This window comes from Martinezella sp. CNPSo 3959 (assembly GCF_057784355.1).
In genome coordinates, this window is sequence record NZ_JBXSOV010000012.1 from 1 (window position 1) to 115,343 (window position 115,343).

At 59.8% G+C, this 115,343-nt stretch carries 98 protein-coding genes (1 of these 98 running past the window's edge); 57 read left to right on the forward strand and 41 right to left on the reverse strand.

Annotated elements, in window-relative coordinates:
• Window positions 1-250 precede the first annotated feature (250 nt).
• Both AC13RE_RS21725 and AC13RE_RS21730 read right to left on the reverse strand, forming a co-directional pair.
• The gene (locus tag AC13RE_RS21725) at window positions 251-2,134 is read right to left on the reverse strand and encodes an MFS transporter (RefSeq protein ID WP_488564467.1); all 1,884 of its coding nucleotides are present in this window, start codon (window positions 2,132-2,134) and stop codon (window positions 251-253) included.
• Window positions 2,135-2,503: 369 nt separating this feature from the next.
• Window positions 2,504-3,703, reverse strand: a complete 1,200-nt coding sequence (locus AC13RE_RS21730; protein ID WP_132719204.1) for an MFS transporter — start codon at window positions 3,701-3,703, stop codon at window positions 2,504-2,506.
• Window positions 3,704-4,060: 357 nt separating this feature from the next.
• Here AC13RE_RS21730 and AC13RE_RS21735 point away from each other — a divergent pair, with 357 nt between their 5' ends.
• The 6 genes from AC13RE_RS21735 to AC13RE_RS21760 all read left to right on the forward strand — a co-directional run bounded on the left by AC13RE_RS21735 (window position 4,061) and on the right by AC13RE_RS21760 (window position 10,013).
• Window positions 4,061-5,620: a B12-binding domain-containing radical SAM protein gene (locus tag AC13RE_RS21735; protein WP_488564468.1), complete on the forward strand. Its 1,560-nt coding sequence runs from the start codon at window positions 4,061-4,063 to the stop codon at window positions 5,618-5,620.
• Between the two features lie 465 nt (window positions 5,621-6,085).
• On the forward strand, window positions 6,086-6,328 hold the full coding sequence (locus AC13RE_RS21740; RefSeq protein ID WP_488483975.1) for a DUF1127 domain-containing protein: 243 nt from the start codon (window positions 6,086-6,088) through the stop codon (window positions 6,326-6,328).
• A gap of 355 nt (window positions 6,329-6,683) precedes the next feature.
• On the forward strand, window positions 6,684-7,358 hold the full coding sequence (locus AC13RE_RS21745; RefSeq protein WP_488564469.1) for a response regulator transcription factor: 675 nt from the start codon (window positions 6,684-6,686) through the stop codon (window positions 7,356-7,358).
• On the forward strand, window positions 7,355-8,710 hold the full coding sequence (locus tag AC13RE_RS21750; RefSeq protein ID WP_488564470.1) for a sensor histidine kinase: 1,356 nt from the start codon (window positions 7,355-7,357) through the stop codon (window positions 8,708-8,710). Before AC13RE_RS21745 ends, AC13RE_RS21750 begins: the two co-directional genes overlap by 4 nt.
• Window positions 8,711-8,805: 95 nt before the next feature.
• On the forward strand, window positions 8,806-9,396 hold the full coding sequence (locus tag AC13RE_RS21755) for a methyltransferase domain-containing protein (protein ID WP_132719214.1): 591 nt from the start codon (window positions 8,806-8,808) through the stop codon (window positions 9,394-9,396).
• Window positions 9,393-10,013, forward strand: a complete 621-nt coding sequence (locus AC13RE_RS21760) for a DedA family protein (protein WP_488564471.1) — start codon at window positions 9,393-9,395, stop codon at window positions 10,011-10,013. Before AC13RE_RS21755 ends, AC13RE_RS21760 begins: the two co-directional genes overlap by 4 nt.
• Window positions 10,014-10,036: 23 nt before the next feature.
• Here AC13RE_RS21760 and AC13RE_RS21765 read toward each other — a convergent pair whose 3' ends face one another.
• Window positions 10,037-11,068: a class I SAM-dependent methyltransferase gene (locus AC13RE_RS21765; protein WP_132719218.1), complete on the reverse strand. Its 1,032-nt coding sequence runs from the start codon at window positions 11,066-11,068 to the stop codon at window positions 10,037-10,039.
• A gap of 196 nt (window positions 11,069-11,264) precedes the next feature.
• Here AC13RE_RS21765 and AC13RE_RS21770 point away from each other — a divergent pair, with 196 nt between their 5' ends.
• On the forward strand, window positions 11,265-13,265 hold the full coding sequence (locus AC13RE_RS21770) for a putative bifunctional diguanylate cyclase/phosphodiesterase (protein ID WP_488564472.1): 2,001 nt from the start codon (window positions 11,265-11,267) through the stop codon (window positions 13,263-13,265).
• 34 nt (window positions 13,266-13,299) lie between these two features.
• Window positions 13,300-13,686, forward strand: coding sequence for an ester cyclase (locus tag AC13RE_RS21775; RefSeq protein ID WP_132719221.1), 387 nt, complete (start codon window positions 13,300-13,302; stop codon window positions 13,684-13,686).
• A gap of 21 nt (window positions 13,687-13,707) precedes the next feature.
• On the opposite strand, the gene AC13RE_RS21780 is transcribed toward AC13RE_RS21775, so the two are convergent.
• The 5 genes from AC13RE_RS21780 to AC13RE_RS21800 all read right to left on the reverse strand — a co-directional run bounded on the left by AC13RE_RS21780 (window position 13,708) and on the right by AC13RE_RS21800 (window position 20,204).
• Window positions 13,708-14,907: an MFS transporter gene (locus tag AC13RE_RS21780; RefSeq protein WP_488564473.1), complete on the reverse strand. Its 1,200-nt coding sequence runs from the start codon at window positions 14,905-14,907 to the stop codon at window positions 13,708-13,710.
• A gap of 120 nt (window positions 14,908-15,027) precedes the next feature.
• Complete coding sequence (locus AC13RE_RS21785) at window positions 15,028-17,358, reverse strand: cation:proton antiporter domain-containing protein (RefSeq protein ID WP_488564474.1); 2,331 nt, start codon at window positions 17,356-17,358, stop codon at window positions 15,028-15,030.
• A 153-nt stretch (window positions 17,359-17,511) separates the two neighbouring features.
• A complete protein-coding gene (pcaF, locus tag AC13RE_RS21790; RefSeq protein WP_488564475.1) occupies window positions 17,512-18,717 on the reverse strand; it encodes a 3-oxoadipyl-CoA thiolase in 1,206 nt (401 codons plus the stop codon).
• 93 nt (window positions 18,718-18,810) lie between these two features.
• Window positions 18,811-19,500 (reverse strand): CoA transferase subunit B, encoded by a 690-nt coding sequence (locus tag AC13RE_RS21795; protein WP_488564476.1) that lies wholly within the window; start codon window positions 19,498-19,500, stop codon window positions 18,811-18,813.
• Entirely contained in the window at window positions 19,497-20,204 is a 708-nt protein-coding gene (locus AC13RE_RS21800; RefSeq protein WP_488564477.1) for a 3-oxoacid CoA-transferase subunit A, read from the reverse strand. Before AC13RE_RS21800 ends, AC13RE_RS21795 begins: the two co-directional genes overlap by 4 nt.
• 152 nt (window positions 20,205-20,356) lie before the next feature.
• Here AC13RE_RS21800 and AC13RE_RS21805 point away from each other — a divergent pair, with 152 nt between their 5' ends.
• Window positions 20,357-21,112 carry an IclR family transcriptional regulator gene (locus AC13RE_RS21805; protein WP_488564478.1) on the forward strand — a complete coding sequence of 252 codons (756 nt, stop codon included), beginning with the start codon at window positions 20,357-20,359 and terminating at the stop codon, window positions 21,110-21,112.
• Window positions 21,113-21,115: 3 nt separating this feature from the next.
• Here the strand turns inward: AC13RE_RS21805 and AC13RE_RS21810 are convergent, their stop codons facing one another.
• A complete protein-coding gene (locus AC13RE_RS21810; protein WP_488564479.1) occupies window positions 21,116-22,003 on the reverse strand; it encodes a helix-turn-helix domain-containing protein in 888 nt (295 codons plus the stop codon).
• Window positions 22,004-22,116: 113 nt separating this feature from the next.
• Here AC13RE_RS21810 and pobA point away from each other — a divergent pair, with 113 nt between their 5' ends.
• Window positions 22,117-23,289 (forward strand): 4-hydroxybenzoate 3-monooxygenase, encoded by a 1,173-nt coding sequence (gene pobA / locus AC13RE_RS21815; RefSeq protein ID WP_488564480.1) that lies wholly within the window; start codon window positions 22,117-22,119, stop codon window positions 23,287-23,289.
• Between the two features lie 168 nt (window positions 23,290-23,457).
• On the opposite strand, the gene pcaQ is transcribed toward pobA, so the two are convergent.
• A complete protein-coding gene (gene pcaQ / locus AC13RE_RS21820) occupies window positions 23,458-24,402 on the reverse strand; it encodes a pca operon transcription factor PcaQ (RefSeq protein WP_488564481.1) in 945 nt (314 codons plus the stop codon).
• Between the two features lie 94 nt (window positions 24,403-24,496).
• Between pcaQ and pcaD the strand changes: the two genes are divergently transcribed.
• From pcaD to AC13RE_RS21895, 15 genes are all read left to right on the forward strand, one after another.
• Window positions 24,497-25,297 (forward strand): 3-oxoadipate enol-lactonase, encoded by an 801-nt coding sequence (gene pcaD, locus AC13RE_RS21825; protein WP_488564482.1) that lies wholly within the window; start codon window positions 24,497-24,499, stop codon window positions 25,295-25,297.
• Between the two features lie 5 nt (window positions 25,298-25,302).
• Window positions 25,303-25,707: a 4-carboxymuconolactone decarboxylase gene (gene pcaC / locus AC13RE_RS21830; protein WP_488483963.1), complete on the forward strand. Its 405-nt coding sequence runs from the start codon at window positions 25,303-25,305 to the stop codon at window positions 25,705-25,707.
• A 12-nt stretch (window positions 25,708-25,719) separates the two neighbouring features.
• Complete coding sequence (gene pcaH, locus AC13RE_RS21835; RefSeq protein ID WP_132719242.1) at window positions 25,720-26,469, forward strand: protocatechuate 3,4-dioxygenase subunit beta; 750 nt, start codon at window positions 25,720-25,722, stop codon at window positions 26,467-26,469.
• The gene (gene pcaG, locus AC13RE_RS21840) at window positions 26,469-27,083 is read left to right on the forward strand and encodes a protocatechuate 3,4-dioxygenase subunit alpha (protein ID WP_488564483.1); all 615 of its coding nucleotides are present in this window, start codon (window positions 26,469-26,471) and stop codon (window positions 27,081-27,083) included. Before pcaH ends, pcaG begins: the two co-directional genes overlap by 1 nt.
• A 3-nt stretch (window positions 27,084-27,086) precedes the next feature.
• Window positions 27,087-28,139 (forward strand): 3-carboxy-cis,cis-muconate cycloisomerase, encoded by a 1,053-nt coding sequence (locus AC13RE_RS21845; RefSeq protein ID WP_488564484.1) that lies wholly within the window; start codon window positions 27,087-27,089, stop codon window positions 28,137-28,139.
• Window positions 28,140-28,284: 145 nt separating this feature from the next.
• Entirely contained in the window at window positions 28,285-29,457 is a 1,173-nt protein-coding gene (locus AC13RE_RS21850; protein ID WP_488564485.1) for an ABC transporter substrate-binding protein, read from the forward strand.
• 91 nt (window positions 29,458-29,548) lie between these two features.
• Window positions 29,549-30,412, forward strand: a complete 864-nt coding sequence (locus tag AC13RE_RS21855) for a branched-chain amino acid ABC transporter permease (RefSeq protein ID WP_488564486.1) — start codon at window positions 29,549-29,551, stop codon at window positions 30,410-30,412.
• Window position 30,413: 1 nt separating this feature from the next.
• The gene (locus tag AC13RE_RS21860; protein WP_488564487.1) at window positions 30,414-31,418 is read left to right on the forward strand and encodes a branched-chain amino acid ABC transporter permease; all 1,005 of its coding nucleotides are present in this window, start codon (window positions 30,414-30,416) and stop codon (window positions 31,416-31,418) included.
• Window positions 31,415-32,179 (forward strand): ABC transporter ATP-binding protein, encoded by a 765-nt coding sequence (locus AC13RE_RS21865; protein WP_132719254.1) that lies wholly within the window; start codon window positions 31,415-31,417, stop codon window positions 32,177-32,179. The genes AC13RE_RS21860 and AC13RE_RS21865 overlap by 4 nt, the downstream gene beginning before the upstream one ends.
• Window positions 32,160-32,876, forward strand: a complete 717-nt coding sequence (locus tag AC13RE_RS21870; RefSeq protein WP_488564488.1) for an ABC transporter ATP-binding protein — start codon at window positions 32,160-32,162, stop codon at window positions 32,874-32,876. The genes AC13RE_RS21865 and AC13RE_RS21870 overlap by 20 nt, the downstream gene beginning before the upstream one ends.
• 136 nt (window positions 32,877-33,012) lie before the next feature.
• A complete protein-coding gene (locus AC13RE_RS21875; protein ID WP_488564489.1) occupies window positions 33,013-33,405 on the forward strand; it encodes a GFA family protein in 393 nt (130 codons plus the stop codon).
• Between the two features lie 136 nt (window positions 33,406-33,541).
• Complete coding sequence (locus tag AC13RE_RS21880; RefSeq protein WP_488564490.1) at window positions 33,542-37,168, forward strand: hydantoinase B/oxoprolinase family protein; 3,627 nt, start codon at window positions 33,542-33,544, stop codon at window positions 37,166-37,168.
• 84 nt (window positions 37,169-37,252) lie between these two features.
• A complete protein-coding gene (locus AC13RE_RS21885) occupies window positions 37,253-37,780 on the forward strand; it encodes a winged helix DNA-binding protein (RefSeq protein WP_488564491.1) in 528 nt (175 codons plus the stop codon).
• A gap of 302 nt (window positions 37,781-38,082) precedes the next feature.
• Window positions 38,083-38,913 carry an MBL fold metallo-hydrolase gene (locus AC13RE_RS21890; protein WP_112410346.1) on the forward strand — a complete coding sequence of 277 codons (831 nt, stop codon included), beginning with the start codon at window positions 38,083-38,085 and terminating at the stop codon, window positions 38,911-38,913.
• Window positions 38,914-38,992: 79 nt separating this feature from the next.
• Window positions 38,993-39,430 carry a VOC family protein gene (locus AC13RE_RS21895; RefSeq protein WP_488564492.1) on the forward strand — a complete coding sequence of 146 codons (438 nt, stop codon included), beginning with the start codon at window positions 38,993-38,995 and terminating at the stop codon, window positions 39,428-39,430.
• Between the two features lie 12 nt (window positions 39,431-39,442).
• Here the strand turns inward: AC13RE_RS21895 and AC13RE_RS21900 are convergent, their stop codons facing one another.
• Window positions 39,443-40,189 carry a polysaccharide deacetylase family protein gene (locus AC13RE_RS21900; protein WP_488564493.1) on the reverse strand — a complete coding sequence of 249 codons (747 nt, stop codon included), beginning with the start codon at window positions 40,187-40,189 and terminating at the stop codon, window positions 39,443-39,445.
• Complete coding sequence (locus AC13RE_RS21905) at window positions 40,179-41,276, reverse strand: glycosyltransferase family 4 protein (RefSeq protein WP_488564494.1); 1,098 nt, start codon at window positions 41,274-41,276, stop codon at window positions 40,179-40,181. Before AC13RE_RS21905 ends, AC13RE_RS21900 begins: the two co-directional genes overlap by 11 nt.
• Before the next feature lie 304 nt (window positions 41,277-41,580).
• Here AC13RE_RS21905 and AC13RE_RS21910 point away from each other — a divergent pair, with 304 nt between their 5' ends.
• Both AC13RE_RS21910 and AC13RE_RS21915 read left to right on the forward strand, forming a co-directional pair.
• Entirely contained in the window at window positions 41,581-43,305 is a 1,725-nt protein-coding gene (locus tag AC13RE_RS21910) for an adenylate/guanylate cyclase domain-containing protein (protein WP_488564580.1), read from the forward strand.
• A gap of 72 nt (window positions 43,306-43,377) precedes the next feature.
• Window positions 43,378-44,256, forward strand: coding sequence for an FkbM family methyltransferase (locus AC13RE_RS21915; protein WP_488564495.1), 879 nt, complete (start codon window positions 43,378-43,380; stop codon window positions 44,254-44,256).
• A 2-nt stretch (window positions 44,257-44,258) separates the two neighbouring features.
• On the opposite strand, the gene AC13RE_RS21920 is transcribed toward AC13RE_RS21915, so the two are convergent.
• Complete coding sequence (locus AC13RE_RS21920; RefSeq protein WP_015343458.1) at window positions 44,259-44,738, reverse strand: class I SAM-dependent methyltransferase; 480 nt, start codon at window positions 44,736-44,738, stop codon at window positions 44,259-44,261.
• Between the two features lie 142 nt (window positions 44,739-44,880).
• On the opposite strand from AC13RE_RS21920, the gene AC13RE_RS21925 reads away from it, so the two are divergent.
• From AC13RE_RS21925 to AC13RE_RS21975, 11 genes are all read left to right on the forward strand, one after another.
• Window positions 44,881-46,056, forward strand: coding sequence for a DUF3095 domain-containing protein (locus tag AC13RE_RS21925; protein WP_488564496.1), 1,176 nt, complete (start codon window positions 44,881-44,883; stop codon window positions 46,054-46,056).
• 349 nt (window positions 46,057-46,405) lie between these two features.
• Window positions 46,406-47,743, forward strand: a complete 1,338-nt coding sequence (locus tag AC13RE_RS21930) for an adenylate/guanylate cyclase domain-containing protein (protein WP_488564497.1) — start codon at window positions 46,406-46,408, stop codon at window positions 47,741-47,743.
• A gap of 160 nt (window positions 47,744-47,903) precedes the next feature.
• Window positions 47,904-49,811: an ABC transporter ATP-binding protein gene (locus tag AC13RE_RS21935; protein ID WP_488564498.1), complete on the forward strand. Its 1,908-nt coding sequence runs from the start codon at window positions 47,904-47,906 to the stop codon at window positions 49,809-49,811.
• Window positions 49,808-51,730 carry an ABC transporter substrate-binding protein gene (locus AC13RE_RS21940; protein WP_488564499.1) on the forward strand — a complete coding sequence of 641 codons (1,923 nt, stop codon included), beginning with the start codon at window positions 49,808-49,810 and terminating at the stop codon, window positions 51,728-51,730. Before AC13RE_RS21935 ends, AC13RE_RS21940 begins: the two co-directional genes overlap by 4 nt.
• The gene (locus tag AC13RE_RS21945) at window positions 51,723-52,721 is read left to right on the forward strand and encodes an ABC transporter permease (protein WP_488564500.1); all 999 of its coding nucleotides are present in this window, start codon (window positions 51,723-51,725) and stop codon (window positions 52,719-52,721) included. Before AC13RE_RS21940 ends, AC13RE_RS21945 begins: the two co-directional genes overlap by 8 nt.
• Complete coding sequence (locus tag AC13RE_RS21950) at window positions 52,718-53,893, forward strand: ABC transporter permease (protein ID WP_132719278.1); 1,176 nt, start codon at window positions 52,718-52,720, stop codon at window positions 53,891-53,893. Before AC13RE_RS21945 ends, AC13RE_RS21950 begins: the two co-directional genes overlap by 4 nt.
• 100 nt (window positions 53,894-53,993) lie before the next feature.
• Complete coding sequence (locus tag AC13RE_RS21955) at window positions 53,994-55,208, forward strand: glycosyltransferase family protein (RefSeq protein ID WP_488564501.1); 1,215 nt, start codon at window positions 53,994-53,996, stop codon at window positions 55,206-55,208.
• An 11-nt stretch (window positions 55,209-55,219) separates the two neighbouring features.
• Complete coding sequence (locus AC13RE_RS21960) at window positions 55,220-56,485, forward strand: glycosyltransferase family 4 protein (protein ID WP_488564581.1); 1,266 nt, start codon at window positions 55,220-55,222, stop codon at window positions 56,483-56,485.
• Window positions 56,467-57,627, forward strand: coding sequence for a glycosyltransferase family protein (locus tag AC13RE_RS21965; RefSeq protein WP_488564502.1), 1,161 nt, complete (start codon window positions 56,467-56,469; stop codon window positions 57,625-57,627). The genes AC13RE_RS21960 and AC13RE_RS21965 overlap by 19 nt, the downstream gene beginning before the upstream one ends.
• Window positions 57,628-57,864: 237 nt before the next feature.
• On the forward strand, window positions 57,865-60,579 hold the full coding sequence (locus tag AC13RE_RS21970) for an ABC transporter ATP-binding protein (RefSeq protein ID WP_132719284.1): 2,715 nt from the start codon (window positions 57,865-57,867) through the stop codon (window positions 60,577-60,579).
• A gap of 53 nt (window positions 60,580-60,632) precedes the next feature.
• Window positions 60,633-61,109 (forward strand): cyclic nucleotide-binding domain-containing protein, encoded by a 477-nt coding sequence (locus AC13RE_RS21975; RefSeq protein WP_015343447.1) that lies wholly within the window; start codon window positions 60,633-60,635, stop codon window positions 61,107-61,109.
• Between the two features lie 82 nt (window positions 61,110-61,191).
• Here the strand turns inward: AC13RE_RS21975 and AC13RE_RS21980 are convergent, their stop codons facing one another.
• The 7 genes from AC13RE_RS21980 to melA (AC13RE_RS22010) all read right to left on the reverse strand — a co-directional run bounded on the left by AC13RE_RS21980 (window position 61,192) and on the right by melA (AC13RE_RS22010) (window position 71,566).
• Window positions 61,192-62,334 (reverse strand): fumarylacetoacetate hydrolase family protein, encoded by a 1,143-nt coding sequence (locus AC13RE_RS21980; protein WP_488564503.1) that lies wholly within the window; start codon window positions 62,332-62,334, stop codon window positions 61,192-61,194.
• A gap of 177 nt (window positions 62,335-62,511) precedes the next feature.
• The gene (melA, locus tag AC13RE_RS21985; protein WP_488564504.1) at window positions 62,512-63,882 is read right to left on the reverse strand and encodes an alpha-galactosidase; all 1,371 of its coding nucleotides are present in this window, start codon (window positions 63,880-63,882) and stop codon (window positions 62,512-62,514) included.
• Window positions 63,883-63,900: 18 nt separating this feature from the next.
• Window positions 63,901-65,571 (reverse strand): ABC transporter ATP-binding protein, encoded by a 1,671-nt coding sequence (locus AC13RE_RS21990; protein WP_488564505.1) that lies wholly within the window; start codon window positions 65,569-65,571, stop codon window positions 63,901-63,903.
• A gap of 11 nt (window positions 65,572-65,582) precedes the next feature.
• Entirely contained in the window at window positions 65,583-66,710 is a 1,128-nt protein-coding gene (locus AC13RE_RS21995) for an ABC transporter permease (protein ID WP_488564506.1), read from the reverse strand.
• Window positions 66,710-67,720, reverse strand: a complete 1,011-nt coding sequence (locus AC13RE_RS22000; protein WP_015343442.1) for an ABC transporter permease — start codon at window positions 67,718-67,720, stop codon at window positions 66,710-66,712. The genes AC13RE_RS21995 and AC13RE_RS22000 overlap by 1 nt, the downstream gene beginning before the upstream one ends.
• 158 nt (window positions 67,721-67,878) lie before the next feature.
• Complete coding sequence (locus AC13RE_RS22005) at window positions 67,879-69,966, reverse strand: ABC transporter substrate-binding protein (RefSeq protein WP_488564507.1); 2,088 nt, start codon at window positions 69,964-69,966, stop codon at window positions 67,879-67,881.
• Window positions 69,967-70,099: 133 nt separating this feature from the next.
• A complete protein-coding gene (gene melA / locus AC13RE_RS22010) occupies window positions 70,100-71,566 on the reverse strand; it encodes an alpha-galactosidase (protein ID WP_488564508.1) in 1,467 nt (488 codons plus the stop codon).
• A gap of 210 nt (window positions 71,567-71,776) precedes the next feature.
• Here melA (AC13RE_RS22010) and AC13RE_RS22015 point away from each other — a divergent pair, with 210 nt between their 5' ends.
• Together AC13RE_RS22015 and AC13RE_RS22020 are read left to right on the forward strand one after the other, a co-directional pair.
• Complete coding sequence (locus AC13RE_RS22015; protein ID WP_488564509.1) at window positions 71,777-72,679, forward strand: helix-turn-helix transcriptional regulator; 903 nt, start codon at window positions 71,777-71,779, stop codon at window positions 72,677-72,679.
• Window positions 72,680-72,875: 196 nt separating this feature from the next.
• Window positions 72,876-75,119, forward strand: a complete 2,244-nt coding sequence (locus AC13RE_RS22020) for a glycoside hydrolase family 2 protein (protein WP_488564510.1) — start codon at window positions 72,876-72,878, stop codon at window positions 75,117-75,119.
• Window positions 75,120-75,140: 21 nt separating this feature from the next.
• On the opposite strand, the gene AC13RE_RS22025 is transcribed toward AC13RE_RS22020, so the two are convergent.
• Entirely contained in the window at window positions 75,141-76,052 is a 912-nt protein-coding gene (locus AC13RE_RS22025) for a GntR family transcriptional regulator (RefSeq protein WP_488483937.1), read from the reverse strand.
• 246 nt (window positions 76,053-76,298) lie between these two features.
• Here AC13RE_RS22025 and AC13RE_RS22030 point away from each other — a divergent pair, with 246 nt between their 5' ends.
• From AC13RE_RS22030 to AC13RE_RS22045, 4 genes are all read left to right on the forward strand, one after another.
• Window positions 76,299-77,318 carry an aldo/keto reductase gene (locus AC13RE_RS22030; RefSeq protein ID WP_488564511.1) on the forward strand — a complete coding sequence of 340 codons (1,020 nt, stop codon included), beginning with the start codon at window positions 76,299-76,301 and terminating at the stop codon, window positions 77,316-77,318.
• 178 nt (window positions 77,319-77,496) lie between these two features.
• Window positions 77,497-78,486 carry an ABC transporter substrate-binding protein gene (locus tag AC13RE_RS22035; RefSeq protein WP_132719302.1) on the forward strand — a complete coding sequence of 330 codons (990 nt, stop codon included), beginning with the start codon at window positions 77,497-77,499 and terminating at the stop codon, window positions 78,484-78,486.
• Between the two features lie 93 nt (window positions 78,487-78,579).
• Window positions 78,580-80,130, forward strand: coding sequence for a sugar ABC transporter ATP-binding protein (locus tag AC13RE_RS22040; RefSeq protein WP_488564512.1), 1,551 nt, complete (start codon window positions 78,580-78,582; stop codon window positions 80,128-80,130).
• 31 nt (window positions 80,131-80,161) lie between these two features.
• A complete protein-coding gene (locus AC13RE_RS22045) occupies window positions 80,162-81,133 on the forward strand; it encodes an ABC transporter permease (protein ID WP_112335828.1) in 972 nt (323 codons plus the stop codon).
• Window positions 81,134-81,344: 211 nt separating this feature from the next.
• On the opposite strand, the gene AC13RE_RS22050 is transcribed toward AC13RE_RS22045, so the two are convergent.
• The 4 genes from AC13RE_RS22050 to AC13RE_RS22065 form a co-directional block, all read right to left on the reverse strand.
• Window positions 81,345-82,346: an acyltransferase family protein gene (locus tag AC13RE_RS22050; protein WP_132719306.1), complete on the reverse strand. Its 1,002-nt coding sequence runs from the start codon at window positions 82,344-82,346 to the stop codon at window positions 81,345-81,347.
• Entirely contained in the window at window positions 82,343-83,635 is a 1,293-nt protein-coding gene (locus AC13RE_RS22055) for an O-antigen ligase family protein (protein ID WP_488564513.1), read from the reverse strand. Before AC13RE_RS22055 ends, AC13RE_RS22050 begins: the two co-directional genes overlap by 4 nt.
• A gap of 8 nt (window positions 83,636-83,643) precedes the next feature.
• Entirely contained in the window at window positions 83,644-84,918 is a 1,275-nt protein-coding gene (locus AC13RE_RS22060) for a polysaccharide biosynthesis/export family protein (RefSeq protein ID WP_488564514.1), read from the reverse strand.
• An 85-nt stretch (window positions 84,919-85,003) separates the two neighbouring features.
• Entirely contained in the window at window positions 85,004-85,684 is a 681-nt protein-coding gene (locus tag AC13RE_RS22065) for a sugar transferase (protein WP_112410367.1), read from the reverse strand.
• A 730-nt stretch (window positions 85,685-86,414) separates the two neighbouring features.
• Here AC13RE_RS22065 and AC13RE_RS22070 point away from each other — a divergent pair.
• Window positions 86,415-86,705 carry an exopolysaccharide production repressor protein gene (locus AC13RE_RS22070; protein WP_132719311.1) on the forward strand — a complete coding sequence of 97 codons (291 nt, stop codon included), beginning with the start codon at window positions 86,415-86,417 and terminating at the stop codon, window positions 86,703-86,705.
• 91 nt (window positions 86,706-86,796) lie between these two features.
• Window positions 86,797-87,807: a glycosyltransferase family 2 protein gene (locus AC13RE_RS22075; protein WP_488564515.1), complete on the forward strand. Its 1,011-nt coding sequence runs from the start codon at window positions 86,797-86,799 to the stop codon at window positions 87,805-87,807.
• 12 nt (window positions 87,808-87,819) lie between these two features.
• On the opposite strand, the gene AC13RE_RS22080 is transcribed toward AC13RE_RS22075, so the two are convergent.
• Both AC13RE_RS22080 and AC13RE_RS22085 read right to left on the reverse strand, forming a co-directional pair.
• On the reverse strand, window positions 87,820-88,764 hold the full coding sequence (locus tag AC13RE_RS22080) for a polysaccharide pyruvyl transferase family protein (protein ID WP_015343426.1): 945 nt from the start codon (window positions 88,762-88,764) through the stop codon (window positions 87,820-87,822).
• Between the two features lie 86 nt (window positions 88,765-88,850).
• Complete coding sequence (locus AC13RE_RS22085; protein ID WP_488564516.1) at window positions 88,851-89,810, reverse strand: glycosyltransferase family 2 protein; 960 nt, start codon at window positions 89,808-89,810, stop codon at window positions 88,851-88,853.
• A gap of 874 nt (window positions 89,811-90,684) precedes the next feature.
• Between AC13RE_RS22085 and exoK the strand changes: the two genes are divergently transcribed.
• The 7 genes from exoK to AC13RE_RS22120 all read left to right on the forward strand — a co-directional run bounded on the left by exoK (window position 90,685) and on the right by AC13RE_RS22120 (window position 99,086).
• A complete protein-coding gene (gene exoK / locus AC13RE_RS22090) occupies window positions 90,685-91,488 on the forward strand; it encodes an endo-1,3-1,4-beta-glycanase ExoK (RefSeq protein ID WP_488564517.1) in 804 nt (267 codons plus the stop codon).
• 104 nt (window positions 91,489-91,592) lie between these two features.
• Entirely contained in the window at window positions 91,593-92,801 is a 1,209-nt protein-coding gene (locus AC13RE_RS22095; protein ID WP_488564518.1) for a glycosyl transferase family 1, read from the forward strand.
• Window positions 92,802-92,821: 20 nt separating this feature from the next.
• Entirely contained in the window at window positions 92,822-93,796 is a 975-nt protein-coding gene (locus AC13RE_RS22100; RefSeq protein ID WP_488564519.1) for a glycosyltransferase family 2 protein, read from the forward strand.
• Complete coding sequence (locus AC13RE_RS22105; RefSeq protein ID WP_488564520.1) at window positions 93,793-94,731, forward strand: glycosyltransferase family 2 protein; 939 nt, start codon at window positions 93,793-93,795, stop codon at window positions 94,729-94,731. The genes AC13RE_RS22100 and AC13RE_RS22105 overlap by 4 nt, the downstream gene beginning before the upstream one ends.
• Window positions 94,728-95,750 (forward strand): glycosyltransferase family 2 protein, encoded by a 1,023-nt coding sequence (locus tag AC13RE_RS22110; protein WP_488483927.1) that lies wholly within the window; start codon window positions 94,728-94,730, stop codon window positions 95,748-95,750. The genes AC13RE_RS22105 and AC13RE_RS22110 overlap by 4 nt, the downstream gene beginning before the upstream one ends.
• A 4-nt stretch (window positions 95,751-95,754) precedes the next feature.
• Complete coding sequence (gene galU / locus AC13RE_RS22115; RefSeq protein WP_488564521.1) at window positions 95,755-96,660, forward strand: UTP--glucose-1-phosphate uridylyltransferase GalU; 906 nt, start codon at window positions 95,755-95,757, stop codon at window positions 96,658-96,660.
• Window positions 96,661-96,743: 83 nt separating this feature from the next.
• Window positions 96,744-99,086, forward strand: coding sequence for a polysaccharide biosynthesis tyrosine autokinase (locus tag AC13RE_RS22120; protein ID WP_488564582.1), 2,343 nt, complete (start codon window positions 96,744-96,746; stop codon window positions 99,084-99,086).
• Between the two features lie 98 nt (window positions 99,087-99,184).
• On the opposite strand, the gene AC13RE_RS22125 is transcribed toward AC13RE_RS22120, so the two are convergent.
• The 5 genes from AC13RE_RS22125 to AC13RE_RS22145 all read right to left on the reverse strand — a co-directional run bounded on the left by AC13RE_RS22125 (window position 99,185) and on the right by AC13RE_RS22145 (window position 103,502).
• Complete coding sequence (locus tag AC13RE_RS22125) at window positions 99,185-100,081, reverse strand: DMT family transporter (protein WP_488564522.1); 897 nt, start codon at window positions 100,079-100,081, stop codon at window positions 99,185-99,187.
• 129 nt (window positions 100,082-100,210) lie between these two features.
• A complete protein-coding gene (locus AC13RE_RS22130; protein WP_488564523.1) occupies window positions 100,211-100,771 on the reverse strand; it encodes an NADPH-dependent FMN reductase in 561 nt (186 codons plus the stop codon).
• 71 nt (window positions 100,772-100,842) lie between these two features.
• The gene (locus tag AC13RE_RS22135; protein ID WP_488564524.1) at window positions 100,843-102,066 is read right to left on the reverse strand and encodes an NAD(P)/FAD-dependent oxidoreductase; all 1,224 of its coding nucleotides are present in this window, start codon (window positions 102,064-102,066) and stop codon (window positions 100,843-100,845) included.
• Between the two features lie 10 nt (window positions 102,067-102,076).
• Window positions 102,077-102,388: a MocE family 2Fe-2S type ferredoxin gene (locus AC13RE_RS22140; protein WP_075855758.1), complete on the reverse strand. Its 312-nt coding sequence runs from the start codon at window positions 102,386-102,388 to the stop codon at window positions 102,077-102,079.
• A 25-nt stretch (window positions 102,389-102,413) separates the two neighbouring features.
• Entirely contained in the window at window positions 102,414-103,502 is a 1,089-nt protein-coding gene (locus AC13RE_RS22145; protein ID WP_488564525.1) for a fatty acid desaturase family protein, read from the reverse strand.
• A gap of 150 nt (window positions 103,503-103,652) precedes the next feature.
• Between AC13RE_RS22145 and AC13RE_RS22150 the strand changes: the two genes are divergently transcribed.
• Both AC13RE_RS22150 and AC13RE_RS22155 read left to right on the forward strand, forming a co-directional pair.
• Complete coding sequence (locus AC13RE_RS22150; RefSeq protein ID WP_488564526.1) at window positions 103,653-104,681, forward strand: LacI family DNA-binding transcriptional regulator; 1,029 nt, start codon at window positions 103,653-103,655, stop codon at window positions 104,679-104,681.
• 160 nt (window positions 104,682-104,841) lie between these two features.
• Complete coding sequence (locus AC13RE_RS22155; RefSeq protein WP_488564527.1) at window positions 104,842-105,654, forward strand: TIM barrel protein; 813 nt, start codon at window positions 104,842-104,844, stop codon at window positions 105,652-105,654.
• 45 nt (window positions 105,655-105,699) lie between these two features.
• Here the strand turns inward: AC13RE_RS22155 and nikR are convergent, their stop codons facing one another.
• The 3 genes from nikR to cbiE all read right to left on the reverse strand — a co-directional run bounded on the left by nikR (window position 105,700) and on the right by cbiE (window position 108,231).
• Complete coding sequence (nikR, locus tag AC13RE_RS22160; protein WP_488564528.1) at window positions 105,700-106,137, reverse strand: nickel-responsive transcriptional regulator NikR; 438 nt, start codon at window positions 106,135-106,137, stop codon at window positions 105,700-105,702.
• 74 nt (window positions 106,138-106,211) lie between these two features.
• Window positions 106,212-106,970 carry a precorrin-4 C(11)-methyltransferase gene (gene cobM, locus AC13RE_RS22165; RefSeq protein ID WP_488564529.1) on the reverse strand — a complete coding sequence of 253 codons (759 nt, stop codon included), beginning with the start codon at window positions 106,968-106,970 and terminating at the stop codon, window positions 106,212-106,214.
• 19 nt (window positions 106,971-106,989) lie between these two features.
• Window positions 106,990-108,231: a precorrin-6y C5,15-methyltransferase (decarboxylating) subunit CbiE gene (cbiE, locus tag AC13RE_RS22170; protein ID WP_488564530.1), complete on the reverse strand. Its 1,242-nt coding sequence runs from the start codon at window positions 108,229-108,231 to the stop codon at window positions 106,990-106,992.
• Between cbiE and AC13RE_RS22175 the strand changes: the two genes are divergently transcribed.
• Window positions 108,215-108,985: a cobalt-precorrin-6A reductase gene (locus AC13RE_RS22175; RefSeq protein ID WP_488564531.1), complete on the forward strand. Its 771-nt coding sequence runs from the start codon at window positions 108,215-108,217 to the stop codon at window positions 108,983-108,985. The two genes, cbiE and AC13RE_RS22175, sit on opposite strands and share 17 nt — an antisense overlap.
• On the opposite strand, the gene AC13RE_RS22180 is transcribed toward AC13RE_RS22175, so the two are convergent.
• From AC13RE_RS22180 to AC13RE_RS22205, 6 genes are all read right to left on the reverse strand, one after another.
• Window positions 108,949-109,713 (reverse strand): precorrin-3B C(17)-methyltransferase, encoded by a 765-nt coding sequence (locus AC13RE_RS22180; RefSeq protein WP_488564532.1) that lies wholly within the window; start codon window positions 109,711-109,713, stop codon window positions 108,949-108,951. The genes AC13RE_RS22175 and AC13RE_RS22180 overlap by 37 nt on opposite strands.
• Window positions 109,710-110,447, reverse strand: coding sequence for a precorrin-2 C(20)-methyltransferase (locus tag AC13RE_RS22185; protein ID WP_488564533.1), 738 nt, complete (start codon window positions 110,445-110,447; stop codon window positions 109,710-109,712). Before AC13RE_RS22185 ends, AC13RE_RS22180 begins: the two co-directional genes overlap by 4 nt.
• Window positions 110,444-111,076 (reverse strand): precorrin-8X methylmutase, encoded by a 633-nt coding sequence (locus AC13RE_RS22190; RefSeq protein ID WP_488564534.1) that lies wholly within the window; start codon window positions 111,074-111,076, stop codon window positions 110,444-110,446. Before AC13RE_RS22190 ends, AC13RE_RS22185 begins: the two co-directional genes overlap by 4 nt.
• A gap of 2 nt (window positions 111,077-111,078) precedes the next feature.
• On the reverse strand, window positions 111,079-112,506 hold the full coding sequence (cobG, locus tag AC13RE_RS22195) for a precorrin-3B synthase (RefSeq protein ID WP_488564535.1): 1,428 nt from the start codon (window positions 112,504-112,506) through the stop codon (window positions 111,079-111,081).
• A 57-nt stretch (window positions 112,507-112,563) separates the two neighbouring features.
• Complete coding sequence (cobF, locus tag AC13RE_RS22200; protein WP_488564536.1) at window positions 112,564-113,340, reverse strand: precorrin-6A synthase (deacetylating); 777 nt, start codon at window positions 113,338-113,340, stop codon at window positions 112,564-112,566.
• Between the two features lie 64 nt (window positions 113,341-113,404).
• The gene (locus AC13RE_RS22205) at window positions 113,405-114,241 is read right to left on the reverse strand and encodes an AraC family transcriptional regulator (protein ID WP_488564537.1); all 837 of its coding nucleotides are present in this window, start codon (window positions 114,239-114,241) and stop codon (window positions 113,405-113,407) included.
• Between the two features lie 119 nt (window positions 114,242-114,360).
• Here AC13RE_RS22205 and AC13RE_RS22210 point away from each other — a divergent pair, with 119 nt between their 5' ends.
• On the forward strand, window positions 114,361-115,343 hold the 5' portion of the coding sequence (locus AC13RE_RS22210) for an MFS transporter (RefSeq protein ID WP_488564583.1). 214 nt of this gene lie beyond the right edge of the window; 983 of the gene's 1,197 nt are visible here — the first part of the coding sequence; the start codon lies at window positions 114,361-114,363; the stop codon falls past the right edge of the window.

Sequence of the window (115,343 nt, forward strand, 5' to 3'; positions counted from 1 at the left end):
AACATTCGCCAGGGGTTTTCATGGATACAGTGCTCTATCTCGCCTCTCTCGCAACGCGGCCAAGCCTTGCCGCAACCAAACGCGTCTGGTCGATCCTGCAACATTTTCTGGCGGGCCTGATGGTCCTCTTTTCGCTTCTGGTGCTGCTGCACGCATTTTGCGGAAGCTGAGATTCGAGCTTCGATCAGAAATGGATGAGGCGAAGAAAAAAGCCCGGCGTTCCGTATGTGAACGCCGGGCTTTTATGCGGTTACTTGATGCTGTTCAGATCGACGCCCTTGGTTTCGCGAACGAAAATTAGGCCGATGACAAGGGTCATCGCAGCGATCGCGATCGGGTACCAGAGGCCATAATAGATATCGCCCTTGGCGGCGCTCATGGCGAAGACCGTTGCCGGCAGCAGGCCGCCGAACCAGCCATTGCCGATATGATAGGGCAGCGACATGCCCGTATAGCGGATGCGGGTCGGGAACATCTCCACCAGGATCGCGGCGATCGGGCCGTAGACCATCGTCACATAGATGACGAGGATCGTCAGGATGAGGATGGTCAGCGGCCAATTGATGGCTGAGGGATCGGCAACCACTTTGAAGGCGCCACCCTTGGGGATGGTGTAGACCGGCATATCAGTTGCGCCACCGGCCTGATCCGCCGTCAGAAGCTTCGCCTTGACGAGATCCGCAACCGGGGTGACTGTCTTGTCGCCCGCCCGCACGGTCGCCGCGTCAAGCCCCAGTTCGGGGTTGGCGGCGATGAAGGCGTCAAGCTTGGCATCCGGCACCTTGGCAGGGTCGCGCACCAGCGGGAAGCCGGCCTTCTGCAAGACGAGGTTCATGTCGTGCGTGAATGCCGCGCTCTTGGCCGCTGCCCCGGCCCCTGCCGCCGTCGCATCGTAAGAGGTTATGGTCGTGTCGCCAACCTTGACCGTCGCCGGCTGCCCGGCCGGGCCGTCGACAATCGTATAGGGCACGGAAGACTTCGCCAGGAAGGAGGTGGCGATGTCACACGAACTATTGAACTTGGCGGTTCCCACAGGATTGAACTGGAAGGTGCAATCGCCAGGAGCTGCCGTCACCGTCGCGCGGACGGTTTGCTCCGCTTGGGCGAGGGCGGGGTTGGCGGCGTGGGTCAATGCCTTGAACAGAGGGAAATAGGTGAGGATCGCCAGCGCAAGGCCCGCCATGATGATCGGCTTGCGGCCGATCTTGTCGGACAGCCAGCCGAAGACCACGAAGAAGCCACTGCCGATCAGAAGCGCGATCGCGATCATGATGTTGACCGACTGGCCGTCAACTTTCAGCACGCTCTGCAGAAAGAACAGTGAATAGAATTGGCCGGCATACCAGACCACTGCCTGACCGGCGGTAAGGCCGAGCAGCGCGATCAAGGCGATCTTTGCGTTCTTCCACTGACCAAAGGCCTCGGAGAGCGGAGCCTTGGAGCCTTTGCCTTCTTCTTTCATCTTCTTGAATGCCGGCGATTCGCTGAGCGACAGCCGGATCCAGACGGAGATCGCAAGCAGAACGCAAGACAAAAGGAAGGGAATGCGCCAGCCCCAGGCGGCAAAGGCATCCTTGCCGACGGCGTTCTGTACGACGAGGACAACGATCAGCGACAGAAACAGGCCGAGTGTCGCCGTTGTCTGTATCCAGGAGGTGTAGTAGCCGCGTTTGTTGTCGGGTGCATGTTCGGCAACGTAGGTGGCCGCACCGCCATATTCGCCGCCAAGCGCCAGACCTTGCAGCAGGCGAAGGATGATGAGGACGACCGGTGCTATGATACCCCAGCTCGCCGAGCCGGGAAGGACGCCGACCAGGAAGGTCGAAAGGCCCATGATCAGGATCGTGACGAGGAAGGTGTATTTACGTCCGACAAGATCGCCGATGCGCCCGAAGACGAGCGCGCCGAACGGCCGCACAAGGAAGCCTGCGGCAAAGGCGAGCAGAGCGAAGATATTGCGGGTTGCTTCCGGATAGTCGCTGAAGAAGGCCGTTCCGATGAAGGCAACTAGCGCCCCATAAAGATAGAAATCGTACCATTCGAACACGGTTCCGAGGGAAGAGGCGAAGATGACCTTCTTCTCTTCCCTGGTCATGCCTCGACTCGTCGTCTCGGCCACGGACGTGGATGCCATGAATCAATCCTCCCAATTGCACCAGGGACATGGTCAAAAGACCCGTGTCATGTCCCCCATAATGACATTACGCAGGACTTTCCTGCCGATGGGCGCGGAAAGTCGCGCCAGTGGGTGCTCTCCTGATTTCCTCCCCCAGAAGATCACGCACCTGATGCATATGTGAGTGTTGGCCAAAAATTGAAAATTGCAAGGCTACAACCGCTGTTGCTTATGGAAATCTGTGTGTAAGTGTCAAGAAATATGAATGTGTCATCGCCCAGCGTAACGGCAGGGGCTTGTCGCCGTGAAAAGCGCTGCCGGGCGCGGCGAAATATGATGCACCCGGCACGGTTCACAGAAGCGGATTCGGGCCGTTTTCGGCTTGTTTCAAGCCGGCTGCAGCTGCAGGCGCCGCATTGGCGGAAAGGCAAGCGCGATCGCGGCCGCCCCCAACCCCACCATCGACGAGCCGATGAAGAGCCAGGAATAGTTGGCGAAGGTATCGAAGATCCAGCCGCCGATCAGAGGTCCGGCTGCCATGCCGATGCTCGAGAGCATCGATGCCGCTCCAAAGACAGTGCCGATGACGCGCGGCCCGAAATATTCGCGCGCCAGCACGGCATAAAGCGGCATCACGCCGCCATAGGCGCTGCCGAAGACGACCGCCAGCGCATAGAACTCGCCGAGTTCGCTGACCAGCAGATAGGTGGCGAGTGCCGCCGCCTGCACCAGGAGGCCGGCGACCAGCACCGGTTTCACACCGAGCCTGTCCGCCAGCGTCCCGTAAAGGAGACGGCCGCCAAGACCCGCAAGGCCCTCGACACTATAGATGCTGACCGCCGCCATCGGCCCCACACCACAGATGGTGGCGTAACTGACCATGTGGAAGATCGGCCCGGAATGGGCTGCACAGCAGGCAAAGAAGGTCGCGCCGAGCACGAGGAACTGCGGCGAGCGGAAGATCCGCCCCAGCGGCAGGCTCCGCTCTTCCCTTTGTCCATCCGCGCCGGTCGTCTCGGCTAAGACCGGTGCTCGCCGCACCAGCAGCGCCGCCGGTATCAGCAGAACCCACGCCATGATGCCGATGAGGAGCATGGCAAAACGCCAATCGTAGGCCGAAATCAGGTAGCGGGCGAAAGGCGACACCGTCATCGGTGCGACACCCATGCCGGCCGAGACCAGCGACACCGCAAGACCTCTGCCCTCGTCGAACCAGGCGGTCGTCGCCGCGATCATCGGTGCGAAGAAGGCACTGGCGGCAAGGCCGACGAGAATGCCGTAGGTCAGCTGGAATTGCAGAAGCGAGCCCGCCCGACTTGCCAGGACAAGCGCCAGCCCAAGCAGCAACGCGCCTATCACAACTACGATGCGGATGCCAAAGCGATCGCTTGCGGCTCCCCAGGCAAAGGCGCCGAGGCCCATGGTCAAGAAATTCAGCGTCATGGCGGCGGCGATGCCGGCATGCGACCAGCCTGTATCGGCGGCGATCGGCACCTGGAAGATTGCCAGGGAAAACATCGCGCCGAGCGCAACACAGGTCATCAGCGCGCCGGCGCCAACGATCACCCAACGATAGGACGAACTCATTTTTTGCAGCTCCCTTCATCCGGTTCAGCTCAAGCCGCGAAAGATCGGATAATCTCCTTTCGCGGCTGTCTGGAATAAAGACGATTGCGTCGGGACGATTTCGACATTGCCGCCGTAAAAATTTTTATCGGCATTGCAAACCATGTTTATGAGTACCTGCCGACGGGATCGCCAGGAGGCAATGGCGTCGTCAGCATCCCGAATTTAATCCTGAGCTCATATAGGGCTGCTAAGACATCCGCCTTGATGCTGGAAGACCTGCTTCGCAGCCGTAAGGCCGGCGCATGCAGCTGCAAATGACATACAGGCTCAAAGCAATACCGTACCAGATCTTCATATCATGGAGCGGACCATTCAATGGCTCATATCGTCATCATCAATCCGCGTTTCGAAACCTCCTACTGGGGCATGGAGCACGCTCTGCCGCTGTTCGATGTGAAGGCCAACCTTCCGGTGGCCTGCCTGCCTTTGCTGGCGGCGCTGACGCCGGCCGAACATACCGTCACTCTGGTGGACGAGAATATCGAGCCGATAGACTACGGCCTGTGCGAGCGGGCCGATATCGTTGCGCTGACGGGGATGATCGTCCAGCGCTTTCGCATGACGGAAATCCTGACCGAGCTTAAACGACGCAACTGTTTCACCGTCGTCGGCGGACCTTGGGTTACGGTCAAGGAGGACTATTTCGGCAACCTCGTCGATGTCTCCTTCATCGGCGAGGCGGAGGAGACCTGGCCCAAATTCCTGGCTGAATGGCAGGAGGGGCACCATACGCGGCGCTATGAACAGGCCGACAAGACGGATATGAGCAAGGTGCCCGTGCCGCGCTTCGATCTCCTGAAGATGGACGAATATGCCGTTGGCAGCATCCAGTTCTCGCGCGGCTGTCCGTTTACCTGCGATTTCTGCGATATCATTGTGGTGTTCGGCCGCAAGCCGCGCATCAAGACCAGCACACAGATCATTGCCGAGATGGAGGCCCTGCTCGCGTCCGGAATGGATACGGCTTTTATCGTCGACGACAATCTCATCGGCAACAAGAAGGCGATCAAGGAAGTGCTGCGCGATGTCGTGGCCTGGCAGGAGCGCCATCATTACCCGATGACGTTCCTGACGGAGGCATCGATCGATCTTGCTGACGATGCCGAACTGATGCAGCTGATGGTCGATGCCAATATCCGCACCGTCTTCATCGGCATCGAGACGCCGAACGAGGAGGCGCTGCGCGAAACCAAGAAGCTGCAGAACCTGCGCAAGGGCGGGACGATGCTGGAGAAAATCCACACGATCCAGCAGACCGGCATGGAAGTCTGGTGCGGCATGATCCTGGGCTTCGACAGCGACGATGCGACCATTTTCGATGCGCAGCGGGTCTTCATCAAGGATGCGCGCATCGTCAACGCCATGATCGGCATGCTGGCGGCGATCCCGAAGACGCCGCTCTACACACGTCTCGCCAAAGAAGGCCGTCTCGATCATGACGATCCGCCCGCCTACGGCACCAATGTCATCCCGCTCAAGCTCTCGCGGGAAACCTTGCGGGACGGATATCTTTCGGTCTTGAGCGATCTGCATGAACCGGCGGCCTATTTCGATCGGCTGGATGCGCTTTACATCGACGCGCGTATCGAACCGGAAAGTACCCGCTTACGCCACTTGCGCCGCCACCCGCTGCGTTTGCTGGCGCTCAACGCGACATGGGCATTCGAGGCGGTCGGGATTTTCCTCCGGTTGATGCGCCGGGTGAAGGAGGCGGATTTGCGCGCCACTTACCGCGCGCGGCTTTTCAATCTCCTGCGGCATCGGCGCTCTCCCGTCGTCCTGCAAATCTACGCGATCAAATGCGCCATGCATTACCACGCCCATATCATGGTGCAGCAGATGCGCACCGGCGGCGGTATCGTCAATTCGTTCTAGCGAAGAGTTTTGAACTCAGTAAGTTTGGTTATCGGCAGCCTGCCTTGAGGCAGCCTACTGACAGTGCGTCAGCAGCCGCTTTGACATCGTTGCCACTGTTGCTTCGCTGCAACATATTGCGTCAGATATTTGCAATTCGAAATTGTGGGGTTGCCGATTTCCGGATCTTGCGTATTATTACGCTCATCCGCAAATCGAACAAGGAGGCGTGACATGCATAATCCACATATGTTTACATACGTCTCCGGCGGAATGAAGTCGATGGCCTTGGTGTGTGCTGCGCCAACTGCCCGACGACTCTATAATTAAAGCTTTAAAGAGCTTTATCTGTCGCCTTTTAGGCGTTTTCCCATTAAACCTATATGATCTGCCCAGGGAATGACTTGGTGCGTCGTTGACGCATCCGCTCCTGAAGCCGGTCAAGCTTCAAGAGGACCTGGTCGCGTGATTGCGCCAGGAAAAACGATGACTCATTCACAATTTATAGTTGCCGAGAGTTTGATGGCAACGGTCGATGAACTGTACCAGAAATTTGGTGCCTGGAGGACTGTACGTGCCCTGTTGTTTGTCGCCTGGAAACGGCGGCAGATCTATGAGGATGTATCCGGATTATCGAATTATCAGCTTCGCGATATCGGCCTTCCCGAACGTGAGGAAGGGCTGGATTATCGCAGCTTGCTGGCGTTGCATGTGAGCCGCCTTAAATGAGGTGGGCTTGATGCAGATGGACACTTTACTGCTCGTCCTTCTTGACCTCTGTTGGTTCGAGAATGGCGGGAGGGCTGCGAAATTGCGGCGGACGGGAAACCATTTGTGTGGTGTGTTCACCGCTCCGTTCGCTGTAGCTTACCTATCGGCCGCCGCACGGCGGATATCGCAGGGGGAGGCGATGCCTTCCCCTGCGACCTAACTGGCGTCGAAAGCCGAACTGGCCGAGATCTTCGTATGCCGGCAAGCATATCGGTCCGAATTCCAATGAATAATAGAGTGTAGCCCGGATAGAGTCGCAATCTTCCCGCAATCCGCTTATGCAATGCAGTCGTTCCATTTGGGGGGTGGTTCATTGCGGATCTTGTTGCTAGAGGACGAGCCGGAAATGGCTGCGGCGCTGAGCGCTGCGTTGCAGGCTCGCGATGCCATCGTCGATCACGTATCGATGCTGGCCGATGCCGAAGAGGCTGCGATAAATCTCCCTTACGATGCCATTCTCCTCGACCGACAGGTTCCGGATGGCGACGGCTTGTCTATTATTCCAAAGTTGAGGGCTGCCGGCATCGATACGCCCATCATCGTGTTGACCGCGCGCGGCGATCTCGGCGATCGCATCGGTGGTCTCGATACCGGCGCCGACGATTATATCGTCAAACCATTTGCCATTGAAGAACTGCTGGCGCGATTGCGCGCCATTCTGAGACGCCCCGGCGAGTTGCGGACCGAGGTGGTGAATTTCGGCAGGCTGTCCTATGACTTCGGCTGCCACGATATCCTGATTGAAGGCGAGCGGCTCGAATTGCCGCGCCGGGAAGTTCTGGTCTTCGAGGCGCTTGCGCGCCGGCTTGGCCGCACGGTGCCGCGTCATGCTCTGGAAGAGGCCGTTTACGGGTTCAGCGAAGATATCCAATCGAATACGCTGGATGCGCATATCTCCCGTCTTCGTCGCAAGCTTGCCTCCGTGGAGTCCGGCCTGGAGATTCATCCCGTTCGTGGCATCGGCTATTTGATGAGACTGAAATCATGAGCGTAAGCCAGCCTTCCCTGCGATGGCGTCTCGTATCGCGCCTGTCATTCCTTCAGGCGATCTTCCTGTCGTTGCTTGCGGTGCTGATCGTCGCCGCCTTGTGGGCGACCGGCAGCTTTATCTCGCTTCAGCCGGAAGACGAGACCATCGATGCCATCTCCCAGTCGATTGGCCGCGATCAGAATGGCGCCCTTGCACTGACGGAAACATCGGCGCTTCTGGCGCGGCGCGAGAACCTGCCAGGTCTCTGGTTCGTCGTGCGCGATCGCAGCGGCGCCACAATCAAGGACGGAAACGTGCCGCCGGCCTATGCAGCGTTCGGCGCTGCGCTCGACGGCATCGGACAGGCCCGCTTCGGCAGCAATCTCGGCGGCAGCACCGTGCCCACCGCTCGGCTGCAATGGGTATCGTCTCCGGCCGGCGAGATCCAGGTCCTGACGGGCGTGGACGGTACTGTGTCGACGGTCCGCATCCTTGGTGCGGTCGGCATCGTCTTCATCAGCGCCCTTCTGCCACTGTTGATCGTCACGGCGATCGCAACGATGATTGCAGCACCGCTCGTGGTTCGCCGCGCATTTTCCTCGCTGGATTCCGCCGTTGCCCGCGCCGGACAGATCGATATCAATCGCCAGGGAACCCGGCTGCCGGTCGACGATGTCCCGCGCGAAATCCTGCCGCTTGTCGAAGCCGTCAATGATGCGCTGAGGCGGCTGGACGAAGGCTATGAGCGGCAGAAGCGTCTTTTCTCCCATCTTGCCCATGAATGGCGAACCCCTGTCGCGATCCTGCAGGCACGTCTCGATGGCCTGCCGGCAGGTCCTTTGAAGGAGCGGCTCTTCGAAGATACTGTCCGCCTTGCGACGCTTGCCGAGCAGTTCCTCGATCTTCAGCGCCTCAATCACCGTTTCGAGCCGGCTTCAGTCGATCTCGTAGAGGTCGCGGAGCACGTCGTTTCAGAACTGGCGCCGCTCGCGATCGCCGCTAATTACGAACCCTGCTTCATCAAGGAAGAGGAGGCCGTGGAAGTCCTTGGCGATCGCATGGCCATCGAGCGGGCCGTTACTAACCTAGTACAGAACGCGATCCAGCATGGTGGCCGCCGTGGGAGGATAACCGTCCATGTCGCTCGCGCCACCGGCATCACCGTAAGCGACGAAGGAAGCGGTATCCCGGAGGAGGAACGCGACCGCATCTTCGAGCCGTTTCATCGTCTCCAGGGACGCACTAAAGGATTCGGCCTCGGGCTGAACCTCGTTCAGGAAATTGCCAGGCTCCATGGCGGAAAGATTTGTGTCCTCGATGGACCGACGGGTGGCGCGGCCTTCAGACTAAGCTTTCCGATGGCCGAATAGCCTATCGGCTCCCGATGCAATGTTCTCGCAATCGGCTCCTCCTAGGAAAAGCCTGTCGTGCAGGCGAATCTCCTGAGGCCTATAGGCGGGAACACATGTCAAACACATCACTATTCTTGCGAACTCTGCTGACCAATCCGCGCATGGTGGGAGCGATCGCCCCCTCCGGTCCGGTGCTGGCCGATCTGATTACAAGCGAAATCGGTCCTTCGGCGGGACCGGTTCTGGAGCTTGGTCCGGGCACGGGAGTGTTCACACGAGCCCTTCTCGCACGCGGCATATGCGAAAGCGATATTACGCTGATTGAATCCGCTGATAGTTTTGCCAGCCTGCTTCGCCAGCGGTTTCCTGATGCCCGTGTCATCTGCGCCGATGCTGCACGGCTTGATGCTTACGGCTTGCCGGAAGGAGAGCAGTTTGGCTGTGCCATCAGCGGATTGCCGCTGCTCAACATGTCGCCGAAGACGGTCATTGCCATTTTGACCGCGGTCTCGGCGAGACTGCGCGAGGGCGGGGCGCTCTATCAGTTCACCTATGGCCTGCGCTGTCCGATACCGCATCGCCTGCTTGACCGGTTTGGTTTCAAGGCAACGCTGCAGGGCCAGGTGCTGCGCAACTTTCCGCCTGCCAGAGTCTATAAGATCGTCCGCCGCAGGCCGATAAATTCTCCGGCTGCTGCCACATGAGCGGCTCCTCCTACCTGTTGGATGCTCTGCCCGATCTGGCGGCATGGGGGCTGTTCGGCCTTGCATTGTGTTCCGCGATCGAGAAGCTTATCCCCATCCTGCCTTCGATCGCCCTGTTCTTGATGCTGGGCATGCTGGGCATCGCCCACCCGGTTGATCTGCCCGCAGTGATCGCCGTTACCGCTGCCGGTTCAATGGCAGGTTCGCTGTTCTGGTATGGAATAGGCCGTTGGCTGGGACCTAAGCGTGGCGACCTCTTCGTGCTCAGGATGACCCGGCGTCTGGAGATTAAAGAAGAGTGGTATCTGCGCCTGAAGCGCAATTATCATGGTCATCCCGTGCGGGCCACGTTCTTCGGTCAGCTTGTGCCTGTCGTTCGCGCCTATATGGCGTTGCCGGCAGGCGTGCTCGCCGTGCCGGCGCCCGGCTTTGCCATCGCGACATTCTGCGGCGCATTGATTTGGAATACGCCGTTTCTGGTATCGGGTTATTTGTTGCGTCAACAGATATTGGCGCCAGATACAGCAGCGCCTGCCGCTATCGCAGCAATCATCTTGGTCAATCTTCTGGTGCTTGCGCTGCTGCGACTTAGCCGGCCAAGCCGCAGTGAGGCTTAGCCGGCTATCACGCTTGCGGTCGGCTATACGGTCAGAACGGCGTATATGACGCCGCCGTTTTCGCCGCGTGTCAGAGAAACATCGGCGATCGGGTGCTTGACCTTGTCGATGATCGACTGGACATCCTCATCCGTTCGCCAGATCAGCGGCCAGTTCATGAAGGTTTCCATGTAACCTTCGACACCGATATCCTTGGCGAAGTTCGCAAGCAGGAACTTGCCGCCGGGCTTCAGCATCTGCAGGCAGCGCTCCGTCAGACGCACGGCTACGCTTTCGGCCAGATAATCGTAAAGGCCGGCTGCATAGATGAAGTCGAACGTGCCGAGCTTCTGCGCGCGTCCCAAAATGGTGCGAACGGAGCCGTTGATCGCTTCGATGCAGCTGCCATGGAAGGCCGAGGCCACCGTCCCGACGCTGACCGGATCCTGATCAAGTGCGACCCAGCGCTTGAGCCTGCCGCTCTGCAGAGCTTGGGAGAGCTCGGCTTCGCGAAGATGGCCGGCCGCGATTGCCAGGACTTCGGCGCCATCCGTCGCCTCCGCCACCGCATCGACATGGGCTGCCAAGATCTCGCGCCTTTCGCGCACGGCGACGGCGGATGCTGCACGCCGGGTGAAATCGTAAACTTCTGCGCCCAGCGCCGAAGCTTCCGCCACCTGTGCGGCAACGGCTGGATGTTCATAGATGAAATCCAGCAGATAGGCGTCCCCGCTGTAGCCGCGCGGCTTTTCGAAAGACCATCGCGTCAGAGGGTCCTGCAGCAGGTAGGACGACACGGGATGTCCCTGCGCCACCGAGGCCAGATGCGCCCAGGTTAGGGGTGTCGTCTTGTTTTTCAGCGCCTGCAGACGCTCCGTCAAGGCTTGCATGGTGCCTGGAACGGGCGCGTTTGCTTCGAACGCCTGTTGCGTGAGGGAGAGAATGAGGGCGAGTTCGGCCTCGCCCTCCTTTATTTGATCGGTTGCAATGTTGTTACCCGACGATCTCGTATGTTCCGAGATGGACTGGGAGGTAACGAGGCTGAAGCCATCGAGAGCGGTTTGAAATTGTTTCAATTTTAAATCATTCCGTGAACACTCCGCAAACCATATCTCAGATAAAAATTGAGCGCTATGGTTTTGTTAATGTCGCTGCGTCAACGCTGTCGTTATCAAACGGATCAAATTGGCCGCCGTGGTGAAGCGAGCGATTGGTTCATTCGAGCGACGCAAAGGTAACGCGGTGGACATGAAGTCTCGGCTAACTCGGGTGATGATGAGCATGCGTCAATTGTCGGGAGGAAGCGAACTTGGCCGGAGCGCTGCTCTGGGCACGGATCATCCCGATGAGCTGCGTGTGCTCTACAAAGCCTATAGCAACGATGCGCGGCGCGCCCTGGCTCGCAGCGGTCTGTGGCTTGCCGTGCCCGTCTATGTCCTATTCCTCATCACGGATCTGGTCTTCATTCCGGATGTCTCGCATGTGACGATTCCCGCACGGTTTCTGATCGGCGGTTTTTCGCTTCTGGTGCTGGAAATCCAGTTTTCCCGCCAGCGTCGTGCCGGCGAGCTGGAGGCGACCTGTGCGGCCGCTGTCGTCCTCGGATATGTCGTGTGGCTGTTGCCGGCATTGCAGACGACGAATGCGGAAGCATTCTCCTATTACGCCGCGTTCGGCGCCATCTTCATGATGGGCGTTAACCTGTTCTTCAGTCTCGAGTTCGGTCTTGCACTTGCCTCGTCGGGGCTGATCTTCGCCTTTTTCCTGCTGTCGCTTATGGAATTTCACTACAGCGCCGCCTATTGCCTGGCCTTTACGACCTTCTATCTCTGCTGCTTCGTGTTCACCTCCTATGTGAACTGGAAATTGAACAAGGAACGTTTCAACGTCTTCCTCAATGCGCGGGAAGCCGAATTGCAGCAGCAGCAGGCGACGGAGCGTGGCGAGGCGCTTCTGCGGCTTTCCATTACCGATTCCCTGACTGGAATGGAAAATAGAAGAGCCGCTGACATAAGGCTGAAGCAGTTTTGGGATCGTTGGCGCGAAGATCGCGCTCCTTTTGCCATTCTTCTGGTCGATGTCGACTTCTTCAAGAAGTACAATGACTATTATGGCCATCAGGAGGGCGATCACTGTCTCGTCACGGTTGCCAACGCGCTGTCGAATATCGTCGCGCCACTGGGGGCGACGGTCGGGCGTTACGGCGGTGAGGAATTCATCGTCATTCTCGATCTGGAGAACAGCTCGGATGCGCTGGCGCTGGCGGAGGCGATCTGCCAGGGGATCGAAGCTCTCGATATCGTCCACGCCCAGCGCCTGGACGGTTTCCGGCATGTCACTGTTAGTGTCGGCGCGACCATTACCAGAGATCTCGCCGGTGCAAAGCTGGAGAATGTGATCAATGAGGCCGACCGCGCGCTCTATTCCGCGAAGGCGAGCGGCCGCAATTGCGCGCGGATCTTCGATCCGAACGAGCTGCCCGGCGGTGACGCAGGCGAAAACATCGCGGCGATCCTGAAGATCGCCATTCAGCAAAATCTCGTTTCGCTGGTCTATCAACCGATTCAATATCTCAGGACCGGAGAGATCGGCGCTTATGAGGCTCTGATGCGTCTGCAGCTGCTTGATGGGTCGAATTCTTCGCCGGCTGTCTTTATTCCTGTCGCGGAGCGCACGGGCGCCATTATCGAGCTCGGTTACTGGGCAATCAGAAGAGCATGCTGCGATTTGCTCGCCCGCGATATCGTCGACACCGTCAGCATCAATGTTTCCCCGATCCAGCTGCGCGCCCCAGGCTTCGCCGCGCAGGTCGCAGCCATTCTGGCGGAAACGGGTGTATCGGGTCATAGGGTTGCGTTCGAAATCACCGAGGGCGTCGACATGGAGATACGCCCGGATGTGCTCGACAGCATCCAGGATCTGAAGAAGCTCGGCATCAAATTCTGGCTGGATGATTTCGGCACAGGCTTTGCCGGGTTGTCATGGCTTCGCCTGATGGAGTTTGAAACCGTCAAGATCGACAAATCCTTCCTGCATGATGCGGCAAACAACGACGGCGCCAAGATTCTGCTTGAGGATATTATCGGCCTGGTGCGTAATCGTGGTCACCGCATCCTGGTCGAAGGCGTGGAAGATGAAGAGCAGCTCAATCTCGTCAAATCCTTTGGCATCGACGCCGTTCAGGGATACCATATCGGCCGACCGGCACCGGCGCTCAAGCATCCGATTGCAATGAGGAATGCCGGCCACCGCCGTCTGCAGGCGACTGCCTGAGGAATCGGCTGTCATTCAGCCGAGGGTGATGAGAATGGCAAGCACCGACCTTTCCGAGATCTATCGAGGGTACATTGCCTGTCTCAACGGGCAGGATTGGCCGAATCTGCGCAAATTCGTCCATGAAGACGTGTGCTATAATGGCGCCCATGTGGGGTTGTCAGGCTACCGGCAAATGCTCGAAGGTGATTTTCGCGCCATCCCCGATCTTCATTTCGATATCGCTCTGCTCATCTGCGAGCCGCCGCGTGTCGCATGTCGCCTGCAATTTGATTGCAAACCGATGGGGCTGTTGTTCGGCATGGCGGTGAACGGCAGAAGGGTCCAATTCGCTGAGAATGTCTTTTATGAGTTTCTAGATGGACGAATTCGACACGTTTGGTCCATCATCGACAAGGCCGCCATCGCAGCCCAGCTCTGACAATCACCGCCAACAATGGTGCTATTCGTGCCCAAGGCGCAGTGCCATGAAACCAGCCGCAAAAGCGGCGAGGCCGCTTGCGATAATCGGGCCGGAATAGCTGCCGGTATGGTCGAAAATAAAACCGGCCGCCGTCGGTCCGATCAAGGCTGCGATACCGACCGCCGTATAGAGATATCCGATGACGGCGCCGATATTGCGCGTCCCGAACAGATCGGCCGCCACAGCGGGATAAAGGCCGACGCAGCCGCCATAGCTCATGCCGAACGTCAGTGCGAACAACGCCAGCTGGATCATGCCTGATGCCGATGCCCAGAGAGCAAAGGACGCGGCGACGGCAAATGTCAGAGACGCCAATAGCCGGCGCCGGCCGAAGCGATCGCCGAGCCCGGCCAGGAAAAAGCGCCCGACCACGTTGCCGACGCCAATAAGGCCCACAAGAGTGGTTCCGTCTTGCAGCGAGAGACCCATGTCCTGGGCTGCTGCAACGATATGGACATAGGGAATGAAAGTGCAAAACGACGACAGAATAAGCACGGCATAGAAAAGATAGAACCGTCCGTCCCGCCATATGGCAGCATTTGCATGCTTGTCCGCTCGACTCCGAGATGGATCCAGATTGTCACGCCTTTTGCGGATGAGCATTGCGGCTGGCAATCCGAAGGCGGCAAATAGGCACGCAAGCGCGATGAAGCAGCCGCGCCAGCCGATGAAGGGGAGCGCCTGGCCGATCGCAAAGGGCAGCACCAAGGTGCCAAGGCCAATTCCGGCGGTAGCGACGCCGGATGCCTGGCTGCGTCTGCGGATAAACCAGGATTGTACGGCGCCAAGGGCTGGAACGTAGGAGAGGCCGATCCCCAGACCGACGCCGAAGCCGTACCAGATATAGAGCGACACGAGAGACCCGACGCGGCTGGCGCCGATATAGCCGAGGATCATGGCCGCAAGTCCCAGAAGAACCAGGCTGCGCGGCGACCATCTGTCGGCGAGCGGCCCGGCAATCGCGCCGAGCGAGTAGAAGAGGAATGCGGAGATGGAGAAGACGAGGGCGATCTCGCCGCGAGAGGCGCTAAACTCCGCGGCAAGCCCCGGTAAGGTGGCGGAGAATGAATAGGCGGCGCCGAAGGTCACGGCGGTGAGCACATGGGTCGCAGCAACGACCTTCCATCCCTCCCGCGTATCGGCTTCTTCGTGGTCACGCGAAAGGGCAAGCTCGGACATCGGTGCGCTCGGTCAAATCATATTGCCGGCCAATATGGACTAGGAGGCAGCATAGGAAAAATGAATAGCGTTGATGTCTTTCATTGATTCTCCTGATTCATCTCACCGCCGATAGTCGGCCTATTCGCGAATTGACGGCGAGGAGGAGGCCAGATCAGTTTCGATGAAAATGCAGGATCTGTCGGCGGTCTGCAGCACCGTGTCGGCTACGCTTCCATATGACAGGCTGCCACTGGCTCTTTTGCTCACGCCGAGCACGATCAGATTATATCCGCCGCTGCGCGCATGCCGCAGGATCGAGAGCTCCGGTGAGGGGCCTTGCTGCACGACCTTTTCAACCTGCACGCCATAATAATCTGCAATGGCGCCGACCTTATTCAAAATATCCCGATGGTCGTTACCTCGGTCGCTGATACGCGGAATAGCGCTGGCGCGGCGCGGCTCGACGATTAATAACAGCGCGCAATGGGCGTTTGCCGCCTTTGCGATCGCGAGCCCAAATTCAGCCGCGCGGATGGAGCGCTCGGTGCCACTGACGGGAAGCAATATCCGCAGATCTCCGGGATGCTTTGGAAGCGGGCCGCGTGCCGTGATGATCGCCGGAGTTCCCTGGAACGCCGATGTCATGACCTGCAGCGACGGGCCGAAGCGACCATCGTCTCCCAAGGAGGGTTCGATGCCCGCCAGGAGAAGATCGTGGCCTGTATCGGAGACGTCTTCGAGTACGGTTTCGAGCTTGTCGCTCTTTTCTCGAATTGTCACATGGATATCGCCTTCGCCAGCCAGGTTCTGCTCCGGTGGCGCGGACGCAAGCAGATCGGTGGCGTATTGGCGCAGATCTTCGGCGATTGCCTTAGCGTGCGACGCTGGATGCAAGGCTCCCATAGCACCGGGCGCGTCTGGAGTTTCATCGGCTCCGCGTGCATCCATCACCGTGACGGGCATCTTGCGCGTCATCGCGAAGAAAGCGGCTATCCAGGTTGCCAGGCGGCTGCTTTGCGAACCGTCGACAGCCAACAGGATGCGTTCAAAATTTCCGAGGAAGCTCTCGCTTTCGAACTGTTCGCGCTCCAGACGATTGCGCTCCTCCTCACGCAGCGGGAGGCGGGCAAGCGCCCACCGCAGCGTCGGCGGCATAGCCATCGTGGTGATGACGGCCATGGCGACGATGACGGAAAAGAGTTTTTCGTCCAGCACGCCGACCGACAGGCCTATGGTCGCGACGATCACCTCCGTCGATCCCCGTGCATTCATGCCGCAGCCGAGCGCCAGTGCCTCCGATGCCGAATAGCCGCCGAACCTGGCGGCGGCAAAAGCGCCTCCGAACTTGCCGACGCTCGCTATGATCACGACAGCAGCCGTCAGCAGCAGGATGGAAGAATCGGCAAGCACGGTGAGATCGGTCTGCAGACCGGTCAGTCCAAAAAAGACCGGCATGAACAGCGCCGTCGTCAACGCCCGAAGCTGCACATCGATCTGACGTGTGAGAATGGGCGATTCACCGACCAGAATGCCGGCAACGAAGGCGCCGAGCACGGTATGGACGCCGATGAGATTGGTGATGATCGCCATCGTACCCATGATTGCGATGATGGCGCTGAGCACGGGCAGGTCGCTGCGGAAATTGTCGTTGGTCCAGCGGATGATTTCGAAGACCGCCCGTCTGCCGATCGTGAAGCTGACGGCCATGAAGGCCAATGTGCCGATGACGCTGGTCGCGAGCGTCGCGAGATCGACCGTGCCTTTTTCGGCAAGGCCGAACGTTATGGCAATGATGACCCATCCGATCGTATCGTCGATAATGGCGGAGGCGACGATCAGTTGGCCGATGTTCCGGCGCATGAAGTCCATCTCGCGAACCACGGAAGCGACGATCTTCACCGAGGAGATGGAAAGCGCAGTGCCCAGGAAGAGGGAGGTCACCAACCGCTTTTGAGGATCGGGAAGCAAGGCGTCGGGGATGAGTTCGCCCAAGGCAAATCCCGCAGCAAACGGAATGACGATACCGGTCAGCGAGACGCCGGCCGCGGATTTGCGCAGGCGTCTTGCAAGACCGAGATCGGTCTCCATGCCGGCAAGCAGCAGGAGAAAGAGAATGCCGAGCTGGCCGACAGCATCGGTCATGCTTTTCTGTGCGCCCTCCGAAGGAAAAAGGCTCGCCTGTGCATGCGGGAAGATCAGGCCGAAAAGGGAGGGACCGAGAATGATGCCGGCGATGATCTGGCCCATGATCGATGGCTGGCCGATGCGCACCATCAATTCGCCGAGCAGCCTACCCGATACGACAAGCAGAATGATCTGGATCAGGAACAGCCCTTCCGAAGGGTGGCTGGCTTTCTGCCCTTCTGCTGCGAAGGCGGATTGCGCAATCGACAGCAACGGGGTGATGATGATGAGAATGATAAGGGCGTTTGACGAAAATGGTTTCGAAACGTTCTGGCGTGACGGCATGGACTGATCCCACTGAGCAGCAGGAAAACGCGCCAGAGCCTTTGCCGTTCCAGATCATCGCTGATCGCCGCCGTCGCAGGCTAATATCGCGCACTCGGCAGCGGGCATGGTCTGCCGCGCATCCGGCGGCGGAACACGGGCAAGCCGGAACGATCAGACCCGTTCCAGCGCGATGGCGATGCCCTGGCCGACGCCGATGCACATAGTGGAAAGCGAATAGCGCCCGCCGGTTTCCTTGAGCTCCAGGGCGGCCGTGCCGGTGATGCGCGCGCCCGACATGCCAAGCGGATGACCGAGTGCGATGGCGCCGCCATTACGGTTGACGCGCGCGTCGTCATCGGCGATGCCGAGTTCGCGCAGCACGGCAAGCCCTTGCGAGGCGAAGGCTTCGTTCAATTCGATGACGTCGAACTGCTCTTGGCGCATGCCGAGGCGGGCCATGAGCTTGCGCGAAGCCGGTTCGGGGCCGATGCCCATGATACGCGGAGGGACACCGGCGGCCGCGCCGCCAAGGATGCGGGCAATCGGCGTAAGGCCATATTTTTTAGCTGCTGCTTCAGACGCAATGATGAGCGCGGCCGCGCCGTCATTGACGCCGGAGGCGTTGCCGGCCGTCACCGTGCCGCCTTCCTTCTTGAAGGGCGTGCCGAGCTTGGCGAGCGCTTCCATCGAGGTTGCGCGCGGATGCTCGTCCTTGCCGACGATAACCGGATCGCCCTTGCGCTGTGGGATCATGACCGGCGTGATTTCCTTGGCAAGCCGGCCGTTTTCCTGCGCTGCGGCAGCCTTTGCCTGCGAGCGAACGGCAAAGGCGTCCTGATCTTCCCGGCTGACGTTGTAATCTTCGGCGACGTTCTCACCGGTTTCCGGCATGGAGTCGACGCCATATTGCTTCTTCATCACGGGATTGATGAAGCGCCAGCCGATGGTGGTGTCGTAGATCTCGGCATTGCGCGAAAAGGCGCTTTCGGCCTTGGGAATGACGAAGGGCGCGCGCGACATGCTCTCAACGCCGCCGGCGATCATCAAATCAGCCTCGCCGGCGCGGATGGCGCGGGCAGCCGCGATGACGGCATCCATGCCCGAGCCGCAAAGCCGGTTGATCGTCGTGCCGGGCACCGAAATCGGCAGGCCGGCCAGCAGGCTTGCCATGCGCGCGACGTTGCGATTGTCCTCGCCCGCCTGGTTGGCGCATCCATAGATCACGTCGTCGATGGCTTCCCAATCGACCGAGCCGTTGCGCTCGATCAACGCCTTCAGCGGCACCGCACCGAGATCATCGGCACGAACCGAGGAGAGCGATCCGCCGAAGCGGCCGATCGGCGTGCGGATATAGTCACAGATGAAGGCTTCGGTCATGGTCTTCTCCCAACGGCATGTTGCGTAAAAGCGGCTTGCGAAATATTATAAGCTTAAAGCATCGCGCGCGAGTCTGAAAGATCGCAACAGGCTTCAGAGCTTCGGCACGACGAGGTCGGCAACGGGGCGGTCTATGTGGAGCGGCGCGCCGGTCATCGCCTGCAGCTCGTCCATCGTCATGGCGGCGAGCTTTTCACGGACGACGAAACCTTCCTTGCCAATGTCGATGACCGCATGGCTCGTATAGATGCGCGTGATGCAGCCGACGCCGGTCAGCGGGAAGGTGCAGGCCTCCACCAGTTTCGGCTTGCCGTCCTTCGTCACATGTTCGGTGATGACGAAAACCTGCTTGGCGCCATGAACCAGGTCCATAGCGCCACCGACGGCAGGCACACCTTTGGAGCCGACGCGCCAATTGGCGAGGTCGCCATTTTGCGCCACCTGATAGGCACCGAGGATCGCGACATCCAGATGTCCGCCGCGCACCATGGCGAAACTATCGGCGTGATGGAAGAAGGAGGCGCCGGGCTTCAGCGTGACGGCCTTCTTGCCGGCGTTGATCAGATCCCAATCTTCCTCGCCTTCCGCCGGCGGCTCGCCGAAATTCAGGATGCCGTTTTCGGTGTGGAAGATCGCCTGCCGGCCCGGAGGCTGGTAGCGGGCGACCATTTCCGGAAAACCGATGCCGAGGTTAACATAGGCGCCATCTTCGATATCCTGAGCTGCGCGCCAGGCGATCTGTGCGTTGGAGAGCTTGATGTCTTCGCGTGTGTCGATGGTCATACGTAGGCCACTCCGGCTCGAATGAGATTTTCTTCCTGCTGCGGATCGGCGACCTCAACGACGCCGTTGACGAAGATGCCGGGGGTAACAATGTGTTCGGGATCGAGCTCGCCGGCGGCAACGATTTTCGAAACCTGTGCAATCGTCCTGGCGGCTGCCATGCACATCAGCGGATTAAAGTTGCGGCCGGCTTTATTGTAGATGAGGTTGCCCTGCACATCGCCGACTGCAGCTTTGACGATGGCGAAATCGGCCTTGAGCCAGCGCTCCTGAACATAGTGGCGACCGTCGAATTCTGCGATGACCTTGCCGTTGGCAAGCTCGGTGCCATAGGCAGTCGGGGTGTAAAAGGCCGGAATGCCGGCGCCGCCGGCGCGAATGCGTTCGGCGAGAGTGCCCTGAGGCACCAGCTCCAGCTCGATTTCGCCCGCCAGATAACGGTCCGTGAAGGCGCGCGGATCGGATGAGCGCGGAAACGAGCAGATCATCTTCCTGACCATGCCCGCGTCGATCATCGCAGCGATGCCGATACGCCCGTTGCCGGCATTGTTGTTGATGACGGTCAGGTTCTTCGGGCCTTTGTCGATCAGCGCATGGATGAGTTCGATCGGCGCGCCGGAACCACCAAAGCCGCCGATCATGACGGTCGCACCATCGCCGATGTCCGAGACGGCGGCTGCTGTGCTCGCGATTGTCTTATCCATGCGGAAACTCCCACTTGCCATGCGGGCGGACCATGACGCCCCATCCTCTTCCTTTCGAATAGATCAGCATGGGCTGGACGGCAATCGATTTGTGCGATATTTGACATTTGTTCGTATATCGCACAAAATGGGGCCGAAATTGAGGATCTGAAATGCGCGAAACGGATTTCGTCAGCGGCTTTGCCAAGGGATTGAAAGTTATCGAAGCCTTCGGCGAGACGAGGCAGCGTCTGACGATTGCCGAGGCATCGAAGCTGACCGGCCTCGATCGCGCCACGGTGCGCCGTTCGCTGCTGACGCTCTCCGAACTCGGCTATGCCGTCTATGATGGCAAGTTCTTCACGCTGACGCCGAAGATCCTCAGGCTCGGTCATGCCTATCTGGCGGCGACGCCGCTACCGACCATCATTCAGCCGCATCTCGATCAGCTTGCGGAGCGCGCCGGGCAGAATGCCTCCGCCTCAGTGCTCGACGGCACGGAGGTCGTCTATATCGCTCGCGCCTCGCAGCGCCGGGTGATGTCGATCAACCTGACGCCCGGGAGCCGGCTTCCGGCCTTCTGCGCCTCGATGGGCCGCGTCCTGCTGGCAGCGCTGCCGGAAGGCCAGGCGCGCTCCGTGCTTGGGCGAACCGACCTCAAGGCAAACACGCCGAACACCAAGACAGACCCGGAGGAATTGATGGCGGAGTTCCGCCGGGTGAGGGAGCAGGGCTATGCCGTCATCGACCAGGAATTGGAAATCGGCCTTTGCTCAATTGCCGTGCCGGTCGAAAACGACCGCGGCCAGACCGTGGCGGCGATCAATATCGGCGCACCGGCTGCCTATGTCGCGGCCTCCGACATGGCGGAGCAGTTTCTGCCGCTGCTGAAGGAGACGCAGAAGGCGCTGCGGTTGGTGTTGCCGTAACCATCACATTCCCAGCCTCTCCCGCTCCTCGATCCGCCAGGCGCGCGGGGTCTGTCCCGTCTGCTTGACGAAGAAGCGGGAGAAATAGGCGGGGTCGGCAAAGCCGAGGCGATAGCTGATTTCCTGGACGGTGGCGAAGGTGAAGACCAGTTCGCGCTTGGCTTCGTCCAGCAGCTTGCGCGTGATCAGCTCGTGCGCGCCGTGCCCGGTTTTGCTGCGAACGATGCGGCTGAGATGGGCTGGCGAGATGCCGAGATTTTTGGCGTAGAAGGCGGCTGGCTTATGTGAACGGAAGTGGCGCTGAATGAGGCCCTGCAACATCTCCATGCGGCGCTCGCTCTCGTCGCCCGGCGTCGATCCTTCCTCGGCCTTTTGGGCTATGCGCGCCGTCAGCAGTAAGGCCGAGGTCAGATAGGCATCGAGCAAGTCGTTGCGGCCGTTGCGATGGCTGGCAAATTCCTCCCCCAGGCGTTTTAGCGTCTTGGCGACATACGCCGCGTCTTCGTTTTGAGTGTCGAGCAAAGTCAGATGCGGCTCGGCAAGCCATGCGCCCAGTCGGCTGCGATCGCCCGGGGATGCCTTCAGATGCGAGATCAACACCGTGATGACGAAACCGTCTATATCCCGCGAAAAGCGGAAGCCGTGATTGAGCCGTGGCGGAACTGTAATCACGGCGGGCGGCGTAAAAGCATGCGCAACGCCGTCAAAGATGGCGTCGCCGGAACCGGCATCGATGTACAAGATTTGAAAGAAGCTCTCGTGCCGGTGCGCACGGATTTCCCAGTGGTGAAGGCTGCTGCGGGAGGGAATTGTCTCGCAATGCAGCCAAAAATCCGGCTTTCGGCCGGTATTTTCGCCATAGAGTTCATAGGTCGGCACAGTCTTTGTCATGGCCCATCTCCCTCGCCGTGTTCGATTTGTGCAATTTCATGACCGAAATGTCCATTGCGGACTCGCCTCGCGCTGAAGAGACTTGAAGCAAGATAGACGCATGGGAGGAGACGATGCGCACTCAAGTCGCCATTATCGGTTCCGGGCCGTCCGGCCTGCTGCTCGGCCAGTTGCTGACGGAGGCCGGTATCGACAACGTCATTCTCGATCGCGTCGGCAAGGATTACATTCTCGGCCGCGTGCGCGCCGGCGTTCTTGAAGAAGGCACCGTCCGGTTGCTGGATCAGGCGAAGGCAAGCGAACGTTTGCATGCCGAGGGCTTGCCGCATGATGGTTTCTCGCTCGCCTTCGACGGCCGCGATCATCGCATCGACCTTCACGGCCTCACCGGGGGCAAGCGGGTCGTCATTTACGGTCAGACGGAGATGACCCGCGACCTGATGGCCCGCCGCGAGGAAAGCGGCGCTCCAACCATCTATAGCGCCGCCAACGTCCAGCCGCATGGCTTCGATGGCGATACGCCCCATCTGACCTACGAGAAGGACGGCATTTCGCATCGCATCGATTGCGATTTCATTGCCGGCTGCGACGGCTTCCATGGCGTCAGCCGCAAATCGGTTCCGCAAAAGGCGATCCGCAATTTCGAGAAGGTCTATCCCTTCGGCTGGCTCGGCGTGCTGGCGGAGGTGGCGCCCGTCAATCACGAGCTGATCTATGCCAACCATCCCCGTGGCTTCGCTCTATGCTCCATGCGATCGATGACACGCAGCCGCTATTACATTCAGTGTTCGCTCGACGAGAAGGTCGAGGACTGGAGCGACGATCGCTTCTGGGATGAGTTGCGCCGCCGCCTGCCGGCCCATCATGCCGAGGCGCTGACCACCGCGCCGTCCTTCGAGAAATCGATCGCGCCGCTGCGCTCCTTCGTGGCCGAGCCCATGCGGTTCGGTCGTCTCTTCTTGGTCGGTGATGCCGCCCATATCGTGCCACCGACCGGTGCCAAGGGGCTCAATCTGGCGGCAAGCGATGTGTATTATCTGTTTTCGGGGCTTGCCGAGCATTATCAGGATCGCTCGAATGCAGGAGTGGACGCCTATTCCGCGCGTGCGCTTGCTCGGGTCTGGAAGGCGGTGCGCTTCTCCTGGTGGATGACGACGATGATGCATCGCTTTCCCGAGACAAATGATTTCGACCAGAAGATCCAGGAAGCCGAGCTCGATTATCTCACCCATTCGCGCGCGGCCTCGACGGCGCTCGCTGAGAATTATGTGGGCCTGCCGTTCTGAAGCGGGGCAATCGCCTATGGATAGGTAAGTCCCTCATCCGTCCTCTCCCAGTTTCGCTTCGCTCAACTGTTCTAGTCTACCTTCTCCCCGCACGCGGGGCGAAGGGGTTTGGCACTGTCGCCCCCTCTCCCCGTTAAAACGGGGAGAGGGCTGGGGTGAAGGGCATTTTCAGTTTTCTAAGCCGCCTCCAAACTTCTTGGCGACCTCGCTTGCTGCTTCCCGGATCGTCTGCATCAGGATGGACAGGGGCAGGCTTGGAATGGCGTCGGTGCGCATGGTCAAACCCACAGGTCCCTTCGTCTCGCTGGTATCGATCGGCAGAAGCGCTAGCAGCCCGTCATTGACATCGCCGGCAACGACGCCGGCCGAGATGATCCAGATGGCGTCGCTGGAGCGCACGAAGGCGCGGCCGAAGGAGTCGGACACGGTTTCGATCTGGTTGGGCAATCCGCCGGCGCCGTTGGCGATCAGAAAGCTCTCGACGAAAGGTCGGATGATCGAGCCGCGCGTCGGCATCAGGACCGTATAGAGGTTGAGATCGGAAAACAGCGATTGCCTGTCGGACAGCAGCGGATGGCCGGCCCGGACGGCGAAGACGACCTGTTCGGAATAGAGATGCTCGAAGGAAAAACCGGTCATCTTGTCGGGGCTTGCCAATCGGCCGACGACCAGATCGAGATCGCCGACGCGCAATTGCTCCAGAAGCACGGCATTCTCGCCTGTCACGATCTTGATGCGGCTCCAGGTCTCCTCTTTGAGAAACAGGTCCATTGCCCGCGGCATGATCCGCGTCGAGACCGTCGGCAGCGCGCCGACGCGGATCGGTGGCGCTTCACCGGAACGCTCCTGCGAGACGGAATCCAGCCCCTGCCTGAGGGCGGTGAGTGCCGCGCCGGCATGGCGGAGAAAGACTTCGCCGTAGCGGGTGATGCGGATGCCGCGCCCATCGCGCTCGAAGACGGCGACCCCAAGCGCTTCTTCCAGCTCGCGGATCGTTTTCGTCACTGCCGGCTGGCTGATATTCAGCAGTCCGGCCGCCTTGATCACGCTTTTCTGGCGCGCAACCTCGACAAAGGTCTGCAGATGGCGGAACTTGATACGTGCGTCGAGCATGTTAATTCATAACCTTGGAGTTATCGTAGAGCAAAGAAATATCATTTTACTTAACCGGATTATACATCCAATCTCGCGTCCGAGGAGATTTCCAGTGCAGTTTGCCCGCATCAACGACGTCACGATCCACTATCAGATCATTGGCGGCCCCGCCGACAAGCCGGTTCTTGTCTTTGCCAATTCGCTCGGCACCGATTTTCGGATCTGGCGGGATGTGATCGTGCGGCTCGCCGGCGATTTCGCCATCGTTCTTTACGACAAGCGCGGCCATGGCCTCTCCGATCTCGGCCAGATGCCCTATTCTATCGAGGATCATGCGACCGATCTTGCCGGTCTGCTCGATTTCCTGTCGGTCAAGAGCGCCATTATCTGCGGCCTATCGGTCGGTGGGATGGTGGCGCAGTCGCTCTATCAGCGGCGCCCGGATCTGGTGCGGGCGCTGATCCTCTGCGATACCGCTCACAAGATCGGCACGGCCGACAGCTGGAATGCCCGCATCGAGCAGGTCGAGGCACATGGCATTGAATCCATCGTCGATTCCATCATGGAGCGCTGGTTCACGCCGGCCTTCCGCCGTCCGGAAAACATCGCCTTCGCCGGCTATTGCAACATGCTGATCCGCCAGCCGGTCGCCGGTTACGCCGCCACTTGTGCTGCCCTTCGCGATGCCGATCTGACCGAAGCCGCGGCCAAGATCGCCGTGCCCACCATTTGCATCGTCGGCGATCAGGACGGCTCGACCCCGCCGGAACTGGTACTGTCGACGGCCAAGCTCATTCCGAATGCGCGCTATGAAGTCATCAAGGACGCCGGCCATATTCCCTGCGTCGAACAACCCGAGGCGTTGACCGAAGTCATCCGTGCCTTCATCGATGTCGTCCTGCGTGGAGAATAAGCCTGATGAATGACCCCACCGCGCCGTCCGAGCGCTATCTGCAGGGCATGGCGACACGCCGTGCCGTGCTCGGCGATGATCATGTCGATCGCGCCCAGCAAGCTGTGACGGAGTTCGACCAGCCTTTCCAGGAGCTGATCACCGAGGCGGCTTGGGGGCACGTCTGGTCGCGCCCGACGCTCAGCCGGCGCGAGCGCTCCATCGTGACGATCGCGCTTCTGGCCGCACTTGGTCAGGATGATGAGGTGGCCATGCATGTGCGCGCAACGCGCAATACCGGCGCGACGCGCGAGGACATCTGCGAAGCGCTTCTGCATGTGGCGATCTATGCCGGCGTGCCGGCCGCCAACCACGCGATCAAGATCGCCAAGCAGGTTTTCGAACAGATGGACGCCGAACGGGCGGCATGAAACGAGGCAGACATGTCCGATAGAAGCAACAGCAAGCCCGAGACGGGCGCCTTTTTCGCGAGAGACCGCGCCTGGCATCCGCCGGCATTTTCGCCCGGCTATAAGACCTCCGTGCTGCGCTCGCCGCAGCGCGCGCTGCTCTCGCTCGACGGCACGATCTCGGAGATCACCGGACCGGTCTTCGGTCATTCCATATTGAACGAGCTCGACAACGACCTGATCCATAACTTCGCCAAGCCCGGCGAAAGTGCCATCGGTGAACGGATCATCGTGCATGGCCGTGTGCTCGACGAGCGTGGCCGGCCGGTGCCGGGCGTGCTACTCGAATTCTGGCAGGCCAATGCCGGCGGGCGCTACCGCCACAAGAAAGAAACCTATCTCGCCGCCATCGATCCGAATTTTGGCGGCTGCGGCCGCGCCATCACCGATGATGAGGGCCGCTACGCTTTCCGCACCATTCGCCCCGGCGCCTATCCATGGCCGAACGGCGTCAATGACTGGCGCCCGGCCCATATCCACTTCTCCGTCTTCGGTCACGGCTTCGCGCAGCGGCTGATCACGCAAATGTATTTCGAGGGCGATCCGATGATCTGGAAATGTCCGATCGTCGGCACGATCCCTGACAAACAGGCGATCGAGCAGCTGATTGCGCCGCTTGACTGGGGTAATACGATCCCGATGGATGCCCGCGCCTATAAATTCGATATCGTGCTGCGCGGTCGCCGTTCGACCCTGTTCGAAAACCGGCTGGAGGGCAATTGATGGTACAGGAACTCGGCTATCTCAAGGAAACGCCGTCGCAGACGGCAGGACCTTACGTCCATATCGGCCTGACGCCGAATTACAGCGAAATCGGCGGCGTCTACGAAACCGACCTCGGCTCCGTCATGGTCAATGACAAGACGCTTGGCGAGCGCATCACGGTGACGGGCAGGGTTCTCGATGGCGCTGGAGCGCCGGTCAAGGATGCCGTCCTCGAAATCTGGCAGGCGGACAGCGCCGGATTGTACAATAGCCCATCGGAGCTGCGCGGCACGGCCGATCCGAATTTTACCGGCTGGGGCCGCTGCCCGACTAATTCCACCGATGGCGTTTTCCGCTTCGAAACCATCAAGCCCGGCCGTGTTCCCTTCAAGGACGGCCGCAAGATGGCGCCGCATATCACCGTCTGGATCGTTGCGCGCGGTATCAATATCGGCCTGCACACGCGGATGTATTTTCCCGAAGAGGCTACAGCCAATGCTGAAGATCCCTTGCTGGCGCGCATCGAGCATCGGGATCGCCTCGCGACGCTGATTGCCGCGAAGGAAGGCTCCGTCTACACCTTCGATGTCCATTTGCAGGGCGACAAGGAAACGGTTTTCCTCGATATATAGGTCATGAGCGTTTCTCCCTTCGATCATCCGTTCCTGTCCGGCCTCCTCGGTGACGAGGAGATTGCGGCCTATTTCTCGGCCCAGGGCGATATTCGTTCCATGCTGGCCTTCGAAGCGGCACTTGCCGAGGTCGAGGCGCAGCATGGGTTGATCCCGCAAGCGGCGGCTGGGCGGATCGCGGAGGTCTGCACGGATTTCGAGCCTGACCTGTCAAGCCTGAAGACGGCAACGGCATCGGATGGCGTCGTCGTGCCTGAGCTTATCAGGCAGCTGCGCAAGGCCGTTGGTGAGGGTGCCGGCAAACATGTCCATTTCGGCGCCACCAGTCAGGATGTCATCGATACCAGCTTAATGATGCGTCTGAAGGCGGCCGCCTTTATCCTGAGCGGCCGCCTCTTTGCCGTATCGTCCGCGCTCGCCAAGCTGGATGAGCGTTGCGGATCGAACAGGCTCATGGGCCACACCAGAATGCAGGCCGCGATCGCGATCACCGTGTCCGATCGGCTGCGGGCATGGCAGCATCCGCTCGATCAATATCGCGATCGGCTGACGCAGGAGAGTTTTCCGCTGCAGTTCGGTGGGGCGGCTGGCACGTTGGAGAAATTCGGGCCGCAGGCGGCGGAAATCAGGAGTTCGCTGGCACAAGCGCTTGGCCTGACGGACGAGCCGCAATGGCAAAGCCAGAGAGGGCGCATTGCCGAGCTTGCCGGGCTCTTATCCATGATCTCGGGCAGCCTCGGCAAGATCGGCCAGGATGTTGCCCTTCTGGCGCAGGCGGGCGACGAGATCGAGCTTGCCGGCGGCGGCGGCTCCTCGGCTATGCCGCACAAGCAGAACCCCGTCGCGGCGGAAACGTTGGTCACGCTTGCCCGCTTCAATGCCGTGCAGCTTTCGGGCATTCACCAGTCGCTCGTGCACGAGCAGGAGCGCTCCGGTGCCGCCTGGACATTGGAATGGCTGCTGTTGCCGCCTATGGTAGTGGCGACGGCAGCCTCATTGCGCCACGCGTTGCAACTGCTCGATTCGATCAAGCGCTTGGGAACGGCAGCCGAGTAGGATATTCGTCGCCATTAATAACTGAAACGATATGGAAGCAAGGTTTTATTTCATTTTACATCACCATTTCACATGAGAAATTGGCGATGATCAGAATTTGAATGATCAAGGGCGGCTTAAAAAGACGGCTGCCGGGAGGAGAAAAATGAAACGGTTTGTCTTGGCCGCCATCGCGGCCGTTGCTCTTGGCGGTGCCGCCTATGCCGATACCATCAAGGTCGGCATCATCGGTCCGTTTTCCGGGCCGTTCGCGCTGCAGGGCAAGAATTTCAAGGCGGGCATCGACGCCTATATGGCTGTCAATGGCAAGAAGGTCGGCAATGACGAGGTGGAGGTGATCTACCGCGATTTGCCTGCGGCTGATCCGGCCCAATCGAAGTCGCTCGCTCAGGAGCTCGTCGTCAAGGAGAAGGTGCAGTATCTCGCCGGCTTCTACTTCACGCCGGACGCGATGGCCGTGACGCCGATCCTCAAGCAGGCCAATGTGCCGATGGTGATCTTCAATGCAGCAACTTCGGCGATCGTCACCAAGAGCCCGCTTGTCGTGCGCACCTCCTTCACCACCTGGCAGACCTCGACTCCGATCGCCAAGGTCGCCTTTGACGCCGGCGTGAAGAAGGTTATCTCCGTTGTCAGCGATTACGGTCCGGGCGTCGATGCCGAAAACGCCTTCAAGGCCGGTTTCGAGAAGCAGGGTGGCGAAGTGGTGCAGGCGATCCGTATGCCGCTTTCGACCAATGATTTCAGCCCGATCATGCAGCGCATCAAGGATTCCGGCGCGCAGGGCGTCTTCGCCTTCCTGCCATCCGGCCCGACGACGCTCGGTTTCGTCAAGGCCTATAATGAGAATGGCCTAAAAACAGCCGGCATCAAGCTCTTTGCACCCGGCGACCTGACGCAGGAGTCCGATCTGCCGGCGCTCGGCGACGCGGCACTCGGCATGCAAACGACCTTCCATTATGCGATTTCGCATGACTCGCCCGAAAACAAGGCCTTCGTCGCAGCTGCCGGCAAGGCGATCGGCAATCCTGCCGAGCTGACCTTCCCGGCCGTCGGCGCCTTCGACGGGATGCATGTCATCTACAAGATGATCGAGGCGACTGGCGGCAAGCAGGATGCGCAGAAGGCGGTCGATGCCGTGAAGGGCCTGTCTTGGGTCAGCCCACGCGGCCCAGTCACCATCGATGCGGAAAGCCGGCATATCACGCAGAACATCTATCTGCGTGAGGTCGCCAAGGGCGATGACGGCAAGTACTACAACAAGGAAATCCAGACCTTCGAGAAGCAGGGCGATCCAGGCCTTGCTGCCGCGAAGTAAGCGCTCCTGAAGCTCCTACCCCTGATCGGAAGCCTCCGGTCAGGGGTGTGACGACAGCGGCCGCGCAACAACAACCGGACCAGCAATTTCAATGCAAACCGTGCTCAGCATAGCAGTCGATGCCCTCGCTTACGGCATGGTGCTGTTCGTCATCTCCATCGGCCTCTCGGTCACGATGGGGCTGATGCGCGTCGTCAATCTGGCCCATGGCGCCTTTGCCATGATCGGCGGTTATATCGCCTCCTACGCCGCGCACGATCTTGGCCTTGGCTATGCTGCCGCCGTATTACTGGCGGTGGTGGGCACCGTCATCATCTCCATCCCGATCGAACGGCTGCTCTATCGGCGCATCTATAGTGCGCCTGAGTTGACGCAGGTTCTGATGACGATCGGCATCACCTTCTGCATCATCGGTATCGCCAACTACGTCTTCGGCCCGACTTTGAAGACCATTCCCTTGCCAGGCAGCCTGCAGGGCTCTGTCGACCTTGGCTTCCGTACCATTGGCACCCATCGCATCTTCGCGATCGTCTGCGGCCTCATCGCCGCTTTGGCGTTGTGGTACACGATCGAGAAGACCTCCTTCGGCGTGAAGCTGCGCGCTTCGGTCGATAATGCTGCAATGGCGGCCGCTCTCGGAGTCAGGACGGAAGTGGTCTATGCGGTCAGCTTCGCCATTGCCGTCGGGCTTGCGGCCTTCGGTGGCGTCGTGGGTGCCGAGCTGCTGCCGGTCGAACCCTATTATGCCCTGCGCTATATGGTAACGTTCCTCGTTGTCGTCTCCGTCGGCGGTGCCGGTTCGATTTCCGGCGCGCTGCTCGCCTGTCTCATCCTCGGCTGCATCGATACGACTGGCCGTTACCTCATGCCGGAATATGGGGAATTCTTCTTCTACCTGGCCGTCATCGCCATTGTCTGCGTCTTCCCGCGCGGCTTTGCAGGGAGAATGAAGTAACATGGCCTTGACCCTTGAAAGAGAGGCGGCGACGATCGTGACCAGACACCGCACACTTGGACAGGATATCATCGCGGTAGCGATCATCGTCTTGTTGGCTGCTGCCGGCTACCTCTTGTTTCCAGATAATCTCGCCCTTCTCACGCGGCTGATCGCGATCGCGCTTCTTGTCCTCTCGCTCGATCTCGTCACCGGCTATTGCGGCGTGGCGACCCTCGGCCATGCAGCGCTGTTCGGTGCCGGCGCATACGCTGCCGGCATCGCATCGGCCCATTACGGCATCAATGATCCGCTGCTGATGACGCTTGCCGGCATCGTCGCCGGAGCCATCGCCGGCCTGATCTGTGGCGTCGTTATCCTGAGAGCGCATGGATTGCCGCAACTCGTGCTGTCGATCGCGCTGGTCTATCTTTTCCATGAGTTCGCCAACAAGGCATCGAGCTGGACAGGCGGCAGCGATGGATTGTCGGGCATATCGGCCGATCCTTTGTTCGGTGTTTTTGAGTTCGATCTCTATGGGCATACGGCCTATCTTTACGGCGTGGCACTGCTGCTGATCGCACTCGTGCTTTTGCGCTTTCTCGTCCGTTCTCCCTTCGGCATGCTCTGCCGCGGTATCAGGCAGGATCCCTTGCGCATCCGCGCCATGGGTGCATCGCCGAAAGTGACGCTGATCAAGATGTACATGATTTCCGGCGCCGTTGCCGGTATCGGCGGCGCGCTGAATGCGATCTCGACGCAGGTCGTGGGCCTCGACAGCCTCTCCTTCACGCAATCGGCCGAGGCACTTGTCATGCTCGTGCTCGGCGGCACCGGGTCGCTGTTCGGTGCGCTCGTCGGCACGCTGATCTTCATGCTGTTCGAGGATTACGTCTCGGCCGCCAATCCCTTCCATTGGCTGACGATCGTCGGCGCTTTGCTGATCCTCGTCGTTCTCTTCGCGCCCAAGGGTATTTACGGTACGGCCGCCGCCTATGTGGCCCGCCGCCGGGAGGCGCGGGCATGAGTGCGATTTTCGAGGTCAGCAATCTGAAGAAGGCGTTCGGCGGCCTGACGGTGACGAACAATGTCAGCCTGTCGATGGCGCCGGGAGATCGCGTCGCTCTGATCGGCCCGAACGGCGCCGGCAAGACCAGCTTCGTCAATCTCGTCACGGGCAATCTGCAAGCGGATTCCGGCGAGGTCCGCATCGGGGGTCAGAGCGTCAACAAGGTCGATGCCATCGGCCGTGTCAGGCGCGGGCTGGTGCGTTCTTTCCAGGTGACGCGGCTGTTTCAGGACATGACTCCGGCCGAGCATGTCGGCATGGCGGTGCTGCAGCGGACGGGTCGCTCCGGTCGCATGTTCGGCAATTTCCTCGCCATGCGCGATGTCATGGCCGAGACGGAGGAGTTACTCGGCACGCTCGGTCTCGCATCTCTCGCGCATCGCAAGGTCAGCGAGATTGCTTACGGCCAACAGCGGCTTCTGGAAATCGCCGTCGCCATGGCCTTGAAGCCAAAGGTGCTTCTGCTCGACGAGCCCGCCGCCGGCGTGCCGCAGAGCGATACCGGCCGCATCGAGCAGGCACTGGCCGATCTGCCGGCAGATCTCGCCGTGCTGATGATCGAGCATGACATGGACCTCGTTTTCCGTTTTGCCAAGCGCGTGGTCGTGCTCGCCGCCGGCACGATCATATTCGATGGTTCGCCGAAAGATGTGACGCAGGATGCGCGGGTGCGCGAAGCCTATCTTGGGAGCTACGCCAATGCCGGCCACGCCGCTTGAAGTCGAAAACCTGTCGGCCGGCTACGGGTCGACGCGGGTGCTGGAAGGGGTTTCCTTTTCCGTGCCGGCCGGCGGCAGGCTTGCCGTGCTCGGTCGCAACGGCATGGGCAAGAGCACGCTGCTTGCCACGCTCGCCGGGCAGACCCGGCGCTATGATGGCCGCATCCGGCTGGGCTCGGCCGATATCGCCGGCCTACCAAGCGCCCGCCGCGCCCATCAGGGCCTCGGCTATGTGCCGCAGACGCGCGACGTTTTTCCGACGCTGACGGTGGAGGAAAATCTCTCCGTTGGGCTGAAGGAACGGCCGAAGAGCGCTTTGCAGGAAGCCTATGACATGTTCCCGCGCCTGAAGGAGCGTCGCAAAAATTTAGGCAGCCAGCTTTCCGGCGGCGAGCAGCAGATGCTGTCGACCGCCCGCACGATCCTCGGCCGCCCCACAGTCCTGCTTCTCGACGAGCCGCTGGAGGGGCTGGCGCCCGTCATCTGCGAGGAGTTGATGACGGCCTTCGCCAAGCTCGCCAAGGCGGGCGACATGACGATCCTACTGGTCGAGCAGCGCATCCAGAGCGCGCTCGATTTTGCCAGCGATGTCATCATTCTGGAGCGCGGTCGGCTTGCCTGGAAGGGGACGCCCGAGGCTCTGGCTGCGGATCATGGTGCGGTCGAGCGTCTGCTCGGTGTCGGTGGACTACATTAGCGCATCCACTCCGGCTGTATTCCAATGAAGTGCGGCCTTATAATGAAACGCTATGCTTTCACCAGCCGCTTGCGGTTGCGGCGACTGTTCCGTTTATCGTAGACACTCCGCCTGCTTGTTTCTGAGGAGGTGCAAGATGGACCGATTTACCGGCGGCTGCCTATGCAGCAAGGTGCGGATTGTTGCGTCGGGGCGCCCCTATCGTGTCGGCATTTGTCATTGTCTCGACTGCCGCAAGCATCACGGCGCGCTTTTCCATGCCTCCGCGATCTTTCCCGAGGATGCGGTGACGATCGAAGGCGAAACACGCGACTATGCCGGCCGATTTTTCTGCCCTCACTGCGGTTCGCCTGTTTTCTCGCGAAGCGCGGATGAAATCGAAGTGAACCTCGGGTCTCTCGATGCTCCCGATCAGTTGAGGCCGACCTACGAACTCTGGACCGTCCGCCGCGAATCCTGGCTGCCGCCGTTTCCGCTAGCAAGACGATATGATCATGATCGCGAGGGAACGAGCCGCTTCGAGGAATAGGTCGGGCTCGCCATAAGCGTTATGCTGACAAAAATCGTCCGCGGCTGCGGGCATCGAGATTCATGTTGACGATAAAACGTTGACGATTTATCGATATATTATCATCGTTGTTGACGTCGTTCTGCTGGAGGCGGATTTGTCGGAGAAGATTTCGGGTCGTTGGGATTTCTGGATCGATCGCGGCGGTACCTTTACCGACGTGGTCGGGCGCGATCCGTCTGGCACTCTCCACGCCCGCAAGGTCCTCTCGGAAAATCCCGAGGCTTACCGCGACGCAGCCGTTCATGGCATTCGTCTCCATCTTGGTCTTGGCAAGGGCGAGCCGGTTCCTCAAGGTGCGATCGGTGAGGTCCGCATGGGCACGACGGTCGCCACCAATGCGCTGCTCGAGCGCAAGGGCGAACGCCTCGCGCTTGTGACGACCAAGGGATTTCGCGACGCGCTGCGCATCGGCTATCAGGAGCGGAAGAAGATCTTCGCGACCGAGATCGTAAAGCCGGAAGCGCTTTACGAAGATGTTGTCGAGATCGAGGAGCGCGTGCTTGCCGACGGCACCGTCGAACTGGCTCTGGATGAAAAGGCTGCGGAAGCTGCGCTGCGCGACCTTCTCGCTAGGGGTTATCGCTCCGTCGCCATCGTCTTCATGCATGCCTATAAATTTCCGGCGCATGAGGCCGCGGTAGCGCGGATCGCACGATCGATCGGCTTCGAACAGGTCTCAGTAAGCCATGAGGTCTCGCCGCTGATCAAGCTTGTCGGCCGCGGCGATACGGCTGTCATCGACGCCTATCTCTCGCCGGTGCTCGGCCGTTACATCCGCCAGGTCTGCGATGAACTCGATGTCGAGCGCACAGGCGCGCGCGTCATGTTCATGATGTCGTCAGGCGGATTGACGGCCGCTGACATGTTCCAGGGCAAGGATGCCATCCTCTCCGGTCCGGCTGGCGGCGTGGTTGGCCTTGCAAAGACAGGCGAACAGGCGGGCTTTGCCAATGTCATCGGCTTCGACATGGGCGGCACCTCGACGGATGTGGCGCATTTCGACGGCGAATATGAGCGCGCCTTTGAAACGGAAGTGGCCGGCGTCCGCGTCCGTGCGCCGATGATGCTCATCCATACCGTTGCGGCCGGCGGTGGCTCGATCCTGCATTTCGATGGCGATCGCTTCCGCGTCGGTCCAGATTCGGCTGGCGCCTTTCCAGGCCCGGCCTGCTACCGCAACGGCGGCCCGCTGGCCGTCACCGATGCCAACGTCATGGCCGGCAAGCTTCTGCCGGAATTCTTCCCCTCGATCTTCGGACCCAACCAGGATCAGCCGCTCGATGTCGAGACGGTGCGTGCCAAGTTCGCAGCACTCGCGGCTGAAATCGATGATGGCCGCAGCCCGGAGGACGTCGCCGACGGCTTCATCCGCATCGCGGTTGCCAACATGGTCGAGGCAATCAAGAAGATCTCGGTGCAGCGCGGCTATGACGTCACCCGCTATGCGCTCAACTGCTTCGGCGGCGCCGGTGGGCAACATGCCTGCCTGGTCGCAGATGCGCTTGGGATGAAGAGCATCCTTCTGCACCCGATGTCCGGCCTTCTCTCCGCCTATGGCATGGGGCTTGCCGATATCCGCGCAACGCGTCAAAAGGCGCTCGGTGTTTCCCTCGATGATGCCGCGCCAGCAGCTATCGCAGCGCTTGGCAGCGAACTGCGCGGCGAATGCGTGCCCGAACTGGAAGCGCAGGGCGTCGCAACGGCCGAGATCAAGACGGTCCAGCGCGCCCACATCCGCTATGCCGGCACCGATACCCTGCTGGCAGTCGAGACGACCTTTCCGGAAATCGACGCTCCATCACGGCTGCGCAGTCAGTTCGAGGCCCTGCATAAGCGCCGCTTCGGCTTCGTTGCCGAGGACAAGCCTTTGGTCGTGGAGGCCGTCGAGATCGAAACGATCGGCGGCGCTGCGGCCGATATCGCAGTCGAGCTGGAGACGAGCGCCGAAGGTGAAGCTGAAGCGGCAAGGCGCACCGCCTTCTACTCGAACGGCGATAGCCATGATGCGGCCGTCGTCCTGCGCCAGGCGATCAAGCCCGGCCAGACCGTGACCGGCCCGGCCATCATCATCGAGCCGAACCAGACGATTGTCATCGAGGACGGCTGGCAGGCGCAGCTGACGGTCAAGGATCATATCGTCCTCAAGCGCATCAAGGCGCTGCCCGAACGCAATGCCATCGGCACCAAGGCCGATCCCGTCATGCTGGAGATCTTCAACAATCTCTTCATGTCGATCGCTGAGCAGATGGGCATGACGCTGCAGAACACCGCCTATTCGGTCAACATCAAGGAACGGCTGGATTTTTCCTGCGCCGTCTTCGATGCCGAAGGCAATCTGGTGGCCAACGCGCCGCATATGCCGGTTCATCTCGGTTCCATGGATGCCTCCGTCGCGACCGCGATCCGCGAAAACGCCGTCATCCATCCGGGCGACGTCTTCCTGATCAACGCGCCTTACAATGGTGGCACGCATCTGCCCGATCTGACCGTCTGTACCCCGGTCTTCGACGATGCGGGTGAGAAGATCCGCTTCTGGGTCGCCAGCCGCGGCCACCATGCCGATATCGGCGGGATTTCGCCGGGATCGATGTCGCCGCTCGCTACCCATATTGAGGAAGAAGGCGTCTATATCGACAATTTCAAGCTGCTCGATCGCGGCCGATTCTGTGAGGCAGAACTTACCAAACTGCTGACGGGTGCGCGCTATCCGGTGCGTACGCTGGCGCAGAACATCAACGATTTGAAGGCCCAGGTCGCTGCCAACGAGAAGGGCGTCGCCGAGCTGAAGAAGATGATCGTTCACTTCGGCGAAGATGTCGTCGATGCCTATATGGGCCATGTTCAGGATAACGCGGCAGAAAGCGTGCGCCGCGTTCTCGACCGTCTGTCGGACGGCGAATTCAGCTATGAGATGGATCAGGGCTGCAAGATCGTCGTCAAGATCTCGGTCGACAAGCACAAGCGCGAGGCGACGGTCGATTTCACCGGCACCTCGGCGCAGCGCCCGGATAATTTCAATGCGCCGCAGCCGGTGACGCGGGCCGCTGTACTCTATGTTTTCCGTGTTCTCGTCGAGGCCGATATCCCGATGAATGCGGGGTGCCTGAGGCCAATCCGCATCATCATCCCCGAAGGCACGATGCTGACGCCGGAATACCCGGCCGCCGTCGTTGCAGGCAATGTCGAGGTCAGCCAGGCCGTGACCAACTGCCTATTCGGCGCCGCCGAGGCGCTTGCCGCCGCTCAAGGCACGATGAACAATCTGACCTTCGGCAACGACGTCTATCAGTACTACGAGACGATCTGCTCGGGAGCGCCGGCAGGACCGGGCTTCAACGGCGCCGATGCCGTCCACACGCATATGACCAATTCGCGCCTGACGGATCCCGAAATCCTCGAGACGCGTTTCCCCGTCGTGCTGGAGGATTTCCACATTCGTCCGAATTCAGGCGGACGCGGTAAGTGGAATGCCGGCAACGGCACACAGCGCACCATTCGCACACGCGAAAAGCTGGAATTCGCGATCCTGTCGGGACATCGGCGTGTGGCGCCCTTCGGCGTCAAGGGCGGCGAAGCCGGCCAGACCGGCCGCAACTATGTCCGACGCAACGATGGCAAGATCGAGGAATTGATCGGTTCGGCCCATACCGTGCTCGAAGCGGGCGAGGCCTTTACCGTCGTCACCCCCACCGGCGGTGGCTACGGAAAGCGGAGTGAATAGGAATCTAATGTTGGAGCCGAGCGGCAATTGACCGCTCGGCCTGTTGATCTGCAGGGCCTTGATCCGGGTTCGAAGGAGTTTCAGGTGACGTCCGAGGAAAAGAGCGAACGGCGTGAATTGATCGTATCGTCGGCCCATCTGGCCGGTGGTAGCTCGCCGGCCCTGTCGGAGCTGGAATATGGGTCTATTCTCTTTTCGCATGCCTTCAATCGATGGCTGGTGCGCTGCATGGCGGCGGCCGGCGTGCCTGGCCTTTCGCCGATCGAGATCCTGATCATCCATTCCGTGCGGCATCGCGACCGGCCGAAAACGCTTGCCGATCTCTGCCTCGTCCTCGACATCGAGGACACGCATGTCGCCAACTACGCCATCAAGAAGCTCGAGGCGGCAGGCCTTGTCAAAAGCGGCAAGATCGGCAAGGAAAAGACCATCCGGGTCACCGACAAGGGCCTGGACGCGCTGAAGCGCTATACCGAAATTCGCGAGCGGCTGCTTGTCGAGGCGACGAAGGTATCGGGTCTCTCGCAAGATGACCTCTCCGATATTGCTTCGCATCTCAGGGCATTGTCCGGCTATTACGAACAGGCCGCACGGTCGGCCGCGACGCTGTAAGATAAAGGCGCCCAAGTTTCTCCCAAATCTTCTTGGCTCTTCCCAAGATTCGCTTTTCATTGAGCGCTAATATAATTTGGGTCGCTGGCGTCACACGCGAATTCCCGCCTCTTATCTATTCTGCCATTTCATACCTATATTAGATCTGTGCGATCCGTTGGCGGCAATCCGTTCAACGATCTGTGTCGGCCGACCGATGAGATCCAGTTTTTACCACTGCACGACTTTTAGAAATTGCTGGCTTCGCACGATAGCAAAAGTGTGCTTTTTTTGACCGAAAGGGGAATGGTGTAAAAACTTCCATGAACAACGATAGTTTTGAGCTGAAATTTTGGGGCGTGCGGGGAAGCATCCCTGTATCGGGACCGGAATTTGAGCGGTACGGCGGTAATACGTCGTGCATAGAGTTACGGCATGCGGGCAGGCATATCTTATTCGACGCCGGAACGGGTTTGCGCGAAGCGGCCGGCTCGCTTGCCAAGGAGGGGGTCCGCGATATCGATCTCTTCTTCACTCACTCCCACTACGACCACATCATCGGGCTGCCTTTCTTCAACGCCATCTACGATCCGCGCGTCAGCGTCGATCTCTGGTCGGGCCATCTGGCGGGCAAGACGACGACGCGGCAGTTGATCGGCCAGTTCATGCGGCCGCCGTGGTTTCCTGTTGAACCCGACATCTGTCGTGCCACGATGAATTTCCGCGATTTCGCCGCCGGCGATACCTTGAAGCCGCATCCGGGCATCGTCATCCATACGACGAGGCTGAACCATCCCGGCGGCTGTATCGGCTATCGCATCGAATGGGCGGGCCGGGTGATCGCCATGGTCTATGATACCGAGCATGTGGCAGGCAAACTCGATGAGGCGGCGCTCGAACTGATGGCGGATGCAGATCTTGCCATCTACGATGCGACCTATCTCGAAGCGGAGATGCAGAAATATCTCGGTTTTGGCCATTCTACATGGCAGGAGGGCATCAAGCTCGCCAAGAAGGCCGGTGCCAAGCGGCTTGCCATGTTCCATCATGCGCCTGGCCGCACGGACCGCGAACTGGATGACATGCAGCACGATGCGCAGAAGAGCTTCCCTGAAGCGTTCTTCGCCTTTGACGGACAATCGCTGCAGCTCTGAGGTACGTTTGGCCGCAAGCGTCCGTCGTTAGACCGGGCCACACCCCGTAGACTGGAACGACTTTCGGGAGGTTGCAAGCATGGCCGTCAAACGGATGGACAATGTCGGAATCGTCGTCGAAGACCTGGCAGCGACGATTGATTTCTTTCGCGAACTTGGTCTTGAGCTCGAAGGGCAGGCGACGATTGAGGGAGAGTGGGCCGGGCGCATCACCGGGCTCGGCGATCAGCGCGTCGAAATTGCCATGATGCGAACGCCGGACGGCCACAGCCGGCTGGAGCTCTCCCGTTTCCTTGCGCCGCCTGTCGTCGCGGATCATCGCAACGCCCCGGTCAACGCTTTGGGCTATCTCCGTGTCATGTTTGCCGTGGACGACATCGATGACACCCTTGAAAGGCTCCGCATGCGCGGCGCGCAGCTCGTCGGCGAGGTCGTCCGGTATGGCAACGCATATCGCCTCTGCTATATCCGCGGGCCTGAAGGGCTTCTCATCGGGCTTGCCCAGGAACTTAGCTAAGTGCGATGCGCTTTAGTATACGAAGTTGCCGACCGGCCGCCATTCGATGGCGGCATGGTCGGCCGTTTCTTCGAACAGTGTCTCGACAAAATCCCAGGCGAGATCGTCATGGACGAGATGGTGCGTCATCACCCCGATCGGTTCGTCGTGACCGTCGAAGCGGATCCGGAGCTCTTCCACGAGACGTCCGATCACTTCGGCATGCGGTAGACCGCCGCGCACCCCGTGCCATCTCATGATATCGATATGCGTGTTGATCAGGCCGATGGGGCCCCGTTTTGCCAATCCGAAGACGGAGACGGCGCGATAGCCGAAGGGGGCAAGATGCGGCAGCAGCGCATCGTCAATCCTGTTCCACGGCGGCACCAGCAGCGGTACGAACTGCTTGCCATAAAGAGCTTCGAGCTTATCGAAGCCGCGGTGCAGCTCGTCCAGCACGACCGCCTGCGGCCGGTGCAGGCCGAGTTCCTGCTTCTTGGTGTCGTCAGGCGCATAGTTCTGGTGGGTCCAGCCATGCACGGTGGCGGTGATGCGGCTTTCCCGCGCCAGACGTTCGGCGAGTGCCTTGCCCGTCGGTCCCGGGATGATCGCAAGCGCCATCGGCACGTCGAAACGATTGGCAAGCGATAGAAGCCGGTCGAGGGCAGGGGTCGGCTCGATGGCGTCATCGTCGCGGAACCAGAATTTCACCTTTCGTCCGGCCTCGCTCCATCGCCACAGCTCGTCGCGCAGGGGCTGCCAATCGGCTCTATCGCTCATAATAGGTGTCTCCCAGATATTTTCGAAGAATGGTTTCCAGCCGCTTCGATGCGGCGGGCAGTGAACGCTCCTGATGCGCGAAGTCATAGGCTGCGTCTGCCATGGCCCGATGCCGGCTCGCGTCGTTCAAAAGCTCGGCGATAGCCCCGGCATAGGCCTCCATATCGCCTTCCTGTGTTAGAAGTCCTGTCATGCCCGCCATCACCACCTCAGGCACACCGGCCGTTGCCTGCGCGACGACGGGCAGGCCCGCTGCCTGCGCCTCGAGATAGGCAAGGCCATAGGCTTCGTTGCAGCCGGGCCAGACATAAAGGCCGGCGGTTGCCAGCTCTTGCGCGATCTCTGCGGTAGAGCGCTCTCCGCGCCAGATAATGCGGTTTTCACCGAACGTGGAAAACAACGACCTTGCCTCGGCCCGCATCGGCCCGTCGCCAATGATAGTCAAGGTCCAATCCTGATCGCGGATGAGATCGAGCGCACTTGCCAGCATGGCGTAGCTGTCGAACTTGTCGCCCCTGCGCAACATCGCCACCGTAATCAGCCGTCGCGGATCGGGGGAGGAGCGTGCAAAGGGCGCGGTATCGATGAAGGGTGGGAAGCGCTCGTAACGGCCCTCGGGAATTGCATCGAGCAAACCGATCCGGTCGCGCTCGGTGAAGCATAGATTGACGGTGGCTAGCCTTACCGCATCGGCAATAAGGCGCTGGTTCTCGTGCCAGCCGGTCTCGTCATGACGGCGGGAGTAGGAAGCCTCGGCCGTGACATAGGGGATATTAAGCCTCCTGGCGACGGACGGGCCGATGAGATCGGGTGTCTTGTAATAGGGATGATAGGTGAACCATAGATCCGGCGGTGCCGTATCCCGCCACTGTTCCAGCAATTGCTCTGCCTCACTTTTCGCCTGCCCGGCGATCTCAACGCGTGGGCCGGCGTCCGGAGTCGGCGTGAAGCTGCGCAATTCGGAAGCGACTTCAACCTCATGCCCCGCCATCTTCAATGCTGCGATGATCTGGCGCGCCATCAGCCGGTCGCCGGATGGAACCGGATGGGCAGGCGACTTCAAGGGAGCGTAAAAGGCGATTTTCATGATGTCGTCACACGGTTGACGATTAAGTGATGGCAGGAACCCGAATCGTGAAAGGATTGCCCGAATTCCGACCCGTTGCGTGACAATAAGATCCCTGCTTCAAAAAGCCGCATCCTCGACAGAATGCGGCGTTGCGGCTACTGCATAATTCCTTAAATCGGAATCGATTTGAGGATAAAATTATGCAGCAGGTTAAAAGTGCTACAGCGACCTTTGCGCGTCATATTTGACGTGTGGCGCTGTAGATGAATAGGCGATAACCGTTTTCGGATCAGTTGTGAACGGGCAATATACATTGGGTTTGATGACCATAGAGGCAAGAAAGCCAATCATGACCGATCGCCTCGTGCGAAAGCTGCGTCTCGGCTCGGGTCTGATCGTTTTTGCTTTCGTCATCATGCATTTGGCCAACCATTCCCTCGGCCTGATCTCGCTCGGCATGGCCGAACATGCGCAACATTGGTTCATGGCGGTTTGGCGCAATCCGGTCGGAACCGTGCTGCTCTACGGGGCGCTGATCCTGCATATTCTGCTCGTGCTGCGAATGCTCTACAAGCGCAGGACGCTCGTCATGCCCGCCGGCGAGGCTTTTCAGATCGTCACCGGTCTCCTGGTCCCCCTTCTGCTGATCGACCATATAGTTGCGACACGCATCGTTCATGAGGTCTACGGTTATCACGACACCTATAAGGCGATCGTTCGCACCCTCTGGGTGACTTCGCCGTTCAATGGGATGCGCCAGTCGTTCGTCCTCCTGATCGTTTGGCTTCACGGATGCATCGGCGTTCATTTCTGGCTGCGCTACCGCCGCTGGTATATGGCGATCGCGCCCGTCATGCTGTCGCTTGCCATCGTCCTGCCGATTCTCGCTTTGCTCGGCTTTGCCGCAATGGGAAAGACAGTGGCCCATGAGGTCGCCCAGGAGGATGAACGTGGCTATCCCGGCGGCTATTACAGCGACGTACGAAGCTTTGGCGAAACAGGCTCGGCGCCCGGCGGTAAGATGGCGGAAGACTTGTGGCCTTACCGCGCCGGATTCTACGGCGCCTTCAGTCTGTCGATCGGCGTTCTTTTTGCCTTCCGAGCGCATCGCAGACTGCGAGAACGGCAATATCAGGTCGCCATTCGTTACGCAGGGGGGGAAATCGTGCACGCACCGCGCGGCTTCAGCGTGCTCGAGGCAAGCCGTCTTGGCGGCATTCCCCATTATTCGGTCTGTGGAGGCAAGGGGCAATGCTCCACCTGCCGCGTGCAGATCATCGAGGGAGCCGAAAATCTGCCGCCGCCCGAGCCGCTGGAGCAGAAGACCTTGAATCGTATCGGCGCCACGCCGGATATCAGGCTTGCCTGCCAGCTACGCCCGACCGGCAATGTCAGCGTGGTGCCATTGCTGACGCCGATGGCCGAGGCGGCGATCCCGGTCTACACGCAGGCCGCAAGTCCCGGCCGCGAGCGCGAGATCGTCGTATTCTTCTGCGATCTACGCCATTTCACCTCGCTGACGGAATCGCGGCTGCCCTTCGACATCGTTTTCCTGCTCAACCGCTATTTCGCCATCGTTGGCCGCATCATCGAAGAAAATGGCGGTCGGCTGGACAAATTCATCGGCGATGGCGCGATGGCGCTCTTCGGCCTTCGCGCAACCCCGAAGGAGGCCAATCGTCAGGCTCTGAAGGCGGCCGCGGCGATCATCCACGAGATCGACAAGCTCAGCGCCGAGCTGGCTGATGACCTGGCTGCCCCTCTCGAAATCGCCATCGGCATCCATACCGGTCTCGCGGTAGTGGGCTCGATGGGATACGGCACTGTCAAGAACGTGACGGCGATCGGCGATACCGTCAATGTCGCCAGCCGTCTGGAAAGCGTCGCCAAGGAATTCAACGCCGCGCTGGTCTTTTCGGAGCCGGTGGCGCAGCTTTCGGAAGCCGATGTCGCCAGCACCGAAAGCCGCGAGATTGCGGTCAGAGGCCGGGGTGAGCCCTTGCGGGTCTATATCGTTTCGAAAGAGGCGAGCGCGCACTTTGCCTGATTTTCAGAGAGTGGCGGCGGCGTCGCCCTTGTCCGTTTGCAACGGAATGGCGCCAGTGTAGAGATGGCGCTCATGTTTGACGCCAAGATTCTCACACGAAAATACTGGAAGCGAGCTTTTCGCCGCAAGCGGGACGCGATCGCCACGCGCTTGTTCGACACCAGGCTCGGTCGGGATATCCTTGTCAGTGCGATCGGCCCCCGCGTGAAGACGATGACGGTCGATTGCGGCGATCACGTCCTCAGTTTCTCGCCGGCCGACTACATCGGCCGCAAGGTTTTTCGCAAAGGGCATTTCGAGCGCGACCATGTCGATCGCCTGCTGAGCGTCCTGCGCGAACACGGCGTGTTGCGCAAGGGATCGGCGCTCCTGGAACTCGGCGGCAATATCGGCACGCAGACCTGCTATTTTGCCTTGAGCGGCGCCTATGACCGCATCGTCAGCGTCGAGCCGGACCCGCGCAATTTTCGCCTGCTGGCGGTCAATATTGCCGATAATGGCCTGAAGGAAATGGTGACTGCGGTCAATTGCGCCGCCGGCGATCGCGAGGGCCAGCTCGATTTCTATCTCAATCACAAGAACCATGGCAAAAGCAGCGCGCTGCGGCAAAGTCCGACCGACGAGAAGATCTCGGTGCCCGTCCGGCCGGTCGGCGATATCCTGCTGCAGGCAGGCGTCGATCCCGCCGATGTCGGGCTGATCTGGATGGACATCGAGGGATACGAGCCGGTTGCCTGCCGTTCGATGGGCGTGTTGATGGCCCGCAAGGTGCCGCTCTACATGGAATTCACACCGGCCTTCTACGGCAAGGATCAGACCAGAGACTTCATTGTCGATCTTGCCCGGCACTATAGCGAATGTCTCGCCTTTTTCGAAAGCGGCGAGCGGATCATGAAGGTGGTCGAACTGCCGGTGGCGGGCGAACAGTTCGACGTCCTGTTTCTGCGCTGACCCTATCTGCGCCGATAGATGAAATAGCGCCCGTCCTTGACGCTCGAGGGCAGCGGCAGTACAGCGAGATCCGGATGGTCGAGGGGAAGGCCGCTGACCGCAAGCCCGCCTGATGCCAGCACGCCAGCCATGATTTCCGGCAGCCAGGTCAATGTTATCGCATCCTTGTCTTCATAGCCGGTGCCGATATCGGCATGGGCGAGCGAGGCGTTGGCGCCAATGAAAGTTCTCGCCGTGTCCTTGATCTCACCGAGAACAAGGTTTTCGGCCGACGGCATGGAAGGACCATAGGCGTTGACCGTCCGGTCGAATGCGACGATGCGATGATCGGGGAAGAGTTCGCGCAGATGATCGAAGGTGCGGCCGTTGCCGAGGCCAAGCTCCAGCACCGGGCCGTCGAGCGTTTTCACCTCATCGGCAACGGCGTTGAGAATGTCGCGCTGCGCACTGAGGCGGCGAATGAAACTATCCAGGCGGCTCATCGTATTTGTAATATCCTTGGCGTTCTATGCCTCTTCCGCCGTGGCCTAGCATGGCGGGCATCGCGGCGTCGACCACCCGCTGGCTTTTCGACGCATATGATGTAGGGATAGATTGTCGCGGCGCTCACAGAAGGGGGATATCATGGCGGAGCCGTCCAACGATGATTTCTTCCACAAGCTTTCGGGTTTCACCCGTTTCGAGGGTGTGACCGACAGCGCCAACTATCAGCCCCTGCCGGGTGACTGGTCGATTGCGATCGCCGACATCGTCAGCTCGACAAAGGCGATTGCCGCGGGTCATTACAAGTCGGTCAACATGGCCGGCGCCAGCGTGATTTCCGCCGTGCTGAACGCTTTGGATCGAGGTGACTATCCCTTCGCGTTCGGCGGGGATGGCGCATTGGTGGCAGTCCCGCCCTCCGGCGAGAAGCGGGCGCGGCAGGCGCTTTCAGCGGTGCGGGGCTGGGTGATGGAAGAGCTGCAGCTCGATCTGCGCACCGCCTTGGTGCCGATGGCCGCCATCCGCGACGAGGGGTTCGACGTGCAGGTCGCGCGTTTCAACCCAAACGACCATGTTTCCTACGCCATGTTTTCGGGTGGCGGCACGAGCTGGGCAGAACGGCAGATGAAGGAAGGACGCTTCATCGTCGAAGCGCCGCCGGAAAAGGCTGAGCCTGATCTAACAGGGCTTTCCTGCCGCTGGAATCCGATAAAGGCGCAAAATGGCGAGATCATCTCCATCATCGCCATCCCCGGCGAGGGTGGAAACGGTCCGCAGTTTCAGCAATTGGTCGCCGATATCATCGCCATCTCTGCAGAGCAGAGCCGCGACAGCCACCCCGTGCCGGTTGAAGGCCCGACGCCAGCATTGAGGTTCGATGGTGTCGATATCGAAGCCCGGGCTCTTGCCGCTCCGGCCAATCGCTGGTGGCGCAAGCTTCTTATCGACGCCCAGGTCATCCTGCTCTGGAGCCTCGACAAGTTCCGCGTAAGGGCAGCATTCTTCGATGCCAAGGCCTATCGGCGCGATCTCGCTGCGAATTCCGATTTCCGTAAGTTCGATGACGGTCTGAAAATGACCATCGATGTCGACGCCGAACATCTCGAACGTATCGAGGCACGCTTACGCCAGGCAGAGGCAGAAGGCGTGTGTCGCTTCGGTCTGCATCGGCAGGACAGTGCGCTGATGACCTGTTTCGTTCCGACGCCTCTCATGCGCGACCATATGCACTTCATCGATGGGGCGAGCGGGGGGTATGCTATGGCAGCCATGGCGTTGCGGGGAAAGCGGCCGCCCGCGCTTGCCGCGGGCGAATGATTTCATCTGCGGCGCGCAGGGCTGCAGTCGCAAATTTATCGATCCATTTGTTTTTTGCCCATTGTGTCAGCTGAATATGCGCCTTATCTCAATGAGAACAAAACGAGAGTCGTTGGTTGTGGCGGCTGTCGTTCTGCTGCATGTCATGTGCGGGGTGTGAGGAAATACAGTCGATATTTTGGGTGCCTGCACGATCCAAGGTGGCAATGGAACGTGTCGGTGCCGTCGCATGATGCTTCTTTCAGTCTTTGACGATGGGCTGGAAGTCCCGGATACGGATGCCGACGAAATCGACGGTACGCCATAGGCGGGGGAGGCATCAAGCATTGCAGGATGGGCCGTGGGAATAATGGCAATCAATTCGGGTGTCTCTGATATTCTTATCGATAAAGTTGCGGAATGGCTGACGCAGGCCGCCCTGACGGGCGAGAACCTGGAAACAGTTGTTCGCGGTTTCTGCGAACGCATGGCCGCCACCGGGATGCCGCTCAAGCGCGTGCATCTGACCTTCTCTATGCTGCATCCGCTCTATGACGCGCTCGGTTTTACCTGGCGTCGGGGTGGCGGTCTGACGATCGAGGGTTACCGGCACGGGAATGAACAGCCGGAACGCTTCACGCGCAGCCCTTATTATTATCTTCTCTCCAACAATCTTCAGCACTTGCGTCGCCGGATCGATAGTGACGGCGCGGTCGAGTTTCCGATCTTCGAGGACCTGCGCAAGGAGAAGGTGACCGACTACATGGCCTTCGTGCAGACCTTCGGGGCTGGTTCGATGCAGGGCATGATGGGCTCCTGGTCCACCGATAACATCGGTGGTTTCAGCGAGGATATGATCGGCGCGTTGATGCGCATGCAGAATCATCTCGCCATGGCCGCCAAGATGGCTGTTCTCGGCAAGCTCGCCAACAATATGCTGACCACCTATCTCGGCGGCGATGCCGGGAAGCGCGTGCTGAACGGCCAAATCCGCCGCGGCGATGGAGAGACGATCCGAGCAGCGCTCGTCATGGGCGACATGCGGCAATCCACAGTTTTTGCCGAAAAGGAAGGGCGCCAAGCCTATATCGATACGCTGAACGAATTCTTCGATGCGATTGCTGCGCCTTTCAACCGCAACGGCGGCGAGATCTTGAGCTTTCTCGGCGACGGTTTTCTGGCGGTCTATCCATGCGGCCGGCACAAGGACCCATCCAAGGTCGCGTGCGAAGCCGCGCTGTCGGCTGTTTTCGAAGCGCAGCGCCGCGTTGCCGCGCTCAACAGCGATCGCCAGTCGCGTAATCTGAGCGAGGTCCGCTACGGGATCGGCCTGCATGTCGGCAACGTCATGTTCGGCAATGTCGGATTGAAGGACCGGCTGACCTTTTCGGCCTTTGGCGCGGCGGTCAACGAGGTCGAGAGGCTGCAGTCGCTGACCAAGAAATATTCGACGGAGGTCGTCGCGAGCCAGGCTTTCTCAAGTTACACCGATTGCGAATGGGGGACGCTGGGAGAAGAAAAGCTGCGCGGCGTGCGCCAGCGTTTCACAGTCGTCTCTCCGAAGGCCGCGGCAGCAGCCAGCAGCGCGCTGGAGATCTTTCAGGAGACGGCGGCCGACAGCCTCTCCGAGGCCGAACAGGTTATTCTGTTGCACAGGGATGCCAAGAAGTTCGAGGGCCGTCTTCAAGTCGAAAACCTCGCTCCGTGACGGCACATGCCTTACGCTTCAGCATAAGTCGATATATCACTGGAAAGGCGACAGTTTTTTTACAGTCTCCGCATCGCTTTGACCAGCTAGACACCCGTTATGGCCTACGTTAGTGTGCCGCATAAGGCCACAAAGGTCATGTGAGCGGGAAGTAATATGTATGGCGTCAGGGACTGATTTACTGCGTATCGAGAACCTCGACGTCTCGTTTTCCCTCTACGGGGATAGTCTGCGCGTCGTCAAAAATGCCGGCTTGAGGGTGCTTCCGGGCAAGGTCACGGCGCTTGTCGGCGAATCCGGCTCCGGCAAATCGATCATTAGCCAGTCGATTATGGGCATTCTTCCGGCGGCGGCGAAGGCGACCGGACGGATTCTCTTCACCGATCCGCTCGACGGCAAGACCACCGATATTCTCCAGCTGCCGCGTGACGGAGTCGCTATCCGCGCGCTGCGCGGCGCACGCATGGCAAAGATCTTCCAGGAACCGATGACCTCGCTGTCGCCGTTGCATACGGTCGGCAACCAGATCAGCGAAGCGCTGCGCATTCATAGCGCAGGTACCAGCAGAGCCGAACAGCGTGAAAAGACGGAAGAGATGCTGCATCTCGTCGGCTTTCAGGACCCGGTTCGAACTTTCGACATGTATCCCTTCGAGCTTTCCGGGGGCATGCGCCAGCGTGCAATGATCGCTATGGCTCTGATCTGCAACCCGGCACTCCTGATTGCCGACGAGCCGACGACCGCGTTGGATGTCACCATTCAGGCGCAGATCCTCGGCCTGCTGCGCAATCTCCAGCAGACGTTCAACATGGCGATGCTGCTGATCACCCATGATCTCGGCGTTGTCGCGAATATGGCCGACGAAGTCGTGGTCATCTATCACGGCGAGATCATGGAAGCAGGCCCGGTCGAGACGATCTTTCGCCAGCCGCAGCATCGCTATCTGAAGGCGCTGATGTCGGCGGTGCCGCATTTCGATATGAAGCCGGGAGAAAGATTGAAGTCCCTGCGGGACGTTCCGGTCAATCTCGGCACCTTTTCCGGCAAGAAGAAGCTTATCGGCGGCGGCGTGCCGGCTGCGGGCGCCGCGCCCGATGTCCTGCTCAGTGTGCGCAATCTGACCAAGACCTACACGTCGAAGGCCGGCGGATTGTTTGGGCGGCGCGATGGCACGAAGTTCCGTGCGGTCGATGATGTCAGTTTCGACATTCGCCGCGGCGAATGTCTTGGCTTGGTTGGGGAAAGCGGCTGCGGCAAGACCACCGTCAGCAAGATACTGATGCGGGGTGTCACTGCCGATAGCGGTTCCGTCAGCTTCGACGACGGCAGCGGCAAGATTGATGTGCTTGCCGTCAAGGGCGACGAATTGATGGATCTGCGCACGAAGATTCAGATGGTGTTCCAGGATCCGGTCTCTTCGCTTTCTCCGCGCATGACCATCCGCAACATCCTCAGCGAACCCTTGGAAATCCACGGGCGTGGCGACAGCGACGAGCGCAAGGAGAAGGTTACGGCACTGATGCAGGCGATCGGGCTCGACAAGCACTATCTGAGCCGCTATCCGCACAGCTTTTCCGGAGGCCAGCGGCAGCGTATCGGAATTGCGCGCGCATTGGCGCTTGGACCAAAGCTTCTGATCCTCGATGAGCCCGTCTCGGCGCTCGATGTGTCCGTTCAGGCGCAGATCCTGAACCTTCTCAAGGATCTGCAGAAAGAGCTCGGTCTGACCTATCTGTTCATTTCGCATAATCTCGCAGTGGTGGATTACATGGCTGACCGCATAGCCGTCATGGCGCGAGGACGCATCGTCGAAATCGCTCCGCGGGAGGTCATTCTGCGCGCCCCCGTCCATCCCTATACGCGTTCTCTGCTCGCCGCCGTTCCGTTTCCCGATCTCGACCGACCGCTGGATTTTTCCGCCCTGAACAGCGAAGGCCCTGCTGCCCGGCAGAAATGGGGGCCGCAATTTTCGGACGGTGCCGACGGGGAGCTTACCTATGCGGATTTGGGCGGCGGACATTTCGTGCGCGTGCGTCGGGGTGTCGATGCCCAGGAGTTGCGCAAATGATCGGCCGGCGTACATTCCTTGGCCTGATGGCTTCCGCAGTTTTGCCGCAGCCTGTTCTGGCGGCCGATGTCGACAATGAGCCGGAATACCTCGCCGATTGGCTGAGGGCCGGCCAGATGCCGCACCTCGCCAAACGTCTGCCGAAGTTCCCCCGCGTCATCAACGTCGCGGGCATGGGCCGCGTGGCGGGCCGTTACGGCGGCTCCGTGCGCACGCTCATCGGCAGCCAGAACGACATCCGCCTCATGACCATCTATGGCTATGCCCGCCTGGTTGGTTATGACAGCACGCTGACGCTTCAGCCGGATATTCTGGAATCCTTTTCCACCGTCAACGATATGGTGTTCACCTTCAAGCTGCGCGAGGGCCATAAATGGTCCGACGGACAGCCGTTTACGGCCCATGATTTCCGGTATTGGTGGGAAGACGTTATCCTCAACAAGGAGCTAACGCCCGGTGGAGGTGCGTTGGAGCTGCGCCCGCACGGTAGCCTGCCGCGTTTCGAGCTGCTCGACGACTTGACGGTGCGCTATTCCTGGGATGATCCCAACCCGAATTTCTTGCCGATCCTGGCTGCCCCGCAGCCGCTCGTCATCGCCGGGCCGGCACATTATCTCAAGCAGTTCCATAAGAAATATCAGGACAACATTCGCCTTTCCTCGCTGATGAAGGAAAGCCGCGTGAAGAAATGGCAGGATCTGCATATCAAGATGGGCCGCTCCTACCGGCCTGAAAATCCCAAATTGCCGGTACTCGACCCATGGAAAAACACGACAGCGCCGCCGGCCGAGCAGTTCGTATTCGAACGCAACCCCTATTTCCATCGCGTTGACGAGAACGGGCGGCAGCTGCCCTATATCGACCGCATGATCCTGAACATCAGTTCTTCGGCGATCATCGCTGCCAAAACCGGCGCGGGGGAAAGCGATCTTCAGGCGACCGGCATAGACTTCAACGACTATACGTTCCTCAAGGAGGCGGAGAGGCGCGATCCGAGCAAGATCAAGGTCGATCTCTGGAAGGCGGCGCGCGGATCGCGCGTTGCCCTGTACCCAAATCTGAATAGCGCCGATGCAGTCTGGCGCGATCTCTTGCGCGATGTTCGGGTGCGCAGAGCGCTGTCGCTTGCGATCGATCGTCACGAGATCAACATGGCCGTGTTCTACGGTCTCGGCACGGCAAGCGCCAACACGGTGTTGCCCGACAGTCCGCTTTTCAAACCTGAATATGCCTCCGCCTGGATCGAGCACGATCCGGATCAGGCCAACGCTCTGTTGGATGCTGTCGGCCTGGACAAGCGGGATGAAGACGGTGTCCGTTTGCTGTCGGATGGTCGGCGAATGGAGATTACCGTTGAGACCCCTGGCGAAAGTACGCTCGATTCCGACGTGCTCGAGTTGGTGACCGATCACTGGCGCAAGATTGGCATCGCGCTTTTCATCCGCGTATCCCAACGTGATGTTTTCCGCAGTCGCGCCATGGGCGGCCGCATTTTGATGTCGTTATGGTACGGCCTCGATAATGGCGTGGCGACGGCCGACATGAATCCAGGCGAATTGGCGCCGACGACCAGCGACCAGATGCAATGGCCGCTTTGGGGCATGTATTATCTGTCGCGCCAGACGCAAGGGGTGGCTCCCGATGTGCCGGAAGCCGTCGAGCTGATCAAGCTGCTGGGCGAATGGGAAGAGGCAGCCTCCTCCTTCGAGCGTGCCGAAATCTGGCACAAGATGCTGAAGGTCTACACGGATCAAGTCTTCTCCATCGGTCTGGTCAACGCGACTTTGCAGCCGATCGCGCATTCGGCCAGCATGCAGAATGTACCGGAAAAGGCGTTGTACGGCTTCGACCCGACCTGCCTGCTCGGCGTGTACATGCCGGACACCTTCTGGATAAAGGAGGATCGCCGGAATGCTTAAATATATCCTCTGGCGCACCGCCGTGATGATCCCGACCCTGGTCATCATCTCCATGTTGGTCTTCACCATTATCCAGCTGCCGCCGGGAGACTTCTTCGACAGCCAGATCGCCGAACTGCGCGCCCAGGGAGACACCGCCAATCTCCAGGATATGGAGAATCTTCGCCACGAATACGGGCTCGACCAGCCATTGCCGCTTCAATACCTTCATTGGGCCGGCGGCATGTTGCATGGCGATTTCGGTTATTCCTTCGAATATCAGCTGCCGGTATCGGATGTCGTCGGCGACCGGCTCTGGCTGACAATCCTCGTCTCGATGACGACAATCCTTTTGACCTGGCTGATCGCTTTTCCGATCGGCATCTATTCGGCAACCCATCAATATAGCTGGGGCGATTACGGCCTGACTTTCCTCGGTCTGCTCGGTATCGCCATTCCGAATTTCATGCTGGCACTGATCCTGATGTATTTCGCCAATGTCTGGTTCGGCGTGTCGATCGGACATCTGATGGATCAAAAGTATCTTTCGCAACCGATGAGTTGGGAAAAGGCGCGTTCGATCCTGTCGCACCTTTGGATCCCGGTCATCATCGTCGGCACGGCCGGAACGGCCGGTATGATCCGCCGCCTCCGCGCCAATCTGCTCGACGAGATGCAGAAGCAATATGTCGTCACTGCGCGGGCCAAGGGGCTGCATCCCCTGAAGGCGCTGGTGAAATATCCGCTGCGCATGGCGCTGAACTTTTTCGTTGCCGATATCGGCTCCATCCTGCCGTCGATCATTTCGGGCGCCGAGATTACGGCAATCGTGCTGTCGCTGGAAACAACTGGCCCGATGTTGATCCGCGCACTACAGAGCCAGGACATGTATCTCGCCGGCTCGTTCTTAATGTTCCTCGCCTTCCTCAACGTCATCGGCGTGCTGATCTCGGACGTTGCCCTCGGCTTTCTCGACCCCCGCATCCGCTTGCAAGGCAGGAGCACAAAGTGAGCGTATCCCTGCCAAAACCCGGCGCCCCTCTGGAGCATTATGTCTCGAGCGCGGATTTCGATCCGGATCAGTTCGAGGCCATGTCGGCCGGCCAGCAGCGCTATTACATGGCTTCGCAAAAGAAGCTGATGTGGTGGAAGTTCAAGAAGCACAAGCTTGCGCTTGCGTCAGGCATTTTCCTGCTGCTGGCCTATGGCATGATCGTCATTGCCGAGTTCCTCGCCCCCTACGGGCTGCATACCCGCAATGTCGATTACATCCATTCACCGCCGCAGGCGGTGCACTTCTTCAACAACGGAGAGTTTGTCGGACCGTTCGTGTACGGCCGCAAGATGACGCTCGATATCGATACGCTGCGCCGGGTCTATATCGATAATCCCTCGGATGTGCAGCCGATCCGCTTCTTCTGTCGCGGCGATGCCTATCGCTTCTGGGGCCTGGTGGATTCGAACGTTCATCTGGTCTGTCCTGCGGTCGGCGGACAAATGTACCTGCTTGGGACGGACCGTTTGGGCCGCGACGTGCTGTCGCGCATCATCTATGGCGCACGCATATCTCTGACCATCGGGCTGATCGGCATCGCGGTCAGCTTCGTGCTCGGCATCGTCATCGGCGGTCTGGCGGGCTATCATGGCGGTCTCTTCGATCTCCTCGTCCAGCGCGTGATCGAGGTGCTGCAATCGCTGCCGAGCCTGCCGTTGTGGATGGCGCTGGCGGCGATCATGCCCGTGAGCTGGAGCCCGATCATCGTCTATTTCGGTATCACCATCATTCTCGGCATTCTCGACTGGACCGGTCTTGCGCGCGCCGTGCGCTCGAAGCTTTTGTCCTTGCGCGAGGAGGATTATGTTCTCGCTGCGCAATTGATGGGCGCCAGCACGCCGCGTATCATCGGCCGGCATCTCGTTCCCGGCTTCATGTCGCATCTTATTGCTTCGGCAACGATCTCCGTTCCGAGCATGATTCTCGGCGAAACCGCACTTAGTTTCCTTGGATTGGGGCTTCGCCCGCCAATCACGAGCTGGGGTATTTTGCTGACGGAGGCAAGGAGCGTCAGCGTCATCGCCTTCTATCCATGGCTCCTTTTTCCCATGATCCCGGTGATTTTGATCATTCTGGCGTTCAACTTTTTAGGAGACGGCTTGCGCGATGCCGCCGATCCCTACAAATAGCAGGGTGAACGGCGAAGACAGGATTGCAATTCGAGAAGCGGCCCGCGGATGTCCTTTGTCGACATACCGCGTATAACTTTCACCCCCAGAGGTTTTGCCTATGAAGCGGCGCTTAGAAGATGCTCGAATCCTCATGTATAGCCATGACACGTTCGGTCTCGGCCATCTGAGGCGGTGCAGAACGATTGCCCATGCGCTTGTTGAGGACTATCGCGGCCTGAACGTGCTGATCATATCCGGCGCAACGATCGCCGGGGCATTCGATTATCGCGCCCGTGTCGATTTCGTCAAAGTGCCGAGCGTCATCAAGCTGCGCGACGGTGAATACACGTCTATGGCGAGCCATGTCGCGCTGCAGGAAACGCTGAAGATGCGGCAATCGATCATTCGCCACACGGCCGAAACCTTCCAGCCCGACGTTTTCATTGTCGATAAGGAGCCGTTGGGGCTGAAAGGTGAGGTCGAGGAGACGCTGACCTATCTGAAGGCGCGCGGCACCACGCTCGTTCTCGGCATGCGCGACGTGATGGATGCGCCACACCTGCTGGAAGCCGAATGGAAGAAGAACAACGTCCTGCAGAAGATCGATCAATTCTACGATCGCGTCTGGGTCTATGGCCCGCCGGACTTTCACGATCCGCTCGTCGGCCTCGATGTTCCCTCCGGCGTGCGCCGGAAGATGGAATTCGTCGGCTTTCTGCAGCGCAGCGTTTCCACGTTGGGCACGAAGTCGGAACATGTGCCTGACGAGGATTATATCCTGGTAACAACAGGCGGCGGCGGCGACGGCGCCGATCTCGTCAGCGACGTCATCACCGCTTTCGAGGAGGACAGCTCTCTCACGCAGAAGACGTTGATCGTGCTTGGCCCCTATATGCCGGCCAAGGAGCGCAGCCAGCTTTTGGAGCGCGCCGGCAAGATCAACTGTCTCCAGGTCATCGAGTTCGACAACAAGATGGAAGAGCTGATTGCCGGTGCCAAGGCGGTCGTGGCTATGGGTGGTTACAACACCTACTGCGAAATTCTGTCCTTCGATAAGCCGGCGCTGATCATTCCGCGCACGCGGCCACGCGAGGAGCAGCTCATCCGCGCGCAGCGGGCAAGCGAGCTCGGCCTCGTCGACATGCTGCTGCCGGAGGAATCGGCCGATCCGAAGCAGCTTGCAGCTGCCTTGAAGCGCCTGCCGAACCAGGCGCCGCCCTCGGCGAGCAACAGCAATATGCGCCTCGAGGGGCTCGTGCACATCTCGCACACCATCGGCGAATGGTTCGATGACCGCGAGCGCTACACGCCGCTATCGATCGTTGCCGAGTAGATCACCGGAACCTGTCGATGCGGAAGAAAATACTGGTGGTCCTGAAAGGCTATCCCCGCCTGTCGGAAACCTTCATTGCGCAAGAGCTGCTCGGCCTGGAGAAGGCTGGCTTCGACCTGACGCTGATCTCGATGCGCAAACCCACTGATAAGAAGCGCCATCCTGTCCATGACGAGATTAAGGCGCGCGTGGTCTATCTGCCGGAATATCTGCACGACGAACCGCTGAGAGTGCTTCGCGCCTTCTTTGCCGGCATCGGCAAGCCCGGGTTCAAGCCGCTCCTGAAGCAGTTCTGGGCCGATCTCAAACGGGATATCACACCGAACCGCGTGCGGCGCTTCGGTCAGGCATTGGTGCTGGCGCATGAATGGCCCGACGGCGGTGAATGGCTGCATGCGCACTTTATCCACACGCCGGCCTCGGTAACCTCCTATGCCAGCATCATGACCGGTATCCCCTGGACGTGTTCGGCGCATGCCAAGGACATCTGGACGTCGCCCGACTGGGAGCTTTCGGAAAAACTCGGCCGCGCCCGCTGGACTGTGACCTGCACGCGTACCGGTTTCGAGCATATGCGCGATCTGATCGGGGCGGACGACAAGGTCTATCTAAGCTATCACGGTCTGGATCTCGATCGCTTCGATCCTTTCGCCGGCGAACATTCTGGCCGCGACGGCAGCGACGCTTCCGATCCCGCTTTCCTTCTCAGTGTCGGTCGTGCAGTCGAGAAGAAGGGGTACGACGTGCTGCTGAAGGCGCTGGCGCTGCTTCCCGGCGACCTCAACTGGCGTTTCACTCATATCGGCGGCGGTGACGGTCTGGCGAAATTGAAAGCCTTGGCCGATACGCTGGGGATTGCCGATCGCATCACCTGGAAGGGCGCGCTGGCACAGGAAGAGGTGCTCGCCCATTATCGTCAGGCCGATATCTTCGCGCTCGCCTGTCGAGTGGCCGCCGACGGCGATCGCGACGGGCTTCCGAACGTGCTCGTCGAGGCCTCGAGCCAGCGTCTTGTCTGCGTCTCCACCAATATTTCCGGCGTCCCCGAACTACTCGAAGATGGTACGAACGGTCTCGTCGTTCCCCCGGAGGATCCGCAGGCACTTGCCGTGGCGCTGGAATCCGCCATTCGCAACCCGGCGCAGCGCCACAGGCTGGGCGAGGCTGCCGAAAGGCGGGTGCGCGAGCATTTCGATTATCATGCCAGCATCCGGCAGCTGACCGGGCTGTTCGAGGCGCAATGGCAGAAAGAAGATCAATGGCGGAAATCCGCGTGACGGCCCCGCATAGCCAACCCTTGCGGGTCTTTTTCTACGTTCAGCATCTGCTCGGTATTGGCCATCTGGCGCGGGCCAGCCGCATTGCCAGCGCGCTGGCGAAAGACGGCTGCCAGGTGACGGTGGTCACCGGTGGCGTGCCGGTCAACGGATTTCCCGGCGCGGATGTCACTTCGGTGACGTTGCCGGCCGTGGTTGCCAGCAGCGCCGGTTTTTCCGGCCTCGCCGATCAGTCAGGCAACCCGGTCGGCGAAGAGTTTCTGTCCCGCCGGCGGGATCTTCTTCTCGAGGCCTTCCGGCAGGCTGCACCGGATGTCGTTGTTATCGAGGCCTTTCCCTTTGGTCGCAGGCAGATGCGTTTCGAGCTCCTGCCGCTGCTCGATGCCATTTCTGAAGCCGATCCGAAGCCGAGGCTCTACACCTCGGTGCGCGATATTCTGCAGCAGCAGAAGAAACCGGGGCGCGACGAAGAGACGGTCGGCCTCCTGCGGGATCACTTCGATGGCGTGCTCGTTCACGGCGATCCGCATTTTGTCCGGCTGGAGGAGACCTTTCCCCTGACCGAGGCAATCGCCGACAAGATCATCTATACAGGTCTTGTCGCACCCGCTTTGCCGCCGGAACCGGTCGAAACCTTCGACATCGTCGTTTCGGCCGGCGGCGGTGCTGTCGGTCGCGATCTCATCCGCGCCTCGTTGGAAGCGGCGAGCCGCGTGGCGAGCGATCGCCGCTGGCTCTTGATCGCCGGGCCGAACCTGCCGGAGCAGGATTACGCCGATCTCGCCATGGATGCGCCTAGCAATGTCGAGCTCGTTCGCTTCCGCAAGGATTTTCCCTCCCTTTTGCGTGGCGCCGAGCTTTCGATTTCGCAGGCCGGCTATAATACGGTCGGTGATCTTCTGGTGGCCGGCTGCCGCGCCATTCTGGTTCCTTTCACTGCCGGCGGCGAGACGGAGCAGTCCGTCAGGGCCGAACGGCTGGAGAGATTGGGGCTGGCCTTGGCCCTGCCGGAGGCAGGATTGACGACGGATATGCTGGTCGACGCCGTGAAGGCGGCGCTATCGCGCCCCAAGCCAGGCAACCCGGATATAGATCTCGGCGGTGCCGCCAGAACATCTGCCATTCTGCGTGATGGCAGGTAGACACTTGTGCGGCTGATATTGGAGACATCCTGTCGTTTTATCTTCCTGGATTCCCGCAATCTTGTGATATAAATCGAAAAATCGATGAATCGGGAGGAGCGTGGACGAAGAACCGGGCGGCGTCCCTTTTCACATATGGGGCCACGTATCCGTAACGAAACCTTCCCGCATCTCTGCAACATTGGTGCCGGCATCACGCCGGTGCTGGGCGTTGAATTTGAAAGCCTGCAGTAAGCAATGGAAAAAAGCCTAGCACGCTACATTTGGTCGAATACCCGCCTGGAGCAGATCTGGATACTGCTCGTCGTCGCGGCCTCGATGATCCCGTACTTCCTGTCCTTCGACTTGCCGAAGCAGATCGTCAACGGGCCTATCCAGGGTAAGGGTTTCGAACATCCCGGCGACACGCAGACTTTCATGCATATCGCCTTCAATGTGCCGCTCATCGGCCACATCGAAATTTTCCAGGGCGTGCAACTGACACGCATGTCGATGCTCGTTGCACTGAGCATGGTGTTTCTGGCGCTTGTCGTGCTCAACGGCCTCTTCAAGCTCTATATCAATACCTACAAGGGGCGGCTCGGCGAGCGCATGCTTCGCCGTATCCGATTCGAGCTGATCGACCGCGTGTTGCGGTTTCCGCCGTCCCATTTCAAGCGGGTCAAGCCCGCCGAAATCGCCACCATGATCAAGGATGAGGTGGAGCCGATGGGCGGCTTCACCGGCGATGCCTTCGTGCAGCCGGCGCTTCTCGGCGGCCAGGCGGTGACGGCGCTCGTCTTCATCATCATGCAGAATTTCTGGCTCGGCATGATCGCCGCGGCAATTGTCGCCGTACAGGCGATCGTCATTCCGCGCATGCGCAAGCGGCTTCTGGAACTCGGGCGCCAGCGGCAGCTGACGGCACGCGAGCTTTCCGGCCGCGTCGGCGAAATCGTCGATGGCATCGGCACCATCCATGCTAACGATACGACGAACCTGGAGCGCGCCGATATTGCGCACCGGCTCGGATTGATCTTCTCGATCCGCTACGATCTCTACCAGTGGAAGTTCCTGGTCAAATTCATCAATAATTTTCTCGCTCAGGTGACGCCGTTTCTGTTCTATCTGATCGGCGGTTTCCTGGCGCTGCAGGGTCGCCTGGACATCGGTCAGCTCGTCGCCGTCATCAATGCCTACAAGGATCTGCCAGGGCCGCTGAAGGAGCTGATCGACTGGGATCAGTCGCGTCAGGACGTTCAGGTGAAATACAATCAGGTGGTCGAACAGTTCAGCGTCGACCATCTGATCGATCCGAAAATCCAGGCGATTTCGCCCGCACCGGCGGCCCGCATAACCCATTCTCTCGTCGCAACCAACGTCACCATCGTCGATGACAGCGGTGCGCGCGTGCTGGATCACGTTTCGGTTGAAATTCATCCCGGCGAAAGGGTGGCGATCGTTGGCGAGAGCGGCGCGGGCGGCGAATATCTTGCAGAGGCATTCGGCCGCCTGACCTGGCCGGATAGCGGCCGCATCTCGATCGACGGCCACGATATTCTGGAACTGCCGGAATCCCTCATCGGGCGACGCATCGCCTACGCCTCCTCCGAAACATTCTTCTTTCACGGCACTTTGCGCAGCAATCTCCTATATGGTCTCAAGCATGCGCCACTCGCTGCCCCCGTCTACAGCGAGGATGAGGCGGCAAAGGTCAAATGGAGCATGGCTGAGGCGCGTCGTGCGGCCAATCCTGAATTCGATCTCAATAGCGACTGGGTAGATTATGCTGCCGCCGGCGCGACGGGGCCGGATGATATCTATTCCGCAATCCGTCCGGTTCTCGATGCCGTCGCCATGTCGCAGGATATTTTCGACATGGCCTTGCGCTCGAATGTCGATGCGGCCACGCACCAGGATCTGACGTCGCGCATCGTCGAATTGCGGCAGGCATTGCGGTCCCGGCTTGAGGAGGAAAAGCTCGAGGATCTCGTGGTTCCCTTCGAGTTCGATGCTTACAATCCGCAGGCGACAGTCGGTGAAAATCTGCTTTTCGGTACGTTGAAACGGCCGCAGATGACCAATCGCAAACTGGCGGCTCATCCCTATTTCCGGCAGATATTCGACGAAACGGGTCTGGTATCCGATTTGTACGATATGGGCCTGGAAATCGCCGAAAACGCAGTCGAACTCTTCACGGATCTGCCGCCCGACCATCCGTTCTTCCAGCAGCTGACCTTCATGACGGCGGAGGACATCCCGACCTATGAGGCCCTACTACAGAAGCTGAACGGCAAGGGCTATGAGGCGGCTACCGACGACGAGCGTGCGGCCATCATCCGCCTGAGCTTCTCCTATATCGAGCCGCGTCACCGCTTCGGTCTCCTGACGCAGGTGCTTATGGAAAAGATCGTGCAGGCGCGCGCGAAGTTCTACGAGAATATTCCGGCCGACCTTGCCAAGGTCATCGAGCGCTACGATCCGGAGCGCTTCACTGCGTCGGCGACCCTGATGGATAACGTGCTGTTCGGTCGCATCGCGCATCAGCAGGCGAATGCGCCGGAGCGCATCCACCAGATAATGTATGATGTGTTCGGGCGTCTCGGCATGCATGACGGCGTTCTGTCGATCGGGCTGGATTTCGACGTCGGCTCGGGCGGCAAGCGCTTGACAAACGTGCAGCGCCAGAAACTCAATCTCGGTCGCGCCCTTTTGAAACGTGCCGATTACATCATCTGCAATCGCCCACTGCCGGCGCTCGACCATCGCGTCCAGGATCAGATCGCGAGGGCCATTCTGGGCGAACTCCATAGCGGCGACTATGCGCCGGCGATCATCTGGGTTCTCTCCAACCCCAGTTTTGCCGAATTGTTCGACCGTGTGCTGGTTTTCGATCACGGCAGTCTCGTCGAAAACGGCTCTACCACCGATCTTTTAGAGAAAAACGGTATGTTCAAAGAACTGTTATCGTAATATCCTATCTCGACAGTGGCGTCTGGGGCCGAACACTGGGGGTATCGAAGCTCATGCTTCTGAAGGACGAAGTTGAAATGCTGAAGCGGGTGCCGATTTTTTCGCGCATCGCACCCGCAAAATTGAAACTCTTGGCGTTTACGTCCGATCGGGTCAGCTACAATGCTGGCCAAACCCTGTTTCATCAGGGCGATCAAGGCGACGCGGCCTATGTTGTTCTTTCAGGGACTGCTGATATTCTCGTCGATAGCCCTGCTGGCGAGATCAAGGTTGCCGAGGTCGACCTCAATTCCATCGTTGGCGAGATCGCCATCCTCTGCGATGTCTCCCGTACAGCCACGGTGAAAGCGACTTCCAGGCTGGAGGCGTTGAAGATCAGCAAGGAGCATTTCCTGAAGCTGCTCAGCGATTTCCCCGAAATGGCCGTCGAGATCATGCGCGTGCTGGCAGACCGCCTCAACCACACGACCTCGGAACTGACCGCAGTCCGCAGCCGCCTCAACCAGCCACAGTCGATGTCCACCCATTGAGATCTTGATCTCCGGCGCGCACTCCGGCTTACAAGCCGGTGTCGGACACGTGTCTATAGCCTCGCGCTCGGTAGCTGGCGTTTCAGATCAATCCACGCCGGGCAAGATTGCGCATCAGATGCGAGGCGCCAAACGTCCATGGCGCGCATTCGGTCGACAGCAGCACGCGGTTGCGCAGCGCTCCGAGCTTGTCGTTCGAGATGGTGACGATGTCGCCGACCTTATGAGTGAAGCCTTGGCCGGGCGTGTCGCGGTCCTCGACAGGGGCAAAAAGCGTTCCCATGAACAGCACGAAGCCATCGGGATACTGATGATGACGGCCGATAGTCTGCGAGACGAGATCGAGCGGATCGCGGCTGATTTCCTTCATCGACGAGCGGCCATGCAGCACATAGCCGTCATCGCCTTCGACCTTGAGGTCGAGATCGGCGTTGCGAACGTCGTCGAGAGTGTAGGTGTCGTCGAACAGGCGGATGAAAGGCCCGATCGAGCAGGAAGCGTTGTTGTCCTTCGCCTTGCCGAGCAATAGCGCAGACCGGCCTTCGACATCGCGCAGGTTGACATCGTTGCCAAGGGTGGCGCCCTTCACATGGCCCTGGCTATCGACGGCAAGCACGATTTCTGGCTCGGGATTGTTCCATTTGGAGATCGGATGCAGGCCGACATCCGCGCCTTGCCCGACGGAGGACATGACCTGCGATTTGGAAAAGACTTCCGCATCCGGCCCGATGCCGACTTCGAGATATTGCGACCAGACACCTTCCTCGATCAGCGCTGCCTTGACCTTGGCGGCTTCCGGTGAGCCGGCCTTCAAGTTGCGCAGGCTGTCGCCGATCAGCGCCGTCACCTTGCCGCGGATCGCTTCGGCAAGATCCGGATTGCCGGCTGCGCGCTCCTCGATGACGCGCTCCAGCATCGAGCGGGCAAAGGTTACGCCGCAGGCCTTGATCGCCTGCAGATCGATGGGTGCGAGAAGATGGACGGATGCGGCATCAGCCCTGGCAGCCAGCAAATCATCAAGCTTTGCGACGGTCTCGCCTTTTTGCGCGCGCACGAAAGCGACCGGATCGTCCTTCTCCAGCAGGTCGCGCATGGTCGGCGCATCCTTCGAGGTGATGTCATAGAGCGTGCCATCGCGAACGGTGACGAGGGAAGGGCCTTCCACATCCGGGCGCCAGATGCGGCCGACAAAGGTTCCGGTGGTGAATATGTCTGAGCTCGCCATGTCGTTCGTCTCCTCCAAACTGCGTGTGTTTTCTAACCCAGGCGAGGGTGCTTTGCCATGGGTTATCGAGGCGATATTCGCCTGCGTTTTGGATTTTCATTTTCTCCGGTTCAGTAAAAATGGAAGGCCTCGCGGTGTTGCCGCGAGGCCTTTGGGCCGCAAGCCGGGAGAGTGGCTTCAGGCGGCCTGAACCTTGCGATTGCCGCGGGCCCATTCCGGCAGCCAGTCGCCATGAGCTGCCAGCAATTCGTCGACGAGGGACCAGATCTGATCGAGATCGAGTTCTGCTGCCGTATGCGGGTCCATCATCGCGGCGTGATAGATGTGCTCGCGGTTCTCTGTCATCAGAGCCTTTACCGTCAGTTCCTGCACGTTGATATTCGTGCGGATCAAGGCCGTCAGTTGTGGCGGCAGGTCGCCGACATAGGTCGGCTGGATGCCGGAGGCGTCGACCAGGCAGGCGACTTCGGCCGCGCAATTGAACGGCAGTGAGGTGATGCAGCCGTTGTTGCGGACATTGCCGTAGATGACGGAGGGTTCGCCGGTCCAGACCGAATTGATGATCGAGGAGGCATATTCCTTCGATTGCTTGACCTCGATCTTTTCCGCCGTGCGATATTCCTCCGCCTGGTTCTTCCAGCGCGCTACCTGCTCGATGCAGCGCTTCGGATATTCGTCCAGCGGAATGCCGAATTTCTCGATCAGGTCCTCGCGGCCCTCCTTGATGAAGTAGGGTGTGTATTCGGCGAAATGCTCGGAGCTTTCGGTGACGAAATAGCCGAGGCGGGTCAGCATCTCGTAGCGCACCTTGTTCGGGCAACGCGGGTTCCAGCCGGGCTTCGGTGCGCGTCCTTCGCGATAGGCGCGCACGAGATCCGGATAGAGATTGCGGTAGGAACCATCGGGCTGGCGGTGTTCGAATTCGAGATAGAAGGCCATGTGGTTGATGCCGGCGGAACGATAGCGGATCTCGTCATAGGGAATGTCGAGATCATGCGCCAGTTCCATGGCCGTACCCTGCACGGAGTGGCAAAGGCCGACCTGCCTGATTGTTGGGTACTTCTCGCCGATCGCCCAGGTGTTGATCGCCATCGGGTTCACATATTGCAGCATGATCGCATTCGGGCAGACGGCGAGCATGTCCTCGCAGATCTTCCACAGATGCGGAACCGTGCGCAAGCCGCGCATGATGCCGCCGACGCCGAGCGTGTCGGCGATCGTCTGGCGCAGGCCATATTTCTTCGGAACCTCGAAATCGGTGACCGTGCAGGGCTCATAGCCGCCAATCTGGAAGGCGACGACGACGAAATGTGCGCCGTCAAGCGCCTTGCGCTGGTCGGTAAAGGTCTCGACCGTGGCCGGAGCGCCAAGCGTCGAGGCAAGCTTGCGAGCAACGATGGCGCTTTCATCCAGCCGCTGCGGATTGATGTCCATCAGCGCGATCCTGGCTCCTGCCAGGGCAGGGCGCTGCAAGACGTCGCCGATGATATTCTTCATGAAAACGGTCGAGCCGGCTCCGATGAACGTGATCTTGGGAGTGCCTGTCATGTCAAAATCTCCTGAATGCTATGAAGCCACCTCGAACGCCGCTCTGACAAGGCGTTCGGTGTAAGCCGTCTTGGGATGCGATAGGACTTCTTCGACCGGCCCTTCCTCCATTATCTTGCCGTGCTGCATGACGATCACGCGATGGCACAGGGCGCGGACGACCTTGAGGTCGTGGGAAATGAAGAGATAGCTCAGACCCCGCTCGTCCTGCAGTTTGCGCAGGAGATCGATGATCTGGGCCTGGACGGAAAGGTCGAGCGCCGAAGTCGGCTCGTCGAGCAAAATGAATTCCGGCTCGAGCGCGATGGCGCGGGCAATCGCGATGCGCTGGCGCTGTCCGCCGGAAAACTCGTGCGGGAAGCGCGAGAGAATATTGGCCGGCATGCCCGCGCTGACGAGCGCTTCCTTGACGCGTTCCAGGCGCTCGGCCTTGTTGGCGCCGAGGTTGTTGACAATCAGCCCCTCGCAAATGATCTGGCCGATGGTCATGCGCGGATTGAGCGACGAGAAAGGATCCTGAAAGACGATCTGCATGCGCGAGCGCAAGGGGCGCATTTGGGCGCGCGACCGGCCGTGGATCGGCTGTCCGTCGAAGAAAATCTCGCCGCCATCGGTATCGATTAAGCGCAGCAGCGCCTGGCCGAAGGTGGTCTTGCCCGAACCGGATTCACCGACAAGGCCGAGCGTCTCGTGCCGGCGCAGCTGAAGATTGAGTCCGCCGACGGCGACGAGCTCGCGCATGTCGGGCTTGAAGAAGCTGCCGTGACGCAGCATGAAGGCTACCTTGACGGACTTGCCTTCGAGCACCGTGTCGCAATTTGGCGGCAGCGGTTTTGCATGCCCACGCGGCTCCGAAGTCAGCAGATGCCGCGTGTAGGGATGCTGCGGATTGGAAAAGAGCGCTTCGGTCGTATTGTGCTCGCGCATCTCGCCATGCTGCATCACATAGACATAGTCGGAGAACTGGCGCACCACGGTCAGGTCGTGGGTGATCAGGATGACCGCCATGCCGAGCTGCTTCTGCAGGTCGCGGATGAGATTGAGGATCTGCGCCTGCACCGTGACGTCGAGCGCCGTCGTCGGCTCGTCGGCGATCAGCACGTCCGGATCGTTGGCGAGCGCCATGGCGATCATCACGCGTTGCCGCTGTCCACCTGAGAGCTGGTGCGGATATTGTTTCAACCGCGCTTCCGGATCGGGGATCTGCACCTGCTTCAGGAGATCGAGCGCCCGCTTTTCGGCATCGCGGCGGCTGACCTTGCGATGGACCCGTATCGCTTCCACGATCTGGCTGCCGATCGTGTAGATCGGGTTGAGCGAGCTCATCGGCTCCTGGAAAATCATCGAGATGCGGTCGCCGCGCAGCTGACGCCGCGCCTTCTCCGAAAATTTCAGCACGTTCTTGCCGTCGTAATGAACGGCGGCTTTGTCTGAGACCACGGCACGCTTGGTCAGGAGGCCCATGACGGTGCGGGCCGTTACCGATTTTCCGGAGCCGGATTCGCCGACGATCGCGATGGTTTCCCCGCGATAAAGCTGGAAGGTGATGTCCTTGACGGCATCGACCATGCCGTCCTCGACCTTGAACTTGACGGCAATATTGCGGGCGTCGATGACGGGCGAGGTGGTCTTTTCGCCGGCATCGTGCCTGGTGTCGGGAGCATAGGGATTGACGAGTGCGAGAGCCATATCCGTTCTCCTCAATAGGGGTCGATTGCGTCGCGCAGGCCGTCGCCGAGCGCATTGAAGGCGAAGACGGTGACGAGAACGAAGGCGACGGGCGAGAGGATCCAGGGATAGGAGCCGATGACCGAATAGGTCGAGGTATCCTGCAGCATCAGACCCCATGAGATCAGTGGCGGCTTCACGGCAAAACCCAGGAAGCCGAGGAAGGATTCCAGCAGTACGACGCTCGGGATAGCAAGCGTCACCGCGACGATGACATGGCTCATGACGTTCGGCAGAATGTGCTGCAGGATGATACGCCAATCGGTTGCTCCGACCGCCATTGCGGCGCGAACATACTCGATCCGCGCCAGAGCCAGCGTCTTGCCGCGAACCTCGCGGGACATCTGCGCCCAGCCGAGCGCCGACATGACGATGATGACGAAGGCCAGGAAGACGTTCGTAGGCGCAGTCACGGGGATCAGGGAGGTCAGCGCCAGATAGAGCGGCACTTGCGGGAAAGCCAGTACGACCTCGACGAAGCGTTGGATCCAAGCGTCCACCACACCACCGAAATAACCGGAGATCATGCCGATCGTCGTGCCGACGATGGTGACGATGGAAACCACGGTCAAGGCGATCATCAGCGAGATTCGCGAGCCATAGATGGCGCGCGACAACACATCCCGCCCGAACTTGTCGGTACCGAGGAAATGAACCGGACCGCCGTCGGTCGCGCCGAACAGGTGCCGGTCGCCGGGGATCAGCCCAAACAGATAATAGGGATCACCCTTGACGAAGAAGCCGAGCAGGCGCGGGTGGTCATAGTCCGGCCCGACGATCGGCTGGAAGGTGACCGGATCGAGATCCGTCGTCTCGGCAAGCGCGTAGACGCGGGGCAGAAAGACGAAGTTGCCGTCCTTGTCATGGAAACTGATGACCTGTGGCGGTGCAAAGCCGGTATCGGTCGCCTTCGGATCGAGAGGCGCGACGAATTCGGCAAAGATCGCCATCAGCAGCAGCAGGATGACGAGAACGAGACCGCTCATGCCCGTCCAGGAGCGCTTCAGGCGCCGCCAGACCAGTGCGATATAGCTTTCATTGCCGCTTTTGTGCTGGATCTTTTCTTCCGGCGGCGGCGGGGAGTTGCTGAAGGCCAGCATCAGTGTATTCCTCCCTGTTGACGGACACGCGGATCGAGCAGCGCAAGCAGCATATCGGCGATGATATTGCCGATGATGAGGGTGGCCGAAAGCACCATCATGAAGGTTGCCGTCACATAGACGTCGCCGATCGCCATCGAGCCGACGATGGCCGGGCCGACGGTCGGCAGCGTAAAGATGATGGCAGTCTCGATCTCGCCGGTCAGCATGTAGGGTAGGACGACGCCCTGATACATGACGAGCGGATGCAGCGCGTTCGGCACCGCATGGCGCATGACGACGGCGCCGCCCGAAAGGCCTTTCGCCCGCGCGGTCTCCACATATTGAGCATTCAGCGTGTCGAGAAGATTGCCGCGCATGACGCGCATATTGTAGGCAAGGCCGCCGAAGGTCGCGATCGCAACGACAGGCCAGACATGTCTGACCAGATCGACGAACTTGGCCCAGGACCAGGGCGCGCCGCCATATTGCGGCGAGAAGAAGCTGCCGATCTCCGACACATTGAGCTGAAAGACGAGAAGATAGACGATGATCAGCGCCATCAGGAAGCGCGGCACCGTCATGCCGAGAAAGGAGATGCCCGAGAGGAGGCTGTCGATCCAGCTATATTGCCGTGTCGCTGCCCATATGCCGAAGCCGATGCCGAGAACGGATGCGAAGATGTGGCAGACCAGCGCGAGAGCCAAGGTCCGCGGCAGGCGCTCTCCAACGACATCGGCGACGGGCTTGTTGTAGAACATGCTGTAGCCGAAATCGCCCCTGGTGACGATCCCGCCGATCCAGTTGACGTATTGAACGACCAGCGGCTTGTCGAGCCCATGTTCGCGGCGGTAAATTTGTGCTTGCTCATCGGCCTGCGCGAAGGATGCACCGCCCTGATTCATCAATTGCGAGCGTATGTAATCGGCATAGTCGCCAGGCGGTGCCTGAATGATCGCGAAGGTCACCACGCTCAGGATGAAGAGCACGGGAATGGCGGAGGCTATTCGCACGAGCAGGAATCGTAACATAGAACGGTTCGCTTCTCTTGATGCTGTCGGCGGTCTCGTCCCATCGGGATGATATACGCCAGCGGTTCAATTCTATCCCGGCGACAGCTGATCGCTGGATGTTTCAAGCCTCATGGCAACCGGCATCATACCGGCTGCCATGGGTATTTCATGCGACCTTACTTGATCGGACCGGCGCTGCCAGGCGCACCCGGAAGCTCTTCTGGGAAGAGTTCGTACTTGCCCTGCTTGTCGGCTGCGACCCAAAGGCGCTCGCGGATGATCGAGTCTTCTGCCCAGTTGAACAGGAAGATCGGCGTGCCCGGAGGAACGTTGGAGAAGCGCTTGTTGATGATCAGTGCACCTGGATATTCGGTCAGACCGATATTGTAGAGGTGCCCCGTCGAGATCTTCTGGAACTGCTTCATCAAAGCCACGCGTTCGTCGTTATCCTTCGATGTCGTGAATTTGCTGACGACATTCACCATGTCCTTTTCAAAGGGCATGAGATCGACCGTGCCATCCGCACCCGCACGATGATTCCAGCTCGTGCGGGGACCGACAGGTGCGAGCTGTTCCGTATTCTGGACGACTGAAGCGAGCTCCGTGGTGTTACGCCGAACCATCCAATCGAAACGGCCGCCGTAATTGGCATCGTCACGCTTGGGTCCGTCGAGCGCATTGATGATGACGCGCAGCCCGAGCTTCTCCATCTGGCCAACGACGCCTTCGGCCAGGCTCTTGTCGGTGGTGTAGTCGTTGCTGACCAGCAGGGTGATCTCGACATCCTTGCCGCCGTTGACGCCTGCCGGGAAGTTTACGATGCCGTCGCCGTCGGTATCCTTCAGGCCAGCCTTCGCAAGCCCGGCCTTGGCCGCAGCAAGATCGAACGGATAATAGACGGTGGAATTGCGATCATAGAAGCTGCTGCCGGAGGAAAGACCGCCCGGATAGATCGCCGTGAACGGGCCCTTAACCAGTGACTCGCCGAGGGCCTTGCGGTCCAGCGCCATCGTAACGGCCTTGCGGAAATCCTCATTGCGGTTCAGGTCGCGAATGGCCTGAGCACGGGGATCGGGGCTGCCCCAGCCATTGGCGGAGAAATTCATCTGCAGGTTATAGCCGATGAGGCGAGGGCCGAAGGCAAGACGAGCCGGCGCATCGGGCTGTGCGGCGCGCTTCAGCGAAGCGACGAAATTTTCCGGTTGCTCCAGGTTTGAAATGTCACCAGAACCGGCAACAGCCTGCACGTCACGGTCCGCCCAGGTCGAGAGCTTGTAGTGCAGCTCATTGAGGTAGGGCAACTGATTACCCTTCTCGTCGACCTTCCAGTAGTAGGGATTGCGACGCAGGACGATGATATCGTCAGGGCGATATTCGACCGGCACCCAGGCACCCATGACCGGAATGTTCATATATTCCGGCGGGAAAGCATTCTTGAACTGATCGTAGGTGTTCTTGGAATATTTTGGGTGCTGCGGCTTCAGGATATGCGACGGGCCTGGGCAGAAATTCGGATAGGCCATCGTATAGAGATATTGCTTCGGGAAGGCGTCCTTGAAGGTCCATTCGACGGTGTAATCGTCGATCTTCTTCAGGGTCGTTCCTTCGCCGAAGGCTTCCGGCGATGCACCGCCGCCGAGTGGCGAGACGTTCGGGTCGATCACCTCGTCTTCCCAGTAGAACATGATGTCGTCGGCGTTGAAGGGCGCGCCGTCGGACCATTTCGCGCCTTCGATCAGATGCATGGTGAGTTTATGGCCGTCGGACGACCATTCCCAGCCCTTGGCAAGGTTCGGTAGCGGTTCGGTATCCTTTGCCTCCACCTGGAAGAGGGGAGCCGTGCGCGTCAGGCACTCCGAAAGGGCGATGTCGATACCGCCCCAGCCCTGGGTTTGCCCGGCGCCGTAGTTCCAGCCCTCCGGCCGACCGCCGATAACATGGCGCATGGTATCGCCGTAGACGCCGATGCCGTCGGGCATGTTGCCGGTCTTGAAGACCAGCGGCTCTTTCGGCAGGCGATCCTTGACAGGCGGCAGCTTGCCGGTCTTGACGAACTTGTCCGTCACCCAGGCAGGTTCGTGATATTCCGGCAGCGCCTTGAACTCCAGGATGGAGTTGCGCTCGACATATTTGATCTTGCCCTCAGCCGGGAAAACCGGCGGAACGGGCGGCACTGTCGGCTCGGCTGCATAGGCGCTGATGGCGATCGCGGATGTGGCAATCGTCAATGCGGCGAGAAGGCCGATCGGTCGAAAATGTCTCATCTTGTTCTCTCTCCCAATATCGCGAGCTTTCCGTTCGAGGCGTCGCGTTCCTCCCGTAAAACGGAAGACGGCCGGCTGCGGCGGGATATCACCCCTCTGCCGCCGCAGCCATTGTCTTCCGATCTGCTGTTCGTCAGCCGGCCTGCTTCAGCGCGGCCTTCTCCGCCCGCAACTCTTCGATCGACCGTACGTTGCGGCTTGCCGCACCCTTCCACTCGCGCGTCTTGACCTTGCCCTGCGACAGGCGCTCCTTCGCGCCATCAACCGCATGGGCATATTGCGGCAGCCAGCGCGCTTCCGCGACGATCATTTCGTCGACCATCTGCCAAACCTCCTCCGGTGTGGCGACGGCACCGACCAGCGGATCATGCAGGACGGCAAGCTTCAAGAGGTCGATATCGCCGCTGATAGCGGCATGGACCGACATGCGCTGAACGTTGATCGAGGAAATGCAGGTCGCGGCACATGCCTCCGGCAGAGTAATTCCCGCCACCATGTTGATGCCGAAGCGATCGACGAAGCCGGGTGACTCGATGATGGCATCGGCAGGCAGATTGGTGATGACGCCATTGTTCTTGACGTTGAAATGGCCACGATAGACGCGATTGGTTTCCAACGCTTCGAGAATATGGCTGGCATGCTCGTTGGAGCGGCGTGCCGGATCGATCGGCTGCGAGGCGCTATCGAGGATCTGCTGGAATTCCGTCTCGAACCAGTTGCGTGTCTCGGTGGAATGACGCAGATAGCCGCCGGTCTCGCCATGGATCCAGTCCGACATGTCGATCCACTTGTTGATCTCGTCGGGGCGCTTGCGATACCAGGGCAGGTATTCCGACAGATGGCCGTTGCTCTCCGTCGAATAGACGCCAAAACGCTTGAGAACGTCGATACGCAGCTTTTCCTGCTGCGAATAGACCGGATGCGCCTCGAAGGCTGCGATCAGCTCATCCTTGCCGATCTTGCGACCGTTGAAGCGCAGATCGACGAACCAGGTCTGGTGGTTGATGCCCGAGCAGATATAATCGAGTTCGCTCTTGTCCTTGGCACCGAGCACTTCGGCGATCTGTTCGGCCCCATGCTGGACGCCATGGCAAAGGCCGATCGTGTCGACCTTGCCGTATTCGATCGCCGCCCAGGTGTTCATCGCCATCGGGTTGGCATAATTCAGGAACTTGGCGCCGGTTTCGGCGACTTCACGGATATCCTTGCAGAAATCGAGAATGACCGGGATGTTGCGCTGGCCGTAGAGAATGCCGCCGGCGCAGATCGTATCGCCGACACATTGATCGATGCCGTATTTCAGCGGGATGCGGATATCTTCGGCATAGGCTTCGAGGCCGCCGACCCGCACGCAGCTGATGATATAGCGTGCGCCTGACAGTGCCGCGCGGCGATCTGTGGTCGCGGTAACGCGCGTCGGCAGCTTGTTGGCTTCGACGATGCGATCGAGGATCGCCTTGATCATCGTCAGATTGTGCTCACTTACGTCGGTCAGCGCGAATTCGACGTCGCGGAATTCCGGCACGCAGAGAATGTCGGTGAACAGCTTTTTCGTGAAGCCGACGCTGCCGGCGCCGATAATAGCGATTTTGAAACTCATGATCCTCACCTTCAAGTCGATCGAATAAGCAGCGGCAGGAAAATCGACAGCATTTTGGTCCATGATCGCAGCGATTGCGAAACTGGCCGAAATCGTGATTTTTCCTCCGATCGCCGTTCCTCGCCGGCGAGCATGCGCTGTTTTCTGGCGGGATTATGCCTATAATCACGGAGGCGAACAGAGAACTATTATGCTTTTGAGGGTAATTTTGTGCTGCAAAAATTGATCGATAACGGACAGGTCATGCGGACGGTTTCCCTGCCGCGTGGACGCCACCGATTGCATGCCATGCCAACCAGTGCGGGATATGAAATCCGCGTCGACGAACCCTATGATTGGGATGGACGACGGCGCGGCCTCACACCGTTCACCGTGCTACAGCACACGATCAGCGGCACGGGTCGCCTGCGCTATGAAAGCCGCAATTATCGAGTCAACGCCGGTGATACGCTGCTCGTTCTCGTGCCGCATAATCATCGCTATTGGCTGGAGAAGGGGGAGCGCTGGGAATATTTCTGGATTTCCATGAACGGCGAGGAAGCGCTGCGCATCCATCGCCTAATCCTCGCCGCAGCCGGTCCGGTGTTGAAGCTGCAGCAGGCGACCATCGATCATCTTGCCGATTGCAGCCTTCGGCTCGTCAAGGGCGCTACGACGCCGGCTTCGGCTTCTGCCATCGCCTATGAAGCCGCCATGGCGCTCTATGACGACGTCTTCGGCTCGCATGCCTTTGCTGCCGACCGCTCTGTCATGCAAGTCGTCATCGACCACATCAATGCCAATCTCGACAAGCCGCTGCCGGTTGAAGAGCTTGCGAAGGTGGGTGGTCTCAGCCGCGCGCATTTTTCGCGCGTCTTCGCCGAGAGCGAAGGCGTGCCGCCGGCGGAATTCGTGCTGCAACAGCGGATGCAGCGCGCGGCGAAGCTGCTGACGAAGGCTGCCTTCATTCCCGTCAAGGAAGTCGCGATCATGTCGGGCTTCGACGATGCCAATTATTTCTCCAAGGTATTTCGCCGCATCTACGGCATCAATCCGACGGAGTTCCGCACGACAGGCATGTATGCCGCCGTGCGCAGTCCGGTCGAGGAAACGAAGAACGCGCGGAGCCGATAGATCCGTGATAGGTCGGCATCCTTGCTACCGCTTGCGTGCCTTGAAATCGAAATCCGCCAACTGGTCGCATTGCGCAACGGCGGCGGGCCTGTATAGATATCGCCCCGCGGCGTCCCGCCTGCCTCGCCGCGCGCCTGACTTCCCAGCAACATCTGTTCGTCATCCGATGCGACGGGCTTAATCGATAGGATTGAATATGCGTTCTGTTGTCGCCTTCAATGAGTCCTGGATGTTTCATGTCGGGTTTTCGCCCGAGGATGCCGGTCGCCCGCAGGAAGGACAGAGTGTTACGCTGCCGCATACGGCTGTCGAACTGCCCTTCAATTATTTCGACGAGAAATCCTATCAGCGCGCCTTCACCTATCAGAAGATCGTCAACTGGGATGAAGCTTTCGCGGGCCGCGAGGTATCGCTGATCTTCGATGCGGCCATGGCCGATGCCGTCGTCTATCTGAACGGTGAGGAAATCGTTGCCCACAAGGATGGCTACACGCCGTTCGAGGCACGCCTGACCGGCCGCCTGCATAAGGGCGAAAACCTGATCACCGTCAAAATCGACGGCGGCGAGAACCCTGAGATCCCGCCTTTCGGCGGCCGGATCGATTATCTGACCTATGCCGGGATCTATCGCGATGTCTGGCTGAAGGTTGCGGCGCCCGTCTCGGTCGCCAACATCAAGGTTGAAACGACGGATGTCCTTTCCGACCGCAAATCCGCGACTGTGCGCTGCGACATCTCCAATACGCAAAATCTTGCTTTCAAAGGTACGGTGACGGTTACTTTGCGATCTGCCGACGGCGTAGCCATTGCTTCTGGCCAGGCTGACACCTCGGATGAAAGCGTGAAGCTCAGCTTTGCCGGCCTTTCAGGTCTTTCGCTCTGGGAACTCGACAATCCCGTTCTTTATTCGGCCGAAGTGGAGCTCGTGAGCGAGCATGGAGTGGACCGTCATGCCGCGACTTTCGGTTTTCGCACGGCAAGCTTCACCGCGGAAGGTTTCCTGCTGAATGGCAAGAAGCTGAAGCTGCGCGGCCTTAACCGCCATCAGGCTTTTCCCTATGTCGGCTACGCAATGGGCCGTTCCGCCCAGGAGCGCGATGCCGAGATCATGAAGCACACGCTGAAGTGCAATATCGTGCGCACCTCGCATTATCCGCAGTCGAAATGGTTCCTCGATCATTGCGACCGCATCGGTTTGCTGGTTTTCGAGGAAATCCCCGGCTGGCAGCATATCGGCGATAAGGAATGGCAGCAGGAATCGATCCGCAATGTACGGCGCATGATCGAGCGCGACTGCAACCATCCGTCCATCGTCATCTGGGGCGTGCGTATCAACGAATCTCAGGATTCGCATGATTTCTACACGGAGACGAACCGGCTGGCGCGCGAGCTCGATCCGACCCGCCAGACCGGCGGCGTGCGTTACATCACCGAGAGCGAAATGCTCGAGGACGTCTATACGATGAATGATTTCATCCTCGGCAATGAGGAACTGCCCGGCGCCAACCGGCCGCGCACGCCGCTGAGGCCGCAGCAGGAAAATACCGGCCTTTCCAAGGATGTGCCCTATCTGATCACCGAATTCGGCGGTCATATGTATCCGACCAAAATCTACGATCAGGAGCAGCGCCAGGCCGAGCATGTGCGCCGGCATCTGGAAGTTCTGAATGCCGCCTATGGTGACCCATCGATCTCAGGCGCAATCGGCTGGTGCATGTTCGATTATAATACCCATAGCGATTTCGGCTCGGGCGATCGCATTTGCTATCACGGCGTCATGGACATGTTCCGCGAGCCGAAATTCGCCGCCTATGTCTATGCAAGCCAGTGCGAGCCCTCCGAAGAGGTCGTCATGAAGCCGGTCACGATCTGGGCACGCGGCGAGCGCAATATCGGCGGCGCCCTGCCGCTGATCGTACTCACCAATTGCGACGAGGTCGAGCTGCGCTACGGCTCTCTGACCAAGCGTCTCGGACCGGACCGGGAAACTTTCCCGCATCTGCCGCATCCTCCTGTCGTTTTCGATCACCGTTCCTTCACACCGGACGAACTCGGCGTATGGGGCATGGAGTGGGAGGACGTGCATTTCACCGGCTATATCGGCGGCAAGCCGGTGGCGCTGCAACATATGGTCGCCAATCCGCTGCCGACCTCGCTGCAGGTAGAAGCCGATGCCGATACGCTGCGCGCAGGCGAGCGCGATACGGTGCGCGTCATCGTGCGCGCGCTCGATCAGGCCGGCTCGCGTCTTCCTTTCCTCAATGAAGCCATCACGATCAAGGTTGAGGGTCCGGCGAAGGTCATCGGGCCGGAAACGGTGGCATTCCAGGGCGGGACCACGGGTTTCTGGTTGCAGGCAACCGGAGAGGCCGGTGCGATCAAGCTCGAAGTCTCATCTCCGCGCTTTGCCAGCCAAAGCGTGAGCTTTACCGCAAAATAACGCGCTGCCGGCTCTCTTCCGTCAGGCGGCGGAGCCGGCAATTTCACCTGCGGCTTGCGGGATCGACTGCAACAGCGTCTGTCGCGCCGAGGCAAGGTGCAGGCGGCAGGCGGCATCGATCCTTTGCTGGTCGCGCGATTGCAGCGCTTCGATGTAGTCGAGATGCTCCGCCACGGCGCGGGCATTGCGCTCGCGTGCGAAAGCCTTGTTCCACTGATAGTGATAGTGAAAAATGATGGCGATGACGTCGTAGAACTCGGTGATGAAGCGGTTCTTCGAGGCGCGATGGATGAGGAGATGGAATTTTTCGTCAAGGCGCGAGAAATCGCGGTAGTGCGCGTCGAAATCTTTAAGCAGTTCATAGTGTTCCTGCTCGATCGCCTTGAGATCCTCCCAGGCGTGATGATTGGCCGGCAGGCGGCCGAACTCGGCCGCCGAGTGCAGCTCGAACATTTCGCGCACGTCGGCAAGCTCGAGTGCGAATTCACTGGTGAAGCCCTTGAGAATCCAGTGGCTGTTCGGCCGTTTCTCGATCAGGCCGAAGCGGCTGAAACGGATAAGGAATTCACGAACGACGGAGGTGCCCGTGCCGATTTCGCGCGCCAGTTCCAGCTCGTTGATCTGCATGCCCGGCTGGGCTTCGTCGGACATGATGCGCGTCATGAAGCTGCGCTCGATGATATTGTGCAGGGAATCGGTCTCTTCCTTGGGGAAGAAATCGGCCTGGGTCGGCAGACGAAGCACCGTCTTCTGCCGCTTGTTCCACAGAATGATGCCAGCGTCGCTTAGACGCATGAGGATCGCCCGGGCCGTGCTGCGGCTGACGCCGAGCTCGGCTGCGATTTCAGGCTCGCTCGGCAGCTCGGTATCGAGCTTCAAGCGGGCCGCATAGCGATTATAGGCTTCCTTGAAGAGCGTGTTTTGCCTTGCCATTTCCCCCTCACGTCTCGTCGCCGCTCTTTGCCGGTGGCGCTGTCTGAACCATGTCCCGATGGCAGTCAATTGCAGGAGTTCTGTCGAAACCGCAGTTTCCGTCGCCTCCCGCGACGGTCCCCATGATTTCCTCGTTGACACCAAAATGTTTATTGTAGATAAAAAACAAAATCAATGGCGATGGATGTCGAGAGCCTCCGTTAACGCCACCGAAATTGAAATGACGGCCATCACAAGGGAGAGGTGATGCAGACGAGAACGATCGGCAGGACGGGCCTTAAGGTCACGGAGATCAGCTTTGGCGCTGCGGCGCTGGGCGGCCTCTACCGCGCCTGCCCCCGCGACCAGGCGATGGCGACCCTACAGGCAGCCTGGGACAGCGGCATCCGCTATTTCGACGTTGCGCCCTGGTATGGCTTCGGCCTCGGCGAGCGTCGCGTCGGCGATTTTCTGCGTGATCAGCCTGAAGACAGCTATGTTTTGTCAACGAAGGTCGGTCGCCTCATGCGCCCGGTGCCGACCGACAAGGTGCCGAATTACGGCTATGTCGATCCCCTGCCTTTCGATGCCGATTATGACTATTCCTATGACGGCATCATGCGCTCGGTGGAGTTCAGCTATGCTCGTCTCGGCCTTAACCGCATCGATATTCTCTATGTCCACGATATCGGCGGCTATACCCACGGCAAAGCGCTCAATGAGCACTATCTCGGCCAGCTTCTAGGCTCCGGGCTGAAAGCTCTTGAGGAGCTGAAGTCGTCCGGCGCGATCAAGGCTTATGGTCTCGGGGTCAATGAGATACCGGTCTGCCTGGATGTAATGCATGCGGCCGATATCGATTGCATCCTGATTGCCGGCCGTTACACGCTGCTGGATCGTTCAGCCGTTGCCGAACTGCTGCCGCTTTGCGAGAAGAAGGGAACATCGCTGGTCGTGGGCGGCGTCTTCAATTCCGGCATTCTGGCGACAGGACCCGTGCCCGGCGCGCATTTCGACTACCTGCCGGCGACGCCCGATATTTTGGCCAAGGTCGGAGCGATGGAGGAGATTGCCCGCAAGCACGGTCTGCCGCTTGCCCAACCGGCGCTTCAGTTCTCGCTGCGCAGTCCCAGCGTGGCCTCGGTTCTGATCGGTACGGCGAAGCCCGAGAGTCTTGTTCGCAACATGCAACTGATGGAGCCAAGGCTTCCCGACCGCCTGTATGAGGAATTCGAAGGGTTGACTGTGGTTGCGCCTCCTTTGGGAGACGAGGCCGTGAGAGTCTAGTAAATTGAGAGCTATCGAGCCGGCCGGAGAGGCGGTTTCGTAGAGGAGGAAAGCCTGTTTTGGCGTCAGTGGCAGTTCCACCGAGCCAAGCGTGATGCCTCAGGGCGTGACGATACCGAGCCGTAAGCGTTCAACGGCGGGTGTGCAGGAGAATAGAGCGCTTTGAGAGGAGAAGCAGATGAAAATTGCCAAGTCACTTCTGTCCCGCCGCAGCTTTGCCGGCCTTGCCGGTGCTGCCGTCATCGCCATGGCGATGCCTATGCAGTCCTTCGCGGCCGACGTGACCATCCCGATCATCGTCAAGGATACGACGTCCTTCTACTGGCAGATCGTTCTTGCCGGCGCTCGCCAGGCAGGCAAGGATCTCGGCGTGAAGGTGCCGGAACTTGGCGCTCAATCGGAATCCGACATCAACGGCCAGATCAGCATTCTCGAAAATGCCGTTGCCGGCAAGCCGGCTGCGGTCGTCATTTCGCCGACCGAGTTCAAGGCGCTCGGCAAGCCTGTGGATGAAGCCGCCAAGTCCGTACCGGTCGTCGGTATCGACTCTGCCGCCGATTCCAAATCCTTCATCTCGTTCCTGACCACCGACAACGTTCAGGGCGGACGCATTGCCGCTGACGGTCTTGCCGCCGCTGTCAAGGGAGTTACCGGCAAGGAAGAGGGTGAAATCGCCATCATCACCAGTCTTCCGGGTGTCGGCTCTCTCGACCAGCGTCGCCAGGGCTTCCTGGAAGAGGTCAAGAGCAAGTATCCGGGCCTCAAGGTCGTTGCCGATAAGTATGCGGATGGCCAGGCAACCACCGGCCTCAATATCATGACCGACCTGATCACCGCCAATCCGAAACTGGTCGGCGTCTTCGCCTCCAACCTGATCATGGCACAGGGTGTCGGCCAGGCGATCGCCGAAAACAAGCTCGGCGACAAGATCAAGGTCATCGGCTTCGACAGTGACGACAAGACCGTCGGCTTCCTGAAGTCGGGCGTTCTTGCCGGCCTCGTGGTGCAGGACCCCTACCGTATGGGTTACGAGGGCATCAAGACGGCGCTTGCAGCCTCGAAGAAAGAGAAGGTTCCGGCAAACGTCGACACCGGCGCCAATCTCGTCACCAAGGCGAATATGAGCGATCCGAAGATCGACGCTCTGTTGAACCCGAAGGTCAAGTAAGTCTAAGGGCCGCGCCCGCGAAATCGGGCGCGGCTTTTCGTCTGGTCGCTTTCCCAAGGTGGCCGCGTGGCGATGCGAGAGCGAGGAGACCTCATGACGAACCTGGAAGAAATCAGCCATCGGCACGACGACACCGTCAAAACGGAAGCAAACCGCATTCCGGCCGGTTCGCCCATCCTTGAACTTAAAGGCCTGCAGAAACGCTATGGTTTCGTCGAGGCGCTGAAGCCGGCAACGATAACGTTTCTCGCAGGAGAAATTCACGCGATTGTCGGTGAAAACGGTGCCGGCAAGTCGACGCTCATCAAGCTCCTGACCGGCGTCATTACGAGAACCGCGGGTGAGATTTTCTGGTGTGGTCATCCGGTTGCGCTGGCAACGCCGAACGAGGCGATCGCCCGCGGGATCAACGCGGTTCATCAGGAAGTGGTGCTCTGCCCGCACCTGACGGTCGCGGCCAATCTTTTTCTCGGCGATGAAGTCAATCGCTTCGGCCTGATGCGCAAGAAGCAGATGGTCTCGATGGCGCAGACCGTTCTCGACGATCTTGGCTTCGGATTGCCGGCCGGCGAACTCTTGAGCTCGCTCACGATCGGCCAGCAGCAGCTGGTGGCAACGGCAAGAGCCGCGATGCGCGGTACGCAGTTTCTGATTTTCGACGAACCTACCGCCTATCTCACCCGTCAGGAATCGGCGCAGCTGTTCAAGCTGATCCGCCGGCTTCAGGGTGAGGGCGTGACGATCGTCTATATCAGCCATCGCATGGAAGAGGTGTTCGAACTCGCTGACCGGGTCTCCGTCCTGCGCGACGGCACGCATGTCGGCACTCGCGCGATCGCCGAAACCAACGAGGACGAGCTGATCAAGCTGATGATCAATCGTTCCATCGAGCAGATCTACCATAAGGAGGAGATCCCGATCGGCGATACCATCCTCGAGACCCGCGGCCTTTCCGGCCCCGGTTTCGAGAATGTTTCGCTCAGCGTTCGTGCCGGCGAGATCGTCGGCCTTTACGGATTGATCGGTGCCGGCCGCAGCGAATTCGCGCTCGGTCTTTACGGGCGCCAGCCGCTTTCTGCAGGCGAAATCTACTGGCAGGGGCGCAAGGTTGATATCCGCAACGAACGCGACGCGATGGATCTCGGCATCGCATTGGCGCCCGAAAGCCGCCGCGATCAGGGGCTTTGTCTCAACCTGCCGATCGGCCTCAACATCAATTTGCCCGTGTTCGGGCGGCTGAGCCATGGCCCGATCATCAATAATAAGAGCGAAGCGGCCAATGCAGACAAGCAGATCCGCGATCTCAGCATCAAGACGCCGAGCCGGCGGGTTCTGGTCTCCGCCATGTCCGGCGGCAACCAGCAGAAGGTCGTCATCGGCAAATGGCTGAGCCACGGCGCCAAGCTCTTCATCTTCGATGAGCCGACGGTCGGCGTCGATGTCGGAACCAAGGCCGAGATCTATCGCCTGTTTGCCAAGCTGCTTCGTGATGGCGCCGGCATCATCGTGATCTCGTCTTATCTGCCGGAGGTCTATGAGCTGGCCGATCGCCTGCACGTCTTCCGTAGCGGCCAGCTGGTTGCCAGCCATGATTTCCACGCGGCAACGCATGAGGAAGTCCTCGGCGAAGCGATTGGCGTCTAAACGATAAACAAGTCTAAAGAGGGAGAAAAAAATGGCCGCGAATACGACAGAAGGCCCGACCGTAGCGCCGCGGCGCAAGATGAACATCCTCTTCAGCCTGACGCTGATCCTGCTGCTTCTGGCGCTCTGGATTGTTCTCGGATTCTGGACCGACAAGTTCTGGACGCCGCTCAACATCACCAACCTGATGCGTCAGGGCTCGATGACAGCCATTCTTGCGCTTGGCCAGACCTTTGTCATCATCACGGCGGGCATCGATCTTTCCGTCGGCGCGATCGTCGGCTTCTGCACCGTCATCATCGCCTGGCTGTTGCAGGCGGGCTTCCCGGTGTGGTCCGCTATCCTCATCACCTTGTTGTTCGGGGTTCTGATCGGCGCATTTCATGGGTTCGGCATCGTGCGCATGGGTCTGCCGCCCTTCATCATCACGCTGGCGACATTGACCTCGCTTCGCGGCATAGGGCTGCTGATTACCAACGGCTCGACGATCAACATCGTCAATGATGATTTCAGCAATTTCGCAGTGTCCGATTTCCTGGGCATCCCGAGCCTGTTCTGGATGGTGATCCTGGTAGCGATTCCGGCTGTCATCTTCCTGCATCTGAGCCGCTGGGGCCGCTATCTCTTCGCCGTCGGCTCAAATCGCGAGGCGGCACGCCTGTCCGGCGTCAACGTCAACTGGATGATCTATCTCGCCTATATCCTGTCGGGAACCTGTGCCGCGTTCGTCGGCATTCTGCTTGCCTCGCGTATCGCCATCGGCAATGCCACCCAGGCCGATGGCTGGGAGCTGCAGGCGATCGCCTCTTCGGTGATCGGTGGCACCAGCCTGTTCGGCGCCGTCGGGACGGTCTATGGCCCGCTAATCGGCGCCTTCATCCTGGCGACCATCAACAACGGCGCCAACCTGCTGAACCTCAACTCGTTCTGGCAGCGCATCATCACCGGCGTCCTGATCATCGTCATCGTTTATTTCGATCAGCTGCGCCGCCGCCGGGCTTAGCAGTGTAATTGATCGCGATGCAGCCAAATCGGGCGGGTTACCCCGCCCGATTGCCTTGCGAAACAAGCGCCTCACGATCGATCGGGTCGGAGATCGCCCAAAACGTGGCGCTGACCAGAGCCCATACAGTCCCGAATGCAAGCGGCACGTAGGGGCGATGAACGCTGGTCTCCAGCAGGTATGAGAGCGAGAAGCGCAGCCCCGTCAGATCTCAGGCCGGGGAGGGCCGGGACCTCCGCCAGCTCAGGCCCTTCAGCAGATTGCGCAATGGCTTTTCGACGGCTTCATAGGCGACAACGCCGAGGAGCGTGCCAGAGATGACGCTGACGAAGGTAACGGCGTCTGACGGTATCTGCAGCGACGACAGCAGCTTGACGATCACCGAGATCGCGAGCGTATGCCAGAGATAGATCGAATAGGACGCGTTGCCGAGATAGGTGAGAGGGGGGACGGATGGCAGCTTGCCGCTGCGCTCGATGGAGACCGTGCCGAGGACCAGCGCAACCGCAAGCGGACCGCACGTCATCTCGTTGAAGTCGAGGCCAAGCAGCTCGATGGCGGCAAAACCGGCGATCGATACGATCACCAGCGCGAGGCCAACGCCAATGCCGGGAACATGTCCCTTCAACCAGAACCGGGCAAGCACTGCGCCTGCCACGAATTCCAGAATAATCGGTCTGACATAGGTGGCAAGCATCGGCGATTGCGGATGGGTGAGAGCGCCGATCGCGACGAAAGCGGCAAAGATGCCGATCAAGCTACCGAGCCGCAGGCGCTGCGGCAGGAGCAGGCAGGCCGCAAAGATGACGTAGAAGAACATCTCGAAATTCAGCGTCCATCCCTGCACCAGCACAGGCCATATCTCGCCGCTGCTGGGCGACCTGACGGGAATGAACAGCAGCGAACCGACTATATGGCTCGCCGTCAGCTTCATGTTCGGAAACAGTCCCACCACGGCGCCGGCAATCATGATGATGGTCACGATCCAGTAGGATGGCGCGATGCGCTGTAGCCGGTCGAGCACGAAACGCAGCGGCGTCACGGGACGGCGCTCGCTCATGGTCCACATGATGAAGCCGCTGATGACGAAGAAGACGTCGACGCCGGCGGCGCCGATGCGGAAATGGCCACCGCTGCGCTCGGCTGCATGAAACAGCACGACCGCAAGAGCAGCAAGAGCACGCAGATATTGGATGCCGTAAAGCGTCTTCATTGTCCCGTTCGCGGCTCCCAATTGACCGGCGGCGCGAATGGCATCTGCTCGCCCATATGCGGGGGCGCCTCCGCAAGCGTGCGTGTTCGCATGGAAAGCTTTCCTGCCGTGAAATAGAACAGGAAGGAACCGACATGGTACGGATTCAGAATATCGATCTCCACGAAAGACCGGATCAGCAAAAGCGTCGCAACCCCCAGAAGCAGATAGGATTCGTCGTTTCTGACATCGCTCAGAAAGCGGCTGATATGGCCGATCACAGCCGTCAGCAGGATCGAGGCGAGCAGGCACACACCGATGAGCCCGGTCTCGACCATCGTCTCGATATAGGTGTTGTGGAAATGGAAGCCCGCGCGCGAGGCAATGTAAAATTCCTCCCACAGCCGTTCGGGCTCGGAAAAGCCCTGGACCCAGTACGCCTGGTAGCCGACGCCGAAGAGGAGATTTTGCTGCGCCGTCGCGATGCCCTGTTGCCAGAGGTATGTGCGCCCGGTGAGCGTGGAATCCTTGCCGAAGACGCCGAGGATGAGATCGACTGCACCGAGGTAGACGCCCGCGACCGCAAGGATGACCCCGGCCACGGCTACCGTCACAAACAGCCTTTTGCGCTGTTTGGGCGACAAATATAGGATAATACGCAGGCTCATGCACAAGAGCACGACCAACATCGTCGTCAGAACGGATGTTGCCGATGCCGAAGCATGCAGGCAATAGGCCGATAACAGGCCGGCAATTCCAGCACCGATCATCCAGATCCGCCGCTCACCCAGAACGAAGACGGCGGCAAAGGCGAAATAGATGCCGAGTGAAGCATAGAAGCCGAGCTGGTTCTTGGAATCGAAAGCGCCGACGAAACTGTAGGTTCCGTCTATGGGATCATAGGCATAGTAGCCGAACAACATGGAATAGAGCAGCACGATGCTGGTGCCGGCGATCGCGCCGCGTGTCAGCGTGCGGATATCGAGCGTGCGCATGGCGACCAGGGCGCAGAAGATATGCGTCATATACTGGATGGATGCCCGTGCCGTCGTCGGGGGGACGACCGACCAGAAGATCGATAGAAAAGTGAAGAAGCCAAAGGCAAAAAGCCAGAGCTGCCTGTGATAGCTGCCAAGTACGTTCCGGTAGTCCATCATGACAAGCGGAAACCACAGCGCGTAGTAGAGCAGGATCGACGGCTGACCGAAGCGGGAGGAGTAGGCAAAAACGAAGAAGGACAGGGTAATCGCCACCGTGCCATAGGTGGCGTTGCTGCCCGGACGGACAAAGATCGATTTGGCTATCCGCATCGATTTTCCTATCGAATGGCAAGCCCGGTGCTGATCCTGATCAGATCGCCGGGCAATACCTGCGTGTTTTCCTGGGCCTGTATTTCCTTCGATTGCCCGTTGTCGTCACGAATGATGGTGTACGAGATGCTTACCCCGGGGCCGCTTGGGTCGAGATTGCCGGCATCGGCCGATTGAGCGACGGCTTCCTGCATGAGGGACTGGCTGGTCGACAGTTTGAGCTGCAGCGTTTCCAGCTGCGTGTCGGTATCCTGCATGTCCCGGGCCAGCGAACTCTGCCAGTCGTTGCGCAAGGTAATCTCGTCCTGATTGGCCTTGTTGATATCCTGCTTGGCTTTCAGCGCGGCGGTTTCCGTATCAAGGAGTGTGGCTTCCAGATCGGAGGCGCGCTGTTCGGCGGAGATTCGGCGGGAGGCAAGCTCCAGCCCGCGCTCGGCCAGACTTTCGACCTTGTCGCGGTCGGCCTTGGCCAGATCAAGCTGACGGCTCTGCGTGTCGTTCTTCTTCGAAAGCGCCTCGACTTCGTTTTGCAGAAGCGTCTTCAGATCTTCCAGGGACTGCAGCTGCGTCGTCATGCGCTTGGCACGCGTATCCATCAGCGCCTTCTCGCTCGCCAGCAGATCCGCCATGTGCGGCAACTGCTTGAGTTCGGTGGGGACGTCGATATCGTCCTTGCCGGCCAATTCGGCCATCAGGCGCGCCTTGCGCATCAACAGGCGGCTACGCTCCGCCATATAGACGACCGCGTCACCCTTGGCATTGATGAAATCGCGCGCAAAACGCTGTCCGGCATCGGCTCGGCGCATGCCGCCACCGAGGCTTATAGCCTTGAGCACGGTCAGGTTGGGCGCGAACGGATATTCACCGGGATTCTGGACCTCTCCGGAAAGGTAGATCGGCCGGAACTGTGACATTTCGACCGAAGCCGAAGGACGGTCACGCAGGCCGAATTGCTTCTGCAGGCCGAGACCGATAGCTTCGGCGATCTGATCCGTCGTCTTGCCGACGGCCGGCATATCCCCGATGAAGGGAACCGAGATCGAGCCCGAAGGGCCGACGGTGTAGTCGCCCGAAACCATCGACCAGTCGCGAATGGTGCCTTCGGCCGTCTGCCACTCGGCAACGCGCACATGCAGCTTGTCCATGACGCCTAGGTGATATCCGGCAAGGTTTTCGGCTAGCGCCGGAGCAGCAGCTGCGCCAAGGCCGAGAGCAATAATAGCTGCGCAGCGCAGCGATGAATTGACACGTAGAAGCCTCGTCGAAGGCCGGAATTCAATCATGCAGGATCTTCCCTGTTACCGGTAGGCAATCCCGCAGGACGCGGGAAAACCGCAGGACGCATCCCGCGGTATCTGCCAGTCATCATCAATAGCTGCCGCGTGAAAGGCAGACTGCAGGAATGGTTTTGGCAATGATCACCATGTCGCTGCTGAGCGACCAGTTCTTCACATAATGCGTGTCGAAGGCGACGCGGCTTTCGTAGGAAACGTCGTTTCGGCCGCTCACCTGCCAAAGACCGGTCAAGCCCGGACGGGACTGCAGATAATAGATCGCCGCGGTCTCGTAGCGCTCGAGCTCGTCTTCCACCACCGGGCGTGGCCCGACGACGCTCATCTCGCCGCGGATGATGTTGATCAACTGCGGCAGCTCGTCAAGGCTGAGCTTGCGCAGGACAGACCCAACGGTGGTGACGCGAGGATCGTTCTGCAGCTTGCGCGTTGCACGCCACTCCTCCAACGCTTTCGGATTGGCCTGAAGGTAAGCATGCAGCACCTTGTCGCCATTGACGACCATGGTGCGGAACTTCAGGCAACGGAAGGTCTTGCCATTATGGCCAATACGGCGATGGCCGTAGAAAACGGGGCCGGGGTCTGAAAGTTTTACCAGCAGCATCAGCAGCAGAAAGAGCGGGCTGATGAGAACCAAGGCGGTCAGAGCGGTAGAAACGTCGAAAATGCGTTTCAATACTCCGCCAGTGGGCGGAAAGACGTCGCTTTCCGCAGCGCTGAAAAAAGCCGATGTGGCCGATCTCGTCGCAGATTTCATAGAGAAAACTCCATTCATGTTGACGATTGGTCGGAAATTCTCGGACGCGTAACTAGAGCCGCGATGGCCGGAGTGTAGGTTGGGATTGAGACTTTTTAAGCCAAATTTTTGTAGCGATATGGCATGGTGGTATAAATTTACCGCACCAACGGTGACTTGGTTTAGTTCAGCGAGCAATAGTCGATGAATTGTACTGTATCATCTTGTGTATAATGTCGCTCTTGACAGCTCTGTCGTCTCTTAGCCGACCCTCTCTAAGGATATTATAGGCATGAAACGCTAAGTTGTTCATTATCATTAGCTTCGCTAGCCTCTGCTCGGTTTCCTTTCAGCTTCAGGTTATCCAGTTTTCTTCTAAGGATATATTGCAGTGCAGCAATATTTTGCAGCGCACATACTGAAAGCAGATTCCTCAGGACTTTGTAATAAAAGTTGATTGAATGGACGAGAATACCCTATCGGCTGGATGGCCCGGGTGCTTCTTCCAGATTGTATTATTTCGATATGCCGCCATCTAATTGCAATGAGAAAGATGAACAAATTCAATTGTAATTATAATCGATGCGTAGTTTTAACAGGCTCGGCGCTAGGATCGTCTCAAATCGCAACGGATCTTGGTAACTTGGTTGAATCTCAATGAATCATAAAATATATTTAAGACTTAGGTCTGATAAGGGAGGAAAGACCTTGATCGTTTATCATTTGCTCATCGAACGGGCGGGGTAAGATTATGTACGCGCCCCGCGTTTTCATCAGCATGCTCGGCACGCTGATCGTATTTGCCATCGCAACATATTTCCTGACGAACTCGCTTTCGACCACGCTGATCGAAACGGCCCTCTGTGCCGTCCTTCTGCAGGTCGGCTATTTCTTGGGCGTACTCTACCTGGTCTGGAAAGAGCGCAAAGCACATGAGGCCCTGTTGAACGAAGATAAAGGCCCGGCCTCGCTTCAGGAAGACAGCAAGGTCGCCGGTCTTTCCGCATCCAGTTTAAAGCGGTCCGAGCCCTTCAACCCCTGAACTTCGGGGAAACGATCAGATCTTTTGAAGCTCGGCGGTTGCCGGATCGTAGCCATGTCCTAAGTCTCCGTCTGAACCCTTGGAGGCCGATGTGACCGATCCTGCAGAAAAAAGCGTCTGCGTAATCATTGCCGCGAAGAATGCCAGCGAAACCATTGGGCTTGCCGTTGCCTCAGCTCTTCGGGAGGTCGAGGTCGCCGAAGTCGTCGTCATCGATGACGGCTCGACGGATGGAACGGCTATCGCCGCCGCCAAAGCCGATGACGGCAGCGGCCGACTGATTATCCGGGAATTCGAAAAGAACCGCGGCCCTGCCGCAGCACGCAATCACGCAATCGAGATATCCAAGGCGCCGTTGATCGGTATCCTCGATGCGGATGATTTTTTCTTTCCAGGTCGCTTCGCAGCGCTGCTTGCCGCTGACGACTGGGATTTCGTTGCCGACAACATCGCTTTCGTCAGCGCCGATACCGTGCCTGATGCGCATGCAAGGCTCGATCATTTCGACGCGAAACCGCGTTTTCTCGATCTTGCTGCTTTCGTCGAGGGCAATATTTCCAAGCGCGGCGTGCGTCGCGGCGAGATCGGCTTCCTGAAGCCCTTGATGCGACGTTCCTTTCTGGATGCGAATGGCCTGCGCTACAATGAGGCGCTGCGTCTCGGGGAAGATTACGATCTCTATGTCCGCGCGCTGGCCAAGCAGGCCCGTTACAAGATCATCCATAGCTGCGGTTATGGCGCGGTCGTGCGCAGCGATTCCCTGAGCGGCCGGCACAGGACCGAGGATTTGCGCCGTCTTTATGAGGCTGACCGGACCATTCTTGCCAAGGGTGGGCTTTCTTCAGCGGACGCAGCCGTGATCCGTCGTCACGAACAGCATATTCGCGATCGTTACGAGTTGCGGCATTTCCTCGATATCAAAGCACAGTCCGGGCTGTTGTCAGCGGCCGCCTATGCGCTATCGCACCCCTTCGCCGTCCCGGCTATTGCCGGTGGCATTCTGGCGGATAAGACGGAGCGTTTCCGCAGGCGGAGCGCCACCACCATTGCCCATCCCGGCGCAAACGGCCTGCGCTATCTGCTGCAGGCCGCTCCGGAATAGCGGTATCGCGGCTTAGAGATAATCGCGGCGCACGCCTTCGATTACGTTCAGGAGGCGCTCCTTGCAGGCTGCCAGCGCGCTATCCTTGCTCAGCTGCGGCTTTGCCTTGCTCGCCTGCCACAGAGCCAGAGCAGAAGGTACGGCCAGCGCCTGTTTCGCCATGACGCGCAGAGTGGTCTGCTCGGGATCTGCAAGCATGACGTTTTCCCCATAGCGTTGCTTTTCGAGCTCGGCTGCCGCCTGCTTGTTGCGCTCGAAGCCGACACCCCAGAATTTGGCCCCTTTGGCGATCGCCTCGGCGCGGGTGGAGACGGGGATATGCTTCGGCTGATAGGTGACGCCGAGTGAGAGAGCCCAGTCGTTCCATTTGAAACTGTTGATGGAACGCGAGGAGCTGACCGCAATCCACGGAACACGGAAGGCATCGGCAAGGATGGCGCCATGCATCGATTCCGCCACGATCAACTCGGAGGCGGCAATTTCGCGGATAACGGCCTTCGCCTCGCCGCGCGGATCGAGATAGGAAAGACCGACGGTCTTGCAGATCTCAGGCCAGAGGCCTGCGGCAGCCGATTCCCAATGCGGAATGAAGGTGCGCTTGCCGTTTTTCGAAATGGCCTGGAATTCCGGCATTTCCGTCACCAGCACGGCAGGATCGACGATGCCCATTTCGGTGGGCAGACCAGCCTTTTGCGCTGTCAGCGGCCCACGCACGCTGCGGACATCCCATTGCGAGGTATCGCGCATGTCCGGAAGAGAACCGTAGCCGAAACCACTGCCGATAACGAGCTTGTGCCCCTTGTCAGGCAGGATCTCCGTGTTGAGGACGGTTCCGACGCCGACCAGCAATGTTTCCTCTCGAACATCGCGAAGGCCGGGAAGTAGGAAATCCCAGAGCCAGAGATTGAGATCGTCACCGAAATTGCCATGGGTGGATTCCCAGTGGAACGGCTTCATGCAGGACTCCTTGCTGATCCAGACTATAGCGGGTCATGCCGTGGCTCTTCGATGCGGCATGTGCAGCCCATGCTGCACCGCAAAATCTAGGGCGCTAGTTTGCCCACGGCAAGCTGCATGGCGCTTTGTAAAATTCCAGGATCGCGCAAGGCCCATTTTGCCAGCAATCCAAATTGCGGTAAGCGGCGGCGCCGCACCTGCCGCGCCTGGCTCCAAAGCGCCTGCTGGCGGGCGCGGTTCTTATAGAGACGGATGGATTCGACATCCTGCGGCCGGCGCGAAAATCTCTGCTCCAGCGTGTTGAGCGCCGTCCATGTGTTGAATTGCTGGCGCAGGAATTGCGGGGAATCGTTGTCGATGCTGTGAAAGATGTTCACGCCTTCGCCGCGCAGCGCTCCGGCATTCTCGCAAAGCAGGACCCGCCTGGCGGCGAGAACGCAGTCGCAGAAAAACAGAACGTCCTCTGCCGCCAGTCGCAGCGAGGGCTCGAAGCGGATCTTTTCGAAAAGCGGCCGCCCGATCACCATGCAGGACATGTGCAGGAAACTCCAATCCTGCAGCATGACACTGGCGATATTGGGGATTTCGACGACGGCCGGCCTATCCGACAAGCGCACCGTATCGGTCGATTTCCCAAGCTCGGCGATGCTGAAATGGTAATAGAACTCCTTGCCCCCATCGATGGAGTCCCAGTAGCAGTCGGCGTTGTAATGGGTCAGCGTTCCGAAGGCATTGCTAAGATGTTCGGGCGCCCATTCGTCATCGGAGTCCAAAAAGGCTACAAACCGGCTCTCGGCCGGCACGCTGTTAAGGCCGGTATTGCGCGCCCCGCCAGGACCGGCATTGGCCTGACGGATGACACGGATGCGTTTTCTTTCCTCGCTGCTCAGCGATTGTAGCTCGCTTTCCGCCGAAAGCGGCGATTGATCGTCGACGACGATGATATCGAAATCCTGAAATGTCTGTCGGGAGATCGATTTCAAAGCGCGCTGCAGAACGCCGGCTTGCTTCTGATAGAACGGAATAACAATCGTGATAGACGCCATTTTCCCGCCTTTACGGTTTTAGTTCAAGGGCTTGCGGTTCATGTCTTAGGGCATGATTATTGGCTTTTCCAACGACATTCGCCGCAATTTTCCGGCAGATGAGCCATAGCGGAAGTCGTTGTGACGCCAACAGGTAGCGTCCAATCGATGTCGAGCAATGATGAAAGGCGAGATTTTCTGAAACTTTCATCCCAGCACGCCAGCGATCAAGGCTATCCGCCGATGAGCTATTATAACACATGGCGCGCCAGGATCGGACGCTAATACAGCCATTGGAAGAGCACTATGAATCGGTTTTCTCATTCTGATTGAAACTTTGTCGCATTTTGGTCACGCTTTGCATGCCAACTCATGCTGCGCTGCAAAAAATCTTCACCTTCAGCGGAAAATATGGAAGGGTGGGGAACGTTCGATCGGAGCGCAAAGCGAGGCCTCGGGTAAGCAGCTAAGTGCCTTTCGTAACTGCGTTTTCTTGCATCTAAATCGATTTTTCACCCCTTTACGCAGGACAAAACCATGTTTTCTGTGCGAGGCGACATATCGTTTTTTGCTCATTTTTGCTGCGCTGCCGTATTTCCTTTCCGAAGAGTGCCCTAGGTTATCACTGCGAGTTCTGCTGTGTTGGAAATGGCTGCGAGGGGGGATGCAGCCCGAAGAAGAGGTGACAGACATCGTGAATGTGACTGCCAACGTGTCTTCGCGGATAAACCTCATGCGTAGCATATTGCTCCCGGGCACAGTTTCTGTCCCCATATCATTCGAGCCCCATACCTGGCCGTTCAACCGGGCCTACGGTTTTTTCGATTGTTTGCGGGGATTGCTGCGCGACACTTTGTTCCCTGTAGGTGTGTCCTGCGTAAGCAAGGGTGATACCATGACGATATCGAAAAGCTGCATGTACAGACTTGGTCTTGTTTCAATCGCTCTCATGAGCGCCTTCCTGATGCCGCAGGCCGCATCCGCGCAGGATGATCAGCCGACGGGCGGTTCCTTCGTCGACAATTTCGAGCATCTGGACACCAGTCGTTGGTATATTTCCGATGGCTGGAACAACGGGCCACATCAGAATTGCACTTGGTCGCGCAAGCAGGTGGGCATCAAGGATGGAGCGCTGCAACTGCAGTTCGTCCAGTCCAAGACCGGTCAGCGCAACTATGCCTGCGGCGAAATCCAGACGACGAAACGCTATGGCTACGGCACCTATGAAGCGCGCTACCGCACCGCTACCGGGCCTGGTCTGAACTCTGCCTTCTTCACCTATATCGGCCCGACCGACAAGAAGCCGCACGACGAGATCGATTTCGAGGTGCTCGGCAAGAATTCCGGTCAGGTTCAGGTCAATCAGTATATTTCCGCCAAGGGCGGCAACGAAAAGCTGGCGCCGGTTCCAGGCGGTGCCGACAAGGGTTTCAACGATTATGCCTTTGTCTGGGAAAAGGATCGCCTGCGCTACTATGTGAACGGCAAGCTCGTCCAGGAGGTTACCGATCCTTCGAAAATACCGACGAACCCGCAGAAGATCTTCTTCAGCCTCTGGGGCACCGATACGCTCAGTGGCTGGATGGGCAAGTTCGCCTATAGCGGCGAGCCGGCGACCATGGAGATCAAGCGCGTCGCCTTCACCGCTCCGGAAGAGAAGTGCCTCTTTCCGGAATCGATCACCTGCAAGCTCGATTGAACACGGCTGGCCGCGCCATCACGCGCGGCCAGTGGCAACGCCGCCATGCAACACCAACCACACCAAGCGCCAGGCTTCGGCCGGGCGCAAAAGCGGAAATTTTGATGCTGCATATACTGTACTTCGTACATGATCTTGCCGATCCGGCTGTGCGCAGGCGGGTGCTGATGCTGCAGGCCGGCGGGGCGCTCGTAACGCTTGCGGGTTTCCGGCGCGATGACAATGCGCTAGCTGCCATTAGCGGCGTCGAGCCGATCGAACTCGGCAAGACGCGGGATGCCCAGTTTGCACAGCGGATCGCGGCAGTGGCCAGATCGGCGGCGAAACTGCGCAGCGCGCTGCGCTCCATCGCAAGACCGGACATTATCATCGGCCGCAATCTCGAAATGCTGGTGCTCGCCAACCGCGCCAAATCCGTCTTTGGCGGCGATGTGCCTATTGTCTACGAATGCCTCGATATTCATAGGCTGCTGTTGCGCGATGATGTGGTGGGCAGCGCGCTTCGCAGTGCCGAGCGTCATTTCGGCTCGCAGGCATCGTTGCTGGTGACCAGTTCGCCCGCCTTCATCGAGCGCTATTTCCGTCCGCGCTCCGGGCTGCAAGTGCCGGTCATGCTGCTTGAAAACAAGGTGCTGGCGCTTGAGCCCGCGGCGCGCGTCATCGCATCGGCCGCAAGGCCGCCGGCTGCGGGCAAGCCTTGGAAGATCGGCTGGTTCGGCGCCCTTCGCTGCCGCAAATCCTTGGCGCTGCTCGACCAATTCTCGCGCCGGATGGAAGGCCGTTTCGAGATCGTTCTGCGCGGCCGTCCCGCCTATTCCGAGTTCGACGACTTCGACCGCACCGTCCGCGATGCACCGTTCATGCATTTTGGCGGCGCCTACAAGAACCCTGAGGATCTCGCGGCGATTTACGGCGAGGTCCAGTTTTCCTGGGCGATCGACTTTTTCGAAGAGGGATTGAACTCCAGCTGGCTGCTGCCGAACCGCCTCTATGAAGGCGGTCTTTACGGTGCCGTGCCGATCTCGATCAGGGATACGGAGACGGCAAGATTTCTTGCCAGCCGAAAGATCGGGCTCACGCTTGACCGGGCCGACGCCGAACATCTGACGGCGCTTTTGGGTGAGATAGACGTAAAGCGCTATCTCGCCGCTTTCGAGGCCGTGGCATCCCAGGATCACAAGCAATGGATGATAGATCGCGCCGACTGTCAGCTGCTGGTGCAGCGGCTGGCATCGCTGACGCGCGCCAATGAGCAGATGGCCGAGATACAGGCCCTCCCACAACTGCATCGCAATAGAGGTGGATTGCAATGATGACCGGAAGTTCAGGGGATATGCGTTGCGTAATCGTTATTCCTTGCCTCAACGAGGAAAGGCATATCGAGCCGCTGATCGACAAGCTCGGGCGGGCTCTCGACGAACTCGACGCGAAGATCGTGGTGGCTGATGGCGGCAGCACCGATCGCACGCGTGAGATCGTGCGCCATATAGCCGAGAAAGATCCGCGCGTTCTTCTGCTCGACAATCCGAAGCGGCTGCAAAGCGCGGCGATCAATCTCGCCATCGAGACTTTCGGCGACGATCACGAGTATTTCATCCGCATCGACGCCCATGGCGACTATCCGGATGATTACTGCCAGACACTGGTTCAGGAGGCTGATGCGACGGGTGCCGATTCCGTTGTCGTCGCCATGCGCACCATGGGGTTCAGTGCCTTCCAGAAGGCAACAGCCGTCGCCCAGAACTCCAAGCTCGGCAATGGCGGCTCCAAACATCGCGAAGGTGCCAAGGGTGATTGGGCGGAGCACGGGCATCATGCGCTGATGCGCGTTGCCGCCTTCCGCGCCGTCGGCGGGTATGACGAAAGCTTCAGCCATAACGAGGATGCGGAGCTGGATTATCGGCTGAACAAGGCGGGGTATCGGATCTGGCTAACCGACAAGACTGCCATGACCTACTATCCACGCGCCAGCATTCCGACGCTCTTCAGGCAATATCTGGGGTACGGTCGTGGGCGCGCGCGCAATATACTCAAGCATCGCAGCATGCCGAGCCTGCGCCAGATGCTGCCGCTTGCGGTCGTGCCGATCTTCATCGGCGCTTTCCTTGCCGTCCTCAACTGGATTGCGGTTATCCCCGTCGGCCTCTGGGCCGTCGCCTGCATCGCCTATGGCTTCTGGATCGCTCTCGGACATAAGAACCCCTATGGGCCGCTGGCGGCCATTTCCGCGATGGTCATGCATTTCGCCTGGTCGATGGGATTCTGGATGGAAGTCCTGAGCTTCCGCAATCGCAGGGTGGCGTCATGACACAGGCTCATCGGCGCCCGATAAAGATCGACATTGCGGTCTGCACCTATAGGCGGCCAGAGCTCGATCAGACGCTGCTGTCGCTTGCCGTCTTGAGCATCCCCACAGGCGCCGTCGTCCGGATCATCGTTGCCGACAACGATGTGACGCCGAGTGCCCGGGACCGCGTCGATGCCATGCGTTCGGCCGTTCCCTTCGAGATTGTCTATGTCCATTGCCCCGCATCGAACATCTCGATTGCCCGCAACGCCTGCCTGGATCATGCAAGCGGCGATTTCCTCGCCTTCATCGATGATGATGAGACCGCCTCGGAAGACTGGCTGAGCGAATTGCTCATCATGGCCGACACGACCGGCGCCGACGCCGTTCTTGGCCCCGTTCAGGCCGTCTACGGAAACGTCGCTCCGGGGTGGATGCGGCGCGGCGATTTTCATTCGACTTTGCCTGTCTGGGTCGCCGGGGAAATCCTGACCGGCTACACTTGCAATGTATTGCTGCGCCGCGGCGCGCCTTCGCTTGCCGGCCGGCGCTTCAATATCGCGCTCGGCCGCAGCGGCGGCGAAGATACCGAGTTCTTTACCCTTATGCATAAGGCCGGCGGCAGGATCGCCTATGCGGCCGATGCGCTGGTCTACGAACCCGTCCCGGACGGGCGCGCGACCGTCTCCTGGCTCTCGAAGCGCCGGTATCGCATGGGCCAGACCCATGGCCGCATGCTGCTGGAGACCGCAGGCGGCCTCGGGCGCTGGCGCGCGATTGCACTGGCGGCCTCGAAATCCGCTTATTGCTTCGTTGCCGCAGCGCTGCTCTTTGCATCGCCCATCAAGCGGCATCGCTACGGTCTGCGCGGTATCATGCATGCCGGCGTGGTCAGCGGCCTCTTCGGAGTCCGCGAAATCGAACAATACGGAAATCTGGAGAAGGCACCGCAATGACGGATTTCATCCCCGATGTCAGCTTCGTCATTGCCGCCTATAACGCCGAGGAAACGCTCGAGCGCGCCATCGACAGCGCGCTGGCGCAAGGCGCCGTCAGTATGGAAGTGATCGTGGTCGACGATTGCTCGACGGACAATACACGTGAGATTGCCGGCAACCATCCCGATCCGCGTGTGCGACTCGTTGCCATGGCCCGCAATGGCGGTCCGGGCGCTGCCCGCAATGCCGGGCTCGACGCGGCCCGGGGCCGCTGGGTGGCCGTGCTCGATTCCGATGATGCCCTACGTCCGGATCGGATGGCCCGCCTGATCGCCAGAGCGGAAAAAGCCGAGGCACAGATCGCGGTCGACAATCTCGACGTGATCCGCGAAGACGTCGGCACGATACTGCCGATGTTTCCCGAGCCGATGCTCGCGCGCATGCCGATACTGACGTTGGCTAAGTTCATCGCCTCGAACATGATTTTCCAGTCGGAGCACAATTTCGGCTATATGAAGCCGATCTTCGAGCGTGCCTTCATCGAGAAGCATCGCCTGCGCTTCGAGGAGACCCTGCGGATCGGAGAGGATTATATTTTCCTCGCTTCGGCTCTCGCTCGCGGCGGCGTCTGCGTCGTCGAGCCGAGCGTGGGTTATCTCTATTACATCCGCGATGGGTCGATCTCGCGTGTTCTCCGGCAGGACCATGTCGAGGCCATGCTTGCCGCCGACGCCAAGTTCTTCGCCGAACATCACTTCGGCGCCGCTGCCCTTGCCGCCCAACGGCGGCGCACGCGCAATCTGAAGGAAGTCATCGCTTTTCTTAAATTGGTCGACAGCATCAAGCAGCGCGAACTGCAGGAGATGCTCAAGATCGCATGCCTCAACCCGCGGGCCGTACGTCATCTCAGCATGCCGGTCTTTGCCCGTTTTCGTCGGTTGGCCGCGTCGCTGCGGAGCAGCCGCCAGCCGACGCCCTCTCAACTTTCCTCCCCTCTGCCCAATATGGGCGCAGGCCCTCACTCTAACAAAGGATAGAGCCATGGACCCCAAACGTCGTGTGAGAAAAGCAGTGATCCCGGTTGCCGGCAACGGAACGCGCTTCCTGCCCGCCACCAAGGCGATGCCGAAGGAAATGCTGACGATCGTCGATCGTCCCGTCGTTCAATACGCCGTTGACGAAGCCATCGAGGCCGGTATCGAGCACATCGTCTTCGTCACCAGCCGCAACAAGTCGGCGATCGAAGATCATTTCGATGATACGCCGGAGCTGATCTCCTCGCTGCAGCGGGCCGGCAAGAGCCAGCAGGTCAGCGAGTTGGAACGTCTTCTGCCGCGTCCGGGCTCGGTAAGCTTCACCCGGCAGCAGGCGCCGCTTGGCCTCGGCCACGCCGTCTGGTGTGCTCGCGACCTGATCGGCGACGAGCCCTTTGCGCTGCTTTTGCCTGATATGCTCTGCTACGGTATGCGTGGCTGCATGGCCGGCCTGATGGATCTCTATAACGAGACCGGCGGCAACATCGTCGCCGTCGAGGAATGCGCCCCGGAAGAGACGTCGAAATACGGCATTATCGGCAAGGGCGAGTCCGTGCGCCATGGCTTTGCGGTGACCAAAATGGTCGAGAAGCCTCATCCGTCCGAGGCGCCTTCAAACTTTTACCTCAATGGCCGTTATATTCTGCAGCCCGAAATCTTCGATATTCTGGCCCACCAGGAGCGCGGTGCCGGTAACGAGATCCAGCTGACCGACGGCATGCTGCGCCTGTCCGAGACGCAATACTTCCATGCCCAGGTCTATAATGGGCGTACGTTCGATTGTGGGTCGAAGCACGGCTTCATCGAAGCGAACGTTGCCTTCGCGCTCGCTCGCGCCGATATCGGCGGTTTGGTCTATGACTCGATCCGCAACCTGGTCGTCTCGCACGAAGCGCAGATGACCGCCGCTTAAGCCTGTCACATTGTGGCCTGCGGCCGGGAAGGCCGCAGGCCATGGCAATTGTTCATTCGGGCTTCTCCGACAAGGTGGTCGCCATGCATCAGAAGAACTTCACTTTCCACAGCGCTCTCCCGCAAGCGGAGTCGCAGGATAGCTTTATCGATCTCGATCGGCTGATGGCCGTCGTGGTCCGGCGCATCCGCACCATCATTTTCGCCATGGCCGCCTTTGTCATCCTGGCCGTCGTCTATTTGTTGACGGCCACTGCGAGCTATACCTCGATGACGCAGATATTGCTCGACGAAAGCATGACAAAATATGCTGAGGATCAGCCGCCGGCGGCAAGCAGCCAGCAGGCGGACATGGAGATTGCCAGTGCGGTCGAAATCCTCAAATCGAATGAGATGGCGCTGCGCGTGGTCGATACTGCCGGCCTTGCGGACAATAACACATTGCTCAACCCGCCCGCGTCTCCGGCGGCGTTGCTCAAATCCGGCGTCGGCCTGATCGTCAGCGTCTTCACGCCCGGCCGGCCGCCGATGACAGCTGAGCAGCAGCGCGAGGCCCAGCGTCAGAAGGTTGCTGCCGTTCTGCAGGACAATCTGAAGGTCGAGCGCGTCACACGAAGCTCGGTCGTTGCCGTCTCCTTCAGCTCGACGGACAAGCTTCTCGCTGCCAAGATCACGCGTGCCTATGCCGACGCTTATCTCACCGACCAGCTGAACGCCAATTTCGACGCGACGGAACGTGCCTCCGTCTGGTTGCAGGAGCGCTTGAACGATCTGCGCCAGCGCGCGCAGGAGGCTTCGCTCGAAGTCGAGAAATACAAGGCCGACAATGGTCTGACCTCGACCGGCGGCGAACTGATGTCGGAACAGCAGATTTCCGATCTGAACAAGCAGTTGATCATCGCGCAGGCCGATACGGCCAGCGCCGCCGCTCGCTACAATCAATATAAATCGATCATCGACCAAGGCCCCGACAACGCCGTCAAGAATGCGACCATCTCGTCAAACACGACGGATAATTCGGTGCTGCAGGATCTGAAGACGCGCTACCTCGCCGTCGAAAAGCGCGAGCAGGACGTCACGCAGAACTTCGGTGCCAATCATCCGCAGGCCGTGGCGCTCAAGGCCGAGCGGCAGGACATCACCCGGCAGATTTATCAGGTCCTTCAGCAGCTCACCGCCAGCTACAAGAACGAGTATGATGTCGCTCAGTCGCGGGCGGAATCGCTGCGCGAAAGCATCGACAAAGTCGTCGGCAAGAATTCCGAAGCCAACAAGTCGCTGGTTCACCTGAATGAGCTGAACCAGAAGGCATCCGCGCTGAAGACGCTCTATGAATCCTATCTTGGCCGGTTCGAGCAGGCGACGCAACAGCGCTCGTTCCCCATCGCCAAGGCCCGCGTCATATCACTCGCCGGCGTGCCGACTGCGCCGTCCAGTCCGAAGAAGACGCTCGTCATGGCGCTCTCGATCATTCTCGGCCTGATGGTCGGCTGCGGTGTCGCCGCATTCCAGGAGTTCCGCGATCGCTTCTTCCGCGTCGAAGCAGATGTGCGGGCAGCGCTCGGATTGAAGTTCCTCGGCTATCTGCCGCTGCTCGGCCAGCAGGGCAAGAACAAGAAGAAGTCGCGCAGGACCAGTGCAGGAGCGGAGCCGGCGACGGCGGAAGATGGAGAAAACGGCGTTGCTTTCGAGCGCATGATGCGCATATCCGTCGAAGCGCCGCGCTCGATCTTTGCCGAGACCCTGAGAAACGCGAAACTCGCAAGCGACGTGATGCTGCAGGGCCGCGCCGACCGCGTCATCGGCGTCATCTCGGCACTCCCCGGTGAGGGCAAGTCGACGACCGCTGCCAACTTTGCGGCGCTGCTTGCCAGCAGCGGCAAACGTACGCTGTTGATCGACGCCGACTTGCGCAATCCGGGCCTCAGCCGGACGCTGAAGTCACAGCCGCATGCCGGCCTGATCGAAGCCGTGCTTGGCGAAGTGCCCTGGACGAATGCCGTGAAGGTTGACCCGCGCACCAAACTTGCGATCCTGCCGGTCGTGGTGCGCGATCAACTGCTGCACACCAGCGAGCTTCTATCCTCTCAGGGCATGCAGCATCTGATGGAGAATGCGCGCAAGATGTTCGACTATATCATCGTCGACCTTGCTCCGCTCGGTCCCGTCATCGACGCGAAGGCTTTTGCGCCGCAGGTCGATGCCTTCCTGCTGGTGACCGAATGGGGTGCGACCCCGACCAATCTGGTGCGCCATGTCCTGGAACAGGAGCCGCAGATCAACTCGCGCATTCTGGGCGTCATCCTCAACAAGACCGACATGTCGGAACTGCCGCGCTACAGCGATTTCGGCGGAACGGAGCGTTACCGGCAGAAATATGTAAGCTACTACACCGAGGCGCAGCCGCGTGCCGAGGTGGACGCTTAGAGCAGCTCCAGGAAAAGTGCGCAGCGGTTTTCCGTCCGGAATTGCGTGACAACAAAGAGATAGAGCGGTTCAGAGGTTCCGTGAAAAGCTGAACCGCTCTAACCCGTCTGTGTCTTGCCGGCCTTGAGCCGGGTTCTCGCCAGAGCATGTTCGCGCCAGATCGTGAATATGCCAGCCGCAACGACGACGAGCGCGCCCGCAATCATGGGCGCGCTCAATCTTTCGCCGAAGATGGTAACGCCGATAAGGGCGGAGAAGACGAGCTGTAGATAGGTCAGGGGCTGAATCACTACCGCGTCGAGCATATCGTAGGCGCGGATGAGGAAATAATGGCTCGATACGCCTGTCAGGCAGAGAATGCCCATGAAGACCCAATCATGCGGCGCAAGCGGCGTCCAGAAGAACGGTCCGATGCAGGTCATGGCGACGGCACCCACCACACCTGTATAGAAAAAACTGGTCATGGCGCCATCCTCGCGGCTGACATAACGCGTCAGCACGACATAGAGCGAAAATAGCAGCGCACCGAAAAGCGGCACCAGGAAACGCGCATCGAAGGCACCGCTCTCCGGCTTCAGGATCAGCAGCACGCCGACGAAGCCAAAGCAAATTGCCAGCCATCGTCGCCAGCCGACCTTCTCGCCAAGGATCGGTATGGACAGCAGGGCCACCATCAGCGGTCCGGATGAAAAGATCGCCTGCGTATGGGCAAGACCGACAATGACGAAGGACGAGATCGCGACGACGATCTGGGCGGCAAGCAGCAGGCCGCGGGCAATCTGCAGGATAGGCTGCTTGGTCCGGGCGTTGCGGCGCAATCCGCCTGGCGCGCGCGAGGCCATCGCGATGGCGAAGAGCATGAAGGCCCAATAGCGGATCATCGCCACCAGAAGCGGCGGGTAGGCGCTGACAAGGTGCTTGGAAATGCCGTCCTGTATGGCGAATATGCTGATTGCCAACAGGGTGAAGACGTAACCGGTACTATTGGATTTCATGATTATCGAAGGAAGAGAATGTGCAAGGCCCCGGAGACGCCGGGTTCGGCGCCTCGATTCACCTTAGGCTATTCCTGGGCACAATCATAGACTTCCGGTTTGCCTTCGGCTCAACCGGAAAGCCGTTGATCAACCTTTGCCACGATCTGCGACGAAAGCGGTGAAGCCTTCGAGGAAAGCCGAGAGATTGTGCTTCACCTTCTCATCGACGATCGCCCCGTCTGCATCGAAGACGCTGCCGGCGCGCGACACCATCAACCGGCCGCCAAACCATGCTTCGCCACCGAGCGTACGCAAGACCGCCAGCCAGGCATTCTGGCTGAGAATGGTGCCGAAATTGCCCGGGGACGCGCCTAGAACCGCGATCGGCTTGCCGCCGAAGACCTGCGCGATGTCAGTGGAGGGGCGACTCATCCAGTCGATGGCGTTCTTGAAGACGCCAGGAAGCGAATTGTTGTATTCCGGTGTGAACAGGATCAGCCCGTCAGCCGAAATGGCCAGATCCTTGAGCTCCCGCACCTTTTCCGGAATGCCGTCCGCAGCCTCAAGATCGGCGTCATAGAGCGGCACGCCATGGATGGTGCGCGCGATCAATTCGACACCGCTTGGTGCCAGTTCGACGGCGGCATGGAGCAGAGCCGTGTTGAAGGAACCTTTGCGCAGGCTGCCTGATATGCCGAGTATTTTCATTGCTTCCTCCATTTGCCGGGAGGGGAAGACATTTATGCTTTGGCCTCCTGGGTCAAGGCCCGACGGCGATATTATGCGGCAAGCAACGACTTCAGCTTGACGGAGCTTGCCGCTAGAGCGGCGTGATCTGGATGTGCGCGGGCGGCGATCAGCATTTCGGCAAGGCGGATGTCGCGCGCGATGGCATTGCCGCGCCCGATGCCGCTGGCGGCAAGCAGCCTTCCGTCTGCGCCGAGATGGAAGAGAATGAACGCCCCGTCATCGAGGTCGCGCCGCACATGAGTGACCGCTTCATCCGCCAGCCCTGCGATCTGCAGCGTAAAATCATATTGATCGGACCAGAACCATGGAACGGCGGATATTTCCGCACTTTCGCCCAGTATGTTGGCGGCGGCCAGATTGGCCTGCGCCTGCGCATTGCGCCAGGATTCGAGGCGAACGCGTCTTCCGCCATAAAGTGACAGCGGAAACGAGCAGCAATCGCCTGCCGCAAAGATATCCGCATGGGAGGTCTCCAGCCGTTCGTTGACGGCAATGCCATTGTCGATGGCAAGGCCGGCTTCGGTTGCCAATCTGACATTCGGCAGTGCGCCGATCCCAACGAGCAGCAGATCGGCGGAGATGACTTCGCCGCCCGCCAGACGAACGAGCGCCCTGCCGGCTTCTTCCTTCAAGGCTTCAATGGTCTGGCCGCAACGAATATCCACGCCTTCCTGGCGATGCCGTCTGGTAATCGCTTCAGCGATCTCTTCGGGCACGCCGCGCTTCAAGACGCGCGGCAGACCCTCGATAACGGTGACGTCTGCACCGCGGATACGCGCCGTTGCCGCCAGCTCAAGGCCGATGAAACCGCCACCGATGATGGCGATGTGCCGTCCGGGATGAAGGGCTGCATGCAAAGCCACCGCATCGGCATGGGTGCGCAGCACGCGAATGCGCTGCGATGCGCCGACGCCTGGAAACCCTCGCGCCGCGGCGCCGGTTGCAAGCAGAAGCTTGTCATACCCGAGCGTCTGTCCATCCGAGAGCCTGAGGGTCTTCGTCGCGGGATCGATCGCGGCGACCGTCGTCTCAAGCTTCAGATCGATCGATTGCTCTCCGTAACGCTCCACTGCGGCAATGAATTTCGGCTCCGGCGCCTTATCCGCCCCGTCCTTTGACAAGGGCGGGCGTTCGTATGGCGCCAGCGGCTCGGCGCCGATGAGGGTGATCTCACCCTCAAATCCTTTTTCGCGAAGTGCGAAGGCTGCGCGGGCGCCACATTCTCCGGCTCCGATAATGACGAAATGAGCCACGCTTGCCTCCTCAGAGCCCGATGAAGACGGTGCCGTTTTCGACCTTAACCGGATAAGTCTGCAAGTTGACGCAGACCGGCGCGCCCTTGGCTTCGCCGGTGCGGTAGTCGAAGCGGCCATTATGCTTCGGACATTCGATGATGTTGTCCATGACCAGCCCATCGGCGAGATGGATCTTCTCATGGGTGCACAGGCCGTCGGTCGCGAAATAGTCATCCTCAGGGCTGCGATAGACCGCGAAGGTCCGCCCATCATGGTCGAAGCGAATGACATCTTCTTCGTCGATCGCATCGGCGGCGCAGACTTCGATCCAGTTGCTCATCGTTTCCTCCCTTTTTATGTCCGATTTATTGAGCGGCGGCGGCCGGTAACTCGCCGTGAAATTCCTCGCGGTAAGGCCGCGCCGTTGGCGGCAGCTCGCGCTTCAGGAAATAATCCTCGTTGCGCAATTGCCGCAGGAATGCCGGAATCATCTCGCGGTAACCGGACCAAATGGATGGGTTTGGCGCCGGCAGATCATGCTTGATCATCGCATGCAGCTTCGGCAGGGCGTGGTAGGGCACCATCGGGAACATATGATGTTCGACATGGTAGTTCATGTTCCAATAGATGAAGCGGCTGATCGGGTTCATCATGACGGTGCGGCTGTTCAGCCGGTGGTCGATGACATTGTCGGCAAGGCCGCCATGCTGCAGCAGGCCGGTCAGGACGTGATGCCAGGCGCCATAGAGCCGGGGAAGGCCGACCAACAGCAGCGGCAGGATCGAGCCCATGGCGATCGCGCTCGCAATGGTGGCGATATAGATGGCCAGCCAGATGCGGGCGATGCGGATCGCCTTCGGCTGTTCCATCTCTGGAATGAAGCTCTTTTCCGCCGCACTGACGACACCGCAAGCATTGCGCAGCATGTCGACGATCGCATGCGAGGCATCGAGGATGCCGAAGAAATTCAGCACGAGGCGGAAGAGGTCCGGTGGCCGCATGACGGCGATCTCCGGATCGCGACCGACGATGACGGTATCGGTGTGGTGGCGGGCATGGCTCCAGCGCCAGGTGACCGGATTGCGCATGATCATGAAGCAGGCGATCTGATAGACCGCGTCGTTCATCCAGCGTGTCTTGAACGCCGTGCCATGGCCGCATTCATGCCAGCGGCTGTCGGAGGCAGAGCCATAGAGCACGCCATAGGCCAGGAAGAAGGGGACACAGATCCAGGAGCCCCAGAAGTAGACACCAAGTGCTGCGAAGATCACCATGCTGCCAAGCCAGATAATGGTGTCGCGGATCGCAGGCGCGTCCGAGCGCTGCATCAGCGCCTTCATGTCCTTGCGCGGCACATCTGTATGATACCATTCGGCGGCGGCAAGTCCCGTTTCCACTGCCAGCTTGCCGCTTTCGCCGAGCAGATCATAGTCACGCTTGATTATCGTCGTCATTCCTGCCTCCCGCGATGGGCAACAGCACACCGCCCTCGATGCCGAAAACGATAGATCGACTTTTCGCTTGCCTCAATGCATGAATGATGGAATCTATCAAAACATATCAAACTCTGATGTCATGAATGATGACATATCTCAGGAGTAGCCATGCGTCGCCCCACCATAGCGGATCTTGCCAAGGCGTCCGGCGTCAGCGTCGCGACGATCGATCGCGTGCTGAATGGGCGCCATCGCGTACGGGAAGAAACGGCACGCCGCGTCTATGAGGCGGCGCAGGAAATCGGCTATCATGCCGTGGGCCTCCTGCGTCAGCGCGTCTTCGAGGACTTGCCGCAATATCGGTTGGGCTTCGTCCTGCAGAAACCGGTTCAAGCTTTCTACCAGGCCTTTGCCAGGGAGATTGCGGCGGCGGCGCAGGCGGTCACGACGGCGCGCATCAATGCCCAGATCGACTTCGTCGCAGCCTCGACCCCGACGGCGATCGTCGAGAAGCTGAAGACGGTGGCGTCACGCAGCCAGGCGGTCGCGCTCGTCGCACCGGATTATCCGGCGGTCACCGCCGCAATCGAGGAGTTGAAGGAAAAAGGCACTCCGGTCTTTTCGCTCCTGTCAGATTTCTCCACCACGGCGCGCCAGGGCTATATCGGTGTCGATAACCGCAAGGTCGGACGCACGGCGGCCTGGATCATCGCACGCTCCGCACGGCGTCCGGGAAAGGTCGCCTGTTTTGTCGGCAGCCACCGCTTCCTCGGCCATGAGCTGCGCGAAATCGGCTTTCGCTCCTATTTCCGCGAAAATGCCCCGGAATTCGAGGTGCTGGATACGCTCATCAATCTCGACACGCCCGAGATTACCCATGAGGCGACGCTCGATCTCCTGCAGAAGCATCCCGAACTCATCGGCTTCTATGTCTGCGGTGGCGGCATGGAGGGAGCAATTTCCGCCATTCGCGAGGAGCGTTTATCCGGCAAGCTGATCGCCGTCGTCAACGAGTTGACGCCGGAATCGAGGGCAGCGCTTGCCGACGATGTCGTAGCCATGGCGATCGGCACGCCGCTGCCGGCGCTTTGCAAGGAACTGATGAGCCTGATGATCAAGTCCGTCGAGAGCGATGACGCTGCCGTTCCCGGGCAGAGCTTCCTGCCGTTTGAAATCTTCCTCTCGGAAAACATCTGACAAGTATGATGTAATTCTATCATTATCTCAAGAATTCTATCAGGAATGATGGCTGATGCCGATGGAAGAAGGACAGGAATGTCGCTAGTCCTTCGCAACGCAGGCGCGGCGGATCTGGAATGTCTCTTGCTGCCGGACGCCTTGAGGAGGAGTGCCCATCATGAGTTCCATTCGTTTTGCGCTCAATCATATGTGCGCGCCGTCATTGAGGCTCGAATCGTTCTTTGCCGCCGCAAAAGAGCTCGGCATCGATAGCGTCGAGATCCGCAATGACCTTGCCGGGAACGCGATCCTGGATGGTACGCCGGCAGCGGCCGTCAAGGAGCTCGCGGCGCGGCATGGGCTGACGATCATCTCGATCAACGCTCTGCAGCGTTTCAATGAGTGGAACGACGAGCGTGCCCGGGAGGCAGCGGCGCTGATCGATTACGCGCGCGATTGCGGCGCCAGGGCGCTCGTCCTCGTTCCGGTCAACGACGGCAGCGGCCGCGAGCTGGAGGCGCGGCATGCCAATCTCCGCAAGGCGCTATCGGCCCTGAAGCCGATGCTGGGGGCTGCCGGCATCATCGGCCTAGTAGAGCCTCTCGGCTTCGAGATCTGCTCGCTGCGCCTGAAGAGCGAAGCGGCGGCGGCGATCGAGGAACTCGGTGCGAGATCCACCTTCCTTCTCGTGCACGATACATTCCACCATCACCTCGCCGGTGAGGCGGCAACCTTCCCCGAACTAACGGGTCTCGTGCATATTTCCGGCGTCAGCGATCCCAATGTTTCCGTTGCGGACATGCGCGATCCGCATCGTGTTCTTGTCGATGCGAGGGATCGTCTCGATAATGTCGGTCAGCTCCGAGCACTGCTCTCTGCTGGCTATGCCGGACCGGTGTCTTTCGAGCCTTTTGCCCCGGCGGTGCATGCCCTGAAGGAGCCGGTTACGGCTCTCAAGGAAAGCATGGCTTATATCGCCGATCGGCTTTGACCGAGTAGCCCGGCAACTCGTCTGCCCGTTCAATCATGCGCTCGCTCAGTCATGCGAATGCGTCTCGGAGTGCTTCGCGCCGCCGTCCGATGGGATGATGTGCAGGTTTCCGAAGCGCACGCCGCGCTGTGTCACCACGCTGTCGGCAAATGCCCTGATATCATCCGTCTTGCCCTTCAGCACGGAGACTTCGAGGCAATCATGCCCGTCGATATGAACATGGAGCGTCGAGACTGAGAGATCGTGGTGATGGTGTTGCGCCGTCGTCAGCCGGCGCGATAGGTCGCGGGTTTCATGTTCATAGACATAGGCGAGGGCGGCGTAGCATCTGGCGTCGCCATCCACGGTCGGCTGCGCGCGCGTAACGGCGTCGCGAACGAGATCGCGCAAGGTTTCCGAACGGCTGGCATAGCCGCGCTGTGCGCTGATCTGGTCAATCGTCTCCAGAAGATCGTCATCGATGGTAATGGTAATCCGCTGCATGTCCCGATCCTGTTCCCCACGGTTTGTCGGCCCCGACTAGAGGAAATTTCGGAGAGATTTGCAACGGTGCCGCGCTATTGCCGGCCGCGAAAACGGCGCTGATAGGTCGGGTCGTAGAGCGAGCTTTCGCGGAAATCGCTGGCGCCAAGCGACGCACCGACGAAGATCAGAGCCGTGCGCTCGATCGGATCGGCAGCCACTTTCGCTTCGATCGTGGCAAGCGTACCCCGAATGATCCGCTCGTCGGGCCAGGAAACCTTGACGACGATCGCAACCGGACAATCTTCGCCGTATAGAGGCGTCAGATCTTCGACGACTTCTTTGAGCGCATGGATTGCCAGATGGATCGCGAGCGTGGCGCCGGTCGCGCCGAATTTCGCCAGCGTCTCGTTGTTCGGCATCGGCGAGGCACGACCGGACACGCGGGTCAGGACGAGACTTTGAGCTACCGCCGGGATGGTCAGCTCGCGTCCGAGCGCAGATGCGGCGGCTGCGAAAGCGGGAACGCCTGGGGTCAGCGTGTAGTCGATGCCGTGTTGCTCAAGTCTGCGAATTTGCTCGGCGACCGCGCTCCAGACCGAGAGGTCGCCCGAATGCAGGCGCGCGACATCCTCACCCGCTTTGGCCGCTTTCAAATATTCCGCCTCGATCTCGTCAAGCGACATCGGTGCCGTATCGACGATGCGAGCTCCGGGCGGGCAATATTGCAGCAGTTCCGGCGAAACGATCGAGCCGGCATAGAGACAGACCGGGCACTTGCCGATAAGGTCGCGGCCGCGCACCGTAATCAGGTCGGCGGCCCCTGGGCCTGCGCCAATGAAATGCACTGTCATCGCTCTACCTCATTCACCATTATGGCTTTCTCCACGACCATTGCGTCACCGGCATGGCCGGCCGCCAGCCGGTCATGCGGCCGACGGGGGCGGCGCGCGCAATATCGATGCGGATCAAGGAGCCGCCGCGGCGTGCCTGCTCGGCCAGCAAAAGCGCTTCCATTTCCGTCGTGACGGCATTGGCAACCAGCCTGCCGCCGCTTTTCAATCCATTGATGGCGGCCTCCAGCACACCGGCATCGCTGCCGCCGCCGCCAATGAAGATCGCATCGGGCGCGGCGAGGTCAGAAAGAGCAGCCGGCGCCTCGCCTTCGACAATCACCAGGCCAGGTACGCCGAAATTGCCGGCATTACGGCGGATACGCGCCGTACGCTCGGGCGATGCTTCGATGGCAATGGCGCGCAGCGAGGGATCGGCCAGCATCCATTCGATGCCGATCGAACCGGAGCCGGCGCCGATATCCCAGAGCAGTTCGCCATGGCGCGGGGCGAGCGCCGATAGCGTCATCGCGCGAATCTCCCGCTTGGTGATCTGGCCGTCATGTTCGAAAAGGTCGTCGGGAAGACCCGCGCTCAGCGGCAGAACTCGTGCGCCAGCGTCCGCCTTGACCTCGACGCCGCAGATGTTCAGATCGTTGATGCTGGATAGGGAAAAATCGGCCGCACTGTGCCGAGAGGTCTTTTCATGCGGGCCGCCCAGCGCTTCCAGAACCGTAAGCTCAGATGGGCCGAAGCCGGAGCTCTGCAGCAGGGCCGCCAATTCGGCAGGGCCTTTGCCATCCGATGTCAGCACCAGGATTTTGCGGCCAGCATGCAGATGCGGCCGGATCAGATCGATCGGCCGTCCGTGCAGCGAGAGAACCGTGGTCTCCTGCAAGGGCCAGCCGAGGCGCGAAGCGGCGAGGCTGAAGGAGGAGGGCGCCGGGATAACAGTCATTTCAGCGGCCGGAATGCTCCGCGAAAGTGTCGCGCCGACGCCGTAGAAAAAGGGATCCCCTGATGCGAGAACCACCGTCGGCTTGCCGCGCCGGGCAAGCACCGCCTCGACGGATTTTTCGAATGGCGAAAGCCATGCCTGCGTTTCGCCTGATATCAGCGAGCTCATCAACTCGATATGGCGCGTCCCGCCGAAGACGACCGGCGATGAGGCGATCAGCCGCTTGGCTTCGTCGCCGAGACCGGCTGGACCGTCTTCGCCGATGCCGATAAGAGTGAGCCAGCGTTGAATTGAAGGTGTTTCAGCCATGGGCAAGGCCCGCATTCTGATCCTCGGTGGCACCACGGAAGCCCGTGCGCTGGCGACGGCTCTTGCTTCGCGAGCGGATCTCGAGGTCATCCTGTCGCTTGCCGGCAGAACCACCGATCCCGCCCCGCAACCCGTTCCGGTGCGCAGCGGCGGTTTCGGCGGCGCAGAGGGGCTTGCCCGTTATGTCAGCGACGAAGAGATCGACCTGTTGATCGATGCCACGCATCCCTTCGCAGCCCGCATCTCGGCCAATGCCGCAGCGGCGGCTGCTGAATGCCATGTGTCCGCTTTCGCGCTGCGCCGTCCGGCGTGGGTGCCGGTCGAAGGCGATGATTGGCTTTCCGTGCACAGCGTCTCGCAGGCTATCGCCGCCCTCGGCGATGCGCCCTTGCGCGTTTTCCTTGCGACCGGCCGGCAGGAGGCGCATCAGGCGAACGCCGCACCGCAGCACCATTATTGGGTCCGCAGCGTCGATCCCGTCGAGCCGCCGCTGACGGTGCCGCACGTCAGCTACATCCATAGCCGAGGGCCGTTCCGACTGGCCGACGAACTTGACATGCTGCGACGGTATCAGATCGAGGTGGTCGTCGCCAAAAACAGTGGTGGCGACGCGACCTATGGGAAGATCGAGGCCGCAAGGCAGCTTGGCATCAAGGTGATCATGGTCGAGCGCGCCGAGGCCGCCGGTCTGCCGGTGGTCGAAACGGTGGAGGCTGCGCTCGGTTGGATCGATCATTTCGCCTCTTCTCTGATGAAACGCGGCGTATAGACCAAATCCGGACGGCCTTCGCGGGCGATGATGCGCGTTTCGGCCGAGCCGATGATGACGCAGGTCGCCATGTCAGCTTGTGACGCCTCCGCATCTGCGAGCCGAGCCACTATAATGCGCTCGTCAGGACGACCGGCGGCCCGGCCGAAGATGACAGGTGTTTCGCCGGGCAGTACGGCGCGCAGGATTTCGAAGGCCTTACCGAGCTGCCAGGGTCGTGCCTTGCTGATCGGATTGTAGAGCGCGATCACAAAGCCCGCTTCGGCGACGGCGCGGAGACGACTCTCGATCAGCGACCAGGGTTTCAGATTGTCGGATAGCGAGATGGCGCAAAAATCGTGCCCGAGAGGTGCGCCAATGCGCGCCGCCACGGCAAGCATGGCGGTGATGCCGGGCACGACCACGAGGTCGATTGTGCGCCATTCTGCCGGACCGTCATCGATCGCCTCGCAAACGGCGGCCGCCATGGCAAAAACGCCGGGATCGCCGCCGGAGACGACGCAGACATTGATGCCGGCTGAGGCCCGCTGCAGCGCCACCTTGGCGCGATCCAATTCCTCGCGATTGTCCGATGCCTGACGGATCTGGTCGTCGCGCAGCGTCAGGCGGTCAAGATAAGGACCGTAGCCATAAAATTCATGGGAATCCGCGACAGCGGCCAGCGCTTCCGGCGTCGTCTGAGCGGGGTTGCCGGGGCCGGTGCCGATGACATAGAGACGCCCGCTCATGGTCTGCTTTCCCAGCCAGGAACCAGCACGAGGGAGAAATAGGGCGCCTCTGCATCGTCGCGGCTGGCAAGTGGCGTCATGGCGCCGTTCGTCATCGTGCCGCGCTCGACATAGATCGCCTCCTTCAGCCGGCCAGCGGCATCAAGCGCGCGGCGGATTTTTGGCAGGTTTCGGCCGACTTTCATGATGACGGCCGCCTGCGTATCGCCCAGGCGGCGAGTGAGCTCAGCCTCCGCCATCGTTCCCGGCAGCACGGAGAGAACGTCGTCTCCCTGCACCATCGGCAAGCCGGCGAGCGACCAGCAGCCGGACATGGCCGTCACACCCGGAATGACCTCTGTGGGGAAGCGATCGGCAAGGCGCACATGCAGGTGCATGTAGGAACCGTAAAACAGCGGATCGCCTTCGCTGAGTACGGCAACCGTCTTTCCTTCGCGCAGATGCGCCGCCACCATCTCGGCCGAGACGTCGTAAAAGGCGGTGATCTGATCGATGTAGTCAGGCGCGTCCTTGTCGATCTCGGTCGTGACAGGATAATAGAGCGGCAGCAGCGTCACGCCCGTTTTCAGCAGATCGCTGACGATAGCCTTGCCGTTGCCGCCTCTGCCCTGCTTGGCAAAATAGGCAACCACGTCGGCGCGCTCCAGGGCCTTGACGGCCTTGACCGTCAGCAATTCCGGATCACCGGGGCCGGTGCCGACACCGATCAGGCTTCCAATTGACGGCGCGCTCATAGGCCCGGCCTCGCAAGCGCGTTGAGGGCGGCTGCCGTCATCGCACTGCCGCCTAGCCGGCCGCGCACGATGGCGAAGGGAACGCCATAGGAGTTTTCGGCGAGCGCATCCTTCGATTCCGCCGCGCCGACGAAGCCGACGGGCATGCCGATGATGACGGCCGGCTTCGGAGCGCCGTCACGCAGCATTTCGAGAAGATGGAAGAGGGCGGTCGGCGCATTGCCGATGGCAACGACGGAGCCGGCAAGCCGATCGGCCCAAAGATGCATGGCGGCGGCCGAGCGCGTATTGCCGATGGTCTTCGCGATCTCTGCCGTGCGCGGATCCTGCAAGGTGCAGATCACTTCGTTGGCGGCAGGCAGGCGGGCGCGGGTGACGCCACGGGCGACCATTTCGGCATCGCAGAAGATCGGCGCACCGTCAGTCAGCGCCTTGCGGGCGGATGCGACGAAATCGGGGGAGAAGAGAAAATGCTCCGCTGCTTCCACCAATCCGCAGGCATGGATCATGCGGACGGCGACATCGGCCTCGGCTTCGGGAAAACGCTGGAGATCGGCTTCGCTGCGGATGATCGCGAAGGAGCGTTCATAGATCGCATCCCCCTCGCGGATATAGTCATAGTCAGGCATTTCTATCCCTGTCGTAAAGCCGTCGCGATTGCGTCCCGGCCGAGCCGTTTAAGACACTGCTGTGCCGATTCGCCAGCAGCTTTGTTGTTCCGTACCAGTTTCCCGAGCGCAGCCAGCGCCGATTTCAGGTCTTCCTTGTGGATGTAAGCCACCGGCTCTGATGATGATGACCCATTTACGACAATAGCATAGCCCGTTGCAGCACCGACAATGGTCAGCATTGTCGGCGAGGGATGGGCGCAGCCTTTCGTGCAGCCGGACAGATGTACCTTGAGCGAGCCGTCTAGCAGGTCGGGGCCTAAGTTGATGAGATCGGCGGCCGCCTGCCTTGTCGAATAATGCGCAGAGGCACATGCTCCGGCGCCGGAGCATGGGATTGCATAATTGGCCGGATCCTCAGCGCGTGTTTGAAAGCCGCATTCAGCTGCCGTGGCTAGGATGTCTTCAATGCGATCGCGAGGAAGCCCGAGCAATAGCAGGCTGTGCGCCGGCCCCGTCCGAATATCATGCACTCCCGCCACCTCAGCCGCGTCGAGAAAGCGAATGAGATCTTGGGCGTGGATCCGACCGAAGGCCGGTCGCAGGCCGAGGGCCGCATGCTGCTTACCGAGCGGGATGAGGCCGACAGGAGAGGCCGGGGTAGCGCTTTCGACGGGTGAGAAACGGGGAACGGCCGGAAGTTGCGCTTGCAAAGAGGCAATGTCCAAATCGCGGCCGCGAGCGCGAGGACCGATTGCGGTCAATGCTTTGACCAGGGTGATGACACCGGAGATCGCTTGTTCGTCGGTCAAGTTGGCAAGCGGCGTGGCCGCCGCCTGTGTTCCGGCAATCGCAAGCTCCCACAGTTGCCTGTCATCTATGGCGTTAATCGCCTTCAAACGAATATCCGCCGAAATTTCATCGAGGATCACCCGGCCGCCGCCGTCGACGATGATAGCGAGCTTGGCAGCGAGCGCCGGCTTGGGATGTAGGGAATGGATGGCGTTTCGCAGCCGTTGAGCGAGCCCACGCGCATCGGCGATCTCCGACGGATCGACATCGCTGAGCGGCGGGACTTCGATCGCGACGCCGCTCTCCGGCACGATGCCGGCGCGGTCGATATCAGCGGCCAGTCCCGGCATGCTTTGCGGCGTCATGCCACGCAGCTGAAAATTGCCCCGCGCGGTGATCTCGATCAGACCGTTGCCATGCTTTTCTGTAGCCTCGGCCAAGGCGCGAAGTTGCGCAACCGTGAGGCCTGGCGTCAATGGCCGCAGGCGCACGAGCAGCCCGTCACCCGTCTGCATCGGCGCATTCAAGGAGGGGCAGGCACCGCGAACCATGGAGGGCAGGGGCGACGCAATGTCATCCTCGGCGGCTCCCATCTGAGGGATGCACGCCTGGTCCTCCATTGTCTGCGTGTCGGCCACAACCATAAAACTGCCCTTCATAAGGGACATTTCCTTGCACAAACCGGATCGGCGGGCAAACGATTTGGTATTCGGCGCTTATTCGAGATCGTCGAAATCCTGCCCCTTGCGCATGAGGTAGATATCCATGATCCATCCGTGCCTGGCGCGGGCTTCGGCGCGGGTCGCGAGAATGCGCTCGGAAACGTCGGCCAGCCTGCCAGCGATCGTGATCTCATCCCGAGTGCCGAGATACGCCCCCCAATAGATATAGGCATCGGGATCGTCGATCTTGCTGAAGGCCTGCTCGCCGTCGAGCATGACGACGGCAGTTTCGGCAATGCCCGGAAAGCTCTCGGCCAGCCGCCGACCGGTGGTGATCTGCACCGGCTTGCCGACGAGATTGAGCGGGATGCGATGGCTTGCCGTCAGCGCCTGGATGCTGGTGATGCCGGGAACAACGCTGTAGTCGAGAGTGATGTTGCCGCGAGCGACGACACGCTCGATGATGCGCAACGTGCTGTCGTAAAGGCCCGGATCGCCCCAGACGAGAAAGGCAGCGCTCTGGCTCTCCGTCAGGTGCTCCAGAAACAACCGTTCGTAGGTCGCGGAAATCGCATCATGCCATTCGTCGACACTCTGCACATAGCTGCGGTCCGCCGTCTGGCGCGAGGGCACGTCATAACCAACGAAACGCGTGGCTGGATTGGTGACATAGCGCTGGCAGATCTCGCGCCTGACATCGGCAAGTTCCGTCTTGGCCGCGCCCTTGCTGGGAATGAGGATGACATTGACTGCGTTCAGTGCATTGATCGCCTGCACGGTCAGATGTTCGGGATTTCCCGTGCCGATACCGACGATGTGGATATGCCGCATATGCTTTGTCCTCGCTCTTCAGCGCTGTTTGCCGGAAGCGTTCGACCATTTCAAGAGCAGACGTTCAAGCCGATTGCCGCTCGAAGGTCCAGCGGCTGGCCATATAGCTGCGCGGCGAGGTGCCGAGCATGCGGCGGAACATGGTGGTGAAGGCGGCCACGCTCTCGTAGCCCGCTTCGAGCGCGACATTGGTGACGGGCTGACCCTCGGCGAGCTGCGGCAGGCAGGCAAAGACGCTCGCCTGCTGCCGCCATGTGGTGAAGCTGATGCCGGTTTCCTTGCGGAACTGTCGGGTGAAGGTGCGACGGCTTACTGAAAGTTTCTCGGCCCAATCGTCCAATCTGGCGTTGGGCGATGGAGTGGACAGATAGTCGCGGCAGAGCGCGGCCATCCGACGGTCGGACGGGAAGGGGAGACCGAGGGGCCGTTCCGGCAGCGTCGCAATCTCCTCGACGAGCAGAGACAGGACCAGCCTTGCCTTTCGATGAGTGACCGGCGCCTCCCGCAGCCGAATGGCTTCCAATAGCAGGCTGCGGGCGAGGTCCGTCACTTCGACGACGCGCGGGGCCTCATCCTTCGGCGGCTGGCTGCGCGGCGTCACGTAAACGGATTTCATGCTGACGTCGCTCAGGATCTCGATCGAATGTTCCAGCCCGACGGGAATGAAAAGGGCATGACCGGGCGGCACCATCCAGCGGCCGCGCGCCGTCATGATCAGGGCGACGCCGGCGAAGATGCACAGCAATTGCGTGCGGCGGTGGCGGTGCCACGGAACGGTATAGCCCTGCGGCGGCTCGGCGCTATGGACGAGGATATCCGCAGGCGAATCCTCCATCCAGCGCATGTTCTGCACATGATCGTCGGCAAGGGTTGCCAGCAACTGTTTCGAAAGCTTTTTCATTTTGGCCCAACCGAGAAACTATTGGACCAGAACACGAAAGAAGGACACACGCAAGCCGTGCTAAAGGCGGATCAAGTCATATGCTTGGCAAATCTGCCGGCACAGGAAGGATTACCCCGATGGTTGCGGAAGTCTTGGGCACGCAGGCCCGATATCAAAAGACGACGATGTCGGTCGTCATGGCCGTCAGCACGTGCCATCTGCTGAACGACACGATGCAGTCGCTTTTGACATCCCTCTACCCGATGTTCAGAGAGAATTATGCGCTCGATTTCGTGCAGATCGGCCTGCTGACGATGATGTTTCAGATCACCGCATCGCTGCTGCAGCCGGTGGTCGGTATCGTCACTGACAAATGGCCGATGCCCTATTCGCTGCCTGTGGGCATGGTAAGCACCTTTGCAGGCCTGCTGCTGCTTGGCTATGCCGGCAGTTTCGGCGTTCTCCTGATCGCTGCAAGCTTGATCGGCTTCGGTTCGGCCGTCTTCCATCCGGAGGCTTCGCGCGTCGCCCGGCTGGCGTCGGGGGGACGCCATGGTCTGGCGCAGTCGCTATTTCAGCTCGGCGGCAATGCCGGTTCGGCAATCGGGCCGCTGATTGCCGCTTTCTTCGTCCTGCAGAACGGCCAGAAGAGCGTGGCCTGGCTTTCGGTGCTCGCGGTGATCGGGTTCATCGTTCTGAGCTGGGTCGGCAATTGGTTCATCAATCACCGCCGCCAGCAATCGGCGCGTCCCGCCCCGAGCCGCGCCTTGCCGATCGCGCGCGGCAAGGCGATGTGGGCGCTTGCCATCCTCATCCTGCTGACCGCGACAAAGAACGTCTACATGGCGAGCATTTCGAGCTATTTCACCTTCTACGTCATCGACAAGTTTCATCTCGATGTCCGCGATGCGCAGCTGATGCTCTTCCTCTTCCTCGGCTCCGTTGCCGTCGGCACGATCATGGGCGGGCCGGTGGGCGATCGCTTTGGCGCGCGTTTCGTGATCTGGTTCTCGATCCTCGGCGTCATCCCATTTGCGCTTTTGATGCCCTATGCGAATCTATTCTGGACCTGCGTCCTGACTGTCGTCATCGGCCTCGTGCTTGCCTCAGCCTTCCCGGC

Excerpts from the sequence above, each read along its gene's own strand:
- AC13RE_RS21725 (WP_488564467.1), bottom strand. The coding sequence starts at position 2,134 with ATGGCATCCACGTCCGTGGCCGAGACGACGAGTCGAGGCATGACCAGG.
- AC13RE_RS21730 (WP_132719204.1), bottom strand. The coding sequence starts at position 3,703 with ATGAGTTCGTCCTATCGTTGGGTGATCGTTGGCGCCGGCGCGCTGATG.
- AC13RE_RS21735 (WP_488564468.1), top strand. The coding sequence starts at position 4,061 with ATGGCTCATATCGTCATCATCAATCCGCGTTTCGAAACCTCCTACTGG.
- AC13RE_RS21740 (WP_488483975.1), top strand. The coding sequence starts at position 6,086 with ATGACTCATTCACAATTTATAGTTGCCGAGAGTTTGATGGCAACGGTC.
- AC13RE_RS21750 (WP_488564470.1), top strand. The coding sequence starts at position 7,355 with ATGAGCGTAAGCCAGCCTTCCCTGCGATGGCGTCTCGTATCGCGCCTG.
- AC13RE_RS21755 (WP_132719214.1), top strand. The coding sequence starts at position 8,806 with ATGTCAAACACATCACTATTCTTGCGAACTCTGCTGACCAATCCGCGC.
- AC13RE_RS21760 (WP_488564471.1), top strand. The coding sequence starts at position 9,393 with ATGAGCGGCTCCTCCTACCTGTTGGATGCTCTGCCCGATCTGGCGGCA.
- AC13RE_RS21770 (WP_488564472.1), top strand. The coding sequence starts at position 11,265 with ATGATGAGCATGCGTCAATTGTCGGGAGGAAGCGAACTTGGCCGGAGC.
- AC13RE_RS21775 (WP_132719221.1), top strand. The coding sequence starts at position 13,300 with ATGGCAAGCACCGACCTTTCCGAGATCTATCGAGGGTACATTGCCTGT.
- AC13RE_RS21780 (WP_488564473.1), bottom strand. The coding sequence starts at position 14,907 with ATGTCCGAGCTTGCCCTTTCGCGTGACCACGAAGAAGCCGATACGCGG.
- AC13RE_RS21785 (WP_488564474.1), bottom strand. The coding sequence starts at position 17,358 with ATGCCGTCACGCCAGAACGTTTCGAAACCATTTTCGTCAAACGCCCTT.
- pcaF (WP_488564475.1), bottom strand. The coding sequence starts at position 18,717 with ATGACCGAAGCCTTCATCTGTGACTATATCCGCACGCCGATCGGCCGC.
- AC13RE_RS21795 (WP_488564476.1), bottom strand. The coding sequence starts at position 19,500 with ATGACCATCGACACACGCGAAGACATCAAGCTCTCCAACGCACAGATC.
- AC13RE_RS21800 (WP_488564477.1), bottom strand. The coding sequence starts at position 20,204 with ATGGATAAGACAATCGCGAGCACAGCAGCCGCCGTCTCGGACATCGGC.
- AC13RE_RS21805 (WP_488564478.1), top strand. The coding sequence starts at position 20,357 with ATGCGCGAAACGGATTTCGTCAGCGGCTTTGCCAAGGGATTGAAAGTT.
- AC13RE_RS21810 (WP_488564479.1), bottom strand. The coding sequence starts at position 22,003 with ATGACAAAGACTGTGCCGACCTATGAACTCTATGGCGAAAATACCGGC.
- pobA (WP_488564480.1), top strand. The coding sequence starts at position 22,117 with ATGCGCACTCAAGTCGCCATTATCGGTTCCGGGCCGTCCGGCCTGCTG.
- pcaQ (WP_488564481.1), bottom strand. The coding sequence starts at position 24,402 with ATGCTCGACGCACGTATCAAGTTCCGCCATCTGCAGACCTTTGTCGAG.
- pcaC (WP_488483963.1), top strand. The coding sequence starts at position 25,303 with ATGAATGACCCCACCGCGCCGTCCGAGCGCTATCTGCAGGGCATGGCG.
- pcaH (WP_132719242.1), top strand. The coding sequence starts at position 25,720 with ATGTCCGATAGAAGCAACAGCAAGCCCGAGACGGGCGCCTTTTTCGCG.
- pcaG (WP_488564483.1), top strand. The coding sequence starts at position 26,469 with ATGGTACAGGAACTCGGCTATCTCAAGGAAACGCCGTCGCAGACGGCA.
- AC13RE_RS21845 (WP_488564484.1), top strand. The coding sequence starts at position 27,087 with ATGAGCGTTTCTCCCTTCGATCATCCGTTCCTGTCCGGCCTCCTCGGT.
- AC13RE_RS21850 (WP_488564485.1), top strand. The coding sequence starts at position 28,285 with ATGAAACGGTTTGTCTTGGCCGCCATCGCGGCCGTTGCTCTTGGCGGT.
- AC13RE_RS21855 (WP_488564486.1), top strand. The coding sequence starts at position 29,549 with ATGCAAACCGTGCTCAGCATAGCAGTCGATGCCCTCGCTTACGGCATG.
- AC13RE_RS21860 (WP_488564487.1), top strand. The coding sequence starts at position 30,414 with ATGGCCTTGACCCTTGAAAGAGAGGCGGCGACGATCGTGACCAGACAC.
- AC13RE_RS21865 (WP_132719254.1), top strand. The coding sequence starts at position 31,415 with ATGAGTGCGATTTTCGAGGTCAGCAATCTGAAGAAGGCGTTCGGCGGC.
- AC13RE_RS21870 (WP_488564488.1), top strand. The coding sequence starts at position 32,160 with ATGCCGGCCACGCCGCTTGAAGTCGAAAACCTGTCGGCCGGCTACGGG.
- AC13RE_RS21875 (WP_488564489.1), top strand. The coding sequence starts at position 33,013 with ATGGACCGATTTACCGGCGGCTGCCTATGCAGCAAGGTGCGGATTGTT.
- AC13RE_RS21890 (WP_112410346.1), top strand. The coding sequence starts at position 38,083 with ATGAACAACGATAGTTTTGAGCTGAAATTTTGGGGCGTGCGGGGAAGC.
- AC13RE_RS21895 (WP_488564492.1), top strand. The coding sequence starts at position 38,993 with ATGGCCGTCAAACGGATGGACAATGTCGGAATCGTCGTCGAAGACCTG.
- AC13RE_RS21900 (WP_488564493.1), bottom strand. The coding sequence starts at position 40,189 with ATGAGCGATAGAGCCGATTGGCAGCCCCTGCGCGACGAGCTGTGGCGA.
- AC13RE_RS21905 (WP_488564494.1), bottom strand. The coding sequence starts at position 41,276 with ATGAAAATCGCCTTTTACGCTCCCTTGAAGTCGCCTGCCCATCCGGTT.
- AC13RE_RS21910 (WP_488564580.1), top strand. The coding sequence starts at position 41,581 with ATGACCATAGAGGCAAGAAAGCCAATCATGACCGATCGCCTCGTGCGA.
- AC13RE_RS21915 (WP_488564495.1), top strand. The coding sequence starts at position 43,378 with ATGTTTGACGCCAAGATTCTCACACGAAAATACTGGAAGCGAGCTTTT.
- AC13RE_RS21920 (WP_015343458.1), bottom strand. The coding sequence starts at position 44,738 with ATGAGCCGCCTGGATAGTTTCATTCGCCGCCTCAGTGCGCAGCGCGAC.
- AC13RE_RS21925 (WP_488564496.1), top strand. The coding sequence starts at position 44,881 with ATGGCGGAGCCGTCCAACGATGATTTCTTCCACAAGCTTTCGGGTTTC.
- AC13RE_RS21930 (WP_488564497.1), top strand. The coding sequence starts at position 46,406 with ATGGCAATCAATTCGGGTGTCTCTGATATTCTTATCGATAAAGTTGCG.
- AC13RE_RS21935 (WP_488564498.1), top strand. The coding sequence starts at position 47,904 with ATGGCGTCAGGGACTGATTTACTGCGTATCGAGAACCTCGACGTCTCG.
- AC13RE_RS21940 (WP_488564499.1), top strand. The coding sequence starts at position 49,808 with ATGATCGGCCGGCGTACATTCCTTGGCCTGATGGCTTCCGCAGTTTTG.
- AC13RE_RS21945 (WP_488564500.1), top strand. The coding sequence starts at position 51,723 with ATGCTTAAATATATCCTCTGGCGCACCGCCGTGATGATCCCGACCCTG.
- AC13RE_RS21955 (WP_488564501.1), top strand. The coding sequence starts at position 53,994 with ATGAAGCGGCGCTTAGAAGATGCTCGAATCCTCATGTATAGCCATGAC.
- AC13RE_RS21965 (WP_488564502.1), top strand. The coding sequence starts at position 56,467 with ATGGCGGAAATCCGCGTGACGGCCCCGCATAGCCAACCCTTGCGGGTC.
- AC13RE_RS21970 (WP_132719284.1), top strand. The coding sequence starts at position 57,865 with ATGGAAAAAAGCCTAGCACGCTACATTTGGTCGAATACCCGCCTGGAG.
- AC13RE_RS21975 (WP_015343447.1), top strand. The coding sequence starts at position 60,633 with ATGCTTCTGAAGGACGAAGTTGAAATGCTGAAGCGGGTGCCGATTTTT.
- AC13RE_RS21980 (WP_488564503.1), bottom strand. The coding sequence starts at position 62,334 with ATGGCGAGCTCAGACATATTCACCACCGGAACCTTTGTCGGCCGCATC.
- melA (WP_488564504.1), bottom strand. The coding sequence starts at position 63,882 with ATGACAGGCACTCCCAAGATCACGTTCATCGGAGCCGGCTCGACCGTT.
- AC13RE_RS21990 (WP_488564505.1), bottom strand. The coding sequence starts at position 65,571 with ATGGCTCTCGCACTCGTCAATCCCTATGCTCCCGACACCAGGCACGAT.
- AC13RE_RS21995 (WP_488564506.1), bottom strand. The coding sequence starts at position 66,710 with ATGCTGGCCTTCAGCAACTCCCCGCCGCCGCCGGAAGAAAAGATCCAG.
- AC13RE_RS22000 (WP_015343442.1), bottom strand. The coding sequence starts at position 67,720 with ATGTTACGATTCCTGCTCGTGCGAATAGCCTCCGCCATTCCCGTGCTC.
- AC13RE_RS22005 (WP_488564507.1), bottom strand. The coding sequence starts at position 69,966 with ATGAGACATTTTCGACCGATCGGCCTTCTCGCCGCATTGACGATTGCC.
- melA (WP_488564508.1), bottom strand. The coding sequence starts at position 71,566 with ATGAGTTTCAAAATCGCTATTATCGGCGCCGGCAGCGTCGGCTTCACG.
- AC13RE_RS22020 (WP_488564510.1), top strand. The coding sequence starts at position 72,876 with ATGCGTTCTGTTGTCGCCTTCAATGAGTCCTGGATGTTTCATGTCGGG.
- AC13RE_RS22025 (WP_488483937.1), bottom strand. The coding sequence starts at position 76,052 with ATGGCAAGGCAAAACACGCTCTTCAAGGAAGCCTATAATCGCTATGCG.
- AC13RE_RS22030 (WP_488564511.1), top strand. The coding sequence starts at position 76,299 with ATGCAGACGAGAACGATCGGCAGGACGGGCCTTAAGGTCACGGAGATC.
- AC13RE_RS22035 (WP_132719302.1), top strand. The coding sequence starts at position 77,497 with ATGAAAATTGCCAAGTCACTTCTGTCCCGCCGCAGCTTTGCCGGCCTT.
- AC13RE_RS22040 (WP_488564512.1), top strand. The coding sequence starts at position 78,580 with ATGACGAACCTGGAAGAAATCAGCCATCGGCACGACGACACCGTCAAA.
- AC13RE_RS22045 (WP_112335828.1), top strand. The coding sequence starts at position 80,162 with ATGGCCGCGAATACGACAGAAGGCCCGACCGTAGCGCCGCGGCGCAAG.
- AC13RE_RS22050 (WP_132719306.1), bottom strand. The coding sequence starts at position 82,346 with ATGAAGACGCTTTACGGCATCCAATATCTGCGTGCTCTTGCTGCTCTT.
- AC13RE_RS22055 (WP_488564513.1), bottom strand. The coding sequence starts at position 83,635 with ATGCGGATAGCCAAATCGATCTTTGTCCGTCCGGGCAGCAACGCCACC.
- AC13RE_RS22060 (WP_488564514.1), bottom strand. The coding sequence starts at position 84,918 with ATGATTGAATTCCGGCCTTCGACGAGGCTTCTACGTGTCAATTCATCG.
- AC13RE_RS22065 (WP_112410367.1), bottom strand. The coding sequence starts at position 85,684 with ATGAAATCTGCGACGAGATCGGCCACATCGGCTTTTTTCAGCGCTGCG.
- AC13RE_RS22070 (WP_132719311.1), top strand. The coding sequence starts at position 86,415 with ATGTACGCGCCCCGCGTTTTCATCAGCATGCTCGGCACGCTGATCGTA.
- AC13RE_RS22080 (WP_015343426.1), bottom strand. The coding sequence starts at position 88,764 with ATGAAGCCGTTCCACTGGGAATCCACCCATGGCAATTTCGGTGACGAT.
- AC13RE_RS22085 (WP_488564516.1), bottom strand. The coding sequence starts at position 89,810 with ATGGCGTCTATCACGATTGTTATTCCGTTCTATCAGAAGCAAGCCGGC.
- exoK (WP_488564517.1), top strand. The coding sequence starts at position 90,685 with ATGACGATATCGAAAAGCTGCATGTACAGACTTGGTCTTGTTTCAATC.
- AC13RE_RS22095 (WP_488564518.1), top strand. The coding sequence starts at position 91,593 with ATGCTGCATATACTGTACTTCGTACATGATCTTGCCGATCCGGCTGTG.
- AC13RE_RS22100 (WP_488564519.1), top strand. The coding sequence starts at position 92,822 with ATGCGTTGCGTAATCGTTATTCCTTGCCTCAACGAGGAAAGGCATATC.
- AC13RE_RS22105 (WP_488564520.1), top strand. The coding sequence starts at position 93,793 with ATGACACAGGCTCATCGGCGCCCGATAAAGATCGACATTGCGGTCTGC.
- AC13RE_RS22110 (WP_488483927.1), top strand. The coding sequence starts at position 94,728 with ATGACGGATTTCATCCCCGATGTCAGCTTCGTCATTGCCGCCTATAAC.
- galU (WP_488564521.1), top strand. The coding sequence starts at position 95,755 with ATGGACCCCAAACGTCGTGTGAGAAAAGCAGTGATCCCGGTTGCCGGC.
- AC13RE_RS22120 (WP_488564582.1), top strand. The coding sequence starts at position 96,744 with ATGCATCAGAAGAACTTCACTTTCCACAGCGCTCTCCCGCAAGCGGAG.
- AC13RE_RS22125 (WP_488564522.1), bottom strand. The coding sequence starts at position 100,081 with ATGAAATCCAATAGTACCGGTTACGTCTTCACCCTGTTGGCAATCAGC.
- AC13RE_RS22130 (WP_488564523.1), bottom strand. The coding sequence starts at position 100,771 with ATGAAAATACTCGGCATATCAGGCAGCCTGCGCAAAGGTTCCTTCAAC.
- AC13RE_RS22140 (WP_075855758.1), bottom strand. The coding sequence starts at position 102,388 with ATGAGCAACTGGATCGAAGTCTGCGCCGCCGATGCGATCGACGAAGAA.
- AC13RE_RS22145 (WP_488564525.1), bottom strand. The coding sequence starts at position 103,502 with ATGACGACGATAATCAAGCGTGACTATGATCTGCTCGGCGAAAGCGGC.
- AC13RE_RS22150 (WP_488564526.1), top strand. The coding sequence starts at position 103,653 with ATGCGTCGCCCCACCATAGCGGATCTTGCCAAGGCGTCCGGCGTCAGC.
- AC13RE_RS22155 (WP_488564527.1), top strand. The coding sequence starts at position 104,842 with ATGAGTTCCATTCGTTTTGCGCTCAATCATATGTGCGCGCCGTCATTG.
- nikR (WP_488564528.1), bottom strand. The coding sequence starts at position 106,137 with ATGCAGCGGATTACCATTACCATCGATGACGATCTTCTGGAGACGATT.
- cobM (WP_488564529.1), bottom strand. The coding sequence starts at position 106,970 with ATGACAGTGCATTTCATTGGCGCAGGCCCAGGGGCCGCCGACCTGATT.
- AC13RE_RS22175 (WP_488564531.1), top strand. The coding sequence starts at position 108,215 with ATGGGCAAGGCCCGCATTCTGATCCTCGGTGGCACCACGGAAGCCCGT.
- cbiE (WP_488564530.1), bottom strand. The coding sequence starts at position 108,231 with ATGCGGGCCTTGCCCATGGCTGAAACACCTTCAATTCAACGCTGGCTC.
- AC13RE_RS22180 (WP_488564532.1), bottom strand. The coding sequence starts at position 109,713 with ATGAGCGGGCGTCTCTATGTCATCGGCACCGGCCCCGGCAACCCCGCT.
- AC13RE_RS22185 (WP_488564533.1), bottom strand. The coding sequence starts at position 110,447 with ATGAGCGCGCCGTCAATTGGAAGCCTGATCGGTGTCGGCACCGGCCCC.
- AC13RE_RS22190 (WP_488564534.1), bottom strand. The coding sequence starts at position 111,076 with ATGCCTGACTATGACTATATCCGCGAGGGGGATGCGATCTATGAACGC.
- cobG (WP_488564535.1), bottom strand. The coding sequence starts at position 112,506 with ATGAAGGGCAGTTTTATGGTTGTGGCCGACACGCAGACAATGGAGGAC.
- cobF (WP_488564536.1), bottom strand. The coding sequence starts at position 113,340 with ATGCGGCATATCCACATCGTCGGTATCGGCACGGGAAATCCCGAACAT.
- AC13RE_RS22205 (WP_488564537.1), bottom strand. The coding sequence starts at position 114,241 with ATGAAAAAGCTTTCGAAACAGTTGCTGGCAACCCTTGCCGACGATCAT.